Genomic DNA, 115,343 nt, shown 5'->3' with positions numbered 1-115,343 from the left:
TGACCGATAGTACCGCCTTTATGAGGACCGTAGTGATCAAAGCTATGGTATAAAAGACCAGAACCAGAAGTGATTGTCATAAACTCAGTTTGGAAACCGATTAAACCACGACTTGGGATCATAAAGTCTAAACGAACACGACCTTTACCATCTGGGATCATATTAGTTAGTTCCGCTTTACGGATACCTAATTGTTCCATGATAGAACCTTGATGCTCTTCTTCACAGTCAATTGTCAATGTTTCCATTGGCTCATGTAATTGGCCGTCAATCGTCTTTTCAATAACTTCAGGACGAGATACTGCTAATTCGTAACCTTCACGACGCATGTTCTCGATTAAGATACCTAAATGTAGTTCACCACGACCAGATACTTTAAATTTATCCGGATCTTCAGTTTCTTCTACTTTAAGTGCAACGTTATGTACTAGCTCTTTGTGTAGACGATCTAAGATATTACGTGAAGTAACGTATTTACCTTCTTTACCACAGAATGGAGAAGTATTTACTTGGAATGTCATTGTTACCGTTGGTTCATCAACCGTTAACGGAGGCATTGCTTCAACATTAGTTTGTGCACAAATCGTATCAGAGATTTTAAGTTCACCTAAACCACTGATTGCAATGATATCACCAGCATCTGCTACTTCAACATCATGACGCTCAAGACCTAAGTAACCTAATACTTGGCCAACTTTACCTTTACGCTCTTTACCGTCAGCACCAACAATAGTAACTTGTTGATTAACTTTAACGTTACCACGTGTAATACGGCCAACACCGATTACACCAACGTAAGAGTTGTAATCAAGTTGAGAAATTTGCATTTGGAAATCGCCTTCGCGATCCGCTTCTGGTGGAGCAACATTATCAACGATAGTTTGGAATAAATCTTCCATGTCATCTTTTTGCTCGTCCATATCAGTACTTGCCCAACCGTTTAATGCAGAAGCATAAACAACTTGGAAGTCTAATTGGTCATCAGTTGCACCTAAGTTATCGAATAAATCAAATACTTGATCCATTACCCACTCCGGACGTGCACCTGGTTTGTCAATTTTGTTAATAACAACAATTGGCTTAAGGCCATGTGCGAATGCTTTTTGTGTTACGAAGCGAGTTTGTGGCATTGGACCATCAACCGCATCAACAATAAGACAAACACTATCTACCATAGATAGAATACGCTCTACTTCACCACCGAAGTCAGCATGTCCAGGAGTATCTACGATATTGATATGGTAATCGTTCCATACGATTGCTGTGTTTTTTGCAAGGATCGTAATACCACGTTCTTTTTCAAGATCGTTAGAGTCCATTACACGTTCTTCAGAACCACCGCGTGAATCTAATGTACCAGACTGCTCTAACAGTTTATCAACCAATGTTGTTTTACCATGGTCAACGTGAGCAATGATGGCAATATTTCTTAATTTATCTAACGACATGATGCGCCTCAAAAATAACTTACTATTAAAAATACCAATTAAATAAAAGTAGACGCGTCTATTTTTATTTAATTGGTATAAAAAGAATTAGGCTATAAAAGCACAGGAAGTGTTCTAGCCAAATGTGCGCACATTGTAAACATAATTTCAAAAATAGAAAGTTTTAAGTCGGTCACAGTTAGCTAAATTGCCTAAAACAGCGAAATAAAGCAGGGTTAATATCACATCAAAACAATAACGCACCAAATAGGTGCGCGATCGCACCAAATAAGTTCAAAAAAGTGCTATATCACCCTTTTTGATAGGGCCAATCGTCAGGCTTGATAGGGGCAAGCGAGTTGGCATATTTTTGGCAACATGATATATATAAGTTTAGAAATCCAATAAATGCTTATTTCTTTATCAAGAAATAAGCATTCAATTCATCACATTTCCGATGTCAAATGAGGTTCTACAACATGTCTGTACAAACAATCCAAGACGTTTTATCTTTAATCCAAGAACAAGATGTAAAATTCGTTGATTTACGCTTTACTGATACACATGGTAAAGAGCAACACGTATCGATTCCACACCATCAAGTAACTGAAGACTTCTTCGAAGAAGGTAAGATGTTCGATGGTTCTTCAATCGCAGGCTGGAAAGGCATTCAAGACTCTGACATGGTACTAATGCCAGTACCGTCAACAGCTGTATTAGACCCATTTACAGATGATGTAACACTGAACTTACGTTGTGACGTATTAGAACCAAAAACCATGCAAGGCTACGACCGTGATCCGCGCTCTGTTGCTAAGCGTGCAGAAGCTTATATGCGCTCTACAGGTATCGCAGACACAGTACTATTTGGTCCAGAACCTGAATTTTTCCTATTTGATGACGTGAAATACGGTAACAGCATTGCAGGCGCGTTTTACTCTATTGATGCTAAAGAAGCAGCATGGAATTCAGGTACATCTTATGAAGATGGTAACACAGGCCACCGTCCAGGCATCAAAGGTGGTTACTTCCCAGTAGCACCGGTTGATTCATCACAAAATACACGTTCAGCGATGTGTTTAATCATGGAAGAAATGGGCTTAGTCGTTGAAGCACATCACCATGAAGTAGCAACAGCGGGTCAAAATGAGATCGCTTGTCGCTTTAACACTATGGTTGAAAAAGCCGATGAGATTCAGATCTACAAGTACGTTGTACATAACGTAGCACACGCCTACGGCCAAACAGCAACGTTTATGCCTAAGCCGTTAGTTGGCGATAATGGTTCTGGTAACCACTGTCACCAATCATTAGGTAAAGATGGTGTTAACTTATTCTCAGGTGACGGTTACGGCGGCCTATCTGAGCTTGCGCTTTACTACATTGGCGGTATCATCAAGCACGCTAAAGCAATTAATGCATTTACTAACGCATCAACTAACTCATACAAGCGTCTGATCCCAGGCTTTGAAGCACCAGTAATGCTAGCTTACTCTGCGGGTAACCGTTCTGCATCTATCCGTATTCCAATCGTACCAACAGCACGTGCTGCACGTATTGAAGTACGTTTCCCAGACCCAACAATGAACCCTTACCTAGGTTTCTCTGCGATGTTAATGGCGGGTCTTGACGGTATTAAAAACAAGATCCACCCAGGTGAATCTTTAGATAAAGATTTATACGACTTACCAAAAGAAGAAGCAGATGCAATCCCACAAGTAGCGGTTTCTTTCGAAGAAGCATTAGCAGCACTAGATGCTGACCGTGACTTCTTAATTGAAGGTGGTGTATTCTCAAATGAAGCAATCGATGCATTTATTGAACTAAAAACGGCTGAATGTGAAGCTGTTTCACAAGCAACACATCCTAAAGAGTTTGACCTGTACTACAGCGTATAATCCATCTCTCTTTTTAAATTAAAAAAGGACTGCATATTGCGGTCCTTTTTTGTCTTTATTGATAAATCCCCTTAAAAATATAAAACTGGCTTACTTCTTGCTAATTTCATTGTTATCTAGTTGTCATAACTTCATATTTTTGTATTTAACATCTAATAATAGTTATCACAAATAACAATAGCGCTATTAATATCAGCAAGGAGCATTACATGAGTGGAAACCAAGTCCGCCTACAAGCAATTGAACAAATTACTAACCGTGCACCAAAAGAGGTCGCTCAAACTGAGCCACTCAATCAAATCTGGGCTACTGATGTTTTTAATCTAGCTAAGATGGAAGAAGCAGTATCAAAAAATGCATTTAAAGCGATCAAAAAAACAGTTCAAACAGGTGTTGCTTTAGATAAAGCAACAGCTGATATTATTGCAGCAGCAATGAAAGACTGGGCGCTATCTAAAGGTGCTAAGTTCTTCTCTCATGTTTTCTACCCAATGACTAACATTACCGCTGAAAAACATGATGCATTCATCCTGACTAACTCTGAAGGTAATGCAATTAACGAATTTACAGGTAGCCTGTTAATTAAAGGTGAACCAGATGGTTCTTCTTTCCCTAACGGTAGCCTACGTATGACTAACGCTGCACGTGGTTATACAGCATGGGATCCAACAAGCCCTGCTTATATCCAACAAACAGCGAATGGCGCAACATTAATGATTCCAAGTGTATTCATGTCTTGGACTGGTGAAGCACTAGATAAAAAAATCCCGCTATTACGCTCTAATTCAGCAATGGATGCAGCAGCACAGAAAGTACTTAAATTAATGGGCGAAACTGAAGTTGCTACATTAAATTCAAGCTGTGGTCCTGAACAAGAATACTTCCTAGTTGATGAGAACTTTGCTAATGCACGTCCAGACTTACTACTAGCAGGTCGTACTTTATTTGGTGCAGCACCAGCTAAAGGTCAACAGTTTGATGATCACTACTTCGGTGCAATTCCAGCCCGTGTTCAAGTGTTCATGCAAGATTTTGAAGACAAACTATACAAGCTAGGTATCCCAGCTAAAACTCACCATAACGAAGTTGCACCAGGACAATTCGAAATTGCTCCTTACTACGGCGCAGCAAACGTAGGTGCAGACCAACAACAATTGTTAATGACAATGATGAAGCAAACGGCTAAAGAGCACGGCTTCCTATGTCTATTACATGAAAAACCATTCGCAGGCGTAAATGGTTCAGGTAAACACGTTAACTGGTCTGTTGGTAACAGCACACAAGGTAACTTACTTGACCCAGGTAAAACGCCGCATAAAAACCTACAGTTCTTACTATTCTGTGGTGCGGTAATTCGTGGTGTACATAAATACGGTCCATTATTACGTGCCGTTATCGCTTCTGCTGGTAATGACCATCGTTTAGGTGCTAATGAAGCGCCACCAGCAATCCTTTCTGTTTACCTAGGTGACCAGTTAGAGAAAGTATTTGATGAAATCAAAACAGGTAAACTAACTACTTGTACTCAAGGCGGCGAGATGGATCTAGGTCTTTCTCAAATTCTTAACTTTGACCGTGATCCAGGTGACCGTAACCGTACGTCTCCATTTGCATTCACAGGTAACCGTTTTGAATTCCGTGCTGTTGGTTCTGAGCAATCAGTATCAGGTCCATTAGTCGCAATGAACACAATGCTTGCTGATTCATTAAACTGGATTGCAGAAAAACTAGAAGCTGCTTTAAAAACTGAAGATCAAACAGCTGCTGTTATTACTGTATTAAAAGAGTTAATGGAACTTCACGGCAATGCAGTATTCGGCGGTGACGGTTACTCAGAAGAATGGCATAAAGCCGCAGTTGAAGAGCGTGGTCTTAAAAACATCCCAACAACTGCAGATGCTTTACCAGCATTCAAATCACAAGAAGTGATCGACCTATTCCAAAACACAGGTGTATTAACACCGGTTGAATTGGAAAGCCGTTATGAAGTTTATGCTGAACAATACAATCTAGCGATTGAAGTTGAAGCTAAATTAGTAAGTGATATTGCTAAGACTAAAATCTACCCAGCAGCAATTGCTTACTTATCAGAGCTAAGCCTAGCGGCTACTTCAACACAAGACTTAGGCATTGAATTAGATTCAAGCATTACTAAGCAAGTTGCTGAACATGTAAATGGTCTGTTAGCTGCAATCACTAAGATTGATACTGAAATTGCTAAGCACGACTTTGCAGATGCTGAAGCTCATATGCGTCACAGCGCAGACGTTCTTTGTCCTCTAATGGGTGAAGCACGTGAGCATGCTGATGCACTTGAGTTACTTGTTGCTGATGAGTTATGGCCATTGCCTAAATACTCTGAAATGTTATTTATTAAATAATATTGACCAAGCAGAATCAGGGGTGAGCTATCGCTCACTCCTTTTATTTTATATTTATCACTTTGAAAGTAAGTACTATATCAATAGAAAATGCAGATCACTGTTACATTGAACAACCTCATTTATATGAGCAAAGGTTAACATTTATAGAATAACCTCGTTTACAGTAAATTTTTTTATTGTCTTAATCCTTTAGCTATTCGACAATCAACTATTTACTACTTAAGGTTTAGATTATGAAATTAACTACATTTTTAGCATTATTACTTTGCACCTATTCCACACTTTCCTTTGCTGAAACAAAAATCTACCGTTGGGTGGATAGCCAAGGTAAAACACATTTTGCAGATACAGCACCTCCTGGTACACCACAAATCACAGTAGAAAATAAAAATTTAGTCTCTAATCAAGAACCTGTTGATACACACCAAGCACAAGCTGCAAAAAAATAAACAAGATTTAGAAAAAGTTAAAAAAGAGGCTGTTAAATATCAAGCTGAAATTGTCTACCCGCAAGACGATACGGCGATCCGCAGTAATGAAGGCACATTAGAAATTAATGTGAAAACCACACCAGAAAAAGAAAGCACCCAATTACTGCAATTATATTTAGATGGACAAGCATTAGGCTCTCCACAAATATCACCAACCATCAGAGCCCTCAATGTTGACCGAGGCACACACCAAGTTCAGGCACATTTAATTGGTGAAGATGGGCAAGTATTAGCAACAACACAAATTGTTACCGTTCATTTACAACGAATATCCATTAAGTAGATTAAAAAACATGCTAAAAGAACCTAGTCTCAATCTAATCTCTACCTTTCTTGAAGAAGCCAAAACCGCTTTTGTTGCGTTAGATTCTTCATTGACTTTGATCTATGCAAACCCAGCTAGTGAACAACTACTATCGCAAAGTAAACAACGACTATATGGTCAAACCTTAAAAAGTATCGCCGAACAATTTCACTTTTCACCAGAGTCGATAGAAAACCTATTATTTGAAGAGTCTTCATTTACTGAAAATGAAACAACACTGCTTATTGATGGCAGCCCGTTATTAATCGATTTAAGTGCGAGTTATATCGACACCCAAGCTACGCCTTACATACTGATAGAAATGCGTTGTATTGAGCAACAAAAGCGTATTAGTCAAGTTCACTATCAAGAACACCAACAGAAAGCAGCACAGGAACTGGTACGTGGTTTAGCGCATGAAATTAAAAACCCACTAGGTGGTTTACGTGGTGCAGCACAATTATTAGAAGCTGAATTACCAAACCCAGACCTTAAAGAGTTTACCCAGATTATTATTGAACAAGCAGACCGCTTGAGTGCGCTTGTTAACCGGTTGTTAGGTCCACAAAAAGCCGGTGCTAAAAGCATCCATAATATTCACTCTGTATTAGAAAAAGTGCGTAAATTAGTGAGCTTAGATATTCCAGACAATATCACCCTGCATATCGATTACGACCCAAGTATTCCAGACTTTGAAATGCAACCAGATCAATTACAGCAAGCATTTTTGAACATCATACAAAATGCCGTGCAAGCTTTACAAAATATGCCGGAGAATAACTCCATTACATTGCGTACGCGTACTGCACATCAAGTGACCATCAATGGTTTGCCACAACGCTTAGCCACTGAAATAAAGATTATCGATACCGGTCCTGGTATCCCGATGCACCTTCGCAGCACCCTCTTTTATCCGATGGTGACTGGACGTAAAGATGGTACTGGCTTAGGGTTATCCATTGCGCAAGAGTTAATTAAGCAACATCACGGACGAATTGAATTTAAGAGTAGTAAAGGCAAAACAGAGTTTTCAGTCTTTTTGCCAATTTAATACCCATTATATTAATAATGCGCTCTACATTGTGCAAAAAAACAGAGCCACACATTAATTTAGTAGGTATAACATTGAACATAATAAGAAAAAATAAGGAGCTATAATGACCGCTTGGATTGTAGATGATGACCACGCCATTCGCTGGGTATTAGAGCGCACATTAAAAGCAGAAAATATTGAACATGCTAGCTTCCCAGATGCAGAATGTTTATGGCAACAACTGCTTATTGAACAACCAGAGATTATTATCTCTGATGTGCGTATGCCTGGCATAGATGGTTTAGAGTTGATGCAGAAAATTCATCAACGCTACCCCTGATACCGATCATTATTATGACCGCACATTCCGATTTAGACAGTGCAGTCAATGCTTATCAAAGTGGTGCGTTTGAATACCTCCCAAAACCCTTTGATATTCATGAAGCAACTGATCTTATCAAGCGTGCCCTCAATCATAGTAAAGAGCTAAAACAACAAAGAAAACCTAATTTGCAACCTATCGCAACACCAGAGATTATTGGTGAAGCACCTGCAATGCAGGAAGTTTTCCGAGTCATTGGACGTTTATCTCGCTCTAGCATGAGTGTATTAATCAACGGCCAATCGGGAACAGGTAAAGAATTAGTTGCACAGGCATTACATAAGCATAGCCCAAGAAAAGACGAAACATTCATTGCTTTAAACATGGCAGCGATCCCTAAAGAATTGATCGAAGCTGAATTATTTGGTCATGAAAAAGGCGCCTTCACAGGGGCTGCTGCAAATCGCCAAGGACGTTTCGAACAAGCTGATGGAGGCACCCTGTTTTTAGATGAAATTGGTGATATGCCATTAGATGTTCAAACACGTTTACTGCGTGTATTAGCGGATGGGCAATTTTACCGTGTCGGCGGGCATCAAGCGATTAAGGTAGACGTACGTATCATTGCAGCTACTCACCAAAACCTTGAGAAGAAAGTGCAAACCGGCGACTTCCGAGAGGACTTGTTCCACCGTTTAAATGTTATTCGTTTACAACTACCCGCACTCAAAGAACGCCGTGAAGATATTGCATTATTAGCCAACCACTTTTTACAGAATATCGCCAATGAACTCACTGTAGAAAGTAAACAACTTACTAAAGCCACTATTAACTATTTAAGTGATTTACCTTGGCCAGGTAATGTTCGCCAATTAGAAAATATTTGTCGTTGGTTAACTGTGATGGCCAGTGGCCAAGAAGTCCATATTAATGACCTTCCACCTGAATTAAGCGAACAGGAAACACCGCAACAAGAAGGCGAGCCGGTGATTTGGCAAGAGAGCTTAAAAAATGGGCTGATGCACAATTAAAAAATGGCGAGAGTAATATTTTAGGGCAATTATTACCTGAGTTTGAAAAAATAATGCTGCAAAGTGCATTAAAACATACACAAGGTAAAAAACATGAAGCAGCTAAACTTTTAGGTTGGGGACGTAATACACTCACTCGTAAACTTAAAGAGCTTAACTTATCCGACTAAGCTTAGCTGAAATCTAGCTGATACTGACACCTAGTTTATTACCCGTAAACTAGGTGTTTTTATTCAATAGCTACTCTGCATTTTACACTTGAGCATAAACAGGCTTATCCCCTAACCAACGCTCCACCAGCGGTTTAATATACTCAGGGTGAGACTGAATTAAAGTTAACGCCAATTGCTGTACCTGTGGAATTAATACCTGGTCTCTTAACAGATCAGCAATCTTCATATCAGCGACCCCTGTTTGTTTTGTCCCTAACACTTCACCCGGTCCTCGAATCGCCAAGTCTTGCTCTGCAATATAAAAACCATCATTACTTTCACGGAGCACATTAAGACGTTTTAACGCGGTTTTAGATAAAGGGTACTTGTACAACAATACACAGTGGCTGGCAACGTCACCACGTCCTACACGGCCTCGTAATTGATGTAACTGTGCTAAACCAAGTCGCTCAGGGTTTTCAATGATCATTAAACTGGGATTGGGCACATCAACACCCACTTCTATTACCGTCGTCGCCACCAACAGATCCAACTCTCCAGCTTTAAATGCATCCATGACATATTGCTTCTCAGCGGCTTTCATACGCCCATGCACTAAACCGATGCGTAAATCAGTTAAAGCCAATTGTAACTCATTGGCTGTATCTTCCGCGGCCTGACACTCCAAGGCCTCAGACTCTTCAATCAAGGTACATACCCAATAAGCTTGTCGTCCTTCATTTTTACAAGCTTTGTATACACGTTGAATAATTTCATCTCGTCGAGAATCAGCCAAAGCAACGGTTTGAATTGGCGTTCTGCCAGGTGGTAACTCATCAATCACAGAAACACTTAAATCCGCATAAGCGGTCATAGCGAGGGTACGTGGGATCGGGGTTGCCGTCATGGTAAGTTGATGTGGTACTAAACCATTATTAATACCCTTTTCACGGAGTGATAAGCGTTGATCCACACCAAAGCGATGTTGTTCATCAACAATAATCAAGGCTAGGTTATTAAACTGTACATTATCGGAAAATAGCGCATGCGTTCCTACCACCATTTTTGATAAGCCCAGGGTAATATTTTCAGATTGATCTCGTTTCTCTTTCACTTTCATCTTGCCTGATAACATACCCACTCTGATATCTAAGGGCTCAAACCATTGTTGAAAGTTTAAGAGATGCTGCTCTGCTAATAATTCTGTCGGGGCCATTAAAGCGACTTGATACCCAGCCTCAATAGCTGTTAATGCAGCTAATGCCGCCACTAGTGTTTTACCTGATCCCACATCGCCTTGCACTAAGCGCATCATTGGCACATTGGTCAACAGATCCTGCTGAATCTCTTGATTAACCCGTTGTTGTGCGCCCGTTGGTGTAAAAGGTAAATTCGCCAGTAGTTTGTTAGATAACTGTCCCGTCCCATTCAATGCCGGTGCTTGATGCTGTTGGGCTTTATGACGAAGCGCTAGCATACTAATTTGTTGCGCTAATAACTCTTCAATAATTAAACGTTGTTGAGCAGGATGCGAACGATCTTCTAACTGCTCAATACTTGCCGACGGTGGTGGTCGATGAATGGTCATTAACGCATCAAACAAGCTAATTGGGTGTGATAACAACGCGGTAGGAATAAGCTCTTCAACTTGGTTTTGCTGTAGGTGTTGTAAGGCTTGTTCCGTTAACTGGCGTAAGCTATTTTGCTTTAACCCTTCTGTTGTTGGATAGATTGGTGTTAACGCTTCTTCCAATGAAGCTGTGGTATTTTCACTGACTAATGAATAATCTGGATGAGTCACTTCTAAGCCTTGGTAACCTCGCTTGAACTCACCAAAACATTGTATCCACTGCCCCTCTTTAAAACTGTTTTTTTGCCCAGCATTAAAGTGAAAGAAGTTAAGCGTAGCGATACCTTCACCATCGCTTATTTTACACTTTAAAATACGACGCTTACCAAACTGTACTTGGCAACTGACCACTTCACCTTGCACACTCACCTGCATCCCATCTTTAATGGCTGTAATAGGGTAAATTCGAGTGCGATCTTGATAATGTAAAGGTAAATGAAATAACATATCCTCAACTGAGTTTAAGCCTATTTTACTCAATTTTTCAGCTACTTTTGCACCAACACCCTTTAGTGCTGATAGAGGAATTTTATTTAATTTCATTTTGAATCCTAGCAACTTATAAGCTTAATAATCTATACGTAAACTTATAATAGTTTAGACTGAACCTACATTAACGATAATGTAATACATAAACTTTGTGGTATGCATCTTTTATTTAAGGGAATAAGTATGCGTTTTATTTTTTATCTTGATAACAACATGGAATGTTTTTGTATTGGCTGAAACAGTGCCACTCGTAGAGCCTATTGAAGATGATGTTACCTTGTTACCAGAAACAAATGCCATCGATGAGCGATTAGAAGATGAGGCAATTAGTGAACTGGTTAATTTTTCAATTATACCGCATAAACCTAACTATTTATTGCCCTTATCTTTTAACGATAAAATCCAAGATTATGATATATATCAGAATGATGGTAATACGTATCGACGCTTAGAGGTGAAATTTCAAATCAGTTTCAAAATGCCTTTATTTCATAATATAGGTGATTTGCCTATCTCAGGTTATGTGGCTTATACACAACGATCATTATGGCAAGCTTATAATACAGCCTCATCGTCTCCCTTCCGTGAAACAAACTATGAACCAGAAGCCTTTTTGATCTGGGATGCCGATAAAAATTTAGGCTCTGGTTGGCGTTTTAAGGCTGCCAGTATTGGCTTTGTGCATCAGTCTAACGGTAAATCAGAGCCCAACTCTCGCAGCTGGAACCGCATTGACAGTAGTTTTATCTTTGATCGACAAAACTTGGTTATCTCGATCAACCCTTGGTATCGATTAGAAGAAGCCAGTGACGATGACGATAACCCTGATTTATTAGATTATTATGGTCATGGTAAAGCCATTATTGCCTATAAACATAACGAACATGTTTTTTCATTTACCAGCCAAAATAATATTGAAAGTGGCTTTAGTAAAGGCTCCGTTGAAGCAGCATGGAGCTTCCCACTCTATGGAAAAGTAAAGGGTTACTTACAAGTAACCTCAGGGTATGGGAACAGCTTGATTGAATATAATGAATATACAAATACCGTTGGCTTAGGTATTTCTATTTCTGATTTACTATAAGCTTGTATGGTTTATACCAATCATAGTAAGTAACTGATCTATTTTACTTGTTAAAACAACTTATTTTTTCGTTGTAAGTTTCGTATAGGGAACAACCATTTACATCAACTTACGCCTCAAACTAAGCCATTTTTCCGGCGCAAAATTTAGATTAGTTATTTAATACAATTGGTATTAATCTGCTATTTTCCTTCACTGATCGCCGCTAAAGCAGAGGTTATTTGATCAATGATAAGCTGTTTTTTATCTGCTAACAGAGGTTGGTCACTATTATTAGAGGCCAACCATTGCGGATGCTGACGAGCTCTGCGTAGCCATTTTCCCCATTGTTTAGGCAGCTCAATTTTATCTGACTGGACAGCAGCTAATGATACTTTAGTCATGCTAGCATGACCGCGCTGCTGTAAAGCCAATAACAAGCTGAGTTGCCTTACCCATAACACCTGTAAGGTTAGGTCATCTGCACACAAGTAACGATGACCAGTTACCTTAGCTTGAATTTCATCATAATAACGTTGCTTCACCCCCATAACACACCAGCCACACCACCCGCTAATGCAGCAGCACCTAAGGTCATCCCTGCAGCGACTAGATCAACGGCCACACCAACACCTGCACCTTTGACAAAATTACTGGTGGCTTTAACCCCAAACTCTTGTAAGTTATCCGAGGAAAAAAGATCTAGCTCCCACTGTCCTTCTTGGATAGGTAAATCGTGTTGGTCAATATCATCTTGTTTAAACTGATACAGCGCTAATAATTGGGTTAGTGTTTGTCTTTCCAAATCACGAATACGCGATTGTAGCTTTCCACTAAATATTTCAATACTTTGTTCATTGTTATCGGCTTTAAAACGACACGCAGCCGCTTCTACTAAGAGTTGCGCTATTAGTTGTTGCGCCGCGGCTTCTCTTTCTTGCCATTGTTGTTTACGCTGTTCGATTAGCTGCGCAAGTTGTTGCTCTCTATGTGCCAGTAAAGTCTGCATCTTTTGATAGATTTTTAATTCATCAGAAAAACGAAATACGACGCTATCGAAGCTCACAAAGGCGTGTAAGTTCAAACGAGCTAATTGTGTCTGCCACGCTTGGACATCGGCACCTGGTGAATCAATAAAGTTTAATACTGGAATAATAGGTTTAGCGGCATAACTTAATATTTTTAATTCGTCGCGATATTTTCCTAAAATGGGTTCACGTACATCTACCACATAAAAAATAATATCGTTGCTTAATAACGCTTTTAATACTTTAAGCTCTTGACTTAAATCGGGAAATTTTTTTCATTTTCGATAAATGATAATAAGCGATCAACACCATCATATTGTTGAGATGCGCCATCAATCACTTGTAATAAATAGATTGAATCTTCTAAGCCTGGCGTATCATAAATCACTAAGTTTTGGCTGTTGTCCACACGAATTTCAGCCCCTTCCACATGACGTGTTGTACCCGCTTTATCTGCAATTTCACCAAAACTAGCATCGCGTAATAGAGTACGAATTAATGAGGTTTTTCCTGTGTTTGCGTGTCCAACTACCGCAACGGATAATAATGCTTTATTCACCTTCAACCTCACTTATTTGTTGATAAGTAATGCATGTTGCATCGATATTAGCTTGTTCTGCCATCTCCACCCAGTTATTGAAGCGCAGTGAATCTTGTTCTCCTTCAGGTAGCGCCATGTCACCTAAAATCACCAAATAAAGGGTTCTCGAACTATTGCTATAACACCTTTTAACAAAGCTTAACCAACCACGATCTGGAACGCGCTTAATGTCCACATAGATGACTAACGACATCACATTAGCGATATCCAATGCTGTCAGTGCTTGCTGTTGTGTTTGTCCATCAATGACGTTAATCAAGGCAGTCGATGTATCAAGCTGACCTTGTAATTTATTTAATAATTGTGTGTTGAGCTCTATGGCTAAAGAGTACGATTGCTTAGGTAATTCATTGGTAGTCTTAGTGTGTATTGCCTCAGCTTGTTTTACCTCTGCACCCTGCTGCTTATCCAGATCAGGGTCGCTGATAAAAGAGCGACTACTGACTGGCTGTAATAGCCCTTTTAATTGCACATAATAAGACAATGAAAAATTAATCTTGAACTGCTGTTTTTTAAGCTTCACTCGACGTTTAAAAAATAACATCAACACAACACGTGGTAACAAGGCATATACGGTTAGACTAAACATTAAGAGATTAGCCCAACTGATTCTGCTTTGTTGTGCTGCATTCAACTCATTAACCGCACTTATACTGGCTTGTGTTACATCACTGGCATGGGGCACTGCAATCCCCAAGGCATCTGGTAACGCAGTTAATAATTGCGTTATCTGAGTGAACACCCCCTCACTTAAAATGGTCGTTTGCCAAATAAAGTCTACTTGATGAGTAGCCAACACCAGTATTAAAGAGAGTGTTGCGCCAAGTAAATAAGATGTCCACCATAAATGGCTCAGTAAAGATAAGCGTGCTCGCCCAAAATATGTGCCAAATTGATGCTCAAAATAAAAACGAAACAGCCCAACATAATGAGGGTGTTGATCAGTGGTTTTATGCAATAACTTATCTAACAATGAGATCAAAGCGAGACTCATATTAGCTAGCCAAGAGGTGCTCAAAGCACCAGGTTTACAAAAAACAAATAACCAGACGAGAAGTGATAATAGATTAGGGGCTAGAAATAAAACAATCGCCCAAAAAAGTTAATTTGAGAGTTGCTTTGATTGACCAATAACTGCGAGACACTTGATGCGCCTACTATAAAAAATAATAGGCATAATAAGCTACAAAATACCGTAAACAACTGCTGAAAGTGTTTTAACACTGGTGCAACTTGATAACGTAATTCAGCTAATTTAGTCCGTTTAGTTAAGGCTTGTTCAAAACTTAACTCAGCGTAATCTGCATGAAATTGGTCTGATGGAGTACTTTTCTCAATGATACGTATGCCTTCCGTTAATAAACGGTCTGGGTATAAGCTCATTAAACGTTCTCCTTTAATTATTTACGTCCACGAATCGCATTCCACCAATCATCAGAAGCGGCAATTTGCCCCTCTTCGTCAAGCGGTGGATAAGGTAAACTTTTTTCTCGACATAATTGACGATAAATAGGATGACCACCTTCAAATAAAATACGCTGTTGCTCTTCTTTAGGTAATTGACAAACTTGATCATACATACCAGCGATTTCACGCTGACGTTGTGCTTCATACATAATCAACGCTGAAGCCACAGATACATTTAATGACTGACACATGCCCACCATAGGAATAATCACATCTTGGTCTGCCAAAGCTAATGCTTCGTCACTAATACCGTATTTTTCTTGACCCATTAAAATAGCCGTTGGTTTAGTGTAATCAACCTCGCGGAAATCAATGGCAGTATCAGACAGATTAGTGGCAATAATTTGCATCCCTTGCTCACGCATCACAGCCACAGCATCTTGTACCGTATCATGAGAATGTACATTTACCCATTTTTGACTGCCTGATGCCACATTACGCGAAATACGTGTGGAATCTATATCCCATGTTGCATGCACATTATTAATGCCCATAGCGTCCGCTGTACGAACAATCGCAGCTAAGTTGTGTTGCATATGCACCTGTTCCATAAAAACGGTTAGATCAGGTTGACGGCGGTTTAACATGGAAGTAATACGGGCAAAACGTTCAGGAGTCATACTCTCTCACACAAGTAAGTTAGAAAAGCATTTATTATATAGAAAGTTTGAGCTTGGCTAAAGCAGTGTCAAAAAAGCGTTTTCAAACACTGCTTATACATTATTGATAAGAAAAAGGAGTTATTTCAGAGAAATATAGTTATTACGCGCGTATTGAGGTCGTGCAGCTTTCAACACTTCAGCTTCCGCTTCTGTCAATTTCCCAACAGGCAAACCTATCACTTTATGCGTTAGTTGCTCCCTTGCTTCAATAGCAATAGATAGTTTAATAATACGACTACTGCCTTTAATTTCTTGTGTTTCAAATGCTGGTGCTAATACCCCTGAGGCTAATAGATTACTGACAGCGGGTTCTGTCAGTGGCAAAGCTAATACCGTCTTACGTTGAATAATAAACTCACGTAACAGGGCTTTTTCTTCAAAGTCTAACTGTCGAATCATCTTGTTTCTGCGCACGACTAAACGCTGGCTCAAGTAATACTCTTTTAACCCTGAAAATGAAAATGATAACAATCGAGTCAATAGATAACAGCCAGTTAGTAAGGCTAACACCCATAAATAAGGTGCATAAGAAGCGGGTAACAGATCTGAGTTATTAAGAGAGAATAGTGAACTTGGAATAACTAATAAAACAGCACAACTTACACACATCCACATCATAGTCGTGGTGATCCCTTGTTGCTCTGTCATACGATGTAAAAATTGTTTCATAATAGCTCCTGCCAAAAAATTGTTGCACAGATTTAGAAAAGCAGGAAGCATGCCATAAAGTTAAATTTAGCAAAAAATAGATAAGAAAAAAGGAGCCGAAGCTCCTTGATATATTTTACCGTTAAATCATCTTAACCAGCGTCGAGTACATCCATTTGGAATGTCAGAGAACCACCCTCAGGTGTTTCTAATTCAATTGACAGGATACCAAAGGTTTTATCATTTGCAGTCTCTTCTTGAATAATTGTAAATTCAATTTGATACGGTCCAATAGAACTACTGCTTCCAAGAGTCCAAGACGTTTGACCAGATAACTCACCATTTTCCGTAGAGATATTTATCGTAGTACCAGTTGGCGGTCTGTTGTTGTAAATATCTGCAAAATAGGCTGTTACATCGTAAGATTCAATATTGTTATCTGTAATATCTATTTCACCAATATCCGTACCACTACTATCTTGAACACGAATATATTGGTCACTAGAAGCCATGATTAGAATTTGTTGGTCACGAACGTGTACAAGCTCTGTTTCACATGTACCAGCACTTTCACTCTCTTCAGAACATAACAAACCGTTGTAAATAGTATTTTCTGTTGAGTACTCTCCGATACCTTCGTTATCTTCGCGTACAATGTCCCTATATTCTTCTACATCAACGTCATAACTACCATTTTCATTATCATCAAAAAACACTTCAGGTAAGTCATTAACTTCGTCAAAATAATCTCCTTCACTAAACCAACCATCACCATCATTATCAACGAAATTTTCTTCCCCATCAGTATAAGCAGTAATAGTTACTCGTCCTCCCCATGGTTTCCCCATGCCAACATAACCTTCATCATCAAGTTCGATACAAGGACCTGTTGAATTTAAACCTGTAGGAGCAAATACATAATACCCACATTGTCCATCAGTATTAAAACTAGTTAACTGATTTCCTTCTGGACGTGGATTTTGTGAAACCCAATTCACTGAACAACCACTACCGGAAGTAGTACAAGATCCTGTTGTCCCTGACTCTGTGTCACGAATTGCACCACCCTCAGTATCAAAGAAAATAGTCGTTCCATCTGGCACTGCGTTATTAAACCTATCAGCAAGTAAGACGCTAGCAGATACCGTTACTCCATTGATGCCTAATGATTCAGGAGAGTGATCTTCAAGAGCAAATGAAAAACTGTCTTGGTCAGGTAAACCTGTAGAGATGCTTAGTTGATCCGAAATACTAGAAATAACAGGATCCGAATCAGTCACTTCTACTTGTACTCTTACAGGACCAGCAACACTACCCGCTTTTACAATAACAGATACTTGACCATCACTATTGGTTGTTGCTTCTTCAACACTTAGTGTTGTACCTGATGGTGCATTATTTAATGAAAACGTTACATCCTGTAATGAGCTTGCAGAACCATTAATATCGACCACTTCAAACACGACGGTAGAAGTCTCTTGACGGTCTGCACCACCTGTTCCAGCAATAGCAATGCTGGTTGGTGTCGCACTAATAAAACGAATACTGTCTGCAGCTGAACTCGCTACATTAATCGTTGTAGTAGCAGAAATACTATTCAGTTCAGTAGATGCGGTAATCGTATCGTCACCGGTACAGCCCACTGCTTGATAGGTTGCTTGAGCAATGCCGTTACTAGTCGTTACCGTTTCATCTAAATTAGCCGTGTCATCTTCGGCACATGCAGAAGTAAAACTAACCTCAACAGGTGAAGTATAAGCCTCTCCATCAAGCGTTAAACTAACCGTAATTAAAGTAGATGCATTTTGTGCTAATGAAACGCCATCAAGCTCGTTTTCAATAGTCATATCAAAATTTTCTTCTGCAATTTCAAAGTTAATTTCATCGGTTGTTACTGAACCAATATCATCTTCAAAAGCATCAGTTTCTAAGGAGATACGACCAGCTCCTAACGTATCACCAGAAGTGACAGTAAAGTATGCGATACCTTCGCTGTTGGTTAAAGCTGTATCAACAGATAATTCACCAAGGGTTGTCGTTGCCGAAATAATCTGATTACTATCAACAACCGCTTCACCATTCAATAATAATGTAACAGCAAGTATACCTGGGTTAACTTCAGAGACTTCAGTTGTTTCAGTACAAGAGTCTGTACCATCGTCTTTATCCCAATCACTAGGACAAAGGTATAACACAGCACTTAAAGAGAGTGAATCGGTTGAATCCGGTGATTCCGTTGTATCTGTATCGTCAGTATCTGTTGAGTCTGTAGAGTCCGTCGTATCAGTAGAACTGCTTCCACCTAGGCTTAAACCGCCATCACCGCCTCCACCACACGCAAATAATAGTGATGTAAGTAATGCGATGGATAAGACTTGGTACCATTTCATGAGAATTCCTTTTCAAAATAGAGTTATAACTTGTCACTTACAATTTTTATAAATAAATAGACTTAATATCCGTATGAATTAAACATTAACACAAACTAAAATAATACTAACTAAAAATGAGCAAATTATGTAGATTAATATTATATTTTAGAATATAAACAAACAGTTTAAGTCATCTTTTAATAAAAAATAATCTGCAAATGTATGTTTACTTCAAATAAATAATAAAATGCACTCGTCACTATATATTTACCTCTTAAGCAGTAAATAATCCGACAACTCTATGTAAGGGATATGGTACGATGAAAGCATTATATTTTGCGCAAGGTTAAAATTATGAATTTCAGAGATCTCGAATACCTCATTGCTTTAGAAGAGTTAAAACACTTCCGTAAAGCCGCTGATAGATGTTTTGTTAGTCAACCGACGTTGAGCGGGCAGATCAAAAAATTAGAAGAAGAGCTTAATGTTCAATTAATGGAGCGTTCTTCGAGAAAAGTGATTTTTACACCTGCTGGATTGGATATTGTTGCTAAAGCCAAAACCATTCTATTAGAAGCTAAATCATTAAAAGAGATCGCAAAAAGTCATAATGAACCAATGCGTGGCACATTACATATCGGTTTGATCCCAACAGTTGCACCTTACTTGCTACCTTTGATTGTGCCAGTCATGAAAGAAGCATTTCCTGATTTAGAACTATATTTACATGAAAACCAAACACAAACGTTAATCAAGCAGTTAGAAGAGGGAGAGTTAGATTGTTTAATGCTCGCGCTAATGCCAGAGATGGAACCGTTTAAGCAATTAGTACTTTATGATGAACCATTAGAACTGGCACTGTCAGATAAGCATGCTTGGTCTGACCAACGCCATATTAATTTACAAGAATTGAGTGGCGAACATGTATTGATGTTAGCCGATGGACATTGTTTGCGTGATCAAGCTTTAGGTTTTTGTTTTGCTGCGGGTGCGATTGAAGATAATAGTTTCAAAGCGACAAGCTTAGAGACATTACGTCACATGATCAGTGCAGATAATGGTGTTACGTTACTTCCCCAACTAGCAATACCACTAAACCGCTATCAAGCCGGTGTAAAATATATCCCATTTGAACCACCAGTGCCATCACGCAAAATCGTGCTATTAAGCCGTAATAACAGCGCACGACAAGCTTGTTTTGATAAGTTAGCAGAAGTAATCAATAAAGCCGTACAGGCGCGCTTGGATGAGTACCTTTAAGGTATAACGCCTAATATATATAAGCCGTTTTTTAATAAGATGGCTTATATAAAATATACCATTCTTAAAATAAGTATTTATGACGGGTCAAATTTTAGATACAAAAAAGCCGAACATAAGTTCGGCTTTTTTCTTGCAACTATAAAGAGGCTTACGCTTCTTCGTCCGCTACAACTGGACGGTCTACGAACTGGATGTAAGCCATAGGAGCTTTATCGCCAGTACGGAAACCACATTTAATGATACTAGTGTAACCACCAGGACGAGTCGCGTAGCGAGGACCTAGTTCATTAAATAATTTTGCCACAACTGCATCATCACGAAGACGAGCAAAAGCTAAACGACGGTTAGCAACGCTATCCGTTTTAGCTAGTGTAATTAATGGCTCAATTACACGACGCAATTCTTTTGCTTTTGGCACAGTAGTTTTAATAACTTCGTGCGTAGCAATAGAGATTGCCATATTACGAAACATAGCCTGACGGTGGCTGCTGTTTCGGTTAAGTTGACGTCCACTTTGACGATGGCGCATAACCTAATCCTTATTTATTCGTGAATCGGTTTAATACTAATCTTCGATTAGACTTGCTGGTGGCCAGTTTTCTAGGCGCATACCTAGAGACAGTCCACGTGAAGCAAGTACATCTTTGATTTCAGTTAGAGACTTCTTACCTAAGTTAGGCGTTTTTAGAAGTTCAACTTCAGTACGTTGTACTAGATCACCGATATAGTGAATCGACTCTGCTTTCAAACAGTTAGCAGAACGAACAGTTAGTTCTAAATCATCTACTGGGCGTAAAAGAATTGGATCAAACTCAGGTTTAGCTTCAGCTACTGGTGCTTCATAAGTAGTGCGCAGATCAACAAATGCGTCTAATTGCTCAGCTAAAATTGTAGCTGCGCGACGAATTGCTTCTTCTGGCTCTAAAGTACCATCTGTTTCCATATCGATAACAAGCTTGTCTAAATCAGTACGTTGTTCAACACGAGCTGATTCAACACTGTAAGCAATACGCTCAACAGGGCTGAAAGTCGCATCTACTAATAGACGACCAATTGGACGCTCATCTTCTTCGCTATGAATACGAGATGAAGCTGGAACATAACCGCGACCTGATTCAATTTTAATACGCATGCTGATTTCAGCATTGCCTGTTAAATTACAGATCACATGTTCTGGGTTGACTATCTCTACATCACCATCATGAATGATGTCGCCTGCAGTAACAGGACCAGCGCCAGATTTAGTTAAACTAACTAAAACTTCATTTTTACCTTCAAGCTTTACAGCTAGACCTTTAAGGTTAAGAAGAATCTCTAGGATATCTTCTTGAACGCCTTCTTTTGTGCTGTACTCATGTTGTACACCATCAATTTCGACTTCCGTTACCGCCGTTCCCGGCATAGATGATAACAAAATACGACGAAGAGCATTACCCAAAGTATGGCCAAAGCCACGCTCTAGTGGCTCAAGAACCACTTTTGCTCTAGTTGTTGAAACTTGTTCGATATCAACTAATCTTGGTTTTAGAAAATCAATTACAGAACCCTGCATTTGTGCCCTCTCTTAACAGTTAACTTTACTTAGAGTAAAGCTCGATGATTAACTGTTCGTTAATCTCAGCAGATAAATCTGAACGTTCAGGTTGACGTTTAAACTCGCCTTCCATCTTCGTTGTATCAACTTCTACCCAAGCTAGGGCTTCACGTTGACCAGCGATTTCTAATGCAGCGCCAATACGTGATTGCTTTTTAGCTTTTTCACGGATTGAAATTACATCGCTAGGTTTAACGTTGAATGAAGGGATATTTACAACTTTACCGTTCACTAGAATAGCTTTGTGGCTAACTAGTTGACGTGATTCAGCACGTGTTGCGCCAAAGCCCATGCGGTATACAACATTGTCTAAACGGCCTTCAAGTAATTGAAGTAAGTTTTCGCCAGTGTTGCCCTGTAAACGAGCAGCTTCTTTATAGTAGTTACGGAATTGCTTTTCTAATACACCGTACATACGACGTACTTTTTGCTTTTCACGTAATTGTAAACCGTAGTCTGATAGACGTGGTTTACGTGCACCGTGTACACCTGGTGCATTTTCGATCTTACACTTAGAATCGATCGCGCGGACACCTGATTTTAAGAATAAATCAGTTCCTTCACGACGGCTAAGCTTAAGCTTAGGACCTAAATATCTTGCCATTGTTCTTTCTCCAATTACCCTAGAAAGTTGCGATTAAACGCGACGTTTCTTTGGTGGACGACAACCATTATGTGGGATTGGTGTAACGTCAGTAATATTAGTTACACGGAAACCCGCCGCGTTTAGTGCGCGAATCGAAGATTCACGACCAGGTCCTGGTCCATTTACAAAAACTTCAACGTTTTTAAGACCGTACTCTTTAGCTGCTTCAGCAGCACGTTCAGCAGCAACCTGTGCAGCGAACGGAGTAGATTTACGAGAACCACGGAAACCAGAACCACCTGCAGTAGCCCAAGAAAGAGCATTACCTTGACGGTCTGTAATAGTTACGATTGTGTTGTTGAAAGAAGCATGGATGTGAGCCATACCATCAGCAACTTGCTTTTTAACGCGCTTGCGAGCACGAGTTGGTGTTTTAGCCATTATCTCTTACCCTATTTCTTAATTGCTTTACGCGGACCTTTACGAGTACGAGCATTCGTTTTAGAACGCTGTCCACGTAGAGGCAAGCTGCGACGGTGACGAAGTCCACGGTAACAACCAAGGTCCATAAGACGCTTGATGCTCATAGATACTTCACGACGTAAATCACCTTCAACGGCGAATTTAGCTACTTCTGTACGAAGAGCTTCGATTTGTGTTTCATCCAGATCTTTAAGCTTAGTAGTTTCAGCGATGCCTGACTCAGCACAAATAATTTGTGAACGAGTCTTGCCGATACCAAAAATAGCAGTTAATGCGATAACTGCATGCTTATGATCAGGAACGTTAATGCCAGCGATACGGGCCACTATGCACTCCTTAAAGTTAACGATTCATTTGTGAAAAGCCCGGTAGGATACTCGACAAATGATAAATTAGCAAACAAAACACAGCTTAGATGAAAAAATCACCTAAGCTGATAATAGATCCAAAATCTATCTTGGATTAGCCTTGGCGTTGTTTATGCTTTGGCTCTACACAGATAACACGCACAACACCGTTGCGCTTGATAACTTTGCAGTTACGACAGATTTTTTTAACGGATGCACGAACTTTCATTGCAACACTCCGTAGTTAGTATAACTATCAGATTAGGAATTATTTTCCGTAATCTTTCAAGTTAGCTTTTTTCAAGACAGAATCATATTGATTAGACATCAAATGAGTCTGCACCTGTGCCATAAAGTCCATGATAACAACAACGATAATTAATAACGAAGTACCACCGAAGTAGAACTGCGTATTCATCGCAACCATCATAAACTCGGGAATCAAACAGATAAAGGTAATATATAACGCACCAGCTAATGTTAGACGCGTCATCACTTTATCAATGTAACGTGATGTTTGTTCTCCTGGACGGATTCCTGGGATAAAGGCACCGCTTTTCTTCAAATTATCTGCTGTCTCACGTGGATTGAACGTAAGTGCAGTATAAAAGAAGCAAAAGAAGATAATAGCAGCAGCATATAACATCATATGCAACGGTTGTCCTGGCTGTAGAGCCAAAGAAACATCCGATAACCAACTTAAACCTTCAGTCTGACCAAACCACTGGGCAATAGTACCAGGAAATAAGATAACACTCGAGGCAAAAATTGCAGGAATTACACCAGCCATATTCAATTTCAATGGTAAGTGAGTGCTTTGCGCAGCAAAAACCTTACGGCCTTGTTGACGTTTTGCGTAGTTAACGACGATACGACGTTGACCACGTTCAACAAATACTACAAACGCAGTAGTTGCAAAAACGATAACAATTAATGCTAGTAACACTAGAAGGTGAATTTCACCTTGACGTGCTTGCTCAGCTGTTTGCCCGATTGCCGATGGCAACCCAGCGATAATACCTACAAAGATAATGATAGAAATACCATTACCAATACCGCGCTCAGTAATTTGCTCACCTAGCCACATAAGGAACATAGTTCCTGTCACTAAACTTACAACTGCCGTCACATAGAAGCTAAGACCTGCATTTTCAACAAGTCCTGGCATCATAGTTGGCAAACCGGTTGCAATACCAATTGCTTGGAACGTACCTAAAACCAAAGTACCGTAGCGTGTATACTGGTTAATCTTGCGACGACCAGACTCACCCTCTTTCTTTAGCTCAGCTAAAGGAGGATGAACTACCGTAAGCAATTGGATAATAATAGACGCAGAAATATACGGCATTATACCCAATGCAAAGATAGAAGCACGCTCAAGCGCACCACCAGAGAACATGTTAAACATTTCAATGATGGTACCCTTTTGCTGTTCGAATAAATCAGCTAGGACAGCGGCGTCAATACCAGGAATTGGAACAAAAGAGCCTGCACGGAACACTAAAATAGCGCCTAAAACAAATAGTAAACGAGTTTTAAGTTCGCTTAAATTGCTTCCTTGTGCCGCTTTCGGATCTAACCCTGGTTTCTTAGCCATTGCCTATTATTCCTCGATTTTTCCGCCCGCCGCTTCGATTGCAGCACGAGCACCTTTAGTAACACCAAGGCCTTGTACTGTAACTGAGCGAGAGATTTCACCAGATAGAACTACTTTTGCAAACTTAACAGTGTTTACAAGTAGACCCGCCTGTTTCAACGTTTCTAGTGTCACGATATCGCCTTCTACTTGTGCGATTTCGTTCAGACGAACTTCACCGGTAACAAGAGATTTACGAGATGTGAAACCAAATTTTGGTAAACGTTGTTTTAAAGGCATTTGACCGCCTTCAAAACCAGGACGTACTGTACCGCCTGAACGAGATTTTTGACCTTTGTGACCGCGGCCACCTGTCTTACCTAGTCCAGAACCGATACCACGGCCTACACGTTTAGCAGCAGGTTTTGAACCAGCTGCTGGAGATAGAGTATTAAGTTTCATTATTACCCCTCAACCTTAACCATGTAGTAAACTTTATTAACCATACCACGTACTGCTGGAGTATCTTCCAACTCAACAGTATGACCGATGCGACGCAGACCTAGGCCTGTTAGTGTTGCACGGTGCTTTGGTAAACGGCCAATTGCACTTTTGGTTTGAGTTACTTTAATCGTTTTAGTAGCCATGCTGAATTACCCCAGAATATCACTAACGTTTAAGCCACGCTTAGCTGCGATTTGCTCAGGAGAGTTCATGCTCTCTAGTGCATCCATCGTAGCGCGGACAACGTTAATTGGGTTAGTTGAGCCGTAAGCTTTTGATAGTACGTTCTGTACACCAACAACTTCTAACACGGCACGCATTGCACCACCTGCGATGATACCAGTACCTTCAGATGCTGGTTGCATGTATACCTTAGAACCAGAATGACGGCCCTTAACAGGATGCTGCAGAGTGTTACCTTTTAATTGGATTTCGCTGATATTGCGACGTGCTTTTTCCATAGCTTTTTGAATAGCTGCTGGAACTTCACGTGCTTTACCATAGCCGAAACCAACACGACCATTACCATCACCAACAACTGTTAGTGCTGTAAAGCTAAAGATGCGACCACCTTTAACTACTTTTGAAACACGGTTTACTGCGATTAGCTTTTCGTTCAGATCACCGGTTTGAGATTCTACTTTTGACATAATCTTTACCCTTAGAACTGTAGACCAGCTTCACGAGCTGCGTCAGCTAGTGCTGCAACACGACCATGGTATTGGAAACCGCTACGGTCAAAAGAAATTTTAGTAATTCCTTTCTCTACCGCACGTTCTGCAACTAATTTACCAATTAGTTGAGCTGCTTCTTTATTACCACCGTTGTTAACTTGGGCAATCACTTCTTTTTCTAATGTAGAAGCGCTTGCTACGACTTGTGCGTCTGCTGTAATTACCTGCGCGTAAGTATGGCGAGGTGTACGGTTGATCACAAGACGAGTTGCACCAAGATCTTGCAATTTCTTACGTGTGCGGGTAGCACGACGAAGACGAGATGCTTTCTTATCCATAGTCTTACCTTACTTTTTCTTCGCTTCTTTACGACGCACATTTTCATCAGCGTAACGAACACCTTTACCTTTGTAAGGCTCTGGTGGACGGAATGCACGAATCTCTGCAGCTACTTGGCCTACAACTTGTTTGTCAGCACTTTCTAATACGATTTCTGTTTGGCTAGTAGCCGTTGCAGATACCGATTTAGGTAAAGTGTAAACAACAGGGTGTGAAAAACCTAAAGTTAGGTTGATTTCTTGACCTTTAACTTGTGCACGGTAACCAACACCTTGAAGAAGAAGAGTCTTCTTAAAGCCTTCAGTTACACCTACAACCATGTTGTTAACGTTAGCACGTGCAGTACCTGCTTGTGCCCATGCGCCAGATACACCTTCAACAGGTGCAAATGTTAGTACGCCATCTTCTAATTTAACAACAACAGCATCATTAAGAGTACGAACTAGTTCGCTTTTACCACCTTTTACAGTGATCTCTTGACCGTTTACTTTAACTTCTACGCCAGCAGGAACAGTAATCGGTGCCTTAGCTATACGAGACATAGATTACTCCTTAAGATACGTAACAGATGATCTCACCGCCGATGCTTGCATTACGCGCAGCTCGGTCAGTCATTACACCTTGAGAAGTTGAAACAATCGCAATACCTAAACCAGCCATAACCTTAGGAAGATCGTTTGCACCTTTATAGATACGAAGACCTGGACGGCTTACTCGTTTAATAGTATCGATTACTTTTTTGCCTTCGAAGTACTTTAAAGTAACTTCTAATTCAGGCTTTGTGTCACCAGCAACAGCGAAATCTGAAATGTAACCTTCAGCTTTAAGCACAGTTGCAATTGCAACTTTTTGCTTAGAAGAAGGCATCTTAACAGATACTTTGCTTGCTGCTTGACCGTTACGAATACGCGTTAGCATATCCGAAATAGGATCTTGCATGCTCATAACTATTTACTCCGTGATTAATTTGATTACCAGCTGGCTTTTTCAGGCCAGGGATTTCTCCGCGCATCATATGCTCACGAACCTTAATACGGCTCATGCCAAATTTACGAAGATAACCATGTGGACGACCAGTAACGTTACAACGGTTACGTTGACGTACTGAACTTGAATCACGAGGTAGCGATTGAAGCTCTAACACTGCATTCCAACGATCTTCGTCAGATGTATTTACATTGTTAATAGTTGCTTTTAATGCCGCACGCTTTTCAGCGAACTTAGCAACTAACTTCTCACGTTTTACTTCACGCGCTTTCATTGATTGTTTAGCCATTTTCTAACTCCTTACTTACGGAATGGGAAGTTGAACGCAGACAAAAGTGCGCGTGCTTCTTCGTCAGACTTAGCTGAAGTAGTAATTGTGATATCTAAACCACGTACTTTATCAACTTTATCGTAATCGATTTCAGGGAAAATGATTTGCTCACGTACACCCATAGAGTAGTTACCACGACCATCAAATGACTTAGCATTTAGGCCACGGAAATCACGTACACGCGGGATAGCGATTGTTACCAAACGCTCAAAGAAATCCCACATACGCTCTCCACGTAGTGTTACTTTACAACCAATCGGGTAGCCTTCACGAATTTTGAAGCCTGCCACAGAGCGGCGTGCTTTAGTGATCATTGGCTTTTGACCTGAGATTGCTGCCATATCTGACGCAGCGTGCTCTAGGACTTTTTTATCAGCCAGTGCTTCACCAACACCCATGTTTAGGGTGATTTTCTCTATTCGAGGGACTTGCATGACAGACGTATAGTCGAATTGCTTTTGCAAATCAGACACCACGTTGTCTTTATAGAAATCATGCAGTTTCGCCATCGTAAACTCCAGTTACTTCACAAGTTCATTATTAGACTTGAAGAAACGAACTTTTTTGCCGTCTTCTAATCTAAAACCAACACGATCTGCTTTACTCGTTGCCGAGTTGTAGATCGCAACATTTGATACTTCAATTGGTGCATTTTGTTCAATGATACCACCAGTCACACCCGCTTGAGGGTTTGGCTTTTGGTGTTTCTTCTGAACATTTACACCTTCAATAATTACTTTACCGTTAGCTAAAACTTGAGAAACTTTCCCAGTTTTACCTTTATCTTTACCGGCAATAACAATTACTTCATCGTCACGTTTAATTTTTGCTGCCATTTTCGGTTCCTTACAGTACTTCTGGCGCCAGTGAAACAATCTTCATGAAATTTTCATTTCGAAGTTCACGGGTTACAGGGCCAAAGATACGTGTACCGACTGGCTGGTTGTTTGCATTCAAGATAACCGCAGCGTTGCGATCAAAACGAATAACAGAACCATCGGGACGACGTACACCTTTTCTGGTACGCACTACCACAGCTGAATGAACATCACCTTTTTTGATTTTACCGCGAGGAATTGCTTCCTTCACAGAAACTTTGATGATGTCACCGATTGCTGCATAACGGCGATGCGAGCCACCAAGGACCTTAATACACATTACGCGTCGAGCGCCACTATTGTCGGCGACATCTAGCACACTTTGCATTTGGATCATTATAGTGCTCCGCTATTTACTATTGATACTCTCTAATGAGTCGTGTTCCCTTTTTTCAGGGAGCGGCATCATACCACCAACTTTCTTAGAAAGATAGTCTAAAAAAACGGCACTCATCAAATGAGTACCGTTTCGCTTATGTAAACAAACTTAACTAACTGAAAACAGTTACTTATGCTTTGCTTACGATTTTAGCCAATGTCCAAGATTTATTCTTAGATAGAGGACGACATTCAGTAATTTCTACGTAGTCGCCTTCGTTACATTGGTTTGTTTCATCATGTGCTTGAAGCTTAGTAGTACGCTTCATGAATTTACCGTATAACGGGTGCTTCACTTTACGTTCAATAGCTACAACGATAGATTTTTCCATCTTTGCACTGATTACTTTACCTTGAAGAGTACGAGTGTTTTTATCGCTCATTACGCACCTGCCTTCTGATTTAGTACAGTCTTAACACGGGCAATGTCACGACGCACTTGTTTAATTGAGTGCGGCTTTTCTAACTGACCTGTGTTTAACTGCATACGTAAGTTAAATTGCTCACGTAATAAGTTTAGAAGTTCAGCATTAAGCTCTTCAACGCTTTTTTCTTTAAGTTCGTTAGCTTTCATTACATCACCTTTACGAGTTACGAAAGTTGTTGCCACTGGCAATTTAGCTGCTGCAAGAGCAAATGCTTCACGAGCTAATGCTTCTGGAACACCTTCCATTTCATAAAGAACTTTACCTGGTTGAGTTTGAGCAACCCAATATTCCACGTTACCTTTACCTTTACCTTGACGAACCTCTAACGGTTTGCTGGTAATCGGCTTATCAGGAAACACACGGATCCAGATTTTACCTTGACGTTTAACATGACGAGTCATTGCACGACGTGCTGCTTCGATTTGACGAGCAGTAATTCGACCACGACCAGTTGCTTTTAGTCCAAATTCGCCAAAGCTGACTTCCGCACCTTTAGAAAGACCACGGTTGCGGCCTTTCATCATTTTACGGAACTTCATACGTTTTGGTTGCATCATAGCGTATTTCTCCTACTTTACCGCGACCTTTGCGTTTTGGTTTAGCTGGCTGTTCTTCTTGTTGAAGTGGTAAACCACCAAGAATTTCACCTTTAAAGATCCAAACCTTAACGCCAATGATACCGTAAACAGTCAATGCTTCTGATGTTGAGTAATCAATATCGGCACGAAGAGTATGTAGCGGCACACGGCCTTCACGATACCATTCGTCACGAGCGATTTCTGCACCACCAAGACGACCACTAACTTGAACTTTGATACCTTTAGCGCCTAGACGCATAGCATTTTGTACCGCACGCTTCATAGCACGACGGAACATAACACGACGCTCTAACTGAGAAGAGATTGAATCTGCTACTAGTTTTGCGTCAAGTTCAGGTTTACGAACTTCTGAGATATTGATTTGAGCTGGAACGCCGGCCATTTTAGCAATAGCTGTGCGTAGCAATTCAACATCTTCGCCTTTCTTACCGATTACAACACCAGGACGAGCTGTGTGAATAGTCACACGTACGCTTTTCGCTGGACGTTCAATAGTAATTTTAGACAAAGAAGCATTTTTCAATTTCTCTGTTAAGAATTTACGGATTTGAAAATCACTGTATAAGTTATCTGCAAAATCGTTTTTGCCTGCATACCAAGTAGAGCTAAATGCTTTAGTGATACCTAGGCGAATACCGTTAGGATGAACTTTCTGTCCCATTGTTTAACCCCTGTCTGATACCACTACTGTGATATGGCAAGAACGCTTCATAATGCGATCGGCACGGCCTTTCGCACGCGGCATGATACGCTTCATTGTTGGACCTTCGTCTACACAAATTTTTGTGATAACTAGCTCATCAACATCAGCGCCTTCATTATGCTCAGCGTTTGCAATTGCAGAATCTACAACTTTTTTAACCAATACAGCAGCTTTCTTAGGGCTGTATGATAAAAGTTCTAGTGCTTTTTCTACTGGAAGACCACGTACTTGGTCTGCTACCAGGCGCGCTTTCTGTGCTGAAGAACGAGCATATAAATGTTTAGCTAAAGCTTCCATAATAACCTCTATTTCTTCGCTTTCTTATCCGCAGCATGGCCACGGTAAGTACGCGTTGGTGCAAATTCACCCAGTTTGTGACCGATCATTTCATCAGTTACAAATACTGGCACGTGTTGACGCCCGTTATGGACAGCGATAGTTAGACCAATCATATCTGGAATGATCATTGAGCGACGAGACCAAGTCTTAATAGGCTTTTTCTCGTTGCTGTCAACCGCTTTCTCTACCTTCTTCAGCAAGTGTAGGTCAATGAAAGGACCCTTCTTGAGAGAACGTGGCATGGCGATACCTCTGCTTATTTCTTATTACGACGACGAACAATATACTGATCAGTTTTCTTGTTCTTACGAGTTTTGTAACCCTTAGTTGGAACACCCCAAGGAGAAACAGGATGACGACCACCACTTGTTTTACCTTCACCACCACCATGTGGGTGATCTACTGGGTTCATTACAACACCACGTACGGTAGGACGAACACCACGCCAACGCGTAGCACCAGCTTTACCTAGTTGACGTAGCATATGTTCTGCATTACCAACTTCACCGATTGTTGCACGACACTCAGCAGGGATTTTACGCATTTCACCACTACGTAAACGTAGAGTAACGTAAGCACCATCACGAGCTATAATTTGGCTGTAAGAACCAGCTGAACGTGCAATTTGTGCACCTTTAGCAGGCTTCATTTCTACAGCGTGTACTGTTGTACCTACTGGGATGTTACGCATTGGTAAGCAGTTACCCGCTTTAATCGCCGCATCTTCACCAGATTGGATAACATCACCAGCAACCATGCCTTTAGGGGCAAGGATGTAACGACGTTCACCATCAGCATAAAGTACTAGTGCAATGTTTGCACTACGGTTTGGATCATATTCCAAACGCTCAACTTTTGCTGGGATACCATCTTTATTACGTTTAAAGTCAACAATACGGTAATGATGTTTATGACCACCACCAATATGTCTAACCGTAATACGACCGCCATTATTACGACCACCAGATTTAGATTTTGACTCTAAAAGTGGTGCGTATGGCTTGCCTTTATGCAGATCGTTGTTTACCACTTTAACTAAGTGGCGACGACCTGGAGACGTAGGCTTACATTTTACAATAGCCATCTATAATTCCTCTACTCAGCGCCATCGAAACTAATATCTGCACCTTCAGCCAGAGTAACGTATGCTTTTTTCCAGTCGCTACGGCGACCCATACGTTGACCTGTACGCTTGGTTTTACCCTTCACGTTTAGTGTGCGAACACCAGTAACTTCAACATCAAATAACTTCTGAACTGCCGCTTTGACTTCTGCTTTAGTCGCAGTACCTGCAACTTTGAATACCATAGTGTTATGGTTTTCAGCAGACAAAGTTCCCTTCTCAGAGATATGCGGAGCTAGAATAACTTGCAGTAAACGTGCTTCACTGATCATGCTAGGCTCTCCTCAATCTTTTTCACTGCATCAGCAGTTACTAAAACTTTATCAAACGCGATAAGGCTAACTGGGTCAATGCCTTGAACATCACGAACGTCAACTTTGTATAAGTTACGCGCTGCTAAGAATAGATTTTCATCTAATTCTTCAGTGATGATTAACACATCTTTAAGATCCAGGTCTTTTAATTTAGCTGCAAGCTCTTTAGTTTTAGGAGCCTCAACAGTAAATTTCTCGACAACGATTAGACGATCCTGACGAACTAACTCAGAAAGAATACTTCTTACTGCACCGCGGTACATTTTTTTGTTAACTTTCTGGCTATGGTCCTGTGGACGAGCTGCGAAAGTTACACCACCACCAACCCAAATTGGGCTGCGGATTGTACCTGCACGTGCGCGGCCAGTACCCTTTTGACGCCATGGCTTCTTACCGCCACCACGAACTTCACTACGGGTTTTCTGAGCGCGAGTACCTTGACGAGCACCAGCTGCATATGCAACGACTACCTGATGTACAAGGGCTTCGTTGTATTCACGTCCAAAGGTAGTGTCAGAAACTTCAAGAGCACTTTGTGCATCTTTCAATACCAATTCCATTACTAACTCCTCGGCTATGCTTTAACAGCAGGTTTGATGAATACGTTGCCATTTTTCGCACCAGCTACTGCACCTTTAACGAGCAGTAAGTTGCGTTCAATGTCTACGCGTACAACTTCAAGGTTTTGAGTCGTAACACGCTCAGCACCCATGTGACCAGCCATTTTCTTGCCTTTAAATACGCGTCCAGGTGTTTGACATTGGCCAATTGAACCTGGAGCACGGTGGCTTATAGAGTTACCGTGAGTCGCATCTTGCATAGAGAAGTTCCAACGCTTAACGCCGCCTTGGAAGCCTTTACCTTTAGATTGACCAGTAACATCTACTTTATTAATTTCGTTGAATAGCTCAACGCTTAGCTCAGCACCGACTTTGATATCTGCACCTTCGTTGTCATCAAGAGTAAACTCCCAAAGACCACGGCCAGCTTCTACACCTGCTTTCGCAAAGTGACCAGCTTCTGGCTTGTTTACACGGCTTGCTTTTTTAGAGCCAGCTGTTACTTGAATAGCTTGGTAGCCATCAGTATCAAGTGTTTTAACTTGAGTAACACGATTTGGTGAACATTCAAGAACTGTAACTGGGATAGAAACACCATCTTCAGTAAAGATGCGAGTCATACCAACTTTACGACCTACTAGACCGATTGTCATTACGATAACTCCTTTCTAACCCAAGCTGATTTGAACATCAACGCCAGCAGCTAAATCTAGCTTCATTAGTGCGTCAACAGTCTTTTCAGTTGGTTCTACGATATCAATCAAGCGCTTGTGAGTACGAATCTCATACTGATCACGTGCATCTTTGTTTACATGCGGTGATGTTAGTACTGTGAAACGCTCTTTACGAGTAGGTAGTGGAATAGGACCACGTACCTGAGCACCTGTGCGCTTTGCAGTTTCAACGATCTCCGCCGTTGATTGATCGATCAACTTGTGATCAAAAGCTTTAAGGCGGATACGGATTCTTTGGTTCTGCATGGACCAAAACTCCTAGTTAAAAATACAACATACAAATATACACCTGACAACCTATCCTAGATAGATCTCAAGTGTATATTCAAACTAGTAGCTCCCCAATCGGGAGACATTTTCGATAACCAATATTCTTATCTGGCTATGGGCTTAAAAACCCACCTGCCTTATTGGCAAGTGCGCGTATAATACACTATCCGTAGACTATGGCAAGCACTTCTTACTGTTTTGTGTAAAAAACATGCAAAAGGATCTGCAAGTGACTTTTCAACAATAGATCCCACTCTTACTAGACTGTGTTGTTGTTTTTTATGTTACATTTTACCTTTATTTACTACTTTTTAACCAATTAGGATCTCCTGTGTCTGCTTACCTGCACTTATACCAACAACAGAAACAACTAGCTGAACGAGCGAACCATAGACAGTTAATGTGCTTACAAGGTAGTCAAACTTGGTGCTTTACACAGACACAACAGATACTCGAACAACAAACAGAAGACTACCATTGGTGTGGTCAAGCCCCTCCTCTATGAGGAGCATTCCTTATGCTCAACTATTAGGCCAAGATATTGCGCTATTGATATTAAATATGCAGCAAGGGTTTGATGCGAATATGTTTGCCGCAGCAGAAGGTGCAGTTTGTGGAGGTGGCGTGATTATTGTGCTACTACCAAGTGAAATACAAGATAACTTCTTGCGCTATATAAAGGCAGCATTTAATAAACATGCTTTTCCCTGTATCAGCAAACATATCAGCAGTGCACCTTTTATTGACCAGCACGCCAGCCACAATCCAGAACATCAAGCTGTACAGTTAAATCTAGATGAACAGCAACAAGCGATTCAAGATATTATCAAAACGCAAACAGGTCATCGTAGAAGACCCTTAGTGTTAACCGCTAATCGTGGTCGAGGTAAGTCTGCTGCATTAGGTATCGCAGCCGCTACCCTTATTAATCAAGGTGTAAGTAATATTTTAGTTTGTGCGCCTAGCAAGCAATCTGTGACTACCTTATATAAGCATGCTAAGGCTACACTTAAAGTCGCCACTGATATTTCACTTCTAACCTTTATTGCGCCTGATGCTCTTTATGACGAACAACCTAAATGTGACCTGTTAATTATTGATGAAGCAGCCGCTATTCCTCTAAAGCTACTAATTACCTTTGCTAAACGTTATTCACGAGTGATTTTTTCTAGTACACAATTTGGATATGAAGGTTCAGGACGTGGTTTTGCGTTACGCTTTCAACAACAGTTACAGCAAATAGCGCCAGAGTGGCGTAGTCACCATTTATCTCAAGCTATTCGATGGGCAAGTCATGATCCGGTTGAAGCCTTTACTTTATCAACCTTATGCTTAGTCGATGATGAAAACAAAAATCAAGAATTCAGCAGTGATAAGCCAACAATCGGTTTAGTTACCTCAGCGCAATTATTACAATCGCCTAGATTACTTAAGCTGATATTTTCATTATTGGTCAGTGCTCATTACCAAACTAAACCTTCGGACTTAACCGCACTATTAAATGATCACGACTTATCAATCATAGTGATGCAACAAGCAGAACAAGTATTAGCTGTTGCCTTAATTAACCATGAAGGTGGATTTTCTCAAAGTATCAGTGAACAAATATATCAAGGTAAGCGACGTCCTAAGGGTCACTTGGTTGCGCAATCACTCACTTTTCACAGTGGTTTTCAACATGCCGCAATACAGAGCTACGCGAGAATACAACGTATTGCCGTTCAACCTCAATTACAAAGCAAAACCTTAGGCAGTGAATTGATTAACTGGATAACAAACTGGGCTATTCAACAAGAGTTTGACCATCTATGTGCAAGTTTTTCAGCTGATCAGCGACTGCTAGCGTTTTGGTTAAAGCAAGGGATGCAAGTATTACGCATTGGCACTAAACGAGATAAAAGCAGTGGACAACATTCGTTCATGGTCAATTTACCCATTAGTGAACCAGGTAAACAATTACATCAATCCATTCACCACGCATTTACACAGCAAGTAAAAGTGCAACTTCCTAGACAACTACAACAATTGGAGCCTGGTCTAATCCAAGTATTATGGCCACAATTAATAGATAAAAGTACACCGACTGATATTGTGAATGCATTATCTGCTTATATAAATGCCAATCGCAGCTATGAAAATGTAGAATATTTACTTATTGAGTTAATTTACCATTGTTCATTAACAGCATTAACTCAACAACAGCAAGATTGTATCATTGCAAAAGTAATTCAAAACCAGAGTTGGGCGAACTTAGTAAAGCAATATAAATTCACCGGACAAAAACAAGCACAAGCATATATAAAAGACTGTATCTGCGATCTACTTACTCACAACCAAGAGACAACACATCATAATGAGACTTGATAAATTTATCTGTGAATCAACAGAACTGACACGAAGCGAAGCTAAAAATGTTATCCGTAAAGGCATGATCAATAATCAAGCAGGTACGTTACGCAGCGGCGCTTACAAAGTGACAGCCGATGATGTTATCGAAATGAAAGGACAAGTACTCAACATTCGTGGGTTTCGTTACCTTATGTTGAATAAACCACCTGGTTTCATCAGCTCTAATGTTGATGAACAGATGCCTAGCTTATTAAACTTAATTGAAATTGAGAAAAAGCAAAACGTATTTATTGCAGGCAGATTAGATGCAGATACCACAGGCTTAGTATTAATCACCGATGATGGCCAATGGTCACACCAAGTGACTAGCCCACGCAAAAAATGTGAAAAACGCTATCGTGTTCATTTACAAGAACCCGTTGACCAAAGTACCGTTGAACAGTTCGCTGAAGGTATACAGTTAAAAAGCGAACCACAACCTTGTTTACCAGCCAAACTTGAACTGATCACAGAAACAGAAGTGCTATTAACCATTAGCGAAGGTAAATACCACCAAGTAAAACGTATGTTTGCTGCAGTAGGTAACTTTGTTACTGAATTACACCGTGAACAAATTGGCGCAGTACAACTAGACCCTGAACTAGCATTAGGTGAATCGCGCTTTTTAACGGAGAAAGAGATCAATGGATTCAAATAAATCATTTAATGAACAGTGCTATGCATTATTAATGCAAATTCCACGCGGTAAAGTGGTGACCTATGCAGATATAGCACATCAACTTGGTGGTAAAGCTTATCAAGCAGTAGGTAATGCAATGGCCAGCAACCCAACGCCAATCATAGTACCTTGTCATCGAGTGGTGAATAGTAATGGCGCTATAGGTAAGTTTGCATTGGGGACCGCTAAGAAAATTGCCTTGCTTAAAGAGGAAGGTATATTAATAGATGAAAATAAAGAGATCGCGAAAATCGTTAACCTAGCTAAACAACGCCATACTTTTTAATCTCATTGCTGAACAATAATAGAAAGGTAGTATCACCCTGCCCTTCTATTACTTACCTTATATCAATAACATTAAGCGCTTTCAGCTAATAAGGTTTCTAAACAATGATCTGAAATACCATAGTAGTCTTTAATATCAGCAATTTGCTTTAATAATTGCTGTTGCTCTTTTTCATTAACCTTGTCTTTCTTAACAGCCAAAATCATTTTATTCTTATTGGTATGCTCTAAGCTAATAAATTCAAACACTTTAGTGGTATAGCCATTAGCTTCTAATAATAACGCACGTAGTGAATCCGTTACCATTTCCGCTTGTTGACCTAAATGAACGCCATACTGCAACATAGGTTGAAACAACTCAGGGCTTTGCATCTGTGGACGAATCTGTTTATGGCAACATGGAGAGCACATAATAATACTCGCATTCGCTCTAATACCATAATGAATAGCATAGTCAGTAGCTACATCACAGGCATGTAAGGCAATCATCACATCAGTCTGCTTAGGTGCATGGGTTTTAACATCACCACATACAAAGTCTAAACCCTGATGATCTAACGTTTGTGCTGCTTCATTACATAAGTCTGCTAATGCTTGACGTAACTCAACCCCCGTCACTTGCGCATCATTGTTTAGGGTATGACGAAGGTAATCGTGAATAGCAAAAGTTAAGTAACCTTTACCAGATCCAAAATCAACAACATTTAATGGTGTGCTTTTATCATGTGGCGAAACCTCTAATGCTTGACTGAATATCTCAATGAACTTATTAATCTGCTTCCATTTGTTAGACATAGCAGGAATTAATTTATGCTGCTTATCAGTCACTTTAAGTGCAGTTAAAAATGGGCGTTGAATATCGACAAAGCGATTCTTTTGTCGGTTATGTGTTGCAGCCACAGCCTGCCCTTGTTTTGCCTTATGTTGAGAAATTTTAAGTTTGCCTTTTTTACTAAACTCAATTTGTACTTCAACGTTAGATAATGTCAGGTAAGCACTTTTAAAATCTTCACCCACTAATTGATTAATTTCATTTAATGCAGCTGCGTAAGAATGGTTTTTAGTAATATGATTAGTTTGATGCTCATAAACAAAACTCAATACAGGTTCATTTTGTAATGTTATTGGGCGAATACTAAGTCGGTTTAAGCTTTTGTCTGCCCCTCTATATTTACTTAATAGCAACTTCACCATCTGATTATCATTAAGGCTTTGTGATAGTAAATGGTAAAAATCTTCAAGGGTATTAAGTACAACAGATGACATAGTAATTTCCAAACAATCTTAAAAAGGCATAATTGCTGTAGTTTAACAGTTAAGCTTATATAGAAACTAGCAATGTTTACCACAAAGCAAAAACAATCATTTAAGCAAAAAATCCCCCCATGACTTCACCATAACTGAACTTTTTATGAATGATAATTGATATCAAAAAAATTAGTTGATAATAGGTATCGTTACGCTATTTATTTATTTTTTGGGGTGTTTTTTTATGTATCGTTATCTCTGTGCAGGACTGTTATCAGTAGCGATCCATTTTTTAATTTTTGCGCCTTTGCTAGATCAACCTGCGATGGCCATTCCGCTCTCTCAACAAACGCAAAGTGTGAGTATTAGCTTTACTAAACCAGCCAAAGTTGAACCTAAAAAAGTAGAGCCACCAACACCGCCAGTTGTTGAAGCAAAAGAAGTAGTTAAACCAACACCTAAACCGGTGGCCGCAAAACCAGTCAAACCGACTGAGAAAAAGCGTATTGTTAAACAAAAAACCAAACCAAAAGAGATCAAAAAAGAGACTCCTAAGCCGGTTCAAAAGGTTGTTAAAAAGCAACCAACACCAAAAAAAGAACCAAAGAAAGTAGTCGAACCGCCAAAAGAAGTGGTCAAATCAACACCTGCTCCTCCTGCACCTGTACTCAAAGATAAAATCGAGATCACTAAAGAAAAAGTGGCTCAACAAAGCAATGAGTTACAAAGTAAACCACAATTAATACAAAAAAGTCGCTTTTTAAGTACACCTAAACCACCAAAGTATCCTCGTATGGCAAAACGCAGAGGAATAGAGGGGACTGTTACCTATGAAGTCTGGTTAGATGAAAAAGGCAAGCAGACGAAATTATTATTAAAAGACTCATCGGGTGCAAAAGTGCTTGATGTAGCGGCACTAAAAGCCATTAAAAAATGGGAGTTCTCTCCTCATATTGTTAACGGCAAACGTATTGCTCACCGAATTTACATACCTATTAGTTTTCAACTGGATTAATCATGACCTTATTTACTATTTTACAAGAACAACTAGGCTTAATGACTTGGCCTCTTATTATTTGCTCTGTACTGACATTAATGATCATTAGTGAGCGTTTATTAAAACTGATCAGTTCAGGCTCATTAAGCAAAAAAGAGATCATTAAAATCCTAGAGCATCACGACCCAAAACAAACTGAGAAATTACAATCCTTAAGCATTCGTTTAAAAACTGAGAAAAATATCGCAAAACGTGGCATGTCGATGTTATTTGCTCACCAACACTTTAGCCAACAACTACGTGAAGACACCGCGAGTATCTGGGTACAAGATAAACGCCAAGAACTTCGCAGTGGATTAAAAATGCTAGCGCTGATCGGCATGATCAGTCCGTTACTAGGTTTACTTGGTACGGTACTGGGCTTAATTGAAATGTTTAAAGCCATTGCCTTAACCACAGGGTCAGTGACACCAAATGACCTAGCCGATGGTTTAGGTATTGCTATGCGTACTACCGCTGCCGGTTTATTAGTTGCACTACCAGCTATTTGTGGCGCACAACTATTAGGTTTATGGGCTGATAAAGTAACTTACCGCCTAGAGTTTACACTTAATTTCTGTAATTTATGGCTACAAGGTGTGGACTTCCCTGACCAAAAACGTGCACCAAAAGTAAAAGCGACCAACCAGGAAGTACAATCGTGATACGCAGCCAAGCTAAAAATGAATCTGAGTCAGTACAGGTAGATTTAACGCCGTTATTAGATATTATTTTTATCGTGATGGTGTTTCTAATGCTATCGGCTAATATCAAGCTGCAATCACTACAGGTTGACTTACCCACCACTGATACAAGTGCGGTACAGGTTGTTGATAATAAAGCAGTAACGATAAACATCTTGGCGACGGAGCCACGTTGGGCAATCGATGGTGAAACACTACCAAGCTGGGAAGCATTTCAAACACTCTTAATTAAAACGGTACAAGAAAAGCCTGATACAGAATGGATTATTGCCGCAGATAAAACCTCCGATGTGCAATATATGGTAAAATTACTGGGTTTTTTACAACAACATAATATTCAAGCGACTCAGCTATTAATCGACGACGAGAAATAGCAGATGAAAAGCCTATTAACTAACTCAGTTAATAGGCTTTACTGTTCTTAATGCCTTATCACTTATTCAGATAAATCTGCGCTTCCTAACAAACTTCCTAAAAAGTCATACAAATACTAACTTTTTCATTTCATAGCCGTTATTATGTGCCAACAACTCACTTTCAATAACCTGATTAAAGAGACTGAATATGACTAAAACATTAACCCAAGAAGCTTGTACTGCGGCTGCTCAAGAACTACTAGCAAGACGTAAAACCAACATAAAAGGTGATCTGCTTGCTGCAGCAATTCGCCCTACCAACTTAGATGATGCACTAGCAATTCAATTTGCCACTGTACAAGAGAGTGGGAAAGCAATTGGTGGATGGAAATGTTTAGTGCCTCTTGATCCAGAGCAGATGGTGGTGGCACCAGTTTTAGAAGGAACAATACAACAAGGCGAAACTTGTTTAGTAGAATCAACTGAGCCAGGTAAAACGCTTATCGAGCCTGAGATTGCCTTTGTATTAGGTCAAGACTTACCAGCGCGTGATAACGCTTATTCTGACGCTGAAGTCGATGATGCCATCGCATCATGCCATATGGCTTTAGAGTTAATGCAACGTCGTTACCTACCTGATGATAATCGTGTGTTCTTTGATAATTTAGCAGACTGCTTATTCAACCAAGGTATTTTTGTTGGCCCAGAAATCACTAAAGAACAAGCATACCATGCGGGTACTATTGATATCACTTTTGAAACAACTGATGAAAATTGCAATACCACAACAACAGAGTATGAAGGTAAGCACCCTAATCTTTCGGCACATAAAGCAGTTTATTGGCTAATCAACTTTATGCGCGAACGAGGTGTTAGCTTCAAAAAGGGTCAAGCAATTATTACTGGCTCTTACGCTGGAGCAATTGAAGTACCAATCAACACCATGGGTGTTACTTACAAAGGTTTAGGAGAATATAAAGTCACCTTTAAGCCTGTGTAACAGAGTCGCTTTAAGCATAACGTTCTCAATAACGTTATGCTTTAACTGGCACCTTCACTGATTTTTTAAAGGAAAAACCAGTCACTAATACCGTACCCGCAACAACTAATACCCCACCTAATAACGTATTAAGGCCAATCTCCTCACCTAAAAATAACGATCCCCATAAAATACCAAACAAGGGCACTAAAAAAGTCACAGATAAAGCAGAAGCAGGCCCATCATCCTTTACTAACCTAAAATATAATAAGTAAGCAAGTCCGGTACAAACAACCCCTAAGGTCAATACAGATAAACTAATCGGTAAAGTAATTGGGTCACGGATCGGAATCAAAGGCAATAAAGGCAAGACCACAATCACCGCCGCCCACATGCTGCCATGGGCATTTTCAAAGGGAGCAACAACAGGCGCAACTTTAGTATAATTAGCCGAGAATCCATACATCATTGCAGCCGCTAAACACGCTAAAATAGCCCATACACCTTGCTCGCCTAATGTTAAGGCTTGATGACCAACCAATACCGTTACGCCAAATATCCCCAATAACAAGCCCATACTCGCTTTTAATTTAATACGTTCTTTTTGCCAAATACTGGCAATCACCGCCCCAAATAAAGGTGCTGTAGAATTTAGGATCGCTAGGGTTGACGCATTTAAGGTTTGCGCTGCATAGGCAAACATCAAAAAAGGAAAAGCAGTATTAAAGGCGCCGACAATAAAGAAGTGTTTAATATTCGACATAAAGGCTAATGTTCTACGTAAATAACAGCTGATCAATAGTAAACACAATGCAGCTGCTAAAACGCGACCTTCAATCAGATACGCTGCGCCTAAGCTATTTGCCGTTAAACGCATAAATAGAAACGAACCGCCCCACATTGAAGCTAATAAAACTAACCGTAAAACGCTTGCCAGTGACATGTATTATCCTTAAAAAAATGCAAATGCCAATCACACCAATCCAGTGATCTATTCTTTAATATAATTGGTATGAAATCTAAGATAGTATGAACATAGTAAAATAATAAAGGAGAAACTAATGCTCATATTTTATATTGTTTGTGGTGTAGTTGTTTTTGGACTTTCTAGCTTTTTATTTCACCGTAATCGTAAAGCAGTTTACCGTCGCCGCATCATTCGTGATCTCAGTAATGAAACACAACAAAGCCCCTACCTTTTATCTCCTGAGCAGGAACAACAAATTAAACAGTGTTTTTTAAATGGAGTAACACGAGAAGAGTGCGTTAGATTATTAATGTCTGAGCATTAATCAAAAAGCCTAAACACTGCCTTCGTTTTCTACCACTAGAATTCTTGCCTCACCTACCGGGCAAGCAACATGCTCGGTACCAATACTCGCGTAAAATATATCACCGCTTTCTAATAACACGCTTTGCTGTATGCCTTGTTCTTTATAATGCATATTAACAACACCATCGAGTACAACAAAGACCTCTTGGCCATCATTTACATGCCATTTATAAGCTTGATCCGTCCAATGCAAACGGGTGGTGATCCCATTCATATTGGCAATATCTTTAGCGCCCCAAGCGCGATCCGCTGTAAACTGTTTGCCTCTGATAATATCCATTTATCGCCTTATTAATCCTATTAATCTTGGTCGCGTTTATCTTCGAGCTTACCTTGTATCACTTGCTGATCATCGTCATCGGTTTTTACCCATTCCGCTTCAACATCAATAATGTCCTTATCACGGTTAGTCAGCTTAATAGTCGCTAAACCCACCAGTAAAAAACCATTAGCAAAGGTACCGATAAACAAAGTCGGAAAAATCAAAATTCTAGGAGCAAAAAACAGTAATAAAATACCAATAATGACAGTACCAAAACAGAAACCAATCCAGGTAATACCTACGGAGATAGCTGCTATCCATAACATCACGCCAATAATAACTTGTATCCAACCTTTTATCATGGGAGCCTTATTTTATTAATATATGTAAGATTTTTTGAAATACAAAGCTTAGGTTACTCTCTATCTAATAGGAACAAAAGCAATGTTTAAATGAAAAGGATACTGAGGTGGCAATTATATTGAGGGAAGGCAGTAAGAAAAACGTAACTGCTTGCATTACAAACAGTCACGTTAATAGATTAGGATTTAAAAAGCAGCTTCGATAGTTCCTTTGTAAGTTTTTTCTAAGAATTGACGTGTTGCTTCAGACTGGAATATTTCAACGAATTTTTTGTAAGTTGCATTATCTTTATCTTCTACACGCGCAGCAATGTTCATTACCGCAAACTCAGCATCTTTCGCTTCTAAATAAATACCTTGTTCTTTTGGACTTAACCCAGCAGACATCACATAGTTCATAGTAATCACAGATGCATCAACATCATCTAATGTACGTGGTAATTGTGCTGCTTCTACTTCAACAAACTCAAAGTTTTTAGGATTTTCAACAACATCGTATACCGTCGTTTTTGAATCTGCATCAGGCTTTAAGGTAATTAAACCTGCATCAGCTAATAACAATAACGCACGACCACCGTTGGTTGGATCATTAGGTATAGAGATACGTGCATTTTCAGGTAAATTAGTAACCGATTTATATTTATTAGAATAAATACCCATACGCATTAAAATTGAATGACCGATCGATACTATTTTCTGATCGCTATTTTTATTAAAGTTATTCAAAAATGGTAAATGCTGGTAACTGTTTAGATCTAAACTACCATCCGCTAATGCAGCATTAGGTGTAATATAATCAGAGAAAATCACTACTTCAACTTGTAAGCCTTGTTTTGCAGCTTCTTCTGCAACAGCTTCAACCACTTCCGCATGAGGCCCCACTGTTGCCCCTACTTTGATCACTTCACTCTTTTCTGTTTCTCCACAAGCCGCTAACCCAAAAATGATTGGTAAAATATAAAGCAACTTGGCAAATTTTTTGTTGAACATGTTTCACTCCCTTAAAATCAAATAGCCGTATAGACATCTAAATAAGATAATACAGAGAAGCACTAAATCTACAAGTGTAATTTTAAGAATAATTTGCTCATTACTAATGACATAAATGCATAACTAAAGCAGTGATAAACAACGAATAGATAAAAGATAAAGACAGTGACTAGAATAAAAAACAGGATTTGAATCAGAAAGGAGCATTGGCAGACAACTAGATTATAGTTATCTGCCTTATAAACATTAGCAAGCAGCTAAAACTAGCCACTTGCTCTATAAACATTAGCAAACAGCTAAAGCTAGCTACTTGCTCTATAATCACTAGCAAGCAGCTAAAGCTAGTCACTTGCTTTATAAACATTAGCAAGCAGCTAAAACTAGTCACTTGCTTTATAAACATCAGCAAGCAGCTAAAACTAGTCACTTGCTTTATAAACATTAGCAAGTATCCAAATAGTTACTTGCTCTATAAACATTAGCAAGCCGCTAAAACTAGCCACTTGCTCTATAAACACTAGCAAGTATCCAAATAGTTACTTGCTCTATAAACATTAGCAAGCCGCTAAAAGTAGTGACTTGCTATTTAATCGTTAGCAGGTATCTAACGTTAGGCACCTGCTATATATAACTATTTCATGTTACTAGTTGTGGGTTGCTCTTTCGCCCCAAATCTCTTTTAAACGCTGGTCTCGACCACAATTCCAACGATACGCCTTGTAACGTATTGGGTTATTCTTATAAAAGTCTTGGTGGTAACTTTCATTGCCTTTAATTGGATAAAAGGTACTTGCATCAAGAATGGGTGTAACCACCTGTTGATCTGCAAATTCATTCACAACAACTTGTTTAGATTGCTCTGCTAAGTCACGCTCTTGCTGATTAGCAACAAAAATAGCACTTAAATAGCTATGTCCTTTATCGCAAAACTGTCCACGAGCATCAAAGGGATCGATATTCACCCAGTAATGATCCAAAATTTCTTGATAACTCACTTGCTCTGGGTCGTAAGTTATCTCTACCGCTTCATAATGACCGCGATGATTACCATTATAAGTTGGGTTTTCCACTGTTCCGCCTGTAAAACCAGACACCACATCCGTTACACCAGGTAACTTTTCAAAGTCTGATTCCATACACCAAAAACAACCACCTGCTAACACTGCTTTGTCTGCGTTTGCTAAGGAAGCATAACCAAGTATTGATGTTGATAGTATTAAACCAATTATCTTTTTCATAAAAATCCCACTTTAATAATCATCACTCCTCTTAAAAGACCTTGTTGGTCTATAATTAATTTCAAAAACTCTAAAATTAATTTAATCATTGGTTTTTAAAAATATCAGTATTTGCGACTTAGCAAGAAAATATATTAATTATCAAAAAGATAATAATAAATAATACGTTAAAGTCTTGAATGAAAAAACCAACTGTTTATACTCAAAATAAGTACTTTTTGATAAATATAAAGTATTAGTTCATAAAACTAACAGGCTTAAGTTAGGAAACACTATTTTTAATACGTAATAAAACGGATAAAGAAGCTACTAATAATGACAATAAATAAACAACTCACTGTTTTAATGCTTCTTATCACCCTATTTTCTATTATAGTAGCCTTTAGTACATTAAAGATGTCTGGGTCTGCACGCTTTCATCAACTCAACAGTTTACATTTTCATTATGTCGTTGAACTTAATGAGCTTATTAGTAAAAGCAATACTCCAATTCCAGACACAACCCAGTTAAAAGCAATTATTCAGAATATCAAAGCACAACCAGAAGCGTGTATTGCTATGCCAAGTCAACTTGATCAAATGATCATGAGATTGACTGATACACAAAGCATCATGACTATTTGCCAAAATGATATTGATCTTGCAGAAGACCTATTAAAAAATATCGTTCTCTATGAAGAGGGGTTAGTCAGTCAAACTCACCTTAACCAGCTATTAACTGATTGTTATACAAAATTTCGATTAAACTCAGTAGAGTTTATGAAGCCGGTAGATAAATTAACCAACTTCATTGTAAATACTTCACAAACTGCTGTTATTACTTTATCTATAGCATTTTTTCTAATCGCCTTGGCAATTGCTAAAGCAATTTTAAAAGTCGTCAAACGAATGCAAAAAACCAGCAACGAGTTAATGATTAGTGAAGAGCGTAACCGTTTACTAGCCAACAGAGATACGCTAACCAAACTACCTAACCGTAACGCTTTAGACTTAAGAATAAATCAATACATAGCTACAGCGGGGCAAAAAAGATTAGCTGTATTTTTCATCGATCTTGATCGATTCAAAGACATCAATGATACCCGAGGCCACGCCGAAGGAGATAAATTATTAATTACCGTAAGCGATCGTTTATCGAAAGCAATACAGATTGAAGATTCTGTATTTAGATTTGGTGGTGATGAATTTGTCGCACTTAGTCATTTCACTAATACAGGTGATATAAAACGCGTTGCAGAGTCACTAATTAATGTAATTTCAAAGCCTTTATTTATCGGAAAAACAGAACTGTTCATCACAGGTAGTATTGGTATTTCAATTTACCCTACAAACGCTAATAACGCTGAGAATTTAATAAAATACGCCGATACCGCCATGTATGAAGCCAAAAAAGAGGAAAAAACCAATACCTATTTTACAAAAATAGATTCAGTAAAGAACATACTCGTCGTTTATCTTACGAATCTAAACTTAGATCTGCGCTTAACAAGAACCAACTCCAGGTCATGCACCAACCAGTGGTCGATCTCAATGACTTTGCGACTAAAGGCACTGAAGCATTATTACGTTGGCAATTAGATCAAGAGACGCTTGTCTCTCCAGAAGTATTTATTCCCATTGCAGAGTATTCAGGACAGATGGTGGAAATTGGCGATTGGGTTTTAAGAATAGCTTGTAAACAAAATAAACAATGGCGAGACAGTGGAGCTAAAGATCTCAAAATAGCTGTGAATGTTTCTCCTTATCAACTATATAACCCTCATTTTGCTCACTCTGTTCAAGATGTAATCAGTGAGTTTGAAATCCCACGTCACTGTCTGGAATTAGAAATAACAGAAAGCATGATCATCACTGAAAATGAACACTTCCTAAAAACGTTAAACGAACTCTCAGAGATGGGAGTAAGGCTATTGATGGATGATTTTGGTACGGGTTATTCCTGCTTGAGCAACCTTCGTCACTTACCATTTGATGTATTAAAAATCGATAAAAGCTTTATTACTGATTATGACACCATCGCCTCAACTATTATTGCAATGGGCAAACAATTAGATATGAAAATAGTCGCAGAAGGGATTGAAACAAAGAAAACATTGGATATTCTACGTGCTCAAAAATGCGATTTTGCACAAGGTTACTTATTTCAAGGCCCTTCACCTGCTAAAGATATTGATATATTTAAACAATATAACAATAGTTAAGTAATCGAAGCTAATACACAAAAAGTAATGTCTTTGAATATGTGTTTTTAAGGATAGAAAATACAAATAGCGAGTACCACATGAAAGATGTTAAAGGATTTTTGAGCGCAATACTTGATTCTATAACCGACCATATCACCGTCATTGATAGCTCTGGCATTATCCAATATGTCAATAAAAGCTGGACAGAGTTTGCATCTCAAAATGGCTGTTTAATTAAAGAAAAGTGGCAAGGTATTAATTATATTGAAGCCTGCGATCAAGCCAGTGAAGTTGATAGTGATTATGGGAAACAAGTCTCGCAAGGCATTAGAAGTGTTATTAACCAAACGATTGAAAACTTCTATTTCGAATATCCATGCCATAGCCCAAAGCAAAAGCGATGGTTTATGATGCGCGTCACCCTCTTAAATATGACCAACAAAATTACTTTGTCATCACTCACCAAAACATCACGGAACGCAAACTCGCAGAACAAAAAGTAAGAGACCTAGCAAGAATGGATGGCCTAACAAATATTGCTAATCGACGTTACTTTGATGAATTCTTAAATGCGGAGTGGCGGCGCTGTTTGCGTTTAGAACTCCCCATAAGCTTAGCAATTATCGACCTCGATCATTTTAAATTACTAAATGATACCTATGGTCATCAACATGGTGACCAATGCTTAATAAAAATAGGAAAGCTACTCAAACAATTTGTTAACCGCTCAAGTGATATTTGCGCTCGTTATGGCGGAGAGGAGTTTGCTATTGTTTTAGGCAATACCTCAACCACTGAAGCGCAAGCATTACTGGCTAGCCTATTAGATGAGATAGCTCATCTCGACATAGCGAATCCAAACTCTTCGGTACAACCTTATTTAACCGCCAGCATTGGTTTAGCGACCTTACATCCAAGCTTCGGTCTCCATGAAAATATATTGGTTCACCAAGCAGATAATATGCTTTATAAAGCGAAAGAAAAAGGGAGAGATCGTATAGAAAGCTAGCGACATTTACATTCTTGTAACATACCGCTTGAAAAAACTTAGCACATGGTCAACAATTAACACTTAAGTTATATTTTTTTGATTTACTGGTGAATGTAGTCGCATTGTGTTCAAGACAACTATTTTACATTTCATCTAAATGACTACTAAGTTTAGGGCTCCTTAAATGCATCACGTTACTGATTTTACTTTATTTAAAGAAGTCATGGAGATTTTGCCTACCCCCGTTTTAATAAAAGATACCCAACACAGATACATTTTCATCAACAAAGCCTTTGAAGCATTATTTCAAGTTAATCGAGCAGATATCTTAGGGAAGCAAGATAAAGAAGTATTTTCAGACCGACAAGTAGCACAATGTAATGGCGGCGATTTACGTGTACTAGCCACTGGTGAAATAGATGAAGCTTACGAATCAGTATTTGATAGTAATGCAGAACAACGAGAAGTCATTACTCGAAAAAGTCGCCTTACCCTTGCCAATGGAGAAACTTACTTAGTAGGGACCATTTACGACATTACGGATGTTACCGTGATGAATCAACAACTCATGGTCAACCAAGAAAAGTTAAAACATCAATCCCAACAATTAGAAAAAATGGCCAATACAGACCCACTCACTGGTTGTAATAATCGACGCGCACTAGATAACCAATTGCCAACATTATTTAAAAATAATGCACTTCAAGGCGGTTTATTGGCGATTGATATCGATAACTTTAAAAAAATAAATGATCATTATGGGCATCATGTAGGAGATCTCTGCTTACAAAAAATGGTAGAAACCATTACCGATATTATTTTAGGTAAATATCAATTAATTCGTATGGGTGGTGAAGAATTCTTAATTGCTTGCGCTGGCATTGAGTATAAAAAACTGACTAGATTAGCAGAACAACTACGGAATGAAGTCGCAGAAAAAGATTATCATTTTCTAGATCACGATATTAATCTCACCATTAGTATTGGCGTTGCTCACACAGACCAAATGCCTCAATGGGATCTCGATAAGTTAATCAATAGCGCAGATAAAGCCTTATACAAAGCCAAAGCACTCGGTAAAAATCAAGTTCAATAAACTGTTTATTTAAGAAAAAAGAACATCTCTACCTCAATTGATAGCGCTATCCTTTAATATTAATCAGATAGCAACCTGTCATAAACCTTAGCAACATCGACATTTGGAGCTGCACCTAGCGTTTCAGTGCTAACTGCCGCATACGCCGAAGCAAATCGAATAGCTTGCTTTAATGTATCATCATTCGCCACTCTTGCTGCAAATGCGCCATTAAATGCATCAGAAGCACCTGTGCTGTCCACTGGCATTGAATAACAAGCAGGTACAAAACATTGGCTTTCACCTTCAGATAAAAAGGTGCCCAACAATCCCATAGTAATAATAACGATTTTACAACCACGATCATGAAGCTTCTGTGCTGCAGCTGCTGCACTTTGTTGATTATAGACTTTAATGTCAGTCATAAATTCAGCTTGATTCGCATTGGCTGTTACTAGGCTTACTAAGCCCAAAAAGCTATCTTCTACCACCCTTTTAGGTGTTGGATTTAATATAATAAAAGCATTATTTTCACGACCGATATGAATCACTTGCTCTATTGCAGACAAGTTATTTTCAAGTTGTACCAAAATAACTTTTGCACACCCAATTGATGGGGCACAATCTATAATCTCTTGTTCTGTGACATCCATATTCGCACCAGGATCAACGCAAATCATATTCTCCACTTTACTTTTTTCATCGGAAACGTAGATAAGTGCATTACCGGTAGGTAGAGTATCTGTCTCAAGAAGAGTGAGGGCATCAAAACCGATCGATTTTAAATGGCGTCTGGCGAAATGACCAAAAGAGTCACTCCCTATTTTTCCGATATAGTGCACATTGGCTCCTGACTTCAATGCAGCTAAAGCCTGGTTTGCTCCTTTTCCGCCTGCGCTGGTCATACTACTATTCGCGACCAATGATTCACCTGGTAATGGAAAACGTGATGCTCTTGCCATTAAATCAACATTAAATGAGCCAAATACACACACTTTACCTTTCATCTTACAACCTCTGAATAATCGCTATATAGTGAGGACTTTTACGTTGTGCCAAATCATCTCTTTTTCTAATAAAGGATCATCAAACTTTTCAGTAATCAAGGTATCTAACGCACCAAAACCACAAATACGTTCACTGCCAATTTTATTATGTTTACTGCCATCCACTAGTAAAACCACTTTCTTAGCAGCTAAAAACATATGCTGTAATAATGCTTCATGCGCTTTACTCTCGGTGAAGACTCCTCTATCAACATCTAAGCCCTGGCAAGAAAAAAACAAGGTATCGACATTCATGTCATCTAACTGATTTCCGGCTATTTCTCCAAAAAAGGCTTCTTGATAAGGGGAGTAATCCCCCCTAGTCCAATAATACGAATCGATTTCTTAGAGACGAGCGTATTAATTATACTGGTCGATTGTGTTACCACCGTAATATCCATATCTGAGAGCTGTCGGGCTAAAAACCAACTAGAACTACTACAGTCTAATAAGATGGTATCACCGGGTTTTATTAGGGAAAGCGCTTTGCGGGCTATTTTAGATTTCTGTTCAACCTGAACAGTAGTACGAGTACGAAAAGCATCTAACTGGAGAGAGTCAGGCAAGATTGGAGCTTTATAAGACGTAGAGCTGGCTTTGAAATTATCAGCCAACAAAGCGCCACCATGGCTACGAAGAACGACACCTTTTTTATCTAAAATAGTCAGGTCTCGGCGAATAGTTTCACGTGAAACTGAAAGCTCTAAGGCTATCTGGTTAACTCTCATTGCTCCATTTTGTTCAAGCAATCCAACAATATGATTATGGCGCTCTAACTGTAACATCAAGGTTCCTCTCATTATTGCAGCACAAGAAATGTACATAAGCCACTGATATTATTATTATTACGTAGAGTTAACAATGAAAATAAATGAATTTTAGAGACTCTGTCACTATTTACCGATATAAACAGAGTATACCGCGACAGCGGAGCTGATTAGATAAAGAGTACACATTAAATAAAATGCCTACTCCTTTTTACATTATGAGCAAGGGTGTAATGTTAATTGGTTATCATCGACCATAAAACAATCCATTCCAGCACGATGTGCTGCTTGCATACCCAAGGTTGTATCTTCAAATACAATACAAGTGTTAGCAGGTAAATCGATGTTACTTGCCGCTAATAAGAACGTATCAGGATGAGGCTTGTGTAGCTGTACATCGTTGGCCGTCACTACCGCATCTAACTTAGCTAAAATTCCCGCTTCTTTTAAAAGGTGCATCGCACTCAGTTTAGGACTGCCTGTTCCGACGGCTAACTTTTTTAAACCATAAAAATGATTTAAAATTTGATTAGTAATGGCAACAAGCCCAGTATTGTTTTCAAACCGTTCAAATACGTCCATTCTAAACTCAGAAACCTCAATAGGCAGCAAATTCACGTCATATTTATCATTAATTAATTCTACAATCGCTTCGCCAGGCATTCCGCCTAAACCATTTAACCAAGTCCTATCAAAAGGGAAATGATAGTGCTCAGCAGTAACTTTCCAAGCATCCAAATGAGCCGGCATTGAATCAATCAAAGTACCGTCCATATCAAAAATGAGCCCCTTATAAGTACTTAGAACCTGCAAAATATTACTATCTAATTGATCAATCATACCTATTAAACCTTACTGTAAGCCATGACTTAAACCCAATAAATCATGGCATTCATTGACTATACTATAGTAAAACAACCGTCAATGATCATATCAGAGCCTGATGTATAAGTAGAGGCATCTGACAATAAGTAAATCACAGCCCCAGCTAACTCTTCTGGTGTCCCCATGCGTTTAAAAGGAATCATATCGACCCAAATGTCTTGCCAATCTTGTCTCACTGTCCCAGTCATCTCTGTTCGAATATACCCAGGACTAATTGAATTCATACGAATCCCTTTAGGGGCTAATTCAACCGCAAGGGACTTAGTTAAATGTACTACGCCCGCTTTAGATGCGTTATAAGAAGCTTGGCACTGTGGAATATTAACGATAGAACCGGACATTGACGCAGTATTCACTATATTACCTGTTTTTTGATTAGCAATGAGGTAACGAGCAAAAGCTTGTGCAACATAAAACACGCCATTTAAATTAACATCGATAACTTTGCTCCACTCACTAGGAGTACATTCCAACGCTTCTTTATGTAAACAAATACCGGCATTATTAAATAACAGATCTAATGTTCCCATCTCTGAGCCTGCTTGCGCAATTTTATCAGCAACATCCTGTGGGTTAGTAACATCACAAATATAAGAGCGGGCTTGTACGCCATGTTCGTTGGCTATTTCTGCTGCAACATCACTCGCTTCAGCTAAATCAAATATCACAATATCAGCGCCGGCGTCTGCTAAATAGCCTGCAACCACCTTACCAATACCTTGTTTACCACCAGTAATAACAGCTACTTTATTTTTAAGAGAGAAAATATTATTTTTCATGTAAAACTCCAATTTATACTTATCGAAAAATGTAATACTGACAGCTCATCTTATTAATAATAATCCTATCTATCTTCGGTTATTGCCTAACAAAATGAGCATAACAAACCTTTTAATACTGAGTATGTCTATACTTTAGCGCGTGATTTAAAGCTCTCTAACATAACAGCAGCAATGATAATCGCACCTTTAATAACTTGTTGATTATAGCCAGAGATGTTCATTAAATTCATTAAGTTAGAGATCATACTGAGAATTAGAACACCAATAATTGTATTAACAACAGTCCCTTTACCACCCGCTAGACTCGCACCACCAACAACTACCGCAGCAATCACGTCCAATTCGAAACCAATGGCTAACACTGGAGAGCCAACACCGGTTCTACTTGCGGCTAAAATACCTGCAAGACCACAAGCCAACCCACTGATTGCATAAACTGAAAGCTTGTAATAATTAACTCGAATACCTGCAAATCGGGTGGCTGTTTCATTCGAACCAATCGAGACAACTAGGCGGCCAAATACCGTATGCTTGTAAATGAAGTGTGCAATCAGTGCAAAACCCGCTAATACATAAACAGGTAATGGTAGGCCTAGAAAATACCCTGTACCAAAGTCAATCAAAGCAGGATCATCTATGAAAACAGGTTGTCCTTTAGAAACAATCAACGCCACACCACGAGCAATCGTCATCATTGCTAAGGTGGCAATAAACGGAGCAATATTAAATCCTGTCACTAAGAAACCCGATAAAGCACCCGCTAGCGTCGCACAAACTACTCCCCCAATAAAGCAGGATATAAGCCAAACTCCGGTATCAACAATGCGACAACCACTGAGACTAACGCCATGATTGACCCTACTGACAAGTCAATACCACCAGTAATGATCACATACAACATGCCTAATGTTGCTAACCCCAACGGCACACTTTGTCGTAGTACATTAGTAATGTTGCCTTCGGTATAAAATCGGTCAGATAAAAAGCCTGCAATGACCAACATCACTACAAACACAACAAAGGTTGAATTATTACTAATAAAACTAAGCACTTTACTCACAAGAGAAGCTTGCTTCTCTTCATTCTCTATTACTTCTTTATCTAGTTTCTGAGAGATTTCCATTGTCTTTTCCTTAATAATATTGCTATCAATAGCAACAAAATGTCGCACAAAATTTAATTCAAACGGTTGTTAAGCACTTTCACGTTTAGGGATCGCATATCGCATCACGCTTTCTTCAGTGATTTCATCACCAACCAACTCACATGCAAGATTACCTTCACTCATTACATACACTCGGTGAGAAAGTGAAATCACTTCAGGCATTTCAGAAGAAATCACTAAAATGGCATACCCTTTCCTAGCTAAATCACTGATAATATTGTAAATTTCTACTTTAGCTCCTACATCAACTCCTCGCGTTGGCTCATCTAAAATCAATAAGTCGCAATCAGTATTTAACCACTTAGCAATCACCACTTTTTGCTGATTACCACCACTTAAACTAGCAATGGGGTCTTCAATGCTGTTTAACTTAATCTTTAATTTTTCTTTTAATTGATTACCAATATTTTTTTCTATTTTTGAACGTAAAATACCAAAACGATTACTGATATTGCTTAAATTCGCTAGGTGCATGTTTTCTCTAATCGGCCTAGACAATATCGCGCCCTGCTCCTTTCGACTCTCAGGTACTAAACCAATTCCGTGAGACATTGCTTCAGCTGGATGACGAACCACTATCTCTTTTCCATCCTTAATTATTTTTCCACCGTCCATTTTGTCGATACCGAATAAGCATCTGGCAATCTCGGTTCTGCCTGATCCAACAAGCCCTGCTAAGCCAACCACTTCCCCTTTACGTATATGAAAACTGATATCACGTAATAGCTTCTTGGTGTACATATTCTCAACTTTTAAAATAAGCGCTTCTTGCGGGATATTTTTCTCTGGGTATAAATTCTCAAAGCTTCGCCCAACCATCCCTTCAATAATGTCGTCTTCAGTACATACTTTAGGATCTAATTCTTTAGTCGTTTCGCCATCTTTTATCACCGTAATAGCATTACCAATTCTAAATATTTCCTCTAAACGGTGAGAAATGTATAAAATCGTTACTCCCTTACCCTGGAGAAGTTTTAGTTGACTGAATAAAATGTCTATCTCTCTTTCTGATAACACAGCTGATGGTTCATCTAAGATAAGAATATTGACGTCTTTTGCTAAGGATTTAGCAATTTCAACCATCTGTTGGTAAGCCACGCTTAACGTACCTACTTTAACTTCAGGGTCGATGTTAAAACCTAGGTTTTTTAATACTCTGCTGGCTTTCTTATTGAGCAAACCACGATTAACGGTCATTTTTCCAAAACCAAGGTCATCGAGAAAAATATTTTCTGCTACCGTTAAATCAGGTGCCAACGCAAGCTCTTGATAAATAATGCCAATTTTATTTTCTTTGCTTTGTTTTGGTGATGTAAAATGTACCTCTTTACCATTAACAGTTACTTTTCCGCTATCTTTTGTATGAATACCAGCAAGCACCTTCATTAACGTAGATTTTCCGGCACCATTCTCACCAACGATTGCGTGAATATCTCCTTTTTTAACTCTCAAGTTAATGTTTTTTAAAGCATGGACACCGCCAAAACTCTTTTTTACATTTTCAGTAACAATTGCATAATCAGCCATCTCAGTACCTATACTCATTAAAGTGTGTAACTAATATTGCGCCTAATGCTGCAACAGAGTGCAACATTAGGCCATATCGCCTTAGAAGAATGAGTCTGGGTCAAGGTACTCATCAACATTATCTTGTATCATTAACACTGGCTCGATGTAGGTATAATCTGGGAATTGAGTTTCACCAGCAGCATGTGCTGTAATCACATCAACAACGCGATCTGTTAATTGATTAGGGTTGTTGCCTACTGTCGCTTTAAGCTCTCCGCGCTTAATTGACTCTAAACCTTTTTTGTAACCATCATTTGAAAATACGGTGACTTGGTCCAATTTATTAGCAGCTTTAAGTGCTAATACCATACCTAGCGCCATGTCATCATTTTCTGCAAATGCACAGTTCATTTTATCTCCATGCGCAACAAGTAAATCCTCCATTGCTTTCAGACCGCCTTGTTGATCCCAGCCCCCCAGCCTTGGCTTAAAATATTAAGCTTAGTTTGGTTATATTTACGTAACTGTGCTTCGATAACACCGCGTAAAAAGTTGGTTCGACGCATCTCACCAACGACGTTACCTTGGTTACCACTTACTAATACACAGTTCATTGCTTCTGAGCCGTACTCATCAACAGCATACTCACCTAACATAATATTATTTTGTTGGTTATCAGCTTGTACACGTGTCAATACAGGTGCAGATAATGGAATACCACTGTCTAAAACAACAACTGGAATACCTTTACGTTCAGCACTTTTAGCGATACGTAAGCCCGCTTCAGGGTCTTGAGGGTTAAGGACAAGGTAATCTATCCCTTGAGAAAGCATATCTTCGACATCGGAGATTTGCTTAGTTAGGTCACCACGAGCATCTGTAGAAATATATTCGTATCCATGCTCTTTAGTGTGTACTTTCATATACTCATTCATCGCATTGAAAAACGCACCATTCATTGTTCTATTAGAAAAACCAATTTTTAAGCTATCAGCTGCAAATGCAGTAGTAGCGAATGGAGAAAGCGTTGCAGCAACAAGTGCACCGATTAATATTTTTTTCATCTGTTTCATGGTTCTATCCTTTTATTTTCAGTTAATTAACACTGTTATTTATCAAATTTAATAAAACACAGTGATTCATCATTAAGTGTTTTTTTCACTATTTGATTTTCTTCTATGAAAACCTGGTCCAATGTCTTTTGGCACTTATCTAAGTTTTATTAAGCTAAACACAGCAATCTATCCTCAACTTCGGTTAATGATATTTGTGGAGATGCCCCTATCTTCTCGACACTGACTGCGGCATAAGCTGCTGCAAAACGTGTCGCATCGGTTATCGAGTCTCCATTCGCTAATCTTGCGGCCAAAGCACCATTAAACGCATCGCCAGCACCTGTAGTATCTTTCGGGTTGGCAGGGAATAGAGGAATTGTTGTTTTCACACCTTGCTCAGAAAGCAAAGCGCCCATTGAACCTAAAGTGATGATGACTGACTTACATCCTCTTTTATGAATTAAGTCAGCGGCTATTTCAGCTGATGCAAAATCAGTCACAGGCACCCCACTCATAAATTGGGCTTCAGTGGCATTCGGTGTTACTAAATCCACTTTAGTTAATAATTGGTCATCAACTTCTTGCCACGGTGCAGGGTTTAAAATCACGAAAGTCTGATGTTCAAAAGCAATATTGATAACATGCTCAATGGCTGCAATATTATTTTCTAGCTGTACTAATAAGATATCTGCACAACCTATTGCTGAAGCAAACTGCATAATTTCATCATGGCTCACTGTCATGTTGGCCCCTGGGTCAACAGAAATCATATTTTCAGCATTGCCCTGCTCACCTTCGGAAACAAAAATTAACGCATTACCCGTGGCTTTGTCCGATGTTGTTAATAAAGTTAAGGCATCGAACTCAACAGACTTCAAATATCGGCGAGCAAATGGACCAAAAGCATCTTCTCCAATTTTCCCAATGTAATGAACATTAGCGCCAGACTTTAGAGCAGCCATTGCCTGGTTCGCACCTTTTCCACCGGCACTAGTCATACTGCTATTAGCCACTAATGATTCTCCTGGAAATGGGAAACGATCTACTCTTGCAACGATATCGACATTAAAAGAACCAAATACACATACTTTCCCTTTCATAATCTCTTCCTTAAACTTAATTAAGCACTTAATGACTTCGCGATATCAGCTTCCATAATTTCCCAAGTATCAGCGATTGGAACGCCGTGCTTAAGTAAGCCGCTACTGCCCATTACTAGAACATCTGCCCCGGCATTTAATAGCAAACCGTAAGTGTTTTTATTACACGAACCATCGACTTCAATTAAAAATTTATGGCCACCAGCAGCCCTTGTATTGTGTAAGGCTTTTATTTTTTCTACCATTTCAGGAATAAAAGGTTGGCCTGCATAACCAGGATCGACTGTCATCACCGTTACTTTGTCTAACAGGTGTATATAGGGTGTTAATACGTCAATAGAGGTCGCTGGATTTAAGATAATGCCAACTTTTTTATTCGCATTTTTAATGTGGTTAATTAGACGGAAAGCATAACTGCTGATAGTTTCAGCGTGGACAGACATTGAATCCGCACCTGCGTTGATTAATCCATCAACAAAGTCCATTGGTGTCGTCACCATCATATGAACATCTATTGGGATGGTTGCATGTGGACGAATTTGGCGAACAAAATCAACTGATAAAGCAATATTTTTTACGTAATGCCCATCCATTAAATCGACATGTAACATGTCCGCTTTTTCATTAAAAAAACGTATTTGTTCCGATGCTTTCATTAAATCAAGACACATTAATGATGGTGAAATAAGGTAATTCATAACGACTCTCTTTTTATTAATATCAGACCTTTCAACAACACTCAGCCTGTTAGCTAATGCTATAAAATGGTTAATGATGCTTGTTATGCTCAAACCAGTAATAAGAGTTAACGACTTCTCTTACACCGCCATATCAGAGCGAATTTATTAACAACCTTTCGGTTAACTACTTAATGCAACGAGATAGCAGAAACTTGATGACCTGCTATGGAAGAGAAGTTTATGAGAATAAAGATGGGAATTCAGAGAGCAAGCATCACTCTTAACTGGGCTTCATTGAACGCAGGTAATTGTGTCAGCTAACTCACAAAAGAACCTGATTAGTGCTAATTGTATGAGTAAGAAATTCAATAACAAACACAAACGGTCAAAAATAGACCAAAACAAACAAGTTTGTATTGGTTTGTTTACACCCGAATATGACCGAATTATGTTTTAAGTAGAAAATATTAGATAAGAATAATGGATAAGAATGTTTAGAATGACTCATTAACCTAAAAAGTGAAGTTTCAAATATTCCAATTGACAGTATAAATAATGTGAACATAGACAATTGATCTATAGAAAGATATTAGCTCACCTAGCACATAAACTATTAGCTATAATAGCGGTATTCAAGCGTATTTATTAATGGCAATTTTCTCACCCACTAAACGTAAAAGATGTTTAACAGCCTTGGATAAAATTTGGTTTTTACGTACGACGTACCCCAAACTGGTACAAGGAAAATCCACCAAAGTGACCACTTCCGCTTTTAAATGGCGTCTGCTAGCGAGTGAAAAGTCAGGCACAATAGCCGTACCAAAGCCTGCTTCAGCCCAGTCTAATTGCGCATCTACACTACCCACTTCCATAATCCGATAATGCGGTATATTTAGAGAAGGTAACGCAAGATCAATCAGATCTCGAGTACGCGTATCATGCCCCAATAAGATTAAAGTCGGCAATTCCGCACTGTCTTTTTGCATCACTTCACCCTGTACTAATTCTAATTGATGCCCTACCGCACACCAATGCACCGCTTTTAATTCACTAAAATATAGAGGTAAACTCTCTTTCTGAGCAATCACAAACCCTAATTCTGCATCGGCACTTTTCACTAGCGATGAAGCTTGCGATGAAGTGGTGTTGAATAAAACGAGGTCCATGTTGGGATACTCTTGTTTAAAGAGTTGAAAAGGTTCAATCAACAATGCTCTGGAAATAATATCACTGGCTGCAATGGTCAAGGTGCCTTGGCGTAAATCATTCAAGGCATTGATGTCCGCTTGGCAAAGCTTTAACTCTTGTAAGGTTTTTTGACTGCTTTTTAATAAACGCTGCCCCGCTTGCGTTAATCTAAAGGGGCTCCGTTCTATCAACTTAGTACGGGTCGCTTTCTCTAGCTGTTTTAAATGCAAACTGACATTAGGTTGAGTCATGTGCAACACAGTGGCTGATTGTCCAAAATGCTGCAGCTCTGCAAGTGTGACAAATGTTTTTAACCAATTAATATCGAGCATAATGTACCTTCCCCTTCAACCTGACATCTAGCCAGTCATATGAAATGCTTATCAATGTAATAACTATTATTAATTTACCATATTAACATTAGTTATGTAGCATGCCCTTTTCATCATTCAAGGGGCAAAGCATGACATCAATAGTGGTTGTAGGCGCAAACTGGGGCGACGAAGGTAAAGGTCGTATCGTTGATTTTTTAGCAGAAAACGCAAGCGCAAGTATTCGTTTTCAAGGCGGCAATAACGCTGGTCATACCGTCGTTAATGACTTCGGTACCTTTAAATTACACCAGTTACCAAGTGGCATCTTTAATCCAAATTGTTTAGCGGTTCTTGGCCCAGGTATGGTGATCAGCCCCGCTGCATTAAGCGAAGAGATCAACGAAGTTAAAGCAGCAAACATTGATGTAAAACTGTCTATCTCAGACCGAGCAACGCTGTGCCTACCTTTGCATGCATTAGAAGATACTTTGGAAGAACAACGCCTTGGTGATGCTGCTTACGGTTCAACAAGACAAGGTATCGCACCGGCTTACGGTGACCGCGTAATGAAAAAAGGGATTCTAGTTGGCTGGTTAAAACAACCTGAAGTATTACAACAACGCATTCAATTCCTACTCGATTGGAAATTACCTCAATTAAAAGCGCTTTACCCTGACTGTGAATTTAACCAAACAGCAGAAGAGATGACAAACTGGCTATTAGAAGTCACTGCACCTTGGCGTCAATTTATTTGTAACGTAACAGAACCACTAAAAGCGTTACAAAAAGAGAAAGCTAATCTGGTATTTGAAGCACAACTAGGTGCAGGCAGAGACTTAGTCTACGGTGAGTACCCTTGGACAACATCATCGAACGTAACCGCAGCTTATGCAGGTATCGGCAGTGGTTTACCAGCGCTATATCCAGAGCGTGTTGTTGCAGTAGCCAAATCATTTAGCTCATCAGTAGGTACCGGCACACTAGTAACAGCAATGGAGCATCAAGATAACTTCCGTGAAAGTGCCAATGAATATGGTGCTGTAACAGGTCGCCCACGTGATATGGGATTCTTTGATGCGGTTGCTACCCGTAATGGTGTTGAGTTGCAAGCGGCCACTGAAATTGCATTAACAAAAATCGACTGTTTATCAGGCATGACGGATTTAAAAATCTGTGTCGCTTATGAAGGACAACATCCAGAAAACCCAATTTGGCCACAAACAGCATCATTAACGCCCGTTTATGAACAAATGCAAAGTTGGAGTGAAGATATCAGCGGTTGTCGTACCTTTGATAGCCTACCAATCGCAGCACAAAACTACGTAACACGCATTGAAGAACTGATGGGTGTGCCAGTGAGTATGGTATCCGTTGGCCCTGAACGAGAGCAGATGATTATTCGATAGTTTTCAGCATAACAATATTATAAAGCCCTTCAGCTTATTGACCGTAAAGTCATTAAACTGAAGGGCTAATGTAAATTGAAAAGTAAAACTTTGAATAAGCAACAATCAAATCACCTAGTAAAGAATACTTAAATACCACTTTGATTATTTTAAAATTTTCTTAATTTCACGCCAATCAACAATTTTAAAATTCTGATTTAAAGGCTGATACTTATCGCTTAAGTTATACCAATCTTGAGCAATGAATGCCCCTTCAGGATATGCTTCTCCTAAGTTCAATGCAGTAGCATGAATCCCATCAGTATCACTCGCACCATCAATACCTTTACTATCATCGCCAATAATGGCGAAATTAGTAACGAAAGCACCTTTCTTATCAAGATCAAATACCGCATAGGTGTTATTACCTTGGCTAGACGCTAGTAACAGGTTCTGTGTTTCTGTTTGATAAAGCGTTAACCCTTCAATGTCATCAACCAGATGATCGCCATCGACTTCTGCAAATAACCTTGCTGTTGTGCTGCCTTTCTCATTGGCATCAAATGCCCAGATAGCTACATCCTCTTCACCCACATAAAGTGTTTGCGTTTTATCATCGACCACACAGCCTTCGGGTTGGCTATCTACTTGTAATGTTCTGACTAACGTACCCGTTGCTTTGGCATTATTAATAGAGATTTTCCATTGTTCTATTTCACCTTTTTTACTGTTAATGAACACATACGCGACTCCTTCTGGTGATTGACTCATACATAACCCGTAAATTTTATCCACACCAGAAGCAAGCTCTGGAGCTTTAACATGGCGGCTTTGACCAACAACTTCTAATACATTGATCGGTTTATCAGCTGTTTCACCTGGTGCAATGGTATAAAGAGCAATGCTATTTAGCTCACGGTTAGAGGCTGCGACGACATCGTATAAACGTCCGTCATCTCCCTTAACATTTTGGCGAATATCAACATTGTTAACTTCATTACCTTGTATATATTGCACCTCTTTCCCATGCATATCATAAGCAAGTAATCCCCCTTTTTTATTGGTTGCAATAATCAGGCTCTCTGATGGTTTATCGGCGTTATACCACAAAGCAGGATCGTCAGCTGCATCACCACTTTTATCAACTTGCTGAGTTTCACCAGCAGCTTTAACTAACTTTAAATCACTCGTTTTAAGGTGCGCATTATTGATCCATTTATCACTGCGTTTACTCTCTTTATTGGTTAAACCAAGTCGTGACATCTCTTTGAAGGATAAGGTTTGGTATACGGGTTCATCTAGCTCCGTGTTACCTATCCAAAGACCAGTATCTGATACTGTCACTAGCTTGGCTTCTTTCACGCCATCAATATCAAATTTATTGATAAAGTTTTTGCTATTACGGTCATAAAGTAAAAAACCTTGTTGTTCATCAGCAACAATAATTACCCCTTCACCTTCTTTTTGATAAGCAATATCAATACTTTCTACTTCACTTAAATGCCCAATGGGTTGCGCTACATCCAATAAAGTACGATCTTTTACATTTTCAGGGTCAGAACCATATTCCCATATGCCCACATTTTGCTCTGCTAAATACACTGTTGAACTTTCGTCGTCTACCACACAAGCACTGAGTTTTCCGCCGACTTGGGTTGTTCGCACTGGCAATGCCTCACCCTTATTCTGTAAAGCACTACTGATTTTTTGACCGTCGTAGTTTAATTTAAACTGTACCCAGTCACCCTCATCAGAAAAACCATTAATATAAATATCACCCGTTGTTAGATTTTTTGCTAAACACACACCTTCAGCTTTTATTGTGGCGTTGAACTGCCCAATCTTTCGTAACGGCATATCATTTTTTACATCAATTTGGTAAAACGCAAATGCCTCTTCATCAACCAAAGCAACTGCAGCGATATCTACTTTTTCACCATTATTTGACGACATACCATAACGAACATCAACGCCAGCGACTTCATTCGTTTGTATATGTTGTAACTGCTTACCTTGCGCATTAAATACCGCAAGACCATCTTCTTCTAATGTACTGATCAACAAAGTTTGTTCACCATTTACAGATTGCCAGTGTGCACTATCCGCAATATCTTCATAACTGGTATCAGTTACCGTTGCATTAGTGAATGGCGACGCCGTGACGACCACCGCTAAAAAACTCATTTTAAAATACTTCATCTCATTTCCTATCTTTTTGAATATACGTAATAACTCACTATTTTTGACGGGATGACTTTAGGAAATTTGCATGGCACTTTTGTGACAGTGCTATCGAGAGAGACGTGAAATAGTGAGAATAAACGCCCATAACAAGCCGAATGAGCTAATCAGACTTTCTACTTAATTAAGCGCCTGCCCATGAGATGAAAAGGGTTCGTATATAAGTTGAAGTAATTCATTCAATAAAAGCGATCGCCTGAGCTAGTCAGACTAACACTGTCATATTTGTTTAATACAAATTCGCAAAACTGCCTGTGTTCAAAAATAAGGGAACATTATGAATCGTTGGCACTATCAAATTATTTATCACTTACATCATTTTATATTGAAGTTTCGCCAGCATTTAGCATGGCTTTATACACTGATTATATTATCTACCTTACTGTCACTCTTAAATATCAGTCAAGGTGATGTAAAGGTAATGGAGGTTTGGTCCTGGTTAGATATAACAGGGGAAGGTGCCAGTGTCTTATTCATCGCAGTTTGGTTGACCATATTACTCGCTTCTCGTTCAAAAGGCAGAACAACAACACTATTAGCTCTTGGGTTATTAGGGGTTTACTTGAGCAACTTACAAGATTTTATAGATGAATTCATCAAACTACCTAAAGATCGCTTTCCATGGGATAGCCTTATTGAGTCACTTCCTATTGGGCTAGTGTTATTTACTACAGGGATGGTTTATTGGTACCGCGAGCAACAATTAATACAAACACACCTCGCTCAACGTAACGCGGTTTTTAAAAATAGTCCTAGTATTAACCGCGAAACCGGTTTAGCACCGATGAAAGCCATGCTCACTGAAATTGAACAGTTATTACCGCGAGCAGTAAGGTCAATACAATTGAACTTACTCTACATAACAGTCGATGGCTTTAACCAAACAGCAACAGAAAAGTCCGAATTGAAACGCTATTGTGCAGATGTGCTATTAAACCAATCATCTAAAGATACCCACGTTTATCATTTAACAGGTAATCATTACGCAGTGCTCACAAATGTAACAAGTGATCAAAATGAGCAAATGATGACTTCATTAAAAAAACCTTTTTCAGTCGCCATGATCACCAACAAAACACCTTAAATCTCTTTTGCCACTCTTACGCTTTACATAAAAGTCAAAGCTCATCAGATATTGAAAAACTCGTGATGACCAGCGTTAAACACCATACTCGACAACACGAAGTTAGGTAGGCAGTCACTATGTTAACCAAAAACACACCAGAATGGTTAGAAGCAACGGATGCATTTATCAGCATCCAATGTGGGACCGCACAACTGGTTGATATGCTTTGTCAAGCAGGTGAACATCCAGATGTGTTACTCAGTAAAACACGTTTATTCATGGATGACTTTGAAGACATTGAAAAACGTATTACTCCTCAACAACTAGCACAACTCTATTTTAATGCGACATTAAGTGAAGGGCATGACGCATTAGCCTTAAAATTAGGCCAGCGTATTCTCCCAACAGCTTTAGGGACGTTCTCAAATGGTTTAATTCATGCACCAGACCTTGACAGTGCAATTCACTATTTAGTCAATAGCTGTGCACTCTGGTCTCCACTTTTATCCTTGCATATTAAACATCATGATAAGCAACTCTACCTGACCTTTACCGACCGATTTGGGCTACTCGCAGACCAGACGCTCAAACAGTTTGTTATTGCCTATTCATTAAGTGCCATTGATTCAATTATAAGTTGGATTAGCGAGCAACAACTGGTTAAAAATTGGGTTTTAGATATAGAAGATTGCAATCAACAAACAGCATTAGAGTTTAATGCATGGTTTCCAGCCAAAATTCAATTTCAGCAAGCTTATTTCGCAGTCTCCATTCCTGAGAGGTTATTAGCCCACCCTTTCAATCAAGCTTCTCATATTTTATTTACATTAGATCATAAACGCCTAGTTAAACAAACAGCATCCCAGGTCAGTTTATTAAACATTATACGTTCGAAAATCATCGACAATATCCAAACAATTCCAGCTGCGAATGATATTGCTGATCAGCTATTTATTAGCACAGCGACCTTAAAAAGAAAATTAAAAAAGCATAAAACAAACTACCAAACAATCGTTGATGAAATGCGTGCTAGAGAAGTTTATTTTCTCCAAAAAAAGCAGCAGCTTAGCGATATAGAAACAGCCCAAAAGCTTAATTTTTATGACGTAAGTAATCTACGAAGAGCCAAAAGGCGTTGGGCAGTCCCCTGAAGTATCACTCTAATTTAATAACCATTAAATAACGCTATAAATACATAGCATAAAACCAAAATCTCTAATCATTCCTGCCAAATCATGGGAATAGGGATTCTTTTACCTAAAATAAGGACGTAACATGAAAAAAACACTGATCGTAAGTGTCATTACAGCAGCAATGTTTAATACCGTAAATGCAGCAGAAATTTATAGTAATGACAAAGGCTTTAGCTATGAAGTGGAAGGCGACTTACAAGTACAACTTCGCAAAGACTTTGAAGATGGCGCCAACCTTGGCGTGGAGTTTGATGATCTCGAATTAGAAAACATCTTTAATTATCACATCAACGAAAGAAGCAATATGTTCGCAGTATTATCCTTTGATTCAGCAGACGCAGCGAATGGTGAAAGTGATGCTGGAACGGAATTATCTGACGCATATATTGGTCTAACATACGATAACTTTACACTATCTATCGGTAAACAAGATTATGCTATCGATGATTTTGGGGTAGAAGAGTCTTATGAAATGAACTCTGACAGTAGTGGTTTTGATGCCCAAGAAGACGATGGTGATGATGTTATTCTTGTGCAATATGAACATCAATACTTTACCTTGGTTGCCTCCACAGACTTAGAGTCAGAAGGGACTGATAGTGAAAGCGGAAAGTCCTACGACTTACTTGCAATCACTTCAATTAATAATCTAGAACTGATGGTTGGCTATCAATCTCAAGCTGAGAGTATTGATGCAGAAATGACCGATACTTATGGTATTAGCCTCTTTTATGACGCAGATTTTGCTACCTTTGGAGGCGATTACTCAAAAGTTGAAAACGGCAGTGCTATTTACAACTTAGCAAGCACATTCAAAGCAACAGATTCAGTTGAAGTTCGCTTAGGGTATGTCGGTGTTGAACCGGAAGAAGACGATAGTTACGGAGAATGGTATACCAACGTCACTTACAAGTTCCTGAGCAGAAAAAACTAAGTGTCTTTGCTGAGGTTGGTCAATCAAGCGAAGAAGGTTATGGTTTAGGTTATCTAGCAGGCGTGCGTTTCAAATTTTAATGCCTAAAGCCTTTTTAACACATTATCAGAGGCTATTGTCTTAATGACACGAAAGATCGATACATTTGTCTGTATAGACAATGAAAAACATAAGTGAAGTTACTCAATCAGCCTGTAATTAATTGTTTGAAACGCAACTGACTTGCAAACAATAAAAGTTTATAAGCAATAAAAAACCGACTTTCGTCGGTTTTTTAATGCATCTTAATAAAGGTTTACCATTTAAGCATTATTCTACCGTAACAGCCTTAGCCAAGTTGCGTGGTTGGTCTACGTCAGTGCCTTTGATTAGGGCAATGTGGTATGACAATAATTGCATTGGCACGGTATGGAAAATCGGCGCAATAATTGGGTCTACATGCGGTAATGAGATGATTTTCATTCCATCGCAAGGTTCAAAGCCTGAGTTTTCATCGGCAAATACATACAGTAAACCACCACGCGCTCGCACTTCTTCTACGTTTGATTTTAGTTTCTCTAATAAGTCGTTATTCGGTGCCACCACAACAACAGGCATATCCGCATCTACTAACGCTAACGGGCCATGTTTTAATTCACCTGCTGCATAGGCTTCTGCGTGGATGTAAGAGATCTCTTTAACTTTTAACGCGGCTTCCATTGCAATTGGGTAGTATTCACCGCGACCTAGGAAGAGTGTGTGATGTTTATCAGCAAAATCTGCTGCTAGTGCTTCAATTTTTTTATCAAACTCTAGGGCTTTTTCTATTTGTGCTGGTAATGAGTGAAGTGATTTAACAATTTCAGCTTCTTTCTCTAGTTTGATTGTGCCCTGCTCTTTACCGATCGCAGTAACTAGAATCAACATTGCAGCAAGTTGTGTAGTAAAGGCTTTGGTTGATGCTACGCCAATCTCTGTGCCAGCACGGGTCATGAATGCAAGGTCAGACTCACGTACCAATGAAGAACCTGATACGTTACAAATAGACATTGCTGACATGTAACCTTTTTCTTTCGCTAAACGTAAAGCTGCTAAGGTATCAGCGGTTTCACCTGATTGAGAAAGGGTTAATAATAAGCTGTTTGGACGTACTACAAACTCGCGGTAACGGAACTCAGAAGCGATTTCAACATCACAACTGACACCTGCTAATGACTCAAACCAGTAACGAGCCGCCATACCTGAATTGTATGAAGTACCACAGGCGATGATTTGTACATGTCGTACTTTCGCTAGGATCTCTTTTGCCCCATTGCCAATGCTTTCAACCACAATGCTATCGTCATTAATACGGCCCTCTAAAGCACTGATTAGTGCGCTTGGCTGTTCAAAAATCTCTTTTTGCATGAAATGACGGTATTTACCTTTGCTACCCGCATCTTGTTCAACATTTGATTCAACCATTTCACGTTCAATGGCATTACCTGTTTTATCAAAAATAGCCACTTCTCGACGTGTAATTTCAGCGACATCACCTTCTTCAAGGTAAGTGAAACGACGTGTTACGTTTAATAATGCTAACTGATCAGAGGCTAGGAAGTTTTCACCAATGCCGTGACCAATAACTAATGGGCTACCTGAACGAGCAACGACTAAACGAGATGGGTCATGACTATCAAGCGCAACCATGCCGTAAGCACCTTCAAGCTGTAATACGGTTTTTTGCACAGCTTCACGTAATGATGCAGAACTTCTTAGTTCCCATTCAACTAAGTGTGCAATGACCTCTGTATCGGTTTGTGAATTGAAGATGTAACCGCGTTCTTGCAATAGTGCACGTAATGGTTCGTGATTTTCAATAATACCGTTATGTACGATAGAGATGTTGGCAGAAACATGTGGGTGTGCATTCGCTTCTGATGGTTCACCGTGTGTAGCCCAACGAGTATGTGCAATACCAGTACCACCCATTGTATGCATTTCATCAACGGCATCGGCTAGCTCTTTCACTTTACCTAAACGACGTACACGAGTTAATTTGCCTTCGCTATCAACAACAGCAACGCCGGCAGAATCGTAACCACGATATTCTAATTTTTTTAGACCTTCGATTAGGATTTCAGATACTTCTCTTTGCGCAATTGCACCAACGATACCGCACATACACTTCCCCAGATAGTTAGTTAGAAATTAATTTAAACATACTTTAGAGCATTTATTATAAAAGATCATCATAAAAACTGCTAAAACATGCAAGACTAAAGATTAACGGCAGCATTTTATGCGCAAAAACACTTAAAACCTGCAAATAGCAGTAAAATTATTAATTACATCATCTACTTTGGACTTTTACCAATATCGCTATTTTTCAGCCTAGCTATTCCCTTCTCTAAGTTTACTGTTTAAAGTTACAGGTCAGTTGTTCTTAGTTGGAAATATCATGCTCAATCATCCACTCACCAAAGCCTTATCTTTAGTTTGGAAGTTATTAACGGTATTGATCTTGCCTATTATTATGGTTATTTATGTTGAAGTGGTAGACAGCTACTTCGGTCCCTTTGTTTTTTCTGATTTAGACCAAGGTAAGAATTTACATAAGTGGGGCATTATTGGTATTTATCTCACTTTTTTACTGTGTTGGAATAGGCTTAATCCTCACGTAATTAGTGCATTGAAAAAAATGGAATATTAGTATGTCTATGGAGCTATTTTCCGACAATATCTTTACTCTATTAGCAATTGTAAGCATTTTCTTTATTGTACTACTGGTACTAGTATTTAACAGATTATCGAATGTTAAAAGCCAGCTGGCAGAACAACACCTCACCTTAAAGCTCACCGAACAGCATTTAGCGCAGCAAGAGCAGCAAAACCAAATATTGGAAGATAAAGCGCGCGATTTATCATTACACAATGAAAGCTTACAAATGCAGGCGAATAAGCTAACAACCCGTGTCAGAGAGTCAGATATTCGTTTACAAGCTGGTGAGCAACGTCTGCGCGATCAACAAGCAACAGAAGCCAAATTAAGTCAGCAGTTTGAAGTATTATCACAACGTATTTTTAATGATAAATCATCGCAATTTAAGCAATTAAATGAACAATCAATTAAACAACTACTTGATCCATTAAGCACCCAATTAGAAGGCTTTAAAAAACAAGTTAGCGATTGTTATATTAACGAGAGTAAAGAGCGCTACAACTTAAAGCGAGAAATTGATCAGCTTGCTAATTTAAATAGCTTAATGCACCAAGAAACACAAAATCTCACCAATGCTTTAAAAGGTGATAACAAACAGCAAGGCAATTGGGGTGAAGTGGTTTTACAGCGCATTTTAGAGAGCTCAGGGTTACGCGAAGGGCATGAATACCAAACTCAGGTCAATTTAAAAGACAATAAAGGGCAACGCTTTTTACCCGATGTGATTGTTAACTTACCACAAAACCGCAATATCATTATCGATTCAAAAGTGTCATTAGTAGCTTATGAACGTTACTTTAATAGCCAAGATGTCGGTGAGCAGAAACAAGCGATAGATGCGCACTGCCTATCGATAAGACAACATATTAAAGGCTTAGGTAAAAAAGATTATCAAGACTTAATTGGCGCAAATACTTTGGATTACGTATTGCTGTTTGTGGCCGTTGAACCTGCTTTTATTGTGGCTTTAGAGCACGACCCTAGCTTAGTACAATTAGCACTGGATAATAACATTCTATTGGCTAGTCCAAGCAACTTGATGATTGCCCTACGCACTATCGAAAATCTATGGCGCTTTGAGCGGCAAGAGAAGAATGGTCAATTGATCGCACAACAAGCCAGTAAACTATACGACAAATTACGCCTATTCAGCGATAACTTTTTAGAGGTTGGTTCACAGCTTGATAAAGCCCAGAAAACTTACCAAAGTGCTTTAAAACAACTTAGTGATGGACGTGGGAATGTGATTCAACAAGCAGAGCAATTAAAAGGGCTTGGTGTTCCTATTAAGCGCCCTATTGCAGATAAGTTAACAGCAGAAAATAATCAGATAAGTGACCACGCTAGTAACAACAATAACTCACTCACTTAATAGGGTTTTGATCGTATCTACAAACCATTGATAACGCGCAGGTATCTGACGATAACGTTTCTGCGTTAAATACAATGAATCTTGAATAACATGCTCTAATGGTAAGACCTGTAATAAGGCTGGTTGTTGAAATTGCTCCACGGTACTTTTTGCCAACACCGTATAACCAACCCCTTTCGCTACCGGTAACAGAATCTGTTGTAGCTGATTAACATAGCCTTTAATTGTTAAGCTATTTGGCCCTTTATAGTCCGCTTTAAAGTTGACTGACAATACCTTTTTCAGCAAAATGTAATCCGTCTGGATGATTGATAAAGCCAATTTCATTCAAATCCTCAAAGCGGCATACGCCATCAAATTTTATACTGGCTGGCAATACAAGCTGTAACTCTTCAACTCCTACTAAGGTTTGCTTAAGTTGTTCATGAGAACTTTCAATAGTGACGATACCTAGGTCAACTTTATTACTCAGTAAATCAGCAATAATATTCTTATTCGGGGCAGCTTCAACGAATACACTTAACTCTGGATGAACCGTCTGTTGTTGTACAAAGTGAGGGTATAACAGGTTAGCTAATGCACCTGAGCAAGCAATTGAACATATTCCCTTAGTCATTTCATCATGGTTAATTTGTTCATTTAACTGTGTTTCTAAATCACGCATGGTTAATGCAGTTTGATAGAGTTTTTCACCCGCTAAAGTTAATTCAAATTGCTTACCATAACGCTCTAATAACAAGGTATTAAAGTGCTTTTCTAGCTTTTTTATATGCTGCGTCACCCCAGTGTTGCGTCATAAATAAACGCTCTGCGGTTTGGGTGAAGTGTCCAGTTTCTGCTAATGTTATAAATGTATTTAAATGTTTTTGATTGATCATGATTTACCTTTGCAGCGAGCGCTTAACTTCGAAGTACTAAGTAGTGACTTAACGACGCCAAAAGTGTCGAGTCAACATTACTGCCACCGTTAATATCTCTAAACGTCCCATTAACATGCCAATTGATAATACCCATTTTGATGCATTAGGGAAGTCAGCAAAATTACCTGATGGACCAATGGAAGGGACTAAACCAGGTCCAACATTCGATACGGCGGTAATTGAAGCCGTTAATGAAATCATTGCTTCAGATCCAAATGCAGTCAGCAATAATGTAGACACAGCAATAGTCGCCATATACGCGAGAATAAACGCCACTAAAGAACGCAATATCTCATCACTGACTTTACGATTATTATATTTTTGAGGGAATAACGCATGTGGATGCATAAGTAACATCAGCTGGCGTTGCAACAAACTAAAGGCTATTTGGAATCGAAAAATTTTAATACCACCGGATGTTGAACCTGAACAGGCACCAGTAAATAATAAGCCAGCAAAAACAATAACACTAAAATCACCCCAAGTTAAGAAGTCGTCTAGACCAAAACCAGTGGTAGTGATAACCGATACAACATTAAACATGCTGAGACGTAAGGCATCTAACCACATGAACTGGCCAGAATTTACTAAATAGATAGTTAAACTCAAAGTACATACTAAAATGAGCTTCAGGAATCCTTGAATTTGCGCATCTTGCCAAAGTGGTGTTAGTGATTTTTCATGCAACCCTCTAATCATTAACAAGAAAGGGAGTCCGCCTAAAAACATAAAGATAATGGCATTCCAATGTGCAAAGACAGTAAAGTGCCCCATCGAGCTATCGGAGGTTGAATATCCCCCTGTAGAGATAGTGGTCATTGCATGGTTGATCGCTTCAAAATTATCCATCCCAGAAAAGCGATAACCAATATAACAAGCAATACTGAGTGTGATATAAACTAACAGAATATCTAAAGCTACCTGTCGGGTTTTTGCCGCTGATTTATCGGACCAGTCAGAGGATTCTGTTTGGAATAATCGCATCCCCCACATTTAAAAAAGGTAAAATAGCCACACCCATTACAATAAAGCCAACACCGCCTAGCCATTGTAATATTGAACGCCAAAGCAGAATACTATGATGCATGGAATCTAAACCATGTAACACCGTACTTCCAGTTGTGGTAATGCCAGACATAGTTTCAAAAAAAGCATCGCTATAACTAATATGCTGTATAAATACAAAAGGTAACGCGGCAAATAAACTGGCTAGAATCCATACCCCAGTGGTTAATAGAAACATCTCCCTAACGCCTAAATGGGAACGTTGTTTCTCTCCGCCAAAGTATAGGAAAGCAATAGAAGCAAGGTGAGTGATCACTATCGATAATAAAAACTCCATTCCACCAAAAGTGCCGGTATAGAAAGCCAATATCATAGGGAAGTACATAAACACTGCCATTTTCGACAGCACTAGCCCAGTAATAAAGAACAGTGGACGGTAATTCATCTGTTATTGCTTACAGGAAGAATGGACTTGGTTGGAATAGTTTTTCGATATCGCTGATGTACTTCTTATTCACTAAGAACAAGATAACGTGGTCATCAGTTTCTATCACGGTATCATCGTGCGCAATTAACACTTGCTCTTCACGTACTATCGCGCCAACACTGGTTCCTTTTGGTAGTTTTAATTGTGAAATCTCTTTACCCACTACTTTAGAGGTCATGTTATCGCCACGGGCAACAATCTCAATGGCTTCAGCTAACCCTTCACGTAATGAATAAACGTGTTTTAGATCGGCTTTACGTACATGGGTTAACAATGCAGATAAGGTCGCTTGTTGCGGAGAGATAGCAATATCGAGAATGTTACCTTGGATCAAATCAACATAAGCAGTACGTTGAATCAGAACCATGGCTTTACGCGCACCTAAACGCTTGGCCAACATCGCAGACATGATATTCGCTTCATCATCATTGGTGACGGTGATAAATAGGTCAGTTTGATCAATATGCTCTTCTAGCAGTAAGTCTTGATCTGATGAGTCACCGCAGAACACTATGGTGTTAGATAGCGTCTCAGAAAGATGTTCAGCACGACGGTAATTTTTCTCAATCAATTTAACTGAGTTTTCTTTTTCTAAACGCTTAGCAAGGCTTTCACCAATATAACCACCACCAACAATCATGATACGTTTATAAGGGTGCTCTAACTTCTGCATCTCCCCCATTATCGCACGGATATTTGGGCTAGCCGTGATAAAAAACACCTCATCATCGGCTTCAATAATTGTTGTGCCCTGTGGACGAATTGCTTTACCACGTCTAAATATTGCAGCCACACGCGCTTCGATATTAGGCATATGCTCTTTTAACGCGGAAATAGCGTTACCCACCAGCGAACCACCGTAATAAGCACGAATGGCAACTAGCCCCACTTTACCATTGGCAAAGTTGGCTACTTGCAGCGCACCGGGTATTCAATTAGCTGAGTAATGTAATCACTTACTAACTTCTCAGGAGCAATAATATGGTCAATAGGGAAGGCATCTTTATGGAATAACTCTTGTTCATGCATCACCACGGTTTGTGAACGAATACGCGCTATTTTTTTAGGCACATTAAACAGGGTAAAAGCAATTTGGCAGGCAACCATGTTAATTTCATCGCTGTTGGTCACCGCGATTAGCATGTCTGCATCTACGGCACCTGCATTACCCAAGGTAGTTGGGCATGAGGCACTACCTTGTATTACACGTAAATCAAAACGATCTTGTAACTCTTGTAAGGCTTCATGGTTTTCATCAACCACAGTGATATCGTTATTTTCGCCAACTAAGTTTTCAGCTAAAGAAGCGCCCACTTGTCCTGCACCTAAAATAATAATTTTCATTTCGTCTCACTAGTTATCGATTGACTCTTATTGTTGTTATCGCTTTATAACGCTTTTTGCAATTTTGCGTAATAGAAACCATCCATTTTTTGCTCATTCGGCAAGATTTGACGCTGGCAAACACTGTCACTGACTTTGCTGTCTAGTGGAATTAATGATGCATCGCTAGTTGCTGCTAAAAATCGCTCAATCTGCAGATCATTTTCATCGGGTAAAATAGAGCATGTTGCATATAACAGCACCCCACCTGGTTTTAGTTTTTGCCATAAAGCCTGCAGGATATCTTGCTGTAATGCCACCAGCTCATTGATATCACTATCACGGCGTAACCAACGAATATCTGGGTGACGACGAATCACACCCGTGGCACTACAAGGAGCGTCACATAAGATACGATCGAATTGCTCACCTGACCACCACTGTTCAGGTTTAGAGGCATCACCATGGATCACAGTCGCTTGCAGATTCAATCGATCCAAGTTTTCCTGTACACGTAATAAACGCTTTTCATCAAAATCCACCGCCACCATCTGTTTAAGCTCTGACTGTAACTCTAAAGTATGAACCGTTTTACCCCCTGGTGCTGAACATGCATCTAAGATAAGTTCATTGGGTTGTGCTTGTAAATAATGGGCTGCTAACTGTGCGGCACCATCTTGTACAGATACCCAACCTTCTTCAAAACCAGGTAATTGGTAAACATCACAAGCATTTTCTAAACATAGCGCATTATCATTATTATCAATACCTTCCGCTTGCTTATCTTGCTCTGTTAACAGCGCAAGATATTGCTCACGATCATGAAAGCGTGCATTAACACGTAACCACATTGGTGCTTGTTGGTTATTCTCAGTCATGATTTGAGCAGCTTTATGCTCACCGTAAGCAGCTTGTAAACGCTTCACTAACCAACTTGGGTGACAATATAATAAAGCAGGTTGTTGATCTGCCTGTTCGATCAAGCTTTCTTGTTCACGTAAAAAGCTTCTTAATACGCCGTTAATCATGCCTTTTAAAGCCGGTTTCTTTAGGGCTTTGGCACCATTTACCGTTTCGCCAACGGCGGCATGGCTTGGGATACGGGTATATAAGAGTTGATACATGCCAACTAGAATTAGAAAGTGTAAATCACGCTGTTTGCCCGTTAATGGTTTTTTCATTAACGAACGACAGAAAAAATCTAAACGAGGCAAAGTACGTAATACTCCGTAACAGAGCATTTGTACTAGCGCTTTATCTTTAGGAGTGAGTTCCTGCTGTATGGCTGGCAATGCTTGTGATAACGACTGCCCCTTCTCTACCACTTGATTTAATACTTTAGCGGCAATCGCACGTACATTCATTGTTGTTAACCTTGTTCGAGTAAGTTGCTTGATGTAGTAAATAGGTCATGACGAGAGTTTAAAACATCCGCGACCGGCATCGATTTTTTACCTGCCAATTGGATGATTTCTAAATTTAACACACCTTTCCCAGTGGCTACCTGGATACCTTGTTTATCTACTTTCAACACCGCACCTGGTGTTGCTGTTGTCTCTGTGTCCACTATTTTGGCTTGATGTACTTTGATCACTTGTCCTACCCATTGAAAATGGCTAATAGGCCAAGGATTGAAAGCACGAATACAACGGTCGATGAATTCTGCATCATCTTTCCAGTCGATTTGCGCTTCTGCTTTGCTTAATTTTTTAGCGTAGGTCGCTGCGCTTTCATCTTGCTTTTCTGCAACTAGCTCACCTGCCTGTAACTGTTGAATAGTATCAATCAGCACTGATGGTGCTTGCTCTGCTACTTTAGCGTACAAAGACGCGCTAGTTTCATCGGCATCAATTGGGCAGCTGACTTTTTTTAGCATATCACCGGTGTCTAAACCTTCATCCATTTGCATGATGGTTACACCCGTTTCTTTATCACCAGCCCAAATAGCCCGTTGGAAAGGTGCAGCACCTCGCCATCTTGGTAATAATGAACCATGCACGTTCAAACAACCTAAACGCGGTGTGGTTAACACGCTTTTTGGCAAAATGAGGCCATAGGCAACCACAATCATTAAATCAGCATTTAATGAAGCTAATTGCTCAACACTTTCAGCTTGTTTAAAGTTTTCTGGTTGATAAACCGCAATATCATTGGCTAATGCCACCTCTTTTACTGCACTGGCAGTCAGTTTTTTACCTCGTCCAGCAGGACGATCAGGCTGACTGTAAACACCTACCACGTTAAATTCAGTATCAATTAATGCCTGTAAATGATTAGCAGCAAAATCTGGAGTGCCTGCAAAAATGATTTTTAGTTTTTCCACAAAATAACCTTAAACTGATAAATGTATACTTATGAGAATTTTTTCTGCTGACGTTTTAACTTTTCTAATTTTGCTTTAACGCGCTTTTGTTTGAATGGTGATAAGTAATCAATGAATAACTTACCTTTTAGATGGTCTAATTCATGTTGGATACATACCGCAAATAAACCGTCAGCTTTAACCACTTGTGTGTCGCCGTCTAAGTCTTCGTATTGTAAGGTAACAAATTCAGCACGTTGCACTTCAGCATTGGTTTCAGGTACTGACAAACAACCTTCTTCAGAAATTTCAACACCATCACTTTCTAAAATGGTTGGGTTGATCAATACTAGAGGTTGATTGCGTTCAGCTGATACATCAATAACCACTATACGTTGATGTACGTTTACTTGCGTTGCAGCAAGACCAACACCATCTTCGTCATACATGGTTTCAATCATATCTGCAGCGAATTGCTTGATTTCAGGGGTGATCTCTTCGACAGGTTTAGCAACCGTTCTTAAACGATCATCTGGAAAATGTAATACTTCAAGTAAAGCCATGGTATTATCGCTCTCATTATTAATAATAAAAAAGTTAATTCTAGTCATTTCCTATTATAAAAAACAGTTTTATTAATCACAGGGCAAGGATTGTTATGAAATTAAAACTTATTGCATCGCTCCTAGTTGGGGTTGTGTTGTCGATCACAGCATTCGCTGACACACTAAAACTACGAGCAGATCATCCAGAAACATACATAGTGAAAAAGGGAGACACACTATGGGATATATCAGCGCTATTTTTAAATAGCCCATGGTTATGGCCCCGCTTATGGGAAAACAACAGCCAAATAGCCAACCCACACCTTATTTATCCTGGTGATGTACTTAACCTTATTTGGGTTGATGGTGAACCAAGGTTAACCCGTAAACGCCTTAAAAAGCTTTCTCCTACACCACGTATTCAAGAGAAAGACCAAGCGATTCCAATTATTCCATTAAACAGACTCTCTGCTTTCCTAACTAAAGATCACATCATCTCACCTGATTTATTAGAAGGAACACCAAAAGTATTAGGTGATGCGGTAGGTTCCCCACGTTTCTTTGAGGGTGATATTTTTTACGGTCAAGGTCAATTTGATGAGAATAAGCTTTACGGCATTTACCGCCTAGGTGAAAACTTCAAAGGGAAATATAGCGAAAATCTTGGCTCTGAACTACTCTTTATCGGTCAAGCTCAGGTATCTAAAAGTCCTAATGTTGATACTACACCTGAAGCAACGCCTCTTGATTTGCTCAGAAGCTCAAGAGAGGCGCGTCAAGGTGATTTAATCTTGCCGATTCCCGAATACGAAAGCTTACCTGCTTACTTTATTCCTAAGCCTGTAAGTAAATCGGTTAAAGGTCAAATTTTATCATCACTTAATGGTCCATCTGCTATCGGTAAATGGGATGTTGTAGTGATTGATAAAGGCAAAATGGATGGAATACAGATAGGTTCAATGTTCTCTATCTTACGCTCAGGCCAAGCAATCTTAGTGAATGATGACGTTATCTATCAAGAAGATGGTGATGCCTTTGACCAAATTAGTGATCCAGATATCACACTACCAGCGGAACGTGTTGGTGAGTTGATGGTATTTAAGGTCTATGAAAACCTTAGCATCGCAATCTTAATGCGCGGTAAAGATGTTATCGGTTCAACATATAAAATTGAAGGGTTATCGTTTTAAACCTTTTAATTAAGGTAGGTTATTATTCAAGGTTCATTATTTGACAACGAGTTAACCAACAACCCTCTGTATTGCTGGATAGCGCTTGATGCTATTCCAGCTTTACAAAAACGCAAAATATTTACCCTACTAAGTCATTATTCAATTCAATCCCTATTTCAACTCAACGCTAAGCAACTTGCTGCGTTAAAGCTCAACGAACAACAAATAGATGCCTTTCTACACCCTAACCAAGCACATATTCAACAATGCTTATCTTGGCATCAACCGACACTGAATCAATATATTATTAGTTATGATGACCCAGAATATCCTGCACTATTAAAACAGATCAGTAGTGCTCCTTTGTTGCTATTTGTAAAAGGTAATATCAAGCTACTTAATGCGCCTCAGGTAGCCATAGTTGGTAGTAGGAGTTGTACACCCTACAGAGCGAGAAAGCTCACGACCTTGCACAACAGTTATCTGATAGTGGCATAACGGTCACCAGCGGTTTAGCCATTGGTGTCGATGGCATGGCGCATCGTGGCGCGTTAAAACGTAGAGGTTCAACCATTGCGGTGTTAGGCACCGGCTTAAATAACATTTACCCAAAACGTCACTTTGAGCTTGCTCAACAGGTGTCTGAACAAGGGTTATTAATCTCTGAGTTTTGGCCAGATACTCCTGCTTACCCGAGCAATTTCCCTAGGCGTAATCGCATTGTTTCTGGATTAAGTTTAGGTACGCTGGTTATCGAGGCATCGCTCAAAAGTGGTTCATTAATTACTGCCCGTTATGCTAACGAGCAAAATAGAGAAGTATTTGCTTTACCTGGCTCAATTGATAATCCACAAGCCTGTGGTTGTTTAAAGTTAATCCAGCAAGGTGCGAAACTAGTGTTAGATTGTAATGATATTATTAATGAGTTTCCCGCTTTGCAATTACCCCAAATAGCCACAGAAGACAGTACTCCGCCAGTAAGTAAACAATCACCTTTAGTCGCATTAATCGATTATAATCTAACCAGTTTTGAGACCTTGCTAGCACGAAGTGGATTAGATGTTGTCAGCTTACAAAATCAGTTAATAGAATTAGAGATAAATGGTATAATTACCGTCCAACCGCAAGGTTATACTAAGTTAAAAGGCTAGCTATGTTCGAAATTATCATGTATCTCTTTGAAAGTTATATACAAGTTGACCAAACTATGGAGCTTGATACACAAGAGGTGACCGATGAATTAATGCAAGAAGGCTTTCAAAAGTCTGATATAACCAAAGCATTAGCTTGGTTAGACAATTTAGCTAACATGCATAATCAAGAGCCTCAAAGCCGCGCTACCGCAGAGAAGAAAACTTCTCACCGTATTTATAATAAACAAGAACAACGTCAAATCTCTTTGACCTGTCGTAATTACATTAACTACCTAGAAGAAGCTAAAATCCTAACTACACATACCCGCGAAATGGTGATCGATTGCATCATGGCATTAGACAGCGGTGAGTTAATTCTAGAAGATGTTAAATGGTTGATCCTAATGGTGTTATTCAATGACCCTGTGAGTGACGATGCATTCCTACAATTAGAATCTATGGTCATGGACTTTGAAGAGGGGCTGATTCATTAAATGAGCAGCCTGACCACACACCATAAAAAAGTCACTGAGCCATGCCCTAAGTGTGGTTCAGCTTTACATATTAGAAACGGTAAACAAGGTCCTTTCTTAGGCTGTAGTGCTTACCCTGAATGTGACTACTTACGTCCACTGCATGAAAAAAGTGATATCAAGAAAGTGCTCACAGGGACAAGTTGCCCTTTATGTCAGCATGAATTGGTTCTTAAACAAGGTCGCTTTGGTCTATTTATTGGTTGTAGTGACTATCCAACCTGTGAGCATACGGCACAACTCTCTGAGCAAGCTGCTCAACCTGAAAAAACCGAAGCTGATGTTGCTTGCCCTAGTTGCAAAAATGGTCACCTGGTTGCCCGTCAATCGCGTTTTGGTAAAACCTTTTATGCTTGTGATAACTACCCTGACTGCAAATATGCAGTGAATGATAAGCCAGTGAATGAGTTCTGCCCAGATTGCAAATGGCCTATCTTAGTCGAGCGCAAAACAGCCACTGCAACGCGTATGATCTGCCCTAAAAAAGGATGTGGTTACCGCAGTAAACCTATATAATTATTGGCTGTTTGTAGTAAACACGTTAAAAATTAGTGGGGCAATAAATGACAATGGATAAAAATACGCTTTCTCAAGCACTGTTAGCTTTAAAATCAGAGGGTGTTATTGCTTACCCAACAGAATCGGTATTTGGATTAGGTTGCGATCCGGATAGCGAAGTTGCCATTCAAAAAATTCTCGACTTAAAACAACGCCCAGCGCATAAAGGTTTAATTTTAATTGCCGCTAATATCGAACAGCTACAAGGTTATGCAGACTTTTCATCACTAAGCGTTGAACAGTTAGATAATATTAAAGCCACTTGGCCTGGTCCTTTCACCTGGGTTGTTCCTGTACAAGCCTCACTCTCTAAGCTCGTTAGTGGTGACTTTGATAGTATTGCCGTACGTGTTACCGAACACCCTACTGTGCAAGCAATATGTAATGAGTTTGGCAAGCCTATTATTTCCACCAGCGCTAACTTATCTGGCGAACCATCCTGTATAACTGCAGAACAAGTGGAGCAGATGTTTGTTAACCATTCATTGCTTAATTATGTGGTTAACTACCCTGTTACAGGTTTAGAAAATCCCTCACAAATCCATGATGCTGTCACCGGCAAGCGTTTACGTTAAACCTATTCTAGTCATCATTAATTGAATCAAAACCTTCGCTATTAAACGCGGAGGTTTTTTAAAATTTAAGCCCCAAAATCCCCCTACTAATTAACCAACCGAACTTTGCATCTTATAGCCTAACGGGTATAATCGCGCGGATTATAAATTATCCCCCTATTACAGGAGTACGTATGAAAGTTGGTATTATAATGGGCTCTAAGTCTGACTGGCCGACCATGGAACACGCGGCAAACATGTTAGATTCTTTTGGTGTTGAATATGAAACACGAGTGGTTTCTGCACACCGTACCCCACAACTATTAGCTGATTACGCTTCTAGTGCTGCTGAACGTGGCATTAAAGTAATTATTGCTGGTGCTGGTGGTGCTGCGCACTTACCAGGTATGGCAGCGGCTTTCACCAGCTTGCCTGTATTAGGTGTACCAGTTCAATCTAAAGCATTAAAAGGCGTTGATTCATTATTATCAATTTGCCAAATGCCTAAAGGTGTTGCTGTTGGTACATTGGCAATCGGCGAAGCCGGTGCTGCAAATGCAGGCCTATTAGCAACGCAAATTCTTGCATGCCAACAACCTGAACTGCTTGCTAAAGTGGATGAATTCCGCCAAAAGCAAACAGACACCGTATTAGCTAACCCAGACCCAGCGGTTTAATATGAATATTCTAGTTTTAGGTGCAGGGCAACTTGCACGCATGATGAGTTTAGAAGCGGCGCCGTTAAATCTAAATGTGCGCGCCTATGACGTAGGTTCAAAGCAAGTTATTCACCCACTGACGTTACAGTCATATGAGCAATCACTTGAAGACGCAATTACCTTGGTTGATGTGATCACCTGTGAGTTTGAACATATTCCTGATGATGTACTTGCGTTATGCCATGACAGTGGAAAGTTTTACCCAGGTAAAGCAGCAATCAAAGCTGGCGGCGACCGTTGCATTGAAAAAGCACTGCTGGATAAAACTGCCGTACCTTCTGCACCGTATAAATTGATCACTGAAAAGCAACACCTAGTCGATTCTGTGTCACCGTTAGGTTTACCATTAGTGATTAAAACCTGCCAAGCGGGTTATGATGGTAAAGGCCAATGGCGCTTAAAATCAATTGATCAATTAGAGACTATTTGGTCTGAAATGGCTGAGTTTATTGCTGCGGGTACTGAAAGTTTCCACACAGTATTATCGCAGAGAAAATGATCCCATTTAACCGCGAAGTATCAGTAATTGGAGCCCGCGATAAAGCAGGTAACATTGCTATCTACCCAGTGACTGAAAATCAACATACTGATGGTGTATTAACGCTATCATTAGCCACTGAAATTGAGCTTAGCGTTCAACAGCAAGCGATTGATGCATTTAACAAACTATCTGCAGATATGGATTACGTGGGTGTATTAGCCATTGAATTCTTTGATGTAGACGGTCAATTAATGGTTAATGAAATTGCACCGCGTGTACATAACTCTGGTCACTGGACACAACAAGGTACTGCATGTAGTCAATTTGAAAACCATATGCGTGCTGTAGCAGGTTTACCATTAGGTGATACTAATCTGCAAAAAGTGAGTGCGATGATCAATGTATTAGGTCAAGCTGATATCAGTGAGCAAGTACTTAGCATCAGTGATGTAAAAGCCACTGGTACGGTAAAGCACAACGTGCAGGCCGTAAGATGGGGCATATCAATGTGTCAGCGGAATCAAATGCAGCTTTAGCGGAAAAATTATTAAAACTAGCTGAAATATTACCTGAGGAAAATTACCCAGGTGTTAAAAGCACTGCACAGCGTTTATTAGAAAAATAATCACTGCAAATGCATCAATACTAGCCGAGTTGAAGACTCGGCTTTTTTATATCAGTAATACCAATCACTTACTTAATGCAATTGGTCTTACAGTGTTAATGCTACGATTTTTAAAGGGTGGTTATCATCAAAAGAAGGGAAATCGTTGTGGCAATCTAACCATTCAACCGCAGTTACTTCTCTGCCCTGCTTTTCTACACAACGGACTAAACTTTTAAACCACACTTCCTTATCAACCTTAGCCACATTGTTACAACACACAATAGTACCACCTAGGTTTAGTCGTTAATAGCGCAGGCTTAAACAGGCTTTGATAATCATTCACGAGGTCAACCGTACCAAAAGCACTTTTAGCAAAACGCGGTGGATCTAAAAAGACTAAATCAAACTGCGAAGCAGACATTTTAGGATAACTAGGTAGTTTTTTGTTATTACGACTGGTGACTTTAAGCCCTGCTAACTGACGTAAAGCAGGAAATGCATCACTTTGGATAAATTGACAAACTGATTCGACGTCATTGAGTTGCGCATTTTTACGTCCTGCGGCTAATGCAAAAGAAGAAAAATCGACATTAACGACACGCTTTGCACCGCCCACAGCTGCAGCAATACCAATACCACAGGTATAAGAGAAAAGATTTAATACACTCTTTTTATGACTGTGCTTTTTCATATATTCACGGCCAACACGCATATCTAAAAACAGCAGTGGATCTTGTCCTTCATGACGCAATTTACTGGTAAACAATACGCCATTTTCAGACATCACTTGATCGCTTTGTGCAAAAGCTTCAGTACTTTCCTCTAATTGATTAATAATACGAGAATTTTTGTTGGATCTATCATTATACACCAGAGGCAAATCCGCCACATTTAACAATACCGTTTTAATCTCATCTAACTGTTCTTCAGATAAGGTTTCATGAAAGGTTTGAATTAACCATGCATCACCGTAACGATCGATATTAAGTCCATTAACGCCTTCTACTGTGCCATGAAATACACGAAAACAATCTGTTTTAGGTTGATCTTCAATAGACAGGTTATTCAGAAGGGATTCACGCTTCGCTAAAGCAGCGGTTAATAAAGCAGTTATTGGCATAATCAAAAACTCAGTAAAGGAAGATAGCTATTCAGCAACATATGTATGCCAGATAATGAAAGGCTATATTAACAACATAGTAAGCGTTAACAAAACAAACAGTGATTTTTTAATAGGAGAATTTAATAATAGAACACTAAAAAATAATTATCTCACTGAGATACCCTGTATAAACCAGACATGCTAAATTAAAGGCAGACTAAACTTATTGAAATTGGAGATAACATGGATCAGTACGCTGTTTTTGGCAATCCTATTAAACATAGCAAATCACCTTTTATTCATACCCTGTTTGCTAGTCAAACTCAGCAAAAGATGACCTATGGCATTGTTGAGGCGCCTGTTGATGGATTTACTGCATCTGTACAACGCTTTTTCAATGACAACGCTAAAGGCTGCAATATTACCGCTCCTTTCAAAGAGGAAGCTTTTCAGTTTGCACAATCATTAACAGACCGCGCACGTTTAGCGGGTGCTGTAAATACCTTGAAAAAAACCGATGACGGTTTAATCATTGGTGATAATACTGATGGGGCAGGTTTAGTTTTAGATTTAAAAAATAATCATGTCGACCTCACTGGGGCTCGTATCTTATTGTTAGGAGCTGGTGGTGCTGCTCGTGGTGTATGTAGTTCTTTACTAGCAGAGAACCCTGCACAGTTAACGATCGCTAACCGTACCTTTGAAAAAGCACAAAATTTAGTGTCTATTTTTGAACAACTAGGCAGTATTGATGCGCAACCTTTTGATCAATTACAAGGGCCTTTTGATCTTATTATCAATTCAACCTCTGCAGGGTTACATGGCAGTTTACCTGCTATTTCCAGTGACTTAATTACCCCTGAAACTGCTATCTATGACATGACCTATAACGCTCAGGTCACGGCATTTAATGCGTGGGCAAAAGATAGTGGCGCACGTTTAACTATTGATGGTTTAGGTATGTTAGTTGGGCAAGCAGCAGAAAGCTTTGCACTGTGGCGTGGTGTAAAACCCGGTGCAAAACAAGTATTAAACGAATTACGTCATAATTTAGCTGGTTAACTTAATATGAATCAAAGCATTATATTTTCTGATAACGAATACTATAACTCTGATTTACAGCAAGTAGAGTTTCAAGCTCAATGCCAAGGACGCTTAATACAGTGTGTTATCTCATGGATTGCATTAAGTTCGCTTGATCAGCAAAACGACAGTGATGCACAGGCGAATGAAAAGTCTGCCTTAACACGCTTTGATGATGCTCGTTTTGATATTGAAGATCTCGCTGAAGAGCTAATTAATCAACAAGACTTTAATGAGGATGGAAAGATATACCTCGCTTTTGATTAAGTTAGCAATTATCTCGCTGTGTACAGGTAATAAGTACTATTTAAAAGGATACTAATATATGCAAAGTCACCGTATTAATGAGATGTTAGAGCTAATCAAACCCTACTGGTTAAAACACCAAGATCTGGATTTATTAGCACTATTAGAACGTATCGCTAGTGAGTCAGGTTTTGATGGCCCCATCAGTCAACTAACTGATGAAGTGATCATTTATCACTTAAAAATGGACCAAACAGAGAAAGACGAAATGATTCCGGGGATTGCAAAAGATTGCGAAGATGACTTTCAAAGTGCATTATTAAAGGCAAGAGGTTTATTATAATACCGATACATTAAAAGAAGTTAGCTAATTTAATGTAGTTTGGGTAATCACTAAACAGGAGAGCACTATGTTAGAGAGCTATAAAACAATGGATGTTAATATGTTACTAAGCATTGTTAATATGAAATTAAGAAATGAGCAAAAAACATTAGATGACCTATGTGCAACTTACGAAATGGATAAATCACTGTTAAAGGAGCGTCTTGCTGGAGCAGGTTTTATCTATGATTTAAGTAATCATCAATTTAAGCAGAGCACCTACTAGCGTGCTATAGATGCCCTGCTTTAGTTTGTCAACAATGAGTCCGAAGACGGCATGGGTAACCTAACCATGCTCCTTTAGCTGAATGTTTTTTTCGTGTTTAACCCTTTGCTGAGTAAGTTTTTTAACTTTTAAGCTGCTGTAAGTGAACACGCCAATAAATAATGCTGCAAGCAACATAATAATAGTTGGTGCTGGTGCACTATCAATGAAGAAGCTTAGGTAGATACCCAATACAGCACAACTACATGACACACCGACACTGATCACTAACATCTTGTAAAAGTTACGAGTTAATAAAAAAGCAATCGCGCCTGGAGTGATTAACATAGCAATCACTAAAATCATACCCACCGACTTTAATGCAAACACAATAGTAATCGATAACACTGATAACAAAGCGTAATGCAAAAATCTAACAGATAACCCTATCGCCTGTGCATGCTGTTTATCAAACACATATAACAATAGGTTTTTGCCTTGTACAAACAAGAAAGTACACACTACTAAACTCACGATCGCCACTTCCATAATGCCGTTCCAGCTACTACCTAATAGATCGCCATACAATATTTGGTCAAGGTGAACATCTGTTTCTATTTTAGTGATTAATAACAGACCCAAAGCAAACATCGCAGAGAAGACAATCCCCATCACTGTATCTTCTTTTAGGCGACTATGTTCTTTAATGAATCCTGTAAAAACAGCACAGCTGATACCTGCAACAAAAGCACCAACAGCAAAAGGAATAGCTAACACGTAAGCGATCACGATACCTGGTAAAACAGAGTGAGAGATAGCATCTCCCATCAATGACCACCCTTTTAAAACTAAAAAGCAAGACAGTATTGCCGTCGGTACCGCTAAAATAAGTACCATCACAAATGCTTGTCGCATGAAATCAAAAATAAATGGAGAAGTTAAATTTTCAAATAGTGCTGTCATGTAATTCTCCTTGTTTAACGGTTAATGCGCGTTGCTTTTTTCTATTACTGATCAAGCCATATTTAGGCGAGAAGAAGAAAGCAGATAAGAATATAAAGGTTTGTAATAGAACAATAATTCCGCCTGTTGCCCCGTTAATGAAGTAACTGAGGTATGCTCCAATTAATGAGCTCAATGTACCGACGCTAATACTGATAAAAATAACATTACTAAATTTATCACTCAGTAAATAAGCTGTCGCACCAGGGATCACTACCATCGCAATCACTAGAAAAGCCCCTACTGTTTGTAACGCCGCAACCGTTGATGCACTCAATAAGGTGAAAAAGATAATTTTTAAGGCATTAGCATTTAAACCAATGCTTCTTGCATGCTGTTCATCAAAAAACAGCACCATAAAATCACGCCACTTCACCGTTAATACAACTAAGGTAACCATACTAATGATCACTAACTGCAATGTATCGTAAGGTGTGATTGCCAAAATATTACCCATGACTATGGTTTGAATATTTACTGACGTTGGACTCAAAGAGACCATGAACAACCCCAAACCAAAAAATGAGGTGAAAATAATACCGATAATGGCATCTTCTTTTAATCTGGAGGCTTGGTTTAGAAACAACATCACTGTTGCCGCTAAACCACCTGAAAAAAACGCGCCAACTGCAAATGGCAACCCCAACATGTAAGCGCCTGCGACACCAGGTACAATGGAATGTGAAAGCGCATCACCAATCAGTGACCACCCTTTTAACATCAAGTACACGGATAAAAAGGCACAAACACCGCCCACCAGCGCACTCACAAAAATCGCATTAACCATGTAATCGTAGCTAAAGGGTTCTAATAAATATTCTAACATTTCCCCTCCTACTGCTGATTAAGCACGGTATTAGTATGTTGCTCTCCGTAAAGAACAACTGGACGCTCATCGTCACTGATCACAGTAACTTGGCGTTTATCATCATCGTGATGCAATAAGTCACCACTTAAAACAAAGTGACGTAGCGCACCACCAAAGGCTTTTTGTATATTATCGGGTGTGAATACCCTCTCAGTTGGACCTTCATCTAATACAGTTCGATTAATAAAAACGGTTCTATCGCAAAATTCAGGAATGCTCCCTAGGTTATGCGTTGAGACTAAAATCACTTTACCCTCTTCACGCAATACTTTTAGTAATTGCATAATGTGCTCTTCAGTTTTTACATCAACACCAGTAAAGGGTTCATCGAGTAAAATGACCTGACTCTCCTGTGCTAATGCACGTGCTAAGAAGATACGTTTTTTCTGACCACCCGATAATTCACCAATTTGACGGTGACGATAGTCTTGCATATTCACACGGCGTAACGCTTGATCAACCATTTCACAGTCTTTGACTGAACTCATACGCAACATATTCATATGCCCGTAACGTCCCATCATCACCACATCTTCCACTAAGATAGGGAAATCCCAATCAATCTCTTCTGATTGAGGTACATAAGCGACAATGTTGCTTTTTAGTGCTTGTTTTACTGTTAATCCTAAAATGTTTACTGAGCCAGTTTTTAAACTAACCAACCCCATAATGGATTTAAAGATAGTTGATTTACCGCTGCCGTTAATACCTACTAAAGCTGTAATAGAGCCTTTAGGTAAAGTAAAACTGGCATCATGAATAGCGGTAAAGCCATTTCGGTAAGTCACTGTAATATCATTGACTTTTATTTCGTTTGTTGTTGTTTGTTTATTTAGCATCTTGATTTACCCCCGCTGCAATTCGACTCAAGGTCGTCGTTAACAAGTCAATATAAGTAGGGACAGGACCATCTGCATTACTCAAAGAATCAACATAAAGCACACCCGCGTATAGCGCACCTGTTTCTCTTGCTACCTGTTGTGCAGGTTTAGCGGATACCGTACTTTCACTAAACACTGCATTAATATTATTTGAACGTACGGTATCGATTACCGCTCTAACTTGTTGTGGAGTGCCCTGAGCATCTGAATTCATAGGCCATAAATATAACTCTTTTAAACCATAATCTCGGGCTAAGTAACTGAATGCACCTTCACTGGTTACTAACCAACGTTGTTGCTCTGGCACTGCCGCAATTTTGGCTTTGAAAGGCGCTACTGCTGCAACAATCTGTTCACTGTATTTTTTTGCGTTGGTGTTGTAGGTTGTTGCATGGCTTGGATCATGTTCTACTAATGCAGCTCTAATATTCTCAATATAAATTAATGCATTAGATGCTGACATCCAAGCGTGTGGATTCGGTTTACCTGAATAAGCCCCTTGGGTGATCCCCATTGGTTTAATACCATCAGAAACGATCACTCTTGGCACATCTTTTAAATTATTAAAAAATTTATCGAACCATAGTTCTAGGTTTAATCCGTTATAAAGGATCATATCTGCGCCCTGTGCTCGACGTAAATCTCCAGGTGTCGCTTGATAATTATGGATTTCTGCATTAGCTTTAGTAATAGATTCGACAATGGCTGCATCACCTGCAACATTTTTCGCCATATCAGCTATTACAGTAAAAGTGGTCACCACTTTAAATTTGTCATTCGATGCTGCATACCCTGCTTGGGCCTGAAAAATAAGTATCAGTACAACAAATAAAGTTCTTAACATACAATCCGCCTACCCAATTAGTTTAATAAGTAAGCCAAAGATAGCAGTCCAGCCCTCTTATCGCAAATGATATTCATTATCACTTTGATAGGCATTATGGATTGATTGTTTTTGTATAAAAAAATACACTGGCTTATCTATCAATAACAAATGGATTGAAAATGAAAAAAACAGCGTTAATTTTATTAGGTGGTGTATTACTTGCTGGTTGCCAAGCGACAAATACGGATACAACAGAGAGTACTTCAACAAGCACATCAAGCACTGTAGCTAGCTTAACCAATAACCTTTTAGAAACTAATTTTCCAAGTTTAACTTGTGCAGAGATCAAACAAACTTTTGTTGATTACGAAGCTAAAATGACTAGTGTAGAAAGTGGCTCTAGCCTGTTAACAACGGCAGGTATTAGTACTGCAACGGCAACAGAAAAAATGCAAACAAGTTACGACACAGCTAAAGAAATAGCAACACCAGTAATGACAGCTAAAGGTTGTACTGAAACGCTATAAGGTTTTCACTATATAAAGTACTCAATATTTGAGTACTTTTATCTTCCTCAAAAATAACTCCCCCTTTCTCGAAGCCATTCCAAACCTCAGTAAATTATTTCCGTTCAGCCCTATCAATCACTCATGAATTTGTTATCTTATATAGACCGTATTAACATTTTACGTATAACAAAATAAATATTTTACAGGGGCGCGCTAATACATTGGCAGCGCCTTTTTTATTGGAGAAATAGAATGTCAAATACAAGCTATCAACAATTAACGCCAGAGTGCCAACTAGATGCACTTGCCAGTATTGGTATTTACCCAGAGACAGGCTTGTTAGCGCTTAATTCTTACGAAAATAGAGTCTTTTCTTTCACCGATGAGCATCAACAACGCTATGTAGTGAAGTTTTATCGACCTGAACGCTGGAGCGAACAGCAATTATTAGAAGATCATGCTTTTTGCCAGTATTTGAGCGAAGCAGACTTACAACTTTCATCACCATTAAATATTGAAGGTAAAACCTTACACTCTTTTGCAGGGTATTATTTTGCATTATTCGAGAATCTATCTGCACGCACCCTTGCCGTTGATGACGTGGACAGCTTATATGAAGTAGGTATTGCACTAGGTAAGTTACATAAAGCAGGTGCGCAGTATCAATTTAAAGCACGTCCAAGTTTGCAGGTCAACGAGACCATTCAGACAGCCATTGAACAGTTAAAAAGCTGTAAATATATCCCTGACAGCATTCATTCTCAGGTGTTTGAAACCTTACAATCCTTATATTACAAAATCACCACCAAGAAATTGCCTAAAGCAAACATGATCGCCATCCACGGAGATGCACATGCCAGCAATATATTATTAAAAGAAGGGCAGCCGTACTGGGTAGATTTCGATGACTGTAAAATGGGTCCTGCAATACAAGACATCTGGATGTTATTAAATGGTGACCGAAATGAACAATTATTACAAATATCTATGATTTTAGAAGGTTATCAAGAAGAATATGAGTTTGAACCGGAACAATTAGCCTACATAGAGGTCTTACGCACTCTGCGTATGATCAATTACGCAGCTTGGATACATAACCGTTGGCAAGATCCTGCATTTTCAAGCAACTTTCCATGGTTTATAACAGAACAATATTGGAAAGAGTGGTTACAATCGTTACAACAACAGTTAGTATTATTAGATGAAGCTCCTCTGATGCTTCAGCCACACTATTAATTTTTACATCATAAAATCACAACAATGATAATAAAGGATCACATAATGAAAAAGGTTTTTGCTCTATTAATCGGTTTGTTTTTACTGCCATTAAGCGTACAAGCTGCAGATTTTGAAGAAGGCACTCACTATGACGTTATTAAACAAACGGCTACTGATAAACCTGAAGTTTTAGAGTTTTTCTCTTTCTATTGCCCACATTGCTTCAAGTTTGAACCACTGATGAAAAACCTTGAACAAGAGTTACCAGATGACGTGACAGTTAAAAAGAGCCACGTAAACTTCTTAGGCGGCGCAATGGCCGATGAAGTGACAAAAGCTTATGCTGCTGCAGACATTCTGGGTGTAAAAGAAGAAGTGACTAGCATTATCTTCGATCAAATCCACGTACAACGTAAAGCAATCAACAATGAACAAGACATCCTTGATATCTTTGCTAAAGCAGGTGTATCTGAAAAAGAAGCACAGGGCGCTTTAGCGAGCTTCCCAGTAAACGGTATGGCAGCTCAAATGAAACGTAATACTGAAACATTCAAAGTTCGTGGCGTACCAACACTGATTGTGAACGGTAAATACAAAGTAAATACTGGTTCAGTTAAAAGCACTAAAGAGTTCGTTGAATTAGTTAAGTTTTTAACTAAAAAAACAGACTAAACAATTGTTTTAAAACCCCCAATTTAAAATAAAAAGCCACATTAGTGGCTTTTTTCATTTTTATGGCATAATAGCGGCGTCCAAAAGGGGAGATGACCGTTGAAAACCATGTTTAATAATTCAGCACAAATGAAAAGTGCGATTAAAGAATTACACAACAACAAAGAGTCGACTAAGGCACAGATCGTTGCTATTAGTGGGATTGAGGGTAGTGGTAAACGTGAACTAACCGAAAAAATTGCAGCCGCTTTAAGGTTGGATGGGCTAAATGTAGCCGTAATTCATACCGATGACTGGGAAGCCAGCAAAGACGTTCGCTTTAATATAATGAACAGCCCTGAAGAGTATTACCTTAATGCTTATCGCTTTGATGAGATGTTTGAAGAGTTAATTCTACCGCTTAAACTTTTTGGGAGCATTAAAACCTCTGTTAACTTAGATGACGCAGAGTCACCTCGTACCGTCGATTACCATTTTAATAATATCGATATAATCCTGATCGAAGGGGTGTATCTATTACAAGAATCCTACCTCGATTTATATGATTACAGCTGCTGGGTAAAAAGTAACTTCGAAACTGCACGCAAACGCCTTCATGAACAAGTGAATATTGAAGAGTCACAAGAAGCTTTGGTTAATCTATTTGAATTATTAATTAAACCGGCTGGCCAATATCACCTTTATGCAGATGACCCAATCGGTAATAGTCGTTCAATTTACCTAGAAGAAGCGCAGCCCGACAATGAATAGTCATTCAGCGTTTGACCCAGAGAACCGCCATAGCGCTTACATACAGTTTGAACGCGATGAATGGGCTGAGTTACGCGACAATGTAAAGCTAACCTTGTCTGAACAAGATATAAAGCAATTACAGGGGATTAATGAATCCTTATCCATGCAGGAAGTGATTGATATTTACCTGCCTTTGTCGCGTTTACTTAATTTATACGTAGGAGCACGACAATATCGTCATACGGTACGTGATAAATTCCTTAACTCTCATAACGAGAAAGTCCCTTATATCATTGGTATTGCGGGCAGTGTTGCCGTAGGTAAAAGTACTTCTGCACGTATCCTACAAGCATTATTGTCACGCTGGCCGGAACATCCTAAGGTTGCTTTAGTAACAACAGATGGTTTCTTACGTCCGAATAAAGAGCTTGTCGCGCGTAATTTAATGCATAAGAAAGGCTTTCCTGAAAGTTTTGATATTAAAGCCTTGATCGACTTTGTTTCTGCAATAAAGTCCGGTCAAAAGAAGGTGACTGCACCTGTTTATTCACATTTAACCTATGACATTATGACTGACCAATCCTTGCAGGTTGAACAGCCAGATATTGTGATACTAGAAGGGCTAAATGTATTACAAACAGCAGCCTCAACTGAAGCTGATCAATCACACCGTACCTTTGTCTCTGATTTTGTAGATTTTTCTATTTTTGTTGATGCTGAAACTGACCTATTAAAAACCTGGTATATTCAACGTTTCTTGAAGTTTAGAGAGGGTGCTTTCACTGATCCTAATGCTTATTTTCATAGTTATTCGAAAATGAGTAAACGAGAAGCCGTCGGAATAGCATCAAAAATTTGGGATGAGATTAACGGGGTAAACTTAGAAGAAAATATCCGCCCAACACGAGATAGGGCAAATTTAATCCTGAAAAAATCCATCAATCATCAGGTTAGCCAAGTTCAGTTACGTAAATAGAAGGTAATAAAAAAGGCGCTAATAGCGCCTTTTTCGTCTCTAAAATCTAATAGATTTAAAGAATAATATCTTTTAAATTTGGATCTTTACGGTCTAGGTAATGCGTAGACTTAATACGACGTACTGTACGCGACTTACCACGTACTAATAGTGTCTCGGTAGTCGCTAGACGACCATCAATTGATACGCCTTCTACTAAGTCACCTTTAGTAATACCTGTTGCAGAGAAGATAACGTTATCGTTTTTCACTAGGTCTTCTAGTTTTAATACTTTATTTACTTCAATGCCAGCAGCTTCACAACGAGCGACTTCTTCTTTACCGATTTTAATGTTCTCTTCCGATGGCTCTTTCACCATTGGACGAGGAATCAAACGCGCTTGCATGTTACCGTCTAATGCACGTACAACTGCAGCCGAGATAACACCCTCTGGTGCACCGCCAATACAGTACAGTACATCTACTTGGTTATCAGGCATACAAGCTAACACGGAGATAGCAACGTCACCATCTGGAATCGCAAAAACACGAATCCCCATGCCTTGCATATCTTTAATGATACGGTCATGGCGAGGTTTAGCTAATGTTGCAACCGTTAACTCAGAAAGAGATTTACCTAATGCAAAAGCGATGGCTTTTAGGTTTTGCTCAAGAGAGCGTTCTAAGTCGATAGCATCTTTAGCATTTGGACCAACAATTAGTTTTTCCATGTACATATCAGGTGCACGTAAGAAACTGCCTTTTTCACCTACTGCTAATACAGCTAGAGCGTTAGATTGGCCCATAGCCGTCATTCGCGTACCTTCGATTGGGTCAACGGCGATATCCACAGCATCACCAGTCCCTGTGCCTACATGCTCACCAATGTATAACATAGGTGCTTCATCAATCTCGCCTTCACCAATAACGATTTCGCCATCGATATCAATTTGGTTGAAGATCAAGCGCATTGCTTCTACAGCTGCACCATCTGCCGTGTTTTTATCACCTCGGCCTAACCATTTGTATCCAGCTAATGCAGCTGCTTCTGTTACTCGAGAAAATTCTATTGCTAGTTCGCGTCTCATTGTATGAGCTCCCAATTTTTAAATCTAATTAAAACAAAGTGTTATTAACAATAAAACATTAATAACAGACCTCGCTCTTATGCATCTTTATTAACGATAATTTGTATAGCTTGTTTCAGTTTCAGCATTGCTTGTTCGATTAGCTCATCTGAAATATTCAAGGCAGGTGCAAAACGTAATACGTTAGCTCCTGCGACTAAGATTAATAGACCTTGTTCAGCCGCCCCTAAGAAAAAGGTTTTTGCCTGGTCTTGATATTGTTCATTTAACACGGCACCTAACAACAAACCCGCACCACGAACCTCTTTAAACACAGAAAACTCTTGGTTGATTTCCTGTAAGTGCTGACGGATAAGCTGTTCTTTACGCTTAACACCCTCCAACATTTCTGGGGTGTTAATTAAATCGAATGCTTTACCTGCTACTGCACAAGCTAAAGGGTTACCACCAAATGTAGTGCCGTGTGTGCCCACTTTAAAGTGCTCAGCTAGGTGACTTTTTGTCAACATTGCCGCAATTGGAAAACCCGCACCTAATGCTTTTGCAGAAGTCACGATATCAGGTGTAATACCTAATGCCATATAAGCAAACAATTCACCTGTTCTGCCCATACCTGTTTGTACTTCATCAAAAATCATCAAGGCATTGTGTTTATCACATAACGCACGTACACCTAGTGCAAACTCAGGTGAAATAGGTAACACACCACCTTCACCTTGTAATGGCTCTAAAATCACCGCACAGGTTTTATCTGATATTGCTTTTTCAAGCGCCGCTAAATCATTGTATTCAAGGTGGGTAATATCCGCTGGTTTTGGACCAAAACCATCAGAGTAAACAGATTGCCCACCAGCTGTCACGGTAAAGAAAGTACGCCCATGAAAACCTTGATAGAAAGCGATAATTTCAGTTTTATCTGCTCCTGTTTGATCAAAAGCAACACGACGTGCAAGTTTTAACGCCGCTTCATTAGCTTCCGCACCAGAATTTGCAAAAAACACTTTTTCTGCAAAGGTATTATCCACTAATTTTTGTGCCAAGCTTAACGCAGGTTCATTCGTGTAGATATTACTAACATGCCATAACTTTTGCGCTTGCTCAGTTAATGCCGTCACTAATTCAGGATGTGCGTGACCTAAAGCATTAACAGCAATACCACCAGTCAAATCAAGGAATTCATTATTTTGTTGGTCCCACACTCGAGAACCTTCACCGCGCACAGGGATCATTTCTAACGGAGCATAGTTTGGCACCATAACTTGATCAAATAACGGACGGGTGATGTGAGTGTTTGACATAAAGCATTCCTTTAATAAGTTGAAACAGTCATAAAATAGGGGTTTAAAAGCTTAATATACGCACTTATTTTAACAATCCAATAGATTGCTCAATAAAATTATTAAGGAGCGTCAGTCCTTGTTCAGAGCGGATACTTTCAGGATGAAATTGTACCCCTTCTAATGCCATATGTTTATGACGAATCGCCATTATTTCTTGGCTTTCTATCACTCTGGCTGAAATATCAAAGCAATTAGGTAAAGTATCTTCCTGCACAATCAAACTATGGTAACGAGTTACATTTAATGGGTTCGCTAATCCGGTAAATACACCGCGATTATCGTGTTCGATTAAAGAATTTTTGCCGTGCATCACTTTATTAGCTCGTACGACTTTTGCTCCAAAGACTTGAGCGATACTTTGATGGCCAAGGCAAACCCCTAAGATTGGAATTTCCCCTGCAAAACGCTCTATTGTAGCTAAAGACACACCCGCTTCATTAGGTGTACAAGGCCCAGGTGAAATAACGATATGATCCGGCTTTAAATCTGCGATCTCTTGTAAGTTAATTTGATCGTTTCGCTTTATTACTACTTGTTGCTTTAGTTCTCCGAAGTACTGAACTAAGTTGTAAGTAAAGGAATCATAATTATCAATCATTAACAGCATAAATAGGGGCCATCTAAAACATAAAGATCTATTTTAACATTAGTCTCGTATCTAATCCTAATAACATTAAGGGGCATTAATGAGTCAACAAGCTGAAACAAAACAAAAAGTATTGATTACTGGGGCAACAGGGTTAATCGGTCGATCTTTAGTGCCTTTATTAACCTCACAGGGATACCAAGTTTATAAATTACAACGTACTGTCAGTGAAACAGAACCTTATTGGTTGATTGACCAACAAGAGATATACCTCAACTCAGCGCCTCAACCGGACATCATAATTCACTTAGCTGGTGAAAACATAGCTAATGCACGTTGGACTGAAACAGTTAAACAGAAAATAACCGATAGTCGCATTCAGTCGACACAATTGATCGTTGATTTCATTAATAACAGCGAGACACCACCGAGTTTGTTTATTTGTGCTTCTGCCATTGGTTTTTATGGTAATAGTGGCCAACAACCTGTTGATGAGAGTTCGTCACAGGGAGATGAATTTGTTAGCCAATTAGCAGCGCAATGGGAGCAAACCAGCCATAAAGTCAACACCAATAAGACTAGGGTAGTTAACTTACGTACTGGCATTGTATTAGATAAACAAGAGGGTGCATTAGCTAAAATGCTACCTGCTTTTAAGATGGGTGTAGGAGGCAAAATAGGGCAAGGTAAGCAAATCATGAGTTGGATAGACTTAACCGATCAGGTTAATGCTATTTTATTTATTATGCGTAATGCGGAGTTATCAGGCCCAGTTAACCTCGTTTCCCCTAACCCAGTAACTAACCGTAATTTCTCTGTGATTTTAGCCAATATATTAAACCGGCCTTGTATCTTACCCTTACCAGCATTTATGGTTAAATTGTTGTTTGCTGAAATGGGTAAGGCGTTATTGCTTTCAAGTACTAATGTACGTCCAACTAAGCTATTAGAGGCTGGGTTTACCTTTCAATATGAGTTACTAGAAGCAAGTTTAAAGCATCAATTACAGAGAAAATAATAAGTATTTGAGCATTGAAGTTTATTCGATTGGAATTTTGAATGTTACAGAAACAGGAAAGGGCAGCCGAAGCTGCCCTTATTTTAGTCTTATCTATCTAGTCCGTGATAGTTGATGCTCCCTGCGTTACATCCTTTTGACTAATGCCATACTAGGCGTCCACTTCCCAAATCCTTTGGGCTCATCCTTGTTTATATCCTTATTAGATAAACATCCTGTTTACCCGTCATCTCCCTTTCCTTAGGAGGTGTCCTTCTTTGCCATCCTGGCTTAATAACCACAATCCTAGTAGTCACTAATAACTTCATCCTGAAGTGTCCTGCTTTCCCTAATTATAAAACATCCTGTTTTATAAACTCTCATCCTGAGAGGTCCTAATTGCCATCCTAGCAATACATCGGGTCATTGTTTACATCCTGTAAAGCATTTCCCCTTTGCGAGATAAATAATACGACCTTTTCCTAATGAATAATGGTGTTTAAAATACGATTTTATCTTACAGAGAAGAACTAGAAACAAATAAACCATTAAATAACAATAACTTAATCTAAAATAAATTAGATTAAAGCGCATTAAACTAAGTTAAAATAATGCAATAACCTCTATAGGCAATGGTCGATCTCTCACAAATTAAAAACACTGAATAGGGCATTTACTAGACCAAAAGGGATGACAGTATAAAAAGACAACTATTCGCTGGTGGAGAGTGGTTAATTAGCAGCTAAAAAGGTGATGAATAATAAGCGCAAACAAAAAATCCCAGGTAAATACCCAGGATTTTATTTTAAAACCGAACGAATGGTTTGATTAGAAGTTGTAACGGATACCCGCTACTAAAGAGTCTTCTGCATCATCAATTTGATTAAATTGGTAAGTTACGTAAGTACGGATTGATTTGTTGAAACGGTATTGACCTTCAACAGCGTAAAAGTCTTCAGTATCTACATCGTCAATCTCTTGTTGAACAATCATACCGATCATACGGAATTGCTTAGTCAATTTGTATTGTAATGCAATCTCGATAGAGGTCATGTCAGAGATTTCGTCTGCGTCGTTGAATGCATCACCCGTTGCGTATGAAGCTGCACCGTAGAAACCACCAACAGAGTAAGCAGCCGCTAACGTAGTTTGCGTTTCATCTGTTTGTGCATCTGTATGTGCGATACCTAGGTCTAAACCGAAGTCACTAGAGTAAAGAGCAGAGATAGCAACAGAATCTTGATCATCTTCATCAGAACCTGTGAAGTTAGCTTGCACTGTTACTGAATCAGCAAATGTACCTGAATATAAGAAAGTTGTGTTTTCTTTATCAGATGAAGCATCAAATACTTGTTGGTAACCAGAGTGAACAGAAGCAATATCTGTCATATCAGAAACTTGTACGTTAGCAGTATCTTGGCGACCGTAAGAGAAATCACCAATTGATGTACCAAAACCAGCAAACAAGTAACGGTTATCAACTGTTTCACCAGGTTCGATTTGGTATTCCATGAAACCAAAACCAGTTAGGTTGTCAGTAATTTGAGTTTTGCCGCCAAAGTTAATACGAGCACGGCTTTTATCGACAACAGAACCATCACCAGTCTCTTTAAACTCAGCACGTACTTCAGCACGACCACCAATTTTAAGTGTTGTACCGTCTTGATCATATACAGTTGCAGATTGAGCCGTTGCAGAAACAAGACCCGCTAAAATTGCTGTTGCTAATAGTGTTTTTTTCATGATTCATCCGTGTTTAATTTAAAATAATATTTAAAGAATAAAATTTTTGTTTTGCAGCTTATTGCTGTTTACGGAGAAGCAGTCTAGGGATTGAATATGACAAAAATATTGCGGATATATTACATTTTAAAAAAGTTCAATTTATTTTATAAGCGTTATGATAGTAGAGTTGAAACAAAAAAACCGCAATACAGCGGCTTAATATATAATGGAAAATGGTAATTTTATTTACCAATACAGAAGCTAGAAAATATACGTCCTAATAAGTCATCAGAGGTAAACTCTCCAGTGATTTCACTGAGGTGTTGCTGCGTGAGACGTAACTCTTCAGCAAGTAACTCACCGGCTTTATACTCTTCTAATTGAACCTTACCTTCTAAAAGATGTTTCTCAGCTTGATCAATCGCTTGCAAGTGACGACGACGTGCCATAAAACCACCTTCAACATTACCTTGATAGCCCATTATATCTTTTAAATGTTGTTTTAATGCATCAACACCTGAGCCTGTTTTAGCTGAAATTCGGTAAACAGGGTGGTTATCATGCTCAGTCATTTGCAATGATTCACCGGTTAAATCTGCCTTATTACGTACCACAGTTAAGCCAACATCTGCCGGTAACTTTTCAATAAAATCAGGCCAAATATCATGTGGATCTTCGGCATCGGTAGTCGTTGCATCTAGCATAAATAAAATACGATCCGCATTTTTTATTTCTGTCCAAGCCCGCTCAATACCAATACGTTCGACTTCATCGGCCCCTTCACGTAAGCCAGCGGTATCAATAATATGTAAAGGCATACCATCAATATGGATATGTTCGCGCATAACATCGCGTGTGGTACCTGCAATATCGGTTACAATCGCGCTTTCTTTACCGACTAACATATTAAGTAAGCTTGATTTACCAGCATTAGGGCGGCCTGCAATCACCACTTTCATGCCATCACGTAAAATAGCACCTTGTTTGGCCTGTTCTTTTACTGCATTGAGGTTATCAATAATCTGATATAAGTCTTTGGCAATTTTACCGTCACTTAAAAAGTCTACTTCCTCTTCAGGGAAATCAATGGAAGCTTCAACGTAAATACGTAAGTAAATCAAGCTTTCAACGAGGTCATTAATTTTATGAGAAAACTCACCCTGTAACGAATGCAGTGCGCTTTTAGCAGCTTGCTCAGAACTTGCTTCAATTAAATCAGCAATTGCCTCAGCTTGTGCTAAATCGAGCTTATCATTCATAAATGCACGTTCAGAGAACTCACCTGGATTAGCGCTACGCAAGTTTTTGATGGTCAGGATAGCTTTGATCAACATATCCATCACCACAGGACCACCATGACCTTGTAGTTCAAGTACATCTTCACCGGTAAAGGAGTTAGGACCTTTAAAGAGTAACGCAATACCTTGGTCTAACACTTGTTTATCTTGGCCATAGAAAGGTAAGTACTCGGCATAACGTACTTTCGGTTTTTTACCTAAAATAATCTCTGCTACGGCTTCTGCATCAGGACCAGAAACGCGCACAATGCCCACACCACCACGCCCTGGCGCAGTTGCTTGAGCAACAATAGTATCAGTAGCTTTTATCATGTTCTGTTCCTAACTTAAAAAGTGAAGCCAATAAAAAAGGCGACTATTATAGTCGCCTTTTATCAATTACTAAATACTAGAATTATTTCTTAGCACTTAGCCCGTTCTTTTCGAATTGACGATAAATAACGGTTTGTTGTACTAGTGTCACGATGTTACTCATTAACCAGTAAAGTACTAGACCAGCTGGGAACCATAGGAAGAAGAAGGTAAATACCACAGGCATAAACTTCATGATCTTCTGTTGCATTGGATCTTGTACCGTTGCTGGAGACATTTTTTGGATAAAGAACATACTCACACCCATTAAGATAGGTAGAATGTAGTAAGGGTCTTGTACCGATAAATCTTGGATCCAGAACATAAATGGTGCATGACGTAATTCTACCGCTTCCATTAATGACCAGTATAAAGCGATGAAGATAGGCATCTGTAATAAGATAGGGAAACAACCACCTAATGGGTTTACTTTCTCTTCTTTGTACATTTCCATCATTGCTTTTGATACTTTCTGACGGTCTTCTCCATAGCGCTCACGTAATGCTTGTATCTTAGGTTGTAATAAACGCATTTTAGCCATTGACGTGTATTGTGCTTTTGTCAGTGGGTATAAAAGACCTTTTACAGTAAATGTAATTAAGATGATTGCAACACCCCAGTTACCCACAATACCTTGGAAGAATAACAGTAATTTAAATAATGGTTGTGCAAGCCACCATAACCAACCGTAATCAACCGTTAAGTCTAGGTTTTCACCAACATGTGACATTTCATCTTGTAACTTAGGACCAATCCATAAGTTAGTAGAGTATTTTTCAGTGCTGTTAGGTGCAATCGTTTTGATAGGTGATTTAAAACCGATGGTTGCATCTTTGTTTTGGATAACATTAGTGTATAACACGTTGTTATCATCAGCATTAGGTACCCAAGCAGACACGAAGTAGTGTTGTAGCATCGCTACCCAACCACCTTGAGTGTTCTGATTTAGGTTACGTTCAACCATATCGTCGAATGTGTATTTGCTGTATTTAGTATCATCTGTAGAGAATGCACCACCACGGTAAACAGGCATCATTAGGTTAGTAGAGTGCTCTTTTAACGACTCTTTTAACTGACCGTATAGCTGTACATTTACATCACTATCAGACTTATTTTCAATGGTGTAATCAACACTTACGTTGTATTCACCACGTTTTAAAGTGAAGGTTTTAGTAAATACATTACCAGCTTGGTCTACGTAACGTAGCGCTGTAGACACAGAGTCTTCACCATCCGCTAAGATGTTTTCTGTGTTAGCTGTACTGTAGTAAGGGCGACCTTTAGGGTTTGCATCTGGACCTTGTTTGCCAATCAATCCACTTTGTGCAATGTAGGTAAAGCCATTTGCATTTTCTAATAAACGGAATGGAACACCAGAATCTAACTCGTCGTCATGGTCAAGTAGGTCTGCGACAATAACGTCACCACCAACTAACGTAATCTCTAAACGTAATTGGTCATTTTCTAATACAGTTGTTGCATTAGTTGATGCTTGTGTTGGTACTTGTGCGACAGCTGAAGCGTGATCTTCAGAAGAAGCAGGAATATCAGCGCTATGATTACTAGTCGATGGTACTGATGATTGTGAAGTGCTTTGTTCAGTCGTTTGCGCTGCAGCAACTGGCTGAGGGCTTTGCTCGGTAACCCATGCTTGATATAGCAAAAAGCTAACAAACAAAAGTGCGAGGAAAAGTAAATTGCGTTGTGATTCCATAACGTATTTGATCTCTAAGGTTTAGGTTTATTTTTAGTTGCGCAACAAGGAGGTACAGGATCATATCCTCCTTCATTAAAGGGATGGCATTTTACAAGACGACGAGCGGCTAGCCAACATCCTTTTATCATACCATGACTCTTTATGGCTGCTATCGCATAATGTGAACAACTTGGCGTAAAACGACAACGAGGTCCAAGAATGGGACTTATAACTAGCTGATAACCACGAATGAATTTAATTGCTATCCATTGCAACGCTGCACTAATTTTCGCCATAACTTATCCAATACCTTATGAAGTTCTTGATTTGATAAATCAGCAATACCAGCTTTAGCAACAACGACGATATCGATGTTAGGAAGCTCATGTTGTTGAAGACGGAAATGATCTCTTACTATGCGACGGATACGATTACGACCTACAGCAAGTTTTATATGCTTTTTAGGAATAGCCATACCAATACGAGGATGGTCAAAAGTATTTTTTCTAGCAAGAAGAGTTAAATGCGGGGATACTGCTGGAATAGCATTTTTAAATACAGGTTGAAAATCTTCGGGAGTTAACAGACGTAACTCCCGAGAAAACGAATAATTCACCACGTCTGGTAAATTATGCGCTTAAGCTAGCGCGGCCTTTAGCACGACGACGAGCTAATACGGCACGACCGTTCTTAGTCGCCATACGAGTTCTAAAACCGTGTGAACGCTTACGCTTTGTGTTGCTTGGTTGAAAAGTACGTTTCATGCTCTTTTCCACTTATTGTTAAGTACTGTACAGTAGCTAATTTTTTCAATCTGTTAGTGCTTAATCACTTCGAAAAGTCACTAAACAATATTAATCAAAAGCGTCAGCCGATTAAAAAGAGAGCGAATTCTATTGATTGATCGACTAAAAGTCAATCAGAGATGCTTCTTTCTGGTAGATTAAATTCATTTTTTTCAAAATTAAATAAGAAATAAATAAATAGTCACTACGAGCCAAACTCAAAAGTTAGGGTGGCGCGATTATATATAAGCGACACTAATTAGCAAGGATCTTCCGCGATCTTATAAATTAAGATTTGTAAATAGTTAAATAAGTATGTTGTGGATAAAGCTCTGTGCCCTTGATGTTACCTAGTTATATCCTTGTGGATGCTTTAACCATTGAATGAGATAAATTTCAAGGATCTTTTTTTCTTTTTGTTGCTTGATCTTATAGCATCATGACGATCTTATCGGTAGAATTATCCGCCCTAATGAATCTACTGGAGTTCCACAATGTCCCTGGCTATTTGGCAAGAATGTTTAGCACAATTAAAAGACGAGCTATCAGCAGGAGACTTTAGTACTTGGTTACGCCCTTTACAGGCAGAATACGACAATAATACCTTGTCATTATATTCGCCAAATAAATACACTAGTGAATGGGTACGCGAAAAGTACATGGATATCATTGAAACTAAATTGCAAACCTTGGCACATGAAGTTGATCCTAATCTCAGCATTAAAATACGTTTATTAGTAGGTACAGCAAATGCTGCCACTAATAATCCGACAGTCGCAAAAGCAGCACCAGTACAAAATACCAATCAACCTTGGGAAGGTGAGTCACCTTCTTTAAATATCGCGCACAAAAGTAATTTAATAAAAAAATATACCTTTGATAACTTTGTTGAAGGTAAATCGAATAATTTTGCTATTGCGACGACTCAACAAATTGCAGAAAATCCAGGTGGTGTTTATAACCCACTCTTTTTATATGCTCACCCAGGTTTAGGTAAAACGCATTTATTACATGCGGTGGGTAATGCGATTGTTTCAGAAAATCCAGAAAGCAAAGTGGTGTACATTCGTTCTGAACGTTTTGTACAGGATATGATCAATGCCATTCGTAACAATACCATTGAGCAGTTTAAAGAATATTACGCATCGCTAGATGCATTATTAATAGATGATATTCACTTCTTCGCAGGTAAAGAGCGTTCACAGGAAGTATTATTCCAAACATTCAACTCTATGTTAGATGGCCACCAGCAAGTTATTTTAACCAGTGACCGTTTTCCTAAAGAGATTGAAGGAATTGATGAACGACTACGAACTCGTTTTGGTTGGGGTTTATCTATTCCAATCGATCCACCTGAATTAGAAACGCGTGTTGCTATCTTAATCAGTAAAGCAGAAGAGCGTGGTTTAACATTACCTGATGATGTTGCTTTCTTTATTGCTAAGCGTTTAACCATTACCGACGTACGTGTATTAGAAGGTGCCATTGCTAATATTTCAGCAAAAGCGCAATTTACTGGTCAAGATATTACTATCTCACTAGTACAAGATGCATTACGTGATATGTTAGCAGTTCATACTAAGCAAACGACTGTAGATAACATCCAAAAAGTAGTTGCTGAACATTACCGTATTAAAATCTCTGATATGTCATCAAAACGACGTACACGAACCGTTGCTCGTCCTCGCCAAATTGCGATGGCACTTGCTAAAGAGTTAACCCAACATAGCTTACCTGAGATTGGTGAAGCGTTTGGTGGTCGTGACCATACAACTGTTTTACATGCTTGTCGTAAAGTCGATGAGTTACGTCGTGAAAATAACGACATTCAAGAAGATTATAAAATTCTTATTCGCACCTTATCGATGTAACAAAGGCTTATCTCATGAAGTTTACTATTTCCCGTGAAATCTTATTAAGACCATTACAACTCGTTGTAGGCTCAGTAGCAGGTGGTCGTCCAGCTTTACCGATCATGGGTAATATCCTGATTGAAGTAAAAGATAACTTTCTAAACTTAACGGGTACTGATTTAGAAGTTGAATTAATGGCACAAATTCCATTAGAGCAAGCTTCAGAAGAAGGTGCAATTACAGTACCTGCACGTAAACTTTTAGATATTTGTCGTGGCTTGTCAGATCCTTGTGAAGTGACTTTCGAAGTGAAAAATGAGCGAGTTACAGTTAGGTCTGGGCGTAGTAGGTACTTACTATCAACCTTACCCTCTGTCGACTTCCCAAACATCGAATCTTGGCAGAGCCTGATTGAATTAACTGTGCCGCAGAATGAATTTAAAAAACTTATTGAGTTTACTCAATTTGCAATGGCTAGCCAGGATGTACGTTATTATCTAAATGGTATGTTCTTTGAAGTTTCTGGTAATAGTTTACGTAGTGTTTCAACCGATGGGCATCGTTTAGCATCTTGCGCCATTAATATTGACCAGGCTATCGAAGAGCAATCTGTGATCGTACCGCGTAAAGGTGTGTTGGAATTAGTTAAGCTACTTGATAAAGACCAAGCGAATGTGACCATTCAATTAGGTAAAAACAACTTACGTGCCGTGATTGATGGTTTTGTGTTTACCACTAAGCTTGTTGATGGACGTTTCCCTGATTACCGCCGTGTTATTCCACGTAATGGTGATAAAGAGCTTATCTCTAGTCGTGAAACACTTAAACAAGCATTTAGTCGAGCAGCTATTTTATCAAATGAGAAATTCCGTGGGGTACGTTTAACCTTATCGGAAAATCTATTAAAAATTACTGCCAACAACCCTGAGCGTGAAGAAGCAGAAGAGTATATTGATGTTGATTACCAGTCAGCAGAGTTAGAGATTGGGTTTAACGTAAGTTATGTATTGGATGTATTGAACACCCTTAAAAGCGAACAAGTAAAAATCACTTTTAGCACATCAGATCATAGTGCTTTAATTGAGTCGCTAGATAGTGATGACTCACTTTATGTACTCATGCCAATGCGTTTATAGTCAATAATATCTTATCCATTTATGCAATAGTCAAAATGTTACAAACCGCTTCTGTTTGCTACCCGACTAAAGGAATTGATTAATGTCGTTACAGAAATTAATCATTAATCAATTCCGCAATATTGATACTGCTTCCCTCACTTTTGATAGTAAAGTAAACCTGATCATAGGCGATAATGGCAGTGGTAAATCTTCACTCTTAGAAGCAATCTACTTTCTTGGGTTAGGGCGCTCTTTTCGCACCCATTTAACCAATCGAGTGATTCAATACGAACAACATAATTTCACACTCTTTAGTGAAATTAACCATCAAGATCGGGTTTTCCCCATTGGACTACAAAAATCCAAAGGGGGTGAAACTACCCTGAAAATTGATGGTCAAATCGTCAAGAAATTAGCCTCTTTAACCCAATATATTCCGATGCAATTGATTACCCCTGAAAGCTATACTTTACTCTCAGGTAGTCCTAAAAATCGTCGTGCATATTTAGATTGGGGCGTTTTTTATCATGATCCTATGTTTTATAGCAACTGGGCTCGCATAAAGAGACTTTTAAAGCAAAGGAATGCCGCTTTAAAGCAATGTAACGCTTACAAAGAGCTTCAAGTATGGGATAATGAACTTTGTGTCTTGAGCGAGCAGATAAGCGCTCAGAGGGCTGATTATTTTGCAAAATTGCAGCCTTTAATCACACAAACTATTGCAGACTTTTTGCCAGAATTTACTATCGACAGTAAATTCTTTTGTGGATGGGACAAAAATAACAAGTCGTTAGCCGACTATTTATCCGATAATTTTCATCGTGATAAGCAGCTAGGCTACACAAGCATCGGTCCACAAAAAGCCGACTTAAAATTAAAAATCAATAATTTACCTGTTGATGATGTGTTATCAAGAGGACAATTAAAGTTACTTGTTTATGCATTACGTTTAGCACAAGGTTTGTTTCTAAACGCAGTCGATCATAAACAATGTGTGTTTTTAATAGATGACTTTAGTTCAGAGTTAGATAAAAACAAACAAGCGGTGTTAGCAAAACATATCAAAGAGTCTAGTGCTCAAGTATTTATCAGTGCCATTACGGAAAATGGGATTGATGATTTATTTACAGAATGTAGCCTGTTTCACGTGAAACAGGGCAAAATTACAGTAGAAAGGTGAAAGTTTTATGGCTGAGAATAGTTATGATTCGTCAAGTATTAAAGTACTAAAAGGGTTAGATGCCGTTCGTAAACGCCCTGGCATGTATATCGGTGATACCGATGATGGTACCGGTCTACATCACATGGTTTTCGAAGTGTTAGATAACTCGATCGATGAAGCTTTGGCGGGTCACTGTAACGATATTATTTGTACTATTCACAGTGATGGTAGTGTATCTGTACGAGATGATGGTCGTGGTATCCCAGTAGATATTCATGAAGAAGAAGGTGTATCAGCAGCAGAAGTTATTATGACAGTGCTGCACGCAGGTGGTAAGTTCGATGATAACTCTTATAAAGTATCAGGTGGTTTACACGGTGTTGGTGTTTCTGTAGTAAATGCTTTATCTGACAAATTACGTTTAACCATTAAACGTAGTGGGCATATTCATCAACAATCATACTCTCTTGGTGAACCTGATGCACCAGTAGCAATTATTGGGGATACAGATCAAACTGGAACAGAAATTCGTTTTTGGCCAAGCCCATCTACTTTCTCTAAAACGACGTTTAATTACGACATTTTAGCAAAACGTCTACGTGAACTATCTTTCTTAAACTCAGGTGTTTCAATAAAGTTAATTGATAAACGTGAAGACGATAAGTCTGATCACTTTCATTATGAAGGTGGTATACAAGCATTTGTTGAATACTTAAATCAAAACAAAACACCTATTCATAATAAAGTATTTCATTTTAATACAGAGCATGAAGATGGCACAGCAGTTGAAGTTGCAATGCAGTGGAATGATGGTTTCCAAGAAAACATCTATTGTTTCACAAACAATATTCCACAACGTGATGGTGGTTCCCACTTAACAGGTTTCCGTGGTGCTCTAACCCGTACTTTAAACTCTTATATTGAAAAAGAGTTAGCAAAAGTTAAAAACAATAAGAACAAAACAACCACTGAAGGTGGTGATTCTCGTGAAGGTTTAACAGCGGTTATTTCAGTAAAAGTACCTGATCCAAAATTCTCTTCACAAACAAAAGACCGTTTAGTGTCATCGGAAGTACGTCCGATTGTTGAAGGTGCAATGAATGAACGTCTACAGGATTTCTTATTAGAGAACCCTAACGAAGCTAAAATCATTGTTAACAAAATTGTTGATGCAGCAAGAGCACGTGAAGCGGCGCGTAAAGCCCGTGATATGACACGTCGTAAAGGCGCATTAGATTTAGCAGGTTTACCAGGTAAACTAGCAGATTGCCAAGAGAAAGACCCAGCGCTTTCTGAACTATACATAGTGGAAGGGGACTCGGCTGGCGGAAGTGCGAAACAAGGCCGATCTCGTAAAAACCAAGCTATCTTGCCACTTAAAGGTAAAATCCTAAACGTTGAAAAAGCGCGTTTCGATAAGATGTTATCTTCACAAGAAGTAGCAACACTGATCACCGCACTGGGTTGTGGTATTGGACGTGATGAATATAACCCTGAGAAAACCCGTTACCATCGCATCATTATCATGACCGATGCCGACGTGGATGGTTCTCACATCCGTACACTGTTGTTAACTTTCTTCTACCGCCAAATGCCGGAATTAATCGAAAATGGTTATATCTACATCGCTCAACCACCTCTATACAAAGTAAAAAGAGGTAAACAAGAAACTTACATTAAAGATGATCCGGCTTTACAAGCTTACTTAACATCATTAGCAATGGATGGCGCATCTTTACATGTTAATAGTGAGTCACCAGGTATTACAGGTGTCGCATTACAGGGTATGATCGATCGCTACCGTGACGCTCAGGATACGATTGTAAGGCTTTCTCGCCGTTACCCTAACGTTGTCCTTGATAAGTTAATTTATCGTCCAGAATTAACCGCTGATAGCTTGGCTAAGACAGATGTAGTGACACCGTGGGTTGAAGATATTGTCGAAGTATTAAATCGTGAAGAGTTAGAAGGGACTATCTACAAAGCAGACATTGCTAAATCAGATGATGAGATCTCTAACAAGATTATTTTCACCGTTCGCAAACACGGCGTAGATACAATTTATACCTTTGATGAAGAGTTCTTTGGTTCGGTTGAATACAAAGCATTAGTAACACTAGGTACTGAGATTCAAAACTTACTTGAAGAGGGTGCTTACATCCGACGTGGCGATCGTACTAAACCTGTAGAAAACTTCATTGAAGCGGTTAACTGGTTAATGCACGAATCTAAACGTGGCCTATATATCCAACGTTATAAAGGACTAGGTGAGATGAACCCAAGCCAGTTATGGGAAACGACCATGGATCCTAATACACGTCATATGTTACAAGTTACTGTTGAAGATGCCGTTGGTGCAGACCAATTATTTACAACATTAATGGGTGACCATGTTGAACCAAGACGCGAATTTATCGAAAAGAATGCATTACGTGTAGGCAATATCGATATCTAAATAACCACACATAATTCATTTATGAAAAGTTATTAATAAAATCCAGCTTATTTAGCTGGATTTTTTTGACTAAAATTTAGAAAATAATACCTAATTTTAGATATCTAGAAATATTACTGCCACACTCTCTAATTACTATGCGCTGTCGAATTGTTTAAAGAGCGCAATATGTCTATTAATCTACTTACTAAAATCATATCTATCTGCATTGCTTCATTATTAATGCTGATCACTACATTTATTGTTTGGGCTTGGCAGGAAGTTGATAAACCCTATCAAATTAACCAGTCTTACCATGCCATCAAATCCGCATTAAAAGATGATATTGCTATTTCCTTAGAACGATATTTAGGGACAGGTGATACACAAAAGTTATTAAACGCAGAAAATAAGTTAGGTGCTTTAAAAGAAACACAGATAACTTGGCTTAATGCATCACAACAAAATGCTATTGATCTCGGAGTTAGTGATTTAGATACGGCCATTATTGAAGCGAGGGAAGCAGGTAAGTTAGCAGCGACCCCAGATATTTTATTAATCAATAATGAAACAGAACGCCAAGGTTATATTACTGACTTAAGACGTTTAGTAGAAAAGTCCGACGTTGCTTTAGTGATCAAACAAGATTACTACCAAATTTTATTAGATATAAATCAGCACTTACATCAAATAGCAGTATTAAGACAAAGTTATCTAGAACAAAAAAGTGACACCATTAAAAGTAACCTTATTGAACAAAATGATCATATTTCAACGCTACTATCCACTTTGAATCAGTTACCAAGTCTTAATTTGTTTTATACAGAAGCGGTTGATGAATTTAGTTTTGATCAGCCTGAAACCATCGACTTAACTCAAGAGTCGATCGATGAATTAAATAGTTTAACCAAACGCTACCCGAAAGAATTAACCAATACCAGTGTCATGCTTGCATCGGTTATTGAAAGTCGTGTGAACTTAAGTACTAAACTAGGCATTTTAATCGATACCTTTACAGCCTATTCCAGTGTGGTTGATCAACAAAAACAAGCAATCACTTATAAGGTCCGTTTGATTGGTGCTTCAGCTTTAATACTGTTTTTATTAATGGTGATCTTATCTGCCAGCTTACAGTTTAAAACATTACAATTTATTCGTAGATTGTTGCCTTTCTTTGATGCATTAACCGCAGGGGACTTTGGCAGCGCGCTGAATATTAAAAGTCGTTTTTCAGAATTTAAGATCGTTAATAAGCGTAGTCTGCGTTTACAGGCCTATTTAAAAGAACTCACAGGCTCTCTACAGTCTCAATCTGAACAAGCATTGAATGCTAGTAACTTATTACAAAAACGTGCGAGACAAGCGGAACAGAGCAGCCAACAGCAACATCAACAAACAGAACAGGTGAATACCTCTATTATTGCTTTATCCAATTCATTTAATGATATTACTAAAAATGCAGCGGATACCAGTCAACATACTGATAAAGCCGTTCAGTTAATGAATCAAGCCGATCTTGCATTAGCCAGTGAAGTGCAAAAAACCAAACAACTGTCAGACAATATTCTTTCGCTGAGTAAAATAGTTAAAAAGTTAACTGCAGATACCTACTCAATCAACAACGTCTTAGAAGTTATTAATAACGTCTCTAGCCAAACTAATTTACTCGCACTTAATGCCGCTATTGAAGCTGCTCGAGCTGGAGAACAAGGAAGGGGTTTTGCAGTTGTTGCAGATGAAGTAAGAGCGTTAGCAATTCGCACCTCTAGTTCAACAGAAGAGATACAGGGCATTATTAATCAATTAGTAGAAACAGCAAATCAAGCCAATGAGTTTGTTTTACAACAGAGTGATGCGGCCATCGATTGTGCAAAACATAGTTTAGAAGCTCAACAACAATTAAAATCGGTCTCTAATATCATTAACGATATTTACCAGTTTAATAATACCATCGCTGCCACTACAGAAGAGCAAGCAACCACTATCGAACAGGTCGTTGGTAATACCTCTACAATAAAGCAGCATGCTCAACAGGTGAGTGCTAATTTACAAGATATAAACCAATCAAGTGAAGTGATTAAAGATATTAGTGAAGTATTAAATCAGTTGATCACACAATTAAAACGCTAAGCTAAGTCTTAGAGGAAAAGCAAAAAGAAGGATTTAAATAAAGTATGTTTCACGTGAAACACACTTCAATGTCCAATTAAAAACTAAACAATTTACGCATAAAGTTCATTAACTAAATCAGATAAAATCGTAATGCCACGCTCTACAACTTCACTATCTTGAGCGTAGTTAAGTCGAATACATTCGTGAGTATGTTGCCAATCTTGCTCCAAACCAGGGAAGAAATAGTGCCCTGAAACAACAATTAACCCTTTCTCTTTTAATCGCTGATAAAGTTCATGTGAAGTAATTGGTAAGTCTTTAAACCAAAGCCACAGAAATAACGCACCTTCTGATTTATGGATCCTAAAGTTTTCACTGTTAATTTTTTCAGTTAATAATTTAATGGCCACTTCAGATTTATGTTTGTAAAAAGGACGAATAACCTGATCACTTAACTCTATAATCTCTTTGCTTTTAACTAATGGCAACACAATTTCAGGACCAATACCACCTGGAGAAAGTGCCATAATACCTGACAGATTAGACATCGCTTTAATCACTTCTGGATTAGCAATAACAATCCCACAACGTGCACCTGGCAAACCAAACTTAGATAAACTTAAACATAAAATAGTATTAAGGTTAAAATGAGGTTTTACCTCTTCAAAGATAATATTTGGAAAAGGAGTGCCATACGCATTATCGATAATCAGTGGAATATTATGTTGTTTAGCTAATTTATCTAACTTTTCAATCTCTGCATCAGTTAATACATTACCCGTTGGGTTAGTGGGTCTAGAAACACAAATAGCACCAATATCATCGGTTATATTCAAAGCATCAAAATCAACGTGGTACTTAAATTGTTGATTTGGTAGTTCAGTTATCTTAGGACGAACAGCAACAAAAGTATCTTCAGAGACACTGGCATCGGCATAACCAATATATTCTGGGGCAAGAGGGAATAAAATTTTACGTTTTTTACCCTGTGAAAAATCACCTGCTAATAAATTAAATAGGTAGAAAAAAGCATTTTGGCTACCATTTGTTAACATGATATTGTCTGTAGATAAGTCCCAATCGTATAGATCATTGAACAATTCTACTAATGCATTAATAAATGCATCTTTACCTTGTGGTCCATCATAATTACCAAGAGTATCCATTAGTTTCCCTTGGTCTAATAACTCCTGCATTAAGTTAGTTAGTCGCTGATGAATTGATGGGATAGTCGCAGGATTTCCGCCACCTAACATTAAAATATCATCGCCGCCTTTTACACCTTTATTTAAATCGTCCATCAATTCATTGATGCCAGAATGCTGTGTAAATTTGTTTCCAAAAGTTGAATAGGGCATTTATAACAATCCTAAATATAAATTTTAATTATGCAGTTTTAAAATAATTTGTTTCACGTGAAACCTCGTTTTCTATTTTTACCGCTGATCTTATAAGCAATAAAAATGCTTCACCTTAAATTTTTTACCCCTTTATTTTATCCTACTGATCAATATAAACAGAGCAAATATTCATAAATACAGAGGAGAATAAATAAGGTTTTTAATGATAAGTCACGCTATAAAATAGATAAACACTCACATCAAATATTTAAATAAAAGAAACAAAATGGTTTAGAGCTGTTTCACGTGAAACAAAAAAGCTCAGTAAAAACTGAGCTTTTTTAGTTAATATTAATGTTTTCTTATTGCGATAAATTACAAAACAGAAACATCAGCAACTTGTAAGAACAAGTTACGTAAACGGTTTAAAAGGGCTAAACGGTTATTTTTTACAGCCAAATCGTCCGCCATTACCATCACGTTATCGAAAAAATCGTCTACAGGCGATTTTAAGCTAGCTAACTCGAATAAGGCTGACTCGTAGTCTCCTTCTTCAAATAAAGGGCTTAGCTTGCTTTCTAGAGCCTCTAAAATTTCAGAAAGTGCTTTTTCAGCGTCTTCTTGGAGTAAATTTGCATCAACTTTGCTGTTAATTTCATCATTTACCTTAGCAAGAATATTACTAATACGCTTATTTGCAGCAGCAATAGGGGCAGCTTCTGGTAAAGTTTGAAACTTAGCTACTGCTTTAATACGTTTTTCGAAGTCTACAGGTTTAGTAGGACGACGCTCTAAAACAGATTGAATTAACTCAACTGAATAACCACCAGCTTGGTAAGTAGCACGGAAACGAGCGAATAAGAAATCAACAACATCGTTAACCACATTATCGTTAGTTAATTTATCAGCGTATTGTAGTTTAGCGATTTCAACTAGATCGACAATATCTAAATCTA

The 115,343-nt window shown here is 39.0% G+C and carries 122 protein-coding genes and 10 pseudogenes (2 of these 132 only partly in view); 51 read left to right on the top strand and 81 right to left on the bottom strand.

Going from position 1 to position 115,343, the window contains the following annotated elements; all coding sequences use genetic code 11:
* Positions 1–1,448: the 5' portion of a translational GTPase TypA gene (typA, locus tag ACLKL2_RS12855; protein WP_413691977.1), read on the bottom strand. 376 nt of this gene lie to the left of the window's left edge; 1,448 of the gene's 1,824 nt are visible here — the first part of the coding sequence; its start codon is at positions 1,446–1,448; its stop codon lies beyond the left edge, outside the window.
* A gap of 458 nt (positions 1,449–1,906) precedes the next feature.
* Here typA and glnA point away from each other — a divergent pair, with 458 nt between their 5' ends.
* The 6 genes and pseudogenes from glnA (at position 1,907) to glnG (ending at position 9,060) form a co-directional block, all read left to right on the top strand.
* Positions 1,907–3,325, top strand: coding sequence for a glutamate--ammonia ligase (glnA, locus tag ACLKL2_RS12850; protein ID WP_113819704.1), 1,419 nt, complete (start codon positions 1,907–1,909; stop codon positions 3,323–3,325).
* A gap of 209 nt (positions 3,326–3,534) precedes the next feature.
* On the top strand, positions 3,535–5,706 hold the full coding sequence (locus tag ACLKL2_RS12845) for a glutamine synthetase III (protein ID WP_413691976.1): 2,172 nt from the start codon (positions 3,535–3,537) through the stop codon (positions 5,704–5,706).
* Positions 5,707–5,942: 236 nt separating this feature from the next.
* On the top strand, positions 5,943–6,158 hold the full coding sequence (locus ACLKL2_RS12840; protein WP_413691974.1) for a DUF4124 domain-containing protein: 216 nt from the start codon (positions 5,943–5,945) through the stop codon (positions 6,156–6,158).
* Complete coding sequence (locus ACLKL2_RS12835; RefSeq protein ID WP_413691972.1) at positions 6,124–6,483, top strand: hypothetical protein; 360 nt, start codon at positions 6,124–6,126, stop codon at positions 6,481–6,483. The genes ACLKL2_RS12840 and ACLKL2_RS12835 overlap by 35 nt, the downstream gene beginning before the upstream one ends.
* 10 nt (positions 6,484–6,493) lie before the next feature.
* Complete coding sequence (glnL, locus tag ACLKL2_RS12830; protein ID WP_413691970.1) at positions 6,494–7,555, top strand: nitrogen regulation protein NR(II); 1,062 nt, start codon at positions 6,494–6,496, stop codon at positions 7,553–7,555.
* Between the two features lie 106 nt (positions 7,556–7,661).
* Positions 7,662–9,060, top strand: a pseudogene (gene glnG, locus ACLKL2_RS12825) (nitrogen regulation protein NR(I)).
* Between the two features lie 82 nt (positions 9,061–9,142).
* Here the strand turns inward: glnG and recG are convergent.
* On the bottom strand, positions 9,143–11,215 hold the full coding sequence (gene recG / locus ACLKL2_RS12820; protein ID WP_413691969.1) for an ATP-dependent DNA helicase RecG: 2,073 nt from the start codon (positions 11,213–11,215) through the stop codon (positions 9,143–9,145).
* Positions 11,216–11,390: 175 nt separating this feature from the next.
* On the opposite strand from recG, the gene ACLKL2_RS12815 reads away from it, so the two are divergent.
* On the top strand, positions 11,391–12,245 hold the full coding sequence (locus ACLKL2_RS12815; protein ID WP_413691967.1) for a phospholipase A: 855 nt from the start codon (positions 11,391–11,393) through the stop codon (positions 12,243–12,245).
* A 182-nt stretch (positions 12,246–12,427) separates the two neighbouring features.
* On the opposite strand, the pseudogene ACLKL2_RS12810 reads toward ACLKL2_RS12815, so the two are convergent.
* The 7 genes and pseudogenes from ACLKL2_RS12810 to ACLKL2_RS12780 form a co-directional block, all read right to left on the bottom strand.
* Positions 12,428–13,290: pseudogene (locus ACLKL2_RS12810) on the bottom strand (DUF3482 domain-containing protein).
* Positions 13,291–13,508: 218 nt separating this feature from the next.
* Positions 13,509–13,811 carry a GTPase domain-containing protein gene (locus ACLKL2_RS12805; protein WP_413691966.1) on the bottom strand — a complete coding sequence of 101 codons (303 nt, stop codon included), beginning with the start codon at positions 13,809–13,811 and terminating at the stop codon, positions 13,509–13,511.
* Positions 13,804–14,847 carry a DUF2868 domain-containing protein gene (locus ACLKL2_RS12800; protein ID WP_413691965.1) on the bottom strand — a complete coding sequence of 348 codons (1,044 nt, stop codon included), beginning with the start codon at positions 14,845–14,847 and terminating at the stop codon, positions 13,804–13,806. Before ACLKL2_RS12800 ends, ACLKL2_RS12805 begins: the two co-directional genes overlap by 8 nt.
* 80 nt (positions 14,848–14,927) lie before the next feature.
* Positions 14,928–15,236 (bottom strand): hypothetical protein, encoded by a 309-nt coding sequence (locus ACLKL2_RS12795; RefSeq protein ID WP_413691963.1) that lies wholly within the window; start codon positions 15,234–15,236, stop codon positions 14,928–14,930.
* Between the two features lie 17 nt (positions 15,237–15,253).
* Complete coding sequence (gene trmH / locus ACLKL2_RS12790) at positions 15,254–15,940, bottom strand: tRNA (guanosine(18)-2'-O)-methyltransferase TrmH (protein WP_413691962.1); 687 nt, start codon at positions 15,938–15,940, stop codon at positions 15,254–15,256.
* 120 nt (positions 15,941–16,060) lie between these two features.
* Positions 16,061–16,651, bottom strand: coding sequence for a superinfection exclusion B family protein (locus tag ACLKL2_RS12785; protein WP_413691961.1), 591 nt, complete (start codon positions 16,649–16,651; stop codon positions 16,061–16,063).
* A 131-nt stretch (positions 16,652–16,782) separates the two neighbouring features.
* Positions 16,783–19,020, bottom strand: coding sequence for a hypothetical protein (locus ACLKL2_RS12780; protein WP_413691960.1), 2,238 nt, complete (start codon positions 19,018–19,020; stop codon positions 16,783–16,785).
* Positions 19,021–19,356: 336 nt separating this feature from the next.
* Here ACLKL2_RS12780 and oxyR point away from each other — a divergent pair, with 336 nt between their 5' ends.
* The gene (oxyR, locus tag ACLKL2_RS12775; RefSeq protein WP_413691959.1) at positions 19,357–20,262 is read left to right on the top strand and encodes a DNA-binding transcriptional regulator OxyR; all 906 of its coding nucleotides are present in this window, start codon (positions 19,357–19,359) and stop codon (positions 20,260–20,262) included.
* 151 nt (positions 20,263–20,413) lie between these two features.
* On the opposite strand, the gene rplQ is transcribed toward oxyR, so the two are convergent.
* From rplQ to rpsJ, 28 genes and pseudogenes are all read right to left on the bottom strand, one after another.
* Positions 20,414–20,794, bottom strand: a complete 381-nt coding sequence (gene rplQ, locus ACLKL2_RS12770) for a 50S ribosomal protein L17 (RefSeq protein ID WP_028869287.1) — start codon at positions 20,792–20,794, stop codon at positions 20,414–20,416.
* A 36-nt stretch (positions 20,795–20,830) separates the two neighbouring features.
* Positions 20,831–21,817, bottom strand: a complete 987-nt coding sequence (locus tag ACLKL2_RS12765) for a DNA-directed RNA polymerase subunit alpha (protein WP_113819691.1) — start codon at positions 21,815–21,817, stop codon at positions 20,831–20,833.
* 25 nt (positions 21,818–21,842) lie between these two features.
* Entirely contained in the window at positions 21,843–22,463 is a 621-nt protein-coding gene (rpsD, locus tag ACLKL2_RS12760) for a 30S ribosomal protein S4 (protein ID WP_113819690.1), read from the bottom strand.
* Between the two features lie 33 nt (positions 22,464–22,496).
* Positions 22,497–22,886, bottom strand: a complete 390-nt coding sequence (gene rpsK, locus ACLKL2_RS12755) for a 30S ribosomal protein S11 (RefSeq protein ID WP_019613697.1) — start codon at positions 22,884–22,886, stop codon at positions 22,497–22,499.
* A gap of 11 nt (positions 22,887–22,897) precedes the next feature.
* Entirely contained in the window at positions 22,898–23,254 is a 357-nt protein-coding gene (gene rpsM / locus ACLKL2_RS12750; protein ID WP_113819689.1) for a 30S ribosomal protein S13, read from the bottom strand.
* A gap of 136 nt (positions 23,255–23,390) precedes the next feature.
* Positions 23,391–23,504, bottom strand: a complete 114-nt coding sequence (rpmJ, locus tag ACLKL2_RS12745; RefSeq protein ID WP_005417265.1) for a 50S ribosomal protein L36 — start codon at positions 23,502–23,504, stop codon at positions 23,391–23,393.
* A gap of 39 nt (positions 23,505–23,543) precedes the next feature.
* Complete coding sequence (gene secY / locus ACLKL2_RS12740) at positions 23,544–24,872, bottom strand: preprotein translocase subunit SecY (protein ID WP_113819688.1); 1,329 nt, start codon at positions 24,870–24,872, stop codon at positions 23,544–23,546.
* A gap of 6 nt (positions 24,873–24,878) precedes the next feature.
* Positions 24,879–25,313 (bottom strand): 50S ribosomal protein L15, encoded by a 435-nt coding sequence (rplO, locus tag ACLKL2_RS12735; RefSeq protein WP_113819687.1) that lies wholly within the window; start codon positions 25,311–25,313, stop codon positions 24,879–24,881.
* Between the two features lie 2 nt (positions 25,314–25,315).
* The gene (gene rpmD, locus ACLKL2_RS12730) at positions 25,316–25,498 is read right to left on the bottom strand and encodes a 50S ribosomal protein L30 (protein ID WP_113819686.1); all 183 of its coding nucleotides are present in this window, start codon (positions 25,496–25,498) and stop codon (positions 25,316–25,318) included.
* Between the two features lie 6 nt (positions 25,499–25,504).
* The gene (gene rpsE / locus ACLKL2_RS12725; protein WP_025563067.1) at positions 25,505–26,005 is read right to left on the bottom strand and encodes a 30S ribosomal protein S5; all 501 of its coding nucleotides are present in this window, start codon (positions 26,003–26,005) and stop codon (positions 25,505–25,507) included.
* An 11-nt stretch (positions 26,006–26,016) separates the two neighbouring features.
* Positions 26,017–26,367 (bottom strand): 50S ribosomal protein L18, encoded by a 351-nt coding sequence (gene rplR, locus ACLKL2_RS12720; RefSeq protein WP_113819685.1) that lies wholly within the window; start codon positions 26,365–26,367, stop codon positions 26,017–26,019.
* Positions 26,368–26,376: 9 nt separating this feature from the next.
* Entirely contained in the window at positions 26,377–26,910 is a 534-nt protein-coding gene (gene rplF, locus ACLKL2_RS12715) for a 50S ribosomal protein L6 (RefSeq protein WP_113819684.1), read from the bottom strand.
* A gap of 10 nt (positions 26,911–26,920) precedes the next feature.
* Complete coding sequence (rpsH, locus tag ACLKL2_RS12710; protein WP_113819683.1) at positions 26,921–27,313, bottom strand: 30S ribosomal protein S8; 393 nt, start codon at positions 27,311–27,313, stop codon at positions 26,921–26,923.
* A 37-nt stretch (positions 27,314–27,350) separates the two neighbouring features.
* Positions 27,351–27,644, bottom strand: a pseudogene (gene rpsN, locus ACLKL2_RS12705) (30S ribosomal protein S14); the annotation flags it as partial.
* An 11-nt stretch (positions 27,645–27,655) separates the two neighbouring features.
* Positions 27,656–28,195, bottom strand: coding sequence for a 50S ribosomal protein L5 (gene rplE / locus ACLKL2_RS12700; RefSeq protein WP_113819682.1), 540 nt, complete (start codon positions 28,193–28,195; stop codon positions 27,656–27,658).
* A gap of 12 nt (positions 28,196–28,207) precedes the next feature.
* Positions 28,208–28,522 carry a 50S ribosomal protein L24 gene (rplX, locus tag ACLKL2_RS12695; RefSeq protein ID WP_113819681.1) on the bottom strand — a complete coding sequence of 105 codons (315 nt, stop codon included), beginning with the start codon at positions 28,520–28,522 and terminating at the stop codon, positions 28,208–28,210.
* A gap of 10 nt (positions 28,523–28,532) precedes the next feature.
* Positions 28,533–28,901, bottom strand: coding sequence for a 50S ribosomal protein L14 (gene rplN / locus ACLKL2_RS12690; protein ID WP_025563074.1), 369 nt, complete (start codon positions 28,899–28,901; stop codon positions 28,533–28,535).
* 172 nt (positions 28,902–29,073) lie between these two features.
* Positions 29,074–29,325, bottom strand: a complete 252-nt coding sequence (rpsQ, locus tag ACLKL2_RS12685; protein WP_113819680.1) for a 30S ribosomal protein S17 — start codon at positions 29,323–29,325, stop codon at positions 29,074–29,076.
* Entirely contained in the window at positions 29,325–29,516 is a 192-nt protein-coding gene (rpmC, locus tag ACLKL2_RS12680) for a 50S ribosomal protein L29 (protein WP_028869303.1), read from the bottom strand. The genes rpsQ and rpmC overlap by 1 nt, the downstream gene beginning before the upstream one ends.
* Before the next feature lie 12 nt (positions 29,517–29,528).
* A pseudogene (gene rplP / locus ACLKL2_RS12675) lies at positions 29,529–29,927 on the bottom strand (50S ribosomal protein L16); the annotation flags it as partial.
* Positions 29,896–30,630 (bottom strand): 30S ribosomal protein S3, encoded by a 735-nt coding sequence (rpsC, locus tag ACLKL2_RS12670; RefSeq protein ID WP_413691954.1) that lies wholly within the window; start codon positions 30,628–30,630, stop codon positions 29,896–29,898. The pseudogene rplP and the gene rpsC, both read right to left, overlap by 32 nt.
* 3 nt (positions 30,631–30,633) lie before the next feature.
* Complete coding sequence (gene rplV / locus ACLKL2_RS12665; RefSeq protein ID WP_113819678.1) at positions 30,634–30,969, bottom strand: 50S ribosomal protein L22; 336 nt, start codon at positions 30,967–30,969, stop codon at positions 30,634–30,636.
* A gap of 8 nt (positions 30,970–30,977) precedes the next feature.
* Positions 30,978–31,253 carry a 30S ribosomal protein S19 gene (rpsS, locus tag ACLKL2_RS12660; protein ID WP_113819677.1) on the bottom strand — a complete coding sequence of 92 codons (276 nt, stop codon included), beginning with the start codon at positions 31,251–31,253 and terminating at the stop codon, positions 30,978–30,980.
* 14 nt (positions 31,254–31,267) lie between these two features.
* Positions 31,268–32,095 (bottom strand): 50S ribosomal protein L2, encoded by an 828-nt coding sequence (gene rplB / locus ACLKL2_RS12655; RefSeq protein ID WP_113819676.1) that lies wholly within the window; start codon positions 32,093–32,095, stop codon positions 31,268–31,270.
* Positions 32,096–32,106: 11 nt separating this feature from the next.
* Positions 32,107–32,406, bottom strand: coding sequence for a 50S ribosomal protein L23 (gene rplW / locus ACLKL2_RS12650; RefSeq protein WP_113819675.1), 300 nt, complete (start codon positions 32,404–32,406; stop codon positions 32,107–32,109).
* On the bottom strand, positions 32,403–33,008 hold the full coding sequence (gene rplD / locus ACLKL2_RS12645; protein ID WP_028869307.1) for a 50S ribosomal protein L4: 606 nt from the start codon (positions 33,006–33,008) through the stop codon (positions 32,403–32,405). The genes rplW and rplD overlap by 4 nt, the downstream gene beginning before the upstream one ends.
* Positions 33,009–33,022: 14 nt before the next feature.
* Positions 33,023–33,661 carry a 50S ribosomal protein L3 gene (gene rplC, locus ACLKL2_RS12640; protein ID WP_113819674.1) on the bottom strand — a complete coding sequence of 213 codons (639 nt, stop codon included), beginning with the start codon at positions 33,659–33,661 and terminating at the stop codon, positions 33,023–33,025.
* 15 nt (positions 33,662–33,676) lie between these two features.
* On the bottom strand, positions 33,677–33,988 hold the full coding sequence (gene rpsJ / locus ACLKL2_RS12635) for a 30S ribosomal protein S10 (protein WP_025563085.1): 312 nt from the start codon (positions 33,986–33,988) through the stop codon (positions 33,677–33,679).
* Positions 33,989–34,343: 355 nt separating this feature from the next.
* Between rpsJ and ACLKL2_RS12630 the strand changes: the two genes are divergently transcribed.
* Genes ACLKL2_RS12630 through ACLKL2_RS12615 form a run of 4 tightly spaced genes read left to right on the top strand, consistent with a single transcriptional unit; the run spans position 34,344 to position 37,365 of the window.
* The gene (locus ACLKL2_RS12630) at positions 34,344–34,517 is read left to right on the top strand and encodes a hypothetical protein (RefSeq protein ID WP_413691953.1); all 174 of its coding nucleotides are present in this window, start codon (positions 34,344–34,346) and stop codon (positions 34,515–34,517) included.
* The gene (locus tag ACLKL2_RS12625) at positions 34,514–36,376 is read left to right on the top strand and encodes a GNAT family N-acetyltransferase (protein WP_413691952.1); all 1,863 of its coding nucleotides are present in this window, start codon (positions 34,514–34,516) and stop codon (positions 36,374–36,376) included. Before ACLKL2_RS12630 ends, ACLKL2_RS12625 begins: the two co-directional genes overlap by 4 nt.
* Positions 36,366–37,058 (top strand): pseudouridine synthase, encoded by a 693-nt coding sequence (locus tag ACLKL2_RS12620; protein ID WP_413691951.1) that lies wholly within the window; start codon positions 36,366–36,368, stop codon positions 37,056–37,058. The genes ACLKL2_RS12625 and ACLKL2_RS12620 overlap by 11 nt, the downstream gene beginning before the upstream one ends.
* Entirely contained in the window at positions 37,045–37,365 is a 321-nt protein-coding gene (locus ACLKL2_RS12615) for an MGMT family protein (protein ID WP_113819672.1), read from the top strand. The genes ACLKL2_RS12620 and ACLKL2_RS12615 overlap by 14 nt, the downstream gene beginning before the upstream one ends.
* Positions 37,366–37,436: 71 nt before the next feature.
* Here ACLKL2_RS12615 and ACLKL2_RS12610 read toward each other — a convergent pair whose 3' ends face one another.
* Positions 37,437–38,630, bottom strand: coding sequence for a class I SAM-dependent methyltransferase (locus ACLKL2_RS12610; RefSeq protein ID WP_413691950.1), 1,194 nt, complete (start codon positions 38,628–38,630; stop codon positions 37,437–37,439).
* A gap of 226 nt (positions 38,631–38,856) precedes the next feature.
* On the opposite strand from ACLKL2_RS12610, the gene ACLKL2_RS12605 reads away from it, so the two are divergent.
* The 4 genes from ACLKL2_RS12605 (at position 38,857) to ACLKL2_RS12590 (ending at position 41,708) form a co-directional block, all read left to right on the top strand.
* Positions 38,857–39,627, top strand: a complete 771-nt coding sequence (locus ACLKL2_RS12605; RefSeq protein WP_413691948.1) for an energy transducer TonB — start codon at positions 38,857–38,859, stop codon at positions 39,625–39,627.
* A gap of 2 nt (positions 39,628–39,629) precedes the next feature.
* Complete coding sequence (locus ACLKL2_RS12600; protein ID WP_413691946.1) at positions 39,630–40,313, top strand: MotA/TolQ/ExbB proton channel family protein; 684 nt, start codon at positions 39,630–39,632, stop codon at positions 40,311–40,313.
* On the top strand, positions 40,310–40,726 hold the full coding sequence (locus ACLKL2_RS12595; protein ID WP_413691945.1) for an ExbD/TolR family protein: 417 nt from the start codon (positions 40,310–40,312) through the stop codon (positions 40,724–40,726). Before ACLKL2_RS12600 ends, ACLKL2_RS12595 begins: the two co-directional genes overlap by 4 nt.
* A 190-nt stretch (positions 40,727–40,916) precedes the next feature.
* A complete protein-coding gene (locus tag ACLKL2_RS12590) occupies positions 40,917–41,708 on the top strand; it encodes a fumarylacetoacetate hydrolase family protein (protein WP_413691943.1) in 792 nt (263 codons plus the stop codon).
* A gap of 34 nt (positions 41,709–41,742) precedes the next feature.
* Here the strand turns inward: ACLKL2_RS12590 and ACLKL2_RS12585 are convergent, their stop codons facing one another.
* A complete protein-coding gene (locus tag ACLKL2_RS12585) occupies positions 41,743–42,630 on the bottom strand; it encodes a DMT family transporter (RefSeq protein ID WP_413691941.1) in 888 nt (295 codons plus the stop codon).
* A 118-nt stretch (positions 42,631–42,748) separates the two neighbouring features.
* On the opposite strand from ACLKL2_RS12585, the gene ACLKL2_RS12580 reads away from it, so the two are divergent.
* Positions 42,749–42,979: a hypothetical protein gene (locus tag ACLKL2_RS12580; RefSeq protein ID WP_413691939.1), complete on the top strand. Its 231-nt coding sequence runs from the start codon at positions 42,749–42,751 to the stop codon at positions 42,977–42,979.
* Positions 42,980–42,988: 9 nt separating this feature from the next.
* Here the strand turns inward: ACLKL2_RS12580 and ACLKL2_RS12575 are convergent, their stop codons facing one another.
* The 4 genes from ACLKL2_RS12575 to msrA form a co-directional block, all read right to left on the bottom strand.
* Positions 42,989–43,300, bottom strand: coding sequence for a cupin (locus ACLKL2_RS12575; protein WP_113819663.1), 312 nt, complete (start codon positions 43,298–43,300; stop codon positions 42,989–42,991).
* 20 nt (positions 43,301–43,320) lie between these two features.
* Positions 43,321–43,644, bottom strand: a complete 324-nt coding sequence (locus tag ACLKL2_RS12570) for a hypothetical protein (protein ID WP_113819662.1) — start codon at positions 43,642–43,644, stop codon at positions 43,321–43,323.
* A 186-nt stretch (positions 43,645–43,830) separates the two neighbouring features.
* Complete coding sequence (locus tag ACLKL2_RS12565) at positions 43,831–44,634, bottom strand: MetQ/NlpA family ABC transporter substrate-binding protein (RefSeq protein WP_413691938.1); 804 nt, start codon at positions 44,632–44,634, stop codon at positions 43,831–43,833.
* A 644-nt stretch (positions 44,635–45,278) separates the two neighbouring features.
* Entirely contained in the window at positions 45,279–45,872 is a 594-nt protein-coding gene (gene msrA / locus ACLKL2_RS12560) for a peptide-methionine (S)-S-oxide reductase MsrA (protein WP_413691936.1), read from the bottom strand.
* Between the two features lie 315 nt (positions 45,873–46,187).
* On the opposite strand from msrA, the gene ACLKL2_RS12555 reads away from it, so the two are divergent.
* The 5 genes from ACLKL2_RS12555 to ACLKL2_RS12535 all read left to right on the top strand — a co-directional run bounded on the left by ACLKL2_RS12555 (position 46,188) and on the right by ACLKL2_RS12535 (position 50,142).
* Positions 46,188–47,450: a diguanylate cyclase domain-containing protein gene (locus ACLKL2_RS12555; protein ID WP_413691935.1), complete on the top strand. Its 1,263-nt coding sequence runs from the start codon at positions 46,188–46,190 to the stop codon at positions 47,448–47,450.
* Positions 47,390–48,073: a putative bifunctional diguanylate cyclase/phosphodiesterase gene (locus ACLKL2_RS12550; protein ID WP_413691933.1), complete on the top strand. Its 684-nt coding sequence runs from the start codon at positions 47,390–47,392 to the stop codon at positions 48,071–48,073. The genes ACLKL2_RS12555 and ACLKL2_RS12550 overlap by 61 nt, the downstream gene beginning before the upstream one ends.
* Before the next feature lie 80 nt (positions 48,074–48,153).
* Positions 48,154–48,558 (top strand): hypothetical protein, encoded by a 405-nt coding sequence (locus tag ACLKL2_RS12545; RefSeq protein ID WP_413691932.1) that lies wholly within the window; start codon positions 48,154–48,156, stop codon positions 48,556–48,558.
* A complete protein-coding gene (locus ACLKL2_RS12540) occupies positions 48,456–49,064 on the top strand; it encodes a GGDEF domain-containing protein (RefSeq protein ID WP_413691930.1) in 609 nt (202 codons plus the stop codon). Before ACLKL2_RS12545 ends, ACLKL2_RS12540 begins: the two co-directional genes overlap by 103 nt.
* A gap of 166 nt (positions 49,065–49,230) precedes the next feature.
* Complete coding sequence (locus ACLKL2_RS12535) at positions 49,231–50,142, top strand: sensor domain-containing diguanylate cyclase (RefSeq protein WP_413691928.1); 912 nt, start codon at positions 49,231–49,233, stop codon at positions 50,140–50,142.
* Between the two features lie 59 nt (positions 50,143–50,201).
* Here the strand turns inward: ACLKL2_RS12535 and ACLKL2_RS12530 are convergent, their stop codons facing one another.
* The 12 genes and pseudogenes from ACLKL2_RS12530 to ACLKL2_RS12475 form a co-directional block, all read right to left on the bottom strand.
* Positions 50,202–51,128, bottom strand: a complete 927-nt coding sequence (locus ACLKL2_RS12530; RefSeq protein WP_413691926.1) for a ribokinase — start codon at positions 51,126–51,128, stop codon at positions 50,202–50,204.
* Positions 51,129–51,149: 21 nt separating this feature from the next.
* Positions 51,150–51,952: pseudogene (locus ACLKL2_RS12525) on the bottom strand (DeoR/GlpR family DNA-binding transcription regulator).
* 198 nt (positions 51,953–52,150) lie between these two features.
* Complete coding sequence (locus ACLKL2_RS12520; RefSeq protein ID WP_413691924.1) at positions 52,151–52,774, bottom strand: beta-phosphoglucomutase family hydrolase; 624 nt, start codon at positions 52,772–52,774, stop codon at positions 52,151–52,153.
* Between the two features lie 59 nt (positions 52,775–52,833).
* Positions 52,834–53,598, bottom strand: a complete 765-nt coding sequence (locus ACLKL2_RS12515; RefSeq protein ID WP_413691923.1) for an SDR family oxidoreductase — start codon at positions 53,596–53,598, stop codon at positions 52,834–52,836.
* 128 nt (positions 53,599–53,726) lie between these two features.
* Entirely contained in the window at positions 53,727–54,389 is a 663-nt protein-coding gene (locus ACLKL2_RS12510) for an ABC transporter permease (RefSeq protein ID WP_413694318.1), read from the bottom strand.
* Positions 54,377–54,724: an ABC transporter permease gene (locus ACLKL2_RS12505; protein ID WP_413691921.1), complete on the bottom strand. Its 348-nt coding sequence runs from the start codon at positions 54,722–54,724 to the stop codon at positions 54,377–54,379. The genes ACLKL2_RS12510 and ACLKL2_RS12505 overlap by 13 nt, the downstream gene beginning before the upstream one ends.
* Before the next feature lie 69 nt (positions 54,725–54,793).
* Positions 54,794–56,293 (bottom strand): sugar ABC transporter ATP-binding protein, encoded by a 1,500-nt coding sequence (locus ACLKL2_RS12500; protein ID WP_413691920.1) that lies wholly within the window; start codon positions 56,291–56,293, stop codon positions 54,794–54,796.
* 81 nt (positions 56,294–56,374) lie between these two features.
* On the bottom strand, positions 56,375–56,719 hold the full coding sequence (locus ACLKL2_RS12495; protein WP_413691919.1) for a substrate-binding domain-containing protein: 345 nt from the start codon (positions 56,717–56,719) through the stop codon (positions 56,375–56,377).
* 5 nt (positions 56,720–56,724) lie between these two features.
* A complete protein-coding gene (locus ACLKL2_RS12490; RefSeq protein ID WP_413691918.1) occupies positions 56,725–57,348 on the bottom strand; it encodes a substrate-binding domain-containing protein in 624 nt (207 codons plus the stop codon).
* A 149-nt stretch (positions 57,349–57,497) separates the two neighbouring features.
* Positions 57,498–58,430: a ribokinase gene (locus ACLKL2_RS12485; RefSeq protein WP_413691917.1), complete on the bottom strand. Its 933-nt coding sequence runs from the start codon at positions 58,428–58,430 to the stop codon at positions 57,498–57,500.
* Positions 58,431–58,450: 20 nt separating this feature from the next.
* Positions 58,451–59,128, bottom strand: coding sequence for a D-allulose 6-phosphate 3-epimerase (gene alsE, locus ACLKL2_RS12480; protein ID WP_413691916.1), 678 nt, complete (start codon positions 59,126–59,128; stop codon positions 58,451–58,453).
* A 614-nt stretch (positions 59,129–59,742) separates the two neighbouring features.
* Positions 59,743–60,630 (bottom strand): LysR family transcriptional regulator, encoded by an 888-nt coding sequence (locus tag ACLKL2_RS12475; protein WP_413691915.1) that lies wholly within the window; start codon positions 60,628–60,630, stop codon positions 59,743–59,745.
* 131 nt (positions 60,631–60,761) lie between these two features.
* Between ACLKL2_RS12475 and ACLKL2_RS12470 the strand changes: the two genes are divergently transcribed.
* Positions 60,762–62,018 carry an adenylosuccinate synthase gene (locus ACLKL2_RS12470; protein WP_413691913.1) on the top strand — a complete coding sequence of 419 codons (1,257 nt, stop codon included), beginning with the start codon at positions 60,762–60,764 and terminating at the stop codon, positions 62,016–62,018.
* Positions 62,019–62,162: 144 nt separating this feature from the next.
* Here the strand turns inward: ACLKL2_RS12470 and ACLKL2_RS12465 are convergent, their stop codons facing one another.
* A complete protein-coding gene (locus ACLKL2_RS12465; RefSeq protein ID WP_413691912.1) occupies positions 62,163–64,196 on the bottom strand; it encodes a phytase in 2,034 nt (677 codons plus the stop codon).
* A 319-nt stretch (positions 64,197–64,515) separates the two neighbouring features.
* Here ACLKL2_RS12465 and ACLKL2_RS12460 point away from each other — a divergent pair, with 319 nt between their 5' ends.
* The 3 genes from ACLKL2_RS12460 to ACLKL2_RS12450 all read left to right on the top strand — a co-directional run bounded on the left by ACLKL2_RS12460 (position 64,516) and on the right by ACLKL2_RS12450 (position 67,431).
* Positions 64,516–65,322 carry a hypothetical protein gene (locus tag ACLKL2_RS12460; protein WP_413691911.1) on the top strand — a complete coding sequence of 269 codons (807 nt, stop codon included), beginning with the start codon at positions 64,516–64,518 and terminating at the stop codon, positions 65,320–65,322.
* A 119-nt stretch (positions 65,323–65,441) separates the two neighbouring features.
* Positions 65,442–66,455: an AraC family transcriptional regulator ligand-binding domain-containing protein gene (locus tag ACLKL2_RS12455; RefSeq protein WP_413691909.1), complete on the top strand. Its 1,014-nt coding sequence runs from the start codon at positions 65,442–65,444 to the stop codon at positions 66,453–66,455.
* A gap of 124 nt (positions 66,456–66,579) precedes the next feature.
* Complete coding sequence (locus ACLKL2_RS12450; RefSeq protein ID WP_413691907.1) at positions 66,580–67,431, top strand: porin; 852 nt, start codon at positions 66,580–66,582, stop codon at positions 67,429–67,431.
* Positions 67,432–67,740: 309 nt separating this feature from the next.
* Here the strand turns inward: ACLKL2_RS12450 and glmS are convergent, their stop codons facing one another.
* Complete coding sequence (gene glmS, locus ACLKL2_RS12445; protein WP_413691905.1) at positions 67,741–69,573, bottom strand: glutamine--fructose-6-phosphate transaminase (isomerizing); 1,833 nt, start codon at positions 69,571–69,573, stop codon at positions 67,741–67,743.
* Between the two features lie 277 nt (positions 69,574–69,850).
* On the opposite strand from glmS, the gene ACLKL2_RS12440 reads away from it, so the two are divergent.
* Both ACLKL2_RS12440 and rmuC read left to right on the top strand, forming a co-directional pair.
* On the top strand, positions 69,851–70,102 hold the full coding sequence (locus tag ACLKL2_RS12440; RefSeq protein ID WP_113819653.1) for a hypothetical protein: 252 nt from the start codon (positions 69,851–69,853) through the stop codon (positions 70,100–70,102).
* A 1-nt stretch (position 70,103) separates the two neighbouring features.
* Positions 70,104–71,483: a DNA recombination protein RmuC gene (gene rmuC, locus ACLKL2_RS12435; protein WP_413691903.1), complete on the top strand. Its 1,380-nt coding sequence runs from the start codon at positions 70,104–70,106 to the stop codon at positions 71,481–71,483.
* On the opposite strand, the gene ACLKL2_RS12430 is transcribed toward rmuC, so the two are convergent.
* The 8 genes and pseudogenes from ACLKL2_RS12430 to def all read right to left on the bottom strand — a co-directional run bounded on the left by ACLKL2_RS12430 (position 71,472) and on the right by def (position 78,083).
* A complete protein-coding gene (locus ACLKL2_RS12430) occupies positions 71,472–71,756 on the bottom strand; it encodes a LysR substrate-binding domain-containing protein (RefSeq protein ID WP_413691902.1) in 285 nt (94 codons plus the stop codon). The genes rmuC and ACLKL2_RS12430 overlap by 12 nt on opposite strands.
* Positions 71,740–72,264 carry a LysR family transcriptional regulator gene (locus tag ACLKL2_RS12425; RefSeq protein ID WP_413691900.1) on the bottom strand — a complete coding sequence of 175 codons (525 nt, stop codon included), beginning with the start codon at positions 72,262–72,264 and terminating at the stop codon, positions 71,740–71,742. Before ACLKL2_RS12425 ends, ACLKL2_RS12430 begins: the two co-directional genes overlap by 17 nt.
* Positions 72,227–72,361: a LysR family transcriptional regulator gene (locus tag ACLKL2_RS12420; protein ID WP_413691898.1), complete on the bottom strand. Its 135-nt coding sequence runs from the start codon at positions 72,359–72,361 to the stop codon at positions 72,227–72,229. The genes ACLKL2_RS12425 and ACLKL2_RS12420 overlap by 38 nt, the downstream gene beginning before the upstream one ends.
* A 48-nt stretch (positions 72,362–72,409) precedes the next feature.
* Positions 72,410–73,853: pseudogene (locus tag ACLKL2_RS12415) on the bottom strand (TrkH family potassium uptake protein).
* Between the two features lie 10 nt (positions 73,854–73,863).
* Positions 73,864–75,239 (bottom strand): annotated as a pseudogene (gene trkA / locus ACLKL2_RS12410) (Trk system potassium transporter TrkA).
* A 44-nt stretch (positions 75,240–75,283) separates the two neighbouring features.
* A complete protein-coding gene (gene rsmB, locus ACLKL2_RS12405; RefSeq protein ID WP_413691897.1) occupies positions 75,284–76,582 on the bottom strand; it encodes a 16S rRNA (cytosine(967)-C(5))-methyltransferase RsmB in 1,299 nt (432 codons plus the stop codon).
* A gap of 5 nt (positions 76,583–76,587) precedes the next feature.
* A complete protein-coding gene (gene fmt / locus ACLKL2_RS12400) occupies positions 76,588–77,541 on the bottom strand; it encodes a methionyl-tRNA formyltransferase (protein WP_413691895.1) in 954 nt (317 codons plus the stop codon).
* A gap of 29 nt (positions 77,542–77,570) precedes the next feature.
* Positions 77,571–78,083 (bottom strand): peptide deformylase, encoded by a 513-nt coding sequence (gene def / locus ACLKL2_RS12395; protein WP_413694317.1) that lies wholly within the window; start codon positions 78,081–78,083, stop codon positions 77,571–77,573.
* Between the two features lie 95 nt (positions 78,084–78,178).
* On the opposite strand from def, the gene ACLKL2_RS12390 reads away from it, so the two are divergent.
* From ACLKL2_RS12390 to ACLKL2_RS12355, 8 genes and pseudogenes are all read left to right on the top strand, one after another.
* On the top strand, positions 78,179–79,255 hold the full coding sequence (locus tag ACLKL2_RS12390) for a LysM peptidoglycan-binding domain-containing protein (RefSeq protein WP_413691893.1): 1,077 nt from the start codon (positions 78,179–78,181) through the stop codon (positions 79,253–79,255).
* 21 nt (positions 79,256–79,276) lie between these two features.
* Positions 79,277–80,106, top strand: a pseudogene (gene dprA / locus ACLKL2_RS12385) (DNA-processing protein DprA); the annotation flags it as partial.
* A 27-nt stretch (positions 80,107–80,133) separates the two neighbouring features.
* Positions 80,134–80,388: a hypothetical protein gene (locus ACLKL2_RS12380; protein WP_413694316.1), complete on the top strand. Its 255-nt coding sequence runs from the start codon at positions 80,134–80,136 to the stop codon at positions 80,386–80,388.
* Positions 80,389–80,390: 2 nt separating this feature from the next.
* Positions 80,391–80,864: a DUF494 domain-containing protein gene (locus ACLKL2_RS12375; RefSeq protein WP_113819644.1), complete on the top strand. Its 474-nt coding sequence runs from the start codon at positions 80,391–80,393 to the stop codon at positions 80,862–80,864.
* Complete coding sequence (locus ACLKL2_RS12370) at positions 80,865–81,419, top strand: DNA topoisomerase family protein (protein ID WP_113819643.1); 555 nt, start codon at positions 80,865–80,867, stop codon at positions 81,417–81,419.
* A gap of 47 nt (positions 81,420–81,466) precedes the next feature.
* Positions 81,467–82,036: a Sua5/YciO/YrdC/YwlC family protein gene (locus ACLKL2_RS12365; RefSeq protein ID WP_258546902.1), complete on the top strand. Its 570-nt coding sequence runs from the start codon at positions 81,467–81,469 to the stop codon at positions 82,034–82,036.
* A 173-nt stretch (positions 82,037–82,209) separates the two neighbouring features.
* Positions 82,210–82,692: a 5-(carboxyamino)imidazole ribonucleotide mutase gene (gene purE, locus ACLKL2_RS12360; RefSeq protein WP_113819642.1), complete on the top strand. Its 483-nt coding sequence runs from the start codon at positions 82,210–82,212 to the stop codon at positions 82,690–82,692.
* Between the two features lies 1 nt (position 82,693).
* A pseudogene (locus ACLKL2_RS12355) lies at positions 82,694–83,840 on the top strand (5-(carboxyamino)imidazole ribonucleotide synthase).
* Positions 83,841–83,927: 87 nt separating this feature from the next.
* Here the strand turns inward: ACLKL2_RS12355 and ACLKL2_RS12350 are convergent.
* A pseudogene (locus ACLKL2_RS12350) lies at positions 83,928–84,942 on the bottom strand (class I SAM-dependent rRNA methyltransferase).
* A gap of 225 nt (positions 84,943–85,167) precedes the next feature.
* Here ACLKL2_RS12350 and aroE point away from each other — a divergent pair.
* The 4 genes from aroE (at position 85,168) to ACLKL2_RS12330 (ending at position 86,861) form a co-directional block, all read left to right on the top strand.
* Positions 85,168–85,986, top strand: a complete 819-nt coding sequence (gene aroE, locus ACLKL2_RS12345; protein ID WP_413691891.1) for a shikimate dehydrogenase — start codon at positions 85,168–85,170, stop codon at positions 85,984–85,986.
* 6 nt (positions 85,987–85,992) lie between these two features.
* Positions 85,993–86,274: a DUF1488 domain-containing protein gene (locus tag ACLKL2_RS12340; protein ID WP_413691890.1), complete on the top strand. Its 282-nt coding sequence runs from the start codon at positions 85,993–85,995 to the stop codon at positions 86,272–86,274.
* Between the two features lie 58 nt (positions 86,275–86,332).
* Positions 86,333–86,596 carry a YihD family protein gene (locus tag ACLKL2_RS12335; RefSeq protein ID WP_113819637.1) on the top strand — a complete coding sequence of 88 codons (264 nt, stop codon included), beginning with the start codon at positions 86,333–86,335 and terminating at the stop codon, positions 86,594–86,596.
* 67 nt (positions 86,597–86,663) lie between these two features.
* Positions 86,664–86,861, top strand: a complete 198-nt coding sequence (locus ACLKL2_RS12330; RefSeq protein ID WP_113819636.1) for a DUF4250 domain-containing protein — start codon at positions 86,664–86,666, stop codon at positions 86,859–86,861.
* Between the two features lie 60 nt (positions 86,862–86,921).
* Here the strand turns inward: ACLKL2_RS12330 and ACLKL2_RS12325 are convergent, their stop codons facing one another.
* From ACLKL2_RS12325 to ACLKL2_RS12310, 4 genes are read right to left on the bottom strand one after another with little or no spacing between them, the layout of a single operon-like run.
* Positions 86,922–87,803 (bottom strand): metal ABC transporter permease, encoded by an 882-nt coding sequence (locus ACLKL2_RS12325; RefSeq protein WP_413691889.1) that lies wholly within the window; start codon positions 87,801–87,803, stop codon positions 86,922–86,924.
* On the bottom strand, positions 87,787–88,668 hold the full coding sequence (locus ACLKL2_RS12320) for a metal ABC transporter permease (RefSeq protein WP_413691888.1): 882 nt from the start codon (positions 88,666–88,668) through the stop codon (positions 87,787–87,789). Before ACLKL2_RS12320 ends, ACLKL2_RS12325 begins: the two co-directional genes overlap by 17 nt.
* Positions 88,669–88,676: 8 nt before the next feature.
* The gene (locus ACLKL2_RS12315; protein WP_413691887.1) at positions 88,677–89,549 is read right to left on the bottom strand and encodes a manganese/iron ABC transporter ATP-binding protein; all 873 of its coding nucleotides are present in this window, start codon (positions 89,547–89,549) and stop codon (positions 88,677–88,679) included.
* Entirely contained in the window at positions 89,539–90,435 is an 897-nt protein-coding gene (locus tag ACLKL2_RS12310) for a metal ABC transporter substrate-binding protein (RefSeq protein WP_413691886.1), read from the bottom strand. Before ACLKL2_RS12310 ends, ACLKL2_RS12315 begins: the two co-directional genes overlap by 11 nt.
* 161 nt (positions 90,436–90,596) lie before the next feature.
* On the opposite strand from ACLKL2_RS12310, the gene ACLKL2_RS12305 reads away from it, so the two are divergent.
* From ACLKL2_RS12305 to coaA, 5 genes are all read left to right on the top strand, one after another.
* Entirely contained in the window at positions 90,597–90,944 is a 348-nt protein-coding gene (locus ACLKL2_RS12305) for a hypothetical protein (RefSeq protein WP_413691884.1), read from the top strand.
* A gap of 234 nt (positions 90,945–91,178) precedes the next feature.
* The gene (locus ACLKL2_RS12300; RefSeq protein WP_413691882.1) at positions 91,179–92,162 is read left to right on the top strand and encodes a serine/threonine protein kinase; all 984 of its coding nucleotides are present in this window, start codon (positions 91,179–91,181) and stop codon (positions 92,160–92,162) included.
* Between the two features lie 45 nt (positions 92,163–92,207).
* Positions 92,208–92,816, top strand: coding sequence for a thiol:disulfide interchange protein DsbA/DsbL (locus ACLKL2_RS12295; protein ID WP_113819629.1), 609 nt, complete (start codon positions 92,208–92,210; stop codon positions 92,814–92,816).
* 108 nt (positions 92,817–92,924) lie between these two features.
* Positions 92,925–93,566 (top strand): uridine kinase family protein, encoded by a 642-nt coding sequence (locus ACLKL2_RS12290; RefSeq protein ID WP_413694315.1) that lies wholly within the window; start codon positions 92,925–92,927, stop codon positions 93,564–93,566.
* Positions 93,559–94,524, top strand: a complete 966-nt coding sequence (gene coaA / locus ACLKL2_RS12285) for a type I pantothenate kinase (RefSeq protein ID WP_413691881.1) — start codon at positions 93,559–93,561, stop codon at positions 94,522–94,524. The genes ACLKL2_RS12290 and coaA overlap by 8 nt, the downstream gene beginning before the upstream one ends.
* Positions 94,525–94,579: 55 nt before the next feature.
* Here the strand turns inward: coaA and glpX are convergent, their stop codons facing one another.
* The 3 genes from glpX to ACLKL2_RS12270 form a co-directional block, all read right to left on the bottom strand.
* Positions 94,580–95,590 (bottom strand): class II fructose-bisphosphatase, encoded by a 1,011-nt coding sequence (gene glpX / locus ACLKL2_RS12280; RefSeq protein WP_113819626.1) that lies wholly within the window; start codon positions 95,588–95,590, stop codon positions 94,580–94,582.
* Positions 95,591–95,667: 77 nt separating this feature from the next.
* Positions 95,668–96,888, bottom strand: coding sequence for an aspartate aminotransferase family protein (locus ACLKL2_RS12275; protein ID WP_413691880.1), 1,221 nt, complete (start codon positions 96,886–96,888; stop codon positions 95,668–95,670).
* Positions 96,889–96,952: 64 nt separating this feature from the next.
* Complete coding sequence (locus tag ACLKL2_RS12270) at positions 96,953–97,537, bottom strand: anthranilate synthase component II (protein WP_113819624.1); 585 nt, start codon at positions 97,535–97,537, stop codon at positions 96,953–96,955.
* Between the two features lie 79 nt (positions 97,538–97,616).
* Here ACLKL2_RS12270 and ACLKL2_RS12265 point away from each other — a divergent pair, with 79 nt between their 5' ends.
* Positions 97,617–98,534: a TIGR01777 family oxidoreductase gene (locus ACLKL2_RS12265; RefSeq protein ID WP_413691879.1), complete on the top strand. Its 918-nt coding sequence runs from the start codon at positions 97,617–97,619 to the stop codon at positions 98,532–98,534.
* Between the two features lie 807 nt (positions 98,535–99,341).
* Here ACLKL2_RS12265 and ACLKL2_RS12260 read toward each other — a convergent pair.
* The 6 genes from ACLKL2_RS12260 to rpmH all read right to left on the bottom strand — a co-directional run bounded on the left by ACLKL2_RS12260 (position 99,342) and on the right by rpmH (position 104,347).
* On the bottom strand, positions 99,342–100,256 hold the full coding sequence (locus ACLKL2_RS12260; protein WP_113819622.1) for a porin: 915 nt from the start codon (positions 100,254–100,256) through the stop codon (positions 99,342–99,344).
* 224 nt (positions 100,257–100,480) lie between these two features.
* Entirely contained in the window at positions 100,481–101,848 is a 1,368-nt protein-coding gene (mnmE, locus tag ACLKL2_RS12255) for a tRNA uridine-5-carboxymethylaminomethyl(34) synthesis GTPase MnmE (RefSeq protein ID WP_413691878.1), read from the bottom strand.
* A gap of 82 nt (positions 101,849–101,930) precedes the next feature.
* Positions 101,931–103,601: a membrane protein insertase YidC gene (gene yidC, locus ACLKL2_RS12250; RefSeq protein ID WP_413691876.1), complete on the bottom strand. Its 1,671-nt coding sequence runs from the start codon at positions 103,599–103,601 to the stop codon at positions 101,931–101,933.
* Between the two features lie 14 nt (positions 103,602–103,615).
* Positions 103,616–103,879, bottom strand: coding sequence for a membrane protein insertion efficiency factor YidD (yidD, locus tag ACLKL2_RS12245; RefSeq protein WP_113819718.1), 264 nt, complete (start codon positions 103,877–103,879; stop codon positions 103,616–103,618).
* A complete protein-coding gene (gene rnpA / locus ACLKL2_RS12240; RefSeq protein ID WP_113819619.1) occupies positions 103,846–104,202 on the bottom strand; it encodes a ribonuclease P protein component in 357 nt (118 codons plus the stop codon). Before rnpA ends, yidD begins: the two co-directional genes overlap by 34 nt.
* 10 nt (positions 104,203–104,212) lie before the next feature.
* A complete protein-coding gene (gene rpmH / locus ACLKL2_RS12235; protein WP_084605455.1) occupies positions 104,213–104,347 on the bottom strand; it encodes a 50S ribosomal protein L34 in 135 nt (44 codons plus the stop codon).
* Between the two features lie 515 nt (positions 104,348–104,862).
* Here rpmH and dnaA point away from each other — a divergent pair.
* From dnaA to ACLKL2_RS12210, 5 genes are all read left to right on the top strand, one after another.
* Positions 104,863–106,239, top strand: a complete 1,377-nt coding sequence (gene dnaA / locus ACLKL2_RS12230; RefSeq protein ID WP_113819618.1) for a chromosomal replication initiator protein DnaA — start codon at positions 104,863–104,865, stop codon at positions 106,237–106,239.
* A gap of 14 nt (positions 106,240–106,253) precedes the next feature.
* Complete coding sequence (gene dnaN, locus ACLKL2_RS12225; protein WP_413691874.1) at positions 106,254–107,357, top strand: DNA polymerase III subunit beta; 1,104 nt, start codon at positions 106,254–106,256, stop codon at positions 107,355–107,357.
* A gap of 82 nt (positions 107,358–107,439) precedes the next feature.
* Positions 107,440–108,519, top strand: coding sequence for a DNA replication/repair protein RecF (gene recF, locus ACLKL2_RS12220; RefSeq protein WP_113819616.1), 1,080 nt, complete (start codon positions 107,440–107,442; stop codon positions 108,517–108,519).
* A 7-nt stretch (positions 108,520–108,526) separates the two neighbouring features.
* The gene (gyrB, locus tag ACLKL2_RS12215) at positions 108,527–110,956 is read left to right on the top strand and encodes a DNA topoisomerase (ATP-hydrolyzing) subunit B (protein ID WP_413691872.1); all 2,430 of its coding nucleotides are present in this window, start codon (positions 108,527–108,529) and stop codon (positions 110,954–110,956) included.
* 168 nt (positions 110,957–111,124) lie between these two features.
* Positions 111,125–113,065: a methyl-accepting chemotaxis protein gene (locus ACLKL2_RS12210; RefSeq protein WP_413691870.1), complete on the top strand. Its 1,941-nt coding sequence runs from the start codon at positions 111,125–111,127 to the stop codon at positions 113,063–113,065.
* A gap of 92 nt (positions 113,066–113,157) precedes the next feature.
* On the opposite strand, the gene ACLKL2_RS12205 is transcribed toward ACLKL2_RS12210, so the two are convergent.
* Both ACLKL2_RS12205 and glyS read right to left on the bottom strand, forming a co-directional pair.
* Positions 113,158–114,405, bottom strand: a complete 1,248-nt coding sequence (locus tag ACLKL2_RS12205; protein WP_413691868.1) for a valine--pyruvate transaminase — start codon at positions 114,403–114,405, stop codon at positions 113,158–113,160.
* A 357-nt stretch (positions 114,406–114,762) separates the two neighbouring features.
* Positions 114,763–115,343, bottom strand: the final stretch of a protein-coding gene (gene glyS / locus ACLKL2_RS12200) for a glycine--tRNA ligase subunit beta (protein ID WP_413691866.1). It continues 1,486 nt past the right edge of the window; 581 of the gene's 2,067 nt are visible here — the last part of the coding sequence; its start codon lies off the right edge, out of view; its stop codon occupies positions 114,763–114,765.

Source organism: Psychromonas sp. KJ10-2, from assembly GCF_047323255.1.
Taxonomy (GTDB): domain Bacteria; phylum Pseudomonadota; class Gammaproteobacteria; order Enterobacterales; family Psychromonadaceae; genus Psychromonas.
Note: the sequence above shows the minus strand (reverse complement) of the source record. Positions and strands in the feature narration are given on the sequence as shown.

Bases quoted from the DNA above. Each gene is read 5' to 3' on its own strand.
- ACLKL2_RS12575 (WP_113819663.1), bottom strand. From the start codon at position 43,300: ATGGATATTATCAGAGGCAAACAGTTTACAGCGGATCGCGCTTGGGGC.
- rmuC (WP_413691903.1), top strand. From the start codon at position 70,104: ATGTCTATGGAGCTATTTTCCGACAATATCTTTACTCTATTAGCAATT.
- ACLKL2_RS12265 (WP_413691879.1), top strand. From the start codon at position 97,617: ATGAGTCAACAAGCTGAAACAAAACAAAAAGTATTGATTACTGGGGCA.
- ACLKL2_RS12845 (WP_413691976.1), top strand. From the start codon at position 3,535: ATGAGTGGAAACCAAGTCCGCCTACAAGCAATTGAACAAATTACTAAC.
- ACLKL2_RS12375 (WP_113819644.1), top strand. From the start codon at position 80,391: ATGTTCGAAATTATCATGTATCTCTTTGAAAGTTATATACAAGTTGAC.
- def (WP_413694317.1), bottom strand. From the start codon at position 78,083: ATGGCTTTACTTGAAGTATTACATTTTCCAGATGATCGTTTAAGAACG.
- rpsQ (WP_113819680.1), bottom strand. From the start codon at position 29,325: ATGAGCGATAAAAACACTCGTACTCTTCAAGGTAAAGTAATCAGTGCA.
- rplW (WP_113819675.1), bottom strand. From the start codon at position 32,406: ATGATCAGTGAAGCACGTTTACTGCAAGTTATTCTAGCTCCGCATATC.
- ACLKL2_RS12570 (WP_113819662.1), bottom strand. From the start codon at position 43,644: ATGATAAAAGGTTGGATACAAGTTATTATTGGCGTGATGTTATGGATA.
- rpmD (WP_113819686.1), bottom strand. From the start codon at position 25,498: ATGGCTACTAAAACGATTAAAGTAACTCAAACCAAAAGTGCAATTGGC.
- rpsE (WP_025563067.1), bottom strand. From the start codon at position 26,005: ATGTCAAAAGTAGAATCTCAAACCGGTGATCTGAACGAAAAGCTAATC.
- ACLKL2_RS12340 (WP_413691890.1), top strand. From the start codon at position 85,993: ATGAATCAAAGCATTATATTTTCTGATAACGAATACTATAACTCTGAT.
- ACLKL2_RS12490 (WP_413691918.1), bottom strand. From the start codon at position 57,348: ATGAAACAGATGAAAAAAATATTAATCGGTGCACTTGTTGCTGCAACG.
- ACLKL2_RS12545 (WP_413691932.1), top strand. From the start codon at position 48,154: ATGAAAGATGTTAAAGGATTTTTGAGCGCAATACTTGATTCTATAACC.
- rplB (WP_113819676.1), bottom strand. From the start codon at position 32,095: ATGGCTATTGTAAAATGTAAGCCTACGTCTCCAGGTCGTCGCCACTTA.
- rplR (WP_113819685.1), bottom strand. From the start codon at position 26,367: ATGGATAAGAAAGCATCTCGTCTTCGTCGTGCTACCCGCACACGTAAG.
- ACLKL2_RS12320 (WP_413691888.1), bottom strand. From the start codon at position 88,668: ATGTTAGAATATTTATTAGAACCCTTTAGCTACGATTACATGGTTAAT.
- ACLKL2_RS12290 (WP_413694315.1), top strand. From the start codon at position 92,925: ATGTTTAATAATTCAGCACAAATGAAAAGTGCGATTAAAGAATTACAC.
- ACLKL2_RS12450 (WP_413691907.1), top strand. From the start codon at position 66,580: ATGAAAAAAACACTGATCGTAAGTGTCATTACAGCAGCAATGTTTAAT.
- dnaN (WP_413691874.1), top strand. From the start codon at position 106,254: ATGAAGTTTACTATTTCCCGTGAAATCTTATTAAGACCATTACAACTC.
- ACLKL2_RS12535 (WP_413691928.1), top strand. From the start codon at position 49,231: ATGCATCACGTTACTGATTTTACTTTATTTAAAGAAGTCATGGAGATT.
- ACLKL2_RS12420 (WP_413691898.1), bottom strand. From the start codon at position 72,361: ATGATCAATCAAAAACATTTAAATACATTTATAACATTAGCAGAAACT.
- rsmB (WP_413691897.1), bottom strand. From the start codon at position 76,582: ATGAATGTACGTGCGATTGCCGCTAAAGTATTAAATCAAGTGGTAGAG.
- rplF (WP_113819684.1), bottom strand. From the start codon at position 26,910: ATGTCTCGTATAGCTAAGGCACCGATTACTGTTCCTGCTGGCGTAGAA.
- rpmH (WP_084605455.1), bottom strand. From the start codon at position 104,347: ATGAAACGTACTTTTCAACCAAGCAACACAAAGCGTAAGCGTTCACAC.
- mnmE (WP_413691878.1), bottom strand. From the start codon at position 101,848: ATGATAAAAGCTACTGATACTATTGTTGCTCAAGCAACTGCGCCAGGG.
- ACLKL2_RS12260 (WP_113819622.1), bottom strand. From the start codon at position 100,256: ATGAAAAAAACACTATTAGCAACAGCAATTTTAGCGGGTCTTGTTTCT.
- rplD (WP_028869307.1), bottom strand. From the start codon at position 33,008: ATGGAATTGGTATTGAAAGATGCACAAAGTGCTCTTGAAGTTTCTGAC.
- secY (WP_113819688.1), bottom strand. From the start codon at position 24,872: ATGGCTAAGAAACCAGGGTTAGATCCGAAAGCGGCACAAGGAAGCAAT.
- ACLKL2_RS12335 (WP_113819637.1), top strand. From the start codon at position 86,333: ATGCAAAGTCACCGTATTAATGAGATGTTAGAGCTAATCAAACCCTAC.
- ACLKL2_RS12270 (WP_113819624.1), bottom strand. From the start codon at position 97,537: ATGCTGTTAATGATTGATAATTATGATTCCTTTACTTACAACTTAGTT.
- ACLKL2_RS12520 (WP_413691924.1), bottom strand. From the start codon at position 52,774: ATGATTGATCAATTAGATAGTAATATTTTGCAGGTTCTAAGTACTTAT.
- ACLKL2_RS12460 (WP_413691911.1), top strand. From the start codon at position 64,516: ATGAATCGTTGGCACTATCAAATTATTTATCACTTACATCATTTTATA.
- ACLKL2_RS12370 (WP_113819643.1), top strand. From the start codon at position 80,865: ATGAGCAGCCTGACCACACACCATAAAAAAGTCACTGAGCCATGCCCT.
- ACLKL2_RS12305 (WP_413691884.1), top strand. From the start codon at position 90,597: ATGAAAAAAACAGCGTTAATTTTATTAGGTGGTGTATTACTTGCTGGT.
- rplX (WP_113819681.1), bottom strand. From the start codon at position 28,522: ATGGCAGCAAAAATTAAACGTGACGATGAAGTAATTGTTATTGCCGGT.
- ACLKL2_RS12505 (WP_413691921.1), bottom strand. From the start codon at position 54,724: ATGGAAATCTCTCAGAAACTAGATAAAGAAGTAATAGAGAATGAAGAG.
- oxyR (WP_413691959.1), top strand. From the start codon at position 19,357: ATGAATTTCAGAGATCTCGAATACCTCATTGCTTTAGAAGAGTTAAAA.
- rpsH (WP_113819683.1), bottom strand. From the start codon at position 27,313: ATGAGCATGCAAGATCCTATTTCGGATATGCTAACGCGTATTCGTAAC.
- glnL (WP_413691970.1), top strand. From the start codon at position 6,494: ATGCTAAAAGAACCTAGTCTCAATCTAATCTCTACCTTTCTTGAAGAA.
- rpsS (WP_113819677.1), bottom strand. From the start codon at position 31,253: ATGCCACGTTCTCTCAAGAAGGGTCCTTTCATTGACCTACACTTGCTG.
- ACLKL2_RS12390 (WP_413691893.1), top strand. From the start codon at position 78,179: ATGAAATTAAAACTTATTGCATCGCTCCTAGTTGGGGTTGTGTTGTCG.
- ACLKL2_RS12475 (WP_413691915.1), bottom strand. From the start codon at position 60,630: ATGCTCGATATTAATTGGTTAAAAACATTTGTCACACTTGCAGAGCTG.
- ACLKL2_RS12780 (WP_413691960.1), bottom strand. From the start codon at position 19,020: ATGAAATGGTACCAAGTCTTATCCATCGCATTACTTACATCACTATTA.
- yidD (WP_113819718.1), bottom strand. From the start codon at position 103,879: ATGGCGAAAATTAGTGCAGCGTTGCAATGGATAGCAATTAAATTCATT.
- glnA (WP_113819704.1), top strand. From the start codon at position 1,907: ATGTCTGTACAAACAATCCAAGACGTTTTATCTTTAATCCAAGAACAA.
- ACLKL2_RS12540 (WP_413691930.1), top strand. From the start codon at position 48,456: ATGGTTTATGATGCGCGTCACCCTCTTAAATATGACCAACAAAATTAC.
- ACLKL2_RS12205 (WP_413691868.1), bottom strand. From the start codon at position 114,405: ATGCCCTATTCAACTTTTGGAAACAAATTTACACAGCATTCTGGCATC.
- rplC (WP_113819674.1), bottom strand. From the start codon at position 33,661: ATGACAATCGGTCTAGTAGGTCGTAAAGTTGGTATGACTCGCATCTTT.
- ACLKL2_RS12585 (WP_413691941.1), bottom strand. From the start codon at position 42,630: ATGTCACTGGCAAGCGTTTTACGGTTAGTTTTATTAGCTTCAATGTGG.
- ACLKL2_RS12785 (WP_413691961.1), bottom strand. From the start codon at position 16,651: ATGAAACAATTTTTACATCGTATGACAGAGCAACAAGGGATCACCACG.
- rplQ (WP_028869287.1), bottom strand. From the start codon at position 20,794: ATGCGCCATCGTCAAAGTGGACGTCAACTTAACCGAAACAGCAGCCAC.
- ACLKL2_RS12625 (WP_413691952.1), top strand. From the start codon at position 34,514: ATGAGGAGCATTCCTTATGCTCAACTATTAGGCCAAGATATTGCGCTA.
- ACLKL2_RS12530 (WP_413691926.1), bottom strand. From the start codon at position 51,128: ATGAAAGGTAAAGTGTGTGTATTTGGCTCATTTAATGTTGATTTAATG.
- ACLKL2_RS12485 (WP_413691917.1), bottom strand. From the start codon at position 58,430: ATGAAAGGGAAAGTATGTGTATTTGGTTCTTTTAATGTCGATATCGTT.
- ACLKL2_RS12590 (WP_413691943.1), top strand. From the start codon at position 40,917: ATGACTAAAACATTAACCCAAGAAGCTTGTACTGCGGCTGCTCAAGAA.
- rplV (WP_113819678.1), bottom strand. From the start codon at position 30,969: ATGGAAGCTTTAGCTAAACATTTATATGCTCGTTCTTCAGCACAGAAA.
- ACLKL2_RS12210 (WP_413691870.1), top strand. From the start codon at position 111,125: ATGTCTATTAATCTACTTACTAAAATCATATCTATCTGCATTGCTTCA.
- ACLKL2_RS12610 (WP_413691950.1), bottom strand. From the start codon at position 38,630: ATGTCATCTGTTGTACTTAATACCCTTGAAGATTTTTACCATTTACTA.
- ACLKL2_RS12455 (WP_413691909.1), top strand. From the start codon at position 65,442: ATGTTAACCAAAAACACACCAGAATGGTTAGAAGCAACGGATGCATTT.
- ACLKL2_RS12600 (WP_413691946.1), top strand. From the start codon at position 39,630: ATGACCTTATTTACTATTTTACAAGAACAACTAGGCTTAATGACTTGG.
- rpsD (WP_113819690.1), bottom strand. From the start codon at position 22,463: ATGGCAAGATATTTAGGTCCTAAGCTTAAGCTTAGCCGTCGTGAAGGA.
- rpsJ (WP_025563085.1), bottom strand. From the start codon at position 33,988: ATGCAGAACCAAAGAATCCGTATCCGCCTTAAAGCTTTTGATCACAAG.
- yidC (WP_413691876.1), bottom strand. From the start codon at position 103,601: ATGGAATCACAACGCAATTTACTTTTCCTCGCACTTTTGTTTGTTAGC.
- ACLKL2_RS12295 (WP_113819629.1), top strand. From the start codon at position 92,208: ATGAAAAAGGTTTTTGCTCTATTAATCGGTTTGTTTTTACTGCCATTA.
- ACLKL2_RS12615 (WP_113819672.1), top strand. From the start codon at position 37,045: ATGGATTCAAATAAATCATTTAATGAACAGTGCTATGCATTATTAATG.
- ACLKL2_RS12330 (WP_113819636.1), top strand. From the start codon at position 86,664: ATGTTAGAGAGCTATAAAACAATGGATGTTAATATGTTACTAAGCATT.
- ACLKL2_RS12465 (WP_413691912.1), bottom strand. From the start codon at position 64,196: ATGAAGTATTTTAAAATGAGTTTTTTAGCGGTGGTCGTCACGGCGTCG.
- glpX (WP_113819626.1), bottom strand. From the start codon at position 95,590: ATGAGACGCGAACTAGCAATAGAATTTTCTCGAGTAACAGAAGCAGCT.
- purE (WP_113819642.1), top strand. From the start codon at position 82,210: ATGAAAGTTGGTATTATAATGGGCTCTAAGTCTGACTGGCCGACCATG.
- trmH (WP_413691962.1), bottom strand. From the start codon at position 15,940: ATGACTCCTGAACGTTTTGCCCGTATTACTTCCATGTTAAACCGCCGT.
- rpmC (WP_028869303.1), bottom strand. From the start codon at position 29,516: ATGAAAGCTAACGAACTTAAAGAAAAAAGCGTTGAAGAGCTTAATGCT.
- rplN (WP_025563074.1), bottom strand. From the start codon at position 28,901: ATGATCCAAATGCAAAGTGTGCTAGATGTCGCCGACAATAGTGGCGCT.
- ACLKL2_RS12840 (WP_413691974.1), top strand. From the start codon at position 5,943: ATGAAATTAACTACATTTTTAGCATTATTACTTTGCACCTATTCCACA.
- ACLKL2_RS12555 (WP_413691935.1), top strand. From the start codon at position 46,188: ATGACAATAAATAAACAACTCACTGTTTTAATGCTTCTTATCACCCTA.
- ACLKL2_RS12300 (WP_413691882.1), top strand. From the start codon at position 91,179: ATGTCAAATACAAGCTATCAACAATTAACGCCAGAGTGCCAACTAGAT.
- recG (WP_413691969.1), bottom strand. From the start codon at position 11,215: ATGAAATTAAATAAAATTCCTCTATCAGCACTAAAGGGTGTTGGTGCA.
- ACLKL2_RS12580 (WP_413691939.1), top strand. From the start codon at position 42,749: ATGCTCATATTTTATATTGTTTGTGGTGTAGTTGTTTTTGGACTTTCT.
- ACLKL2_RS12765 (WP_113819691.1), bottom strand. From the start codon at position 21,817: ATGCAGGGTTCTGTAATTGATTTTCTAAAACCAAGATTAGTTGATATC.
- ACLKL2_RS12275 (WP_413691880.1), bottom strand. From the start codon at position 96,888: ATGTCAAACACTCACATCACCCGTCCGTTATTTGATCAAGTTATGGTG.
- rpsK (WP_019613697.1), bottom strand. From the start codon at position 22,886: ATGGCTAAAACACCAACTCGTGCTCGCAAGCGCGTTAAAAAGCAAGTT.
- alsE (WP_413691916.1), bottom strand. From the start codon at position 59,128: ATGAATTACCTTATTTCACCATCATTAATGTGTCTTGATTTAATGAAA.
- rpsC (WP_413691954.1), bottom strand. From the start codon at position 30,630: ATGGGACAGAAAGTTCATCCTAACGGTATTCGCCTAGGTATCACTAAA.
- glmS (WP_413691905.1), bottom strand. From the start codon at position 69,573: ATGTGCGGTATCGTTGGTGCAATTGCGCAAAGAGAAGTATCTGAAATC.
- ACLKL2_RS12605 (WP_413691948.1), top strand. From the start codon at position 38,857: ATGTATCGTTATCTCTGTGCAGGACTGTTATCAGTAGCGATCCATTTT.
- ACLKL2_RS12365 (WP_258546902.1), top strand. From the start codon at position 81,467: ATGACAATGGATAAAAATACGCTTTCTCAAGCACTGTTAGCTTTAAAA.
- ACLKL2_RS12315 (WP_413691887.1), bottom strand. From the start codon at position 89,549: ATGCTAAATAAACAAACAACAACAAACGAAATAAAAGTCAATGATATT.
- rpmJ (WP_005417265.1), bottom strand. From the start codon at position 23,504: ATGAAAGTTCGTGCATCCGTTAAAAAAATCTGTCGTAACTGCAAAGTT.
- ACLKL2_RS12495 (WP_413691919.1), bottom strand. From the start codon at position 56,719: ATGGAGGATTTACTTGTTGCGCATGGAGATAAAATGAACTGTGCATTT.
- recF (WP_113819616.1), top strand. From the start codon at position 107,440: ATGTCGTTACAGAAATTAATCATTAATCAATTCCGCAATATTGATACT.
- ACLKL2_RS12470 (WP_413691913.1), top strand. From the start codon at position 60,762: ATGACATCAATAGTGGTTGTAGGCGCAAACTGGGGCGACGAAGGTAAA.
- rplE (WP_113819682.1), bottom strand. From the start codon at position 28,195: ATGGCGAAACTGCATGATTTCTATAAAGACAACGTGGTGTCTGATTTG.
- ACLKL2_RS12440 (WP_113819653.1), top strand. From the start codon at position 69,851: ATGCTCAATCATCCACTCACCAAAGCCTTATCTTTAGTTTGGAAGTTA.
- ACLKL2_RS12515 (WP_413691923.1), bottom strand. From the start codon at position 53,598: ATGAAAAATAATATTTTCTCTCTTAAAAATAAAGTAGCTGTTATTACT.
- ACLKL2_RS12310 (WP_413691886.1), bottom strand. From the start codon at position 90,435: ATGTTAAGAACTTTATTTGTTGTACTGATACTTATTTTTCAGGCCCAA.
- ACLKL2_RS12500 (WP_413691920.1), bottom strand. From the start codon at position 56,293: ATGGCTGATTATGCAATTGTTACTGAAAATGTAAAAAAGAGTTTTGGC.
- ACLKL2_RS12800 (WP_413691965.1), bottom strand. From the start codon at position 14,847: ATGAGTCTCGCTTTGATCTCATTGTTAGATAAGTTATTGCATAAAACC.
- msrA (WP_413691936.1), bottom strand. From the start codon at position 45,872: ATGAAAAAGATAATTGGTTTAATACTATCAACATCAATACTTGGTTAT.
- gyrB (WP_413691872.1), top strand. From the start codon at position 108,527: ATGGCTGAGAATAGTTATGATTCGTCAAGTATTAAAGTACTAAAAGGG.
- ACLKL2_RS12795 (WP_413691963.1), bottom strand. From the start codon at position 15,236: ATGAGCTTATACCCAGACCGTTTATTAACGGAAGGCATACGTATCATT.
- coaA (WP_413691881.1), top strand. From the start codon at position 93,559: ATGAATAGTCATTCAGCGTTTGACCCAGAGAACCGCCATAGCGCTTAC.
- ACLKL2_RS12325 (WP_413691889.1), bottom strand. From the start codon at position 87,803: ATGACAGCACTATTTGAAAATTTAACTTCTCCATTTATTTTTGATTTC.
- ACLKL2_RS12620 (WP_413691951.1), top strand. From the start codon at position 36,366: ATGAGACTTGATAAATTTATCTGTGAATCAACAGAACTGACACGAAGC.
- ACLKL2_RS12565 (WP_413691938.1), bottom strand. From the start codon at position 44,634: ATGTTCAACAAAAAATTTGCCAAGTTGCTTTATATTTTACCAATCATT.
- aroE (WP_413691891.1), top strand. From the start codon at position 85,168: ATGGATCAGTACGCTGTTTTTGGCAATCCTATTAAACATAGCAAATCA.
- dnaA (WP_113819618.1), top strand. From the start codon at position 104,863: ATGTCCCTGGCTATTTGGCAAGAATGTTTAGCACAATTAAAAGACGAG.
- rplO (WP_113819687.1), bottom strand. From the start codon at position 25,313: ATGAAACTTAATACTCTATCTCCAGCAGCTGGTTCAAAACCTGCTGCT.